Source organism: Mesorhizobium sp. M0028, assembly GCF_040323855.1.
GTDB lineage: Bacteria > Pseudomonadota > Alphaproteobacteria > Rhizobiales > Rhizobiaceae > Mesorhizobium.
Genome location: NZ_JAMYVG010000003.1, coordinates 447,861 through 529,541 on the forward strand (window position 1 = coordinate 447,861; position 81,681 = coordinate 529,541).

Annotated in this window: 78 protein-coding genes and 2 pseudogenes (1 of these 80 cut by a window edge); 23 read left to right on the forward strand and 57 right to left on the reverse strand. The window is 60.9% G+C overall.

The features are described 5' to 3' along the window. From NKJ93_RS09990 to NKJ93_RS10005, 4 genes are all read left to right on the forward strand, one after another. Positions 1 to 411: the final stretch of a carbohydrate kinase family protein gene (locus tag NKJ93_RS09990; protein WP_352483656.1), read on the forward strand. 513 nt of this gene lie to the left of the window's left edge; the window shows 411 of its 924 coding nt (coding positions 514–924); the start codon falls outside the window, past its left edge; its stop codon occupies positions 409 to 411. A gap of 253 nt (positions 412 to 664) precedes the next feature. Next, positions 665 to 1,807 carry a DegT/DnrJ/EryC1/StrS family aminotransferase gene (locus NKJ93_RS09995; RefSeq protein WP_352483657.1) on the forward strand — a complete coding sequence of 381 codons (1,143 nt, stop codon included), beginning with the start codon at positions 665 to 667 and terminating at the stop codon, positions 1,805 to 1,807. A 17-nt stretch (positions 1,808 to 1,824) separates the two neighbouring features. Further along, positions 1,825 to 2,028 carry a hypothetical protein gene (locus NKJ93_RS10000; protein WP_023718458.1) on the forward strand — a complete coding sequence of 68 codons (204 nt, stop codon included), beginning with the start codon at positions 1,825 to 1,827 and terminating at the stop codon, positions 2,026 to 2,028. Between the two features lie 155 nt (positions 2,029 to 2,183). Next, positions 2,184 to 3,203, forward strand: a complete 1,020-nt coding sequence (locus tag NKJ93_RS10005) for an LLM class flavin-dependent oxidoreductase (protein ID WP_352483658.1) — start codon at positions 2,184 to 2,186, stop codon at positions 3,201 to 3,203. Positions 3,204 to 3,259: 56 nt separating this feature from the next. Here NKJ93_RS10005 and NKJ93_RS10010 read toward each other — a convergent pair whose 3' ends face one another. Next, entirely contained in the window at positions 3,260 to 3,886 is a 627-nt protein-coding gene (locus tag NKJ93_RS10010) for a CDP-alcohol phosphatidyltransferase family protein (RefSeq protein ID WP_051409644.1), read from the reverse strand. Positions 3,887 to 4,234: 348 nt separating this feature from the next. On the opposite strand from NKJ93_RS10010, the gene NKJ93_RS10015 reads away from it, so the two are divergent. Continuing rightward, positions 4,235 to 4,708 (forward strand): phosphatidylglycerophosphatase A family protein, encoded by a 474-nt coding sequence (locus NKJ93_RS10015; RefSeq protein WP_031193801.1) that lies wholly within the window; start codon positions 4,235 to 4,237, stop codon positions 4,706 to 4,708. A gap of 215 nt (positions 4,709 to 4,923) precedes the next feature. Here the strand turns inward: NKJ93_RS10015 and NKJ93_RS10020 are convergent, their stop codons facing one another. Next, entirely contained in the window at positions 4,924 to 5,832 is a 909-nt protein-coding gene (locus NKJ93_RS10020) for an FAD-dependent monooxygenase (RefSeq protein WP_352588879.1), read from the reverse strand. Beyond that, positions 5,760 to 6,523 (reverse strand): annotated as a pseudogene (locus NKJ93_RS10025) (FAD-dependent monooxygenase). Before NKJ93_RS10025 ends, NKJ93_RS10020 begins: the two are co-directional and overlap by 73 nt. Positions 6,524 to 6,620: 97 nt before the next feature. Between NKJ93_RS10025 and NKJ93_RS10030 the strand changes: the two are divergent. Further along, on the forward strand, positions 6,621 to 7,064 hold the full coding sequence (locus NKJ93_RS10030) for a MarR family winged helix-turn-helix transcriptional regulator (RefSeq protein ID WP_352588795.1): 444 nt from the start codon (positions 6,621 to 6,623) through the stop codon (positions 7,062 to 7,064). 89 nt (positions 7,065 to 7,153) lie between these two features. Here the strand turns inward: NKJ93_RS10030 and NKJ93_RS10035 are convergent, their stop codons facing one another. The 6 genes from NKJ93_RS10035 to NKJ93_RS10060 form a co-directional block, all read right to left on the reverse strand. Continuing rightward, positions 7,154 to 8,461 (reverse strand): type II toxin-antitoxin system HipA family toxin, encoded by a 1,308-nt coding sequence (locus NKJ93_RS10035; protein ID WP_352588798.1) that lies wholly within the window; start codon positions 8,459 to 8,461, stop codon positions 7,154 to 7,156. After that, on the reverse strand, positions 8,461 to 8,712 hold the full coding sequence (locus NKJ93_RS10040; RefSeq protein WP_023718464.1) for a helix-turn-helix domain-containing protein: 252 nt from the start codon (positions 8,710 to 8,712) through the stop codon (positions 8,461 to 8,463). Before NKJ93_RS10040 ends, NKJ93_RS10035 begins: the two co-directional genes overlap by 1 nt. Before the next feature lie 265 nt (positions 8,713 to 8,977). Beyond that, on the reverse strand, positions 8,978 to 10,156 hold the full coding sequence (locus NKJ93_RS10045) for a hypothetical protein (protein ID WP_023718465.1): 1,179 nt from the start codon (positions 10,154 to 10,156) through the stop codon (positions 8,978 to 8,980). Between the two features lie 56 nt (positions 10,157 to 10,212). Beyond that, positions 10,213 to 11,223, reverse strand: a complete 1,011-nt coding sequence (locus NKJ93_RS10050) for a succinylglutamate desuccinylase/aspartoacylase family protein (RefSeq protein WP_023718466.1) — start codon at positions 11,221 to 11,223, stop codon at positions 10,213 to 10,215. A 9-nt stretch (positions 11,224 to 11,232) separates the two neighbouring features. After that, on the reverse strand, positions 11,233 to 11,577 hold the full coding sequence (locus NKJ93_RS10055) for a RidA family protein (protein WP_352588801.1): 345 nt from the start codon (positions 11,575 to 11,577) through the stop codon (positions 11,233 to 11,235). 40 nt (positions 11,578 to 11,617) lie between these two features. Then, positions 11,618 to 12,937 (reverse strand): alanine racemase, encoded by a 1,320-nt coding sequence (locus tag NKJ93_RS10060; protein WP_352494804.1) that lies wholly within the window; start codon positions 12,935 to 12,937, stop codon positions 11,618 to 11,620. Positions 12,938 to 13,011: 74 nt separating this feature from the next. Here NKJ93_RS10060 and NKJ93_RS10065 point away from each other — a divergent pair, with 74 nt between their 5' ends. Then, positions 13,012 to 13,953, forward strand: coding sequence for an amidohydrolase family protein (locus tag NKJ93_RS10065; RefSeq protein ID WP_023718469.1), 942 nt, complete (start codon positions 13,012 to 13,014; stop codon positions 13,951 to 13,953). Here NKJ93_RS10065 and NKJ93_RS10070 read toward each other — a convergent pair. The 4 genes from NKJ93_RS10070 to NKJ93_RS10085 are packed head-to-tail and all read right to left on the reverse strand — an operon-like array spanning position 13,927 to position 18,436. Continuing rightward, entirely contained in the window at positions 13,927 to 14,898 is a 972-nt protein-coding gene (locus NKJ93_RS10070; protein ID WP_156948048.1) for an ABC transporter permease, read from the reverse strand. The genes NKJ93_RS10065 and NKJ93_RS10070 overlap by 27 nt on opposite strands. Then, positions 14,895 to 15,860, reverse strand: coding sequence for an ABC transporter permease (locus NKJ93_RS10075; protein ID WP_023718471.1), 966 nt, complete (start codon positions 15,858 to 15,860; stop codon positions 14,895 to 14,897). Before NKJ93_RS10075 ends, NKJ93_RS10070 begins: the two co-directional genes overlap by 4 nt. Beyond that, on the reverse strand, positions 15,857 to 17,365 hold the full coding sequence (locus tag NKJ93_RS10080) for a sugar ABC transporter ATP-binding protein (RefSeq protein ID WP_023718472.1): 1,509 nt from the start codon (positions 17,363 to 17,365) through the stop codon (positions 15,857 to 15,859). Before NKJ93_RS10080 ends, NKJ93_RS10075 begins: the two co-directional genes overlap by 4 nt. Before the next feature lie 18 nt (positions 17,366 to 17,383). After that, positions 17,384 to 18,436, reverse strand: coding sequence for a substrate-binding domain-containing protein (locus NKJ93_RS10085; RefSeq protein ID WP_031193806.1), 1,053 nt, complete (start codon positions 18,434 to 18,436; stop codon positions 17,384 to 17,386). Between the two features lie 241 nt (positions 18,437 to 18,677). On the opposite strand from NKJ93_RS10085, the gene NKJ93_RS10090 reads away from it, so the two are divergent. Then, complete coding sequence (locus NKJ93_RS10090) at positions 18,678 to 19,478, forward strand: IclR family transcriptional regulator (RefSeq protein WP_352483665.1); 801 nt, start codon at positions 18,678 to 18,680, stop codon at positions 19,476 to 19,478. A gap of 237 nt (positions 19,479 to 19,715) precedes the next feature. Here the strand turns inward: NKJ93_RS10090 and NKJ93_RS10095 are convergent, their stop codons facing one another. The 4 genes from NKJ93_RS10095 to NKJ93_RS10110 form a co-directional block, all read right to left on the reverse strand. Then, on the reverse strand, positions 19,716 to 21,158 hold the full coding sequence (locus tag NKJ93_RS10095) for a hypothetical protein (RefSeq protein WP_023718476.1): 1,443 nt from the start codon (positions 21,156 to 21,158) through the stop codon (positions 19,716 to 19,718). A gap of 9 nt (positions 21,159 to 21,167) precedes the next feature. Continuing rightward, positions 21,168 to 22,979 (reverse strand): hypothetical protein, encoded by a 1,812-nt coding sequence (locus tag NKJ93_RS10100; RefSeq protein WP_156948049.1) that lies wholly within the window; start codon positions 22,977 to 22,979, stop codon positions 21,168 to 21,170. Positions 22,980 to 23,256: 277 nt separating this feature from the next. Beyond that, a complete protein-coding gene (locus tag NKJ93_RS10105) occupies positions 23,257 to 23,712 on the reverse strand; it encodes a hypothetical protein (RefSeq protein ID WP_023718478.1) in 456 nt (151 codons plus the stop codon). A gap of 452 nt (positions 23,713 to 24,164) precedes the next feature. Next, entirely contained in the window at positions 24,165 to 27,362 is a 3,198-nt protein-coding gene (locus NKJ93_RS10110; RefSeq protein WP_023718479.1) for an AfsR/SARP family transcriptional regulator, read from the reverse strand. A 102-nt stretch (positions 27,363 to 27,464) separates the two neighbouring features. Here NKJ93_RS10110 and NKJ93_RS10115 point away from each other — a divergent pair, with 102 nt between their 5' ends. From NKJ93_RS10115 to NKJ93_RS10130, 4 genes are all read left to right on the forward strand, one after another. Continuing rightward, positions 27,465 to 27,971 carry a hypothetical protein gene (locus NKJ93_RS10115; protein WP_023718480.1) on the forward strand — a complete coding sequence of 169 codons (507 nt, stop codon included), beginning with the start codon at positions 27,465 to 27,467 and terminating at the stop codon, positions 27,969 to 27,971. A 140-nt stretch (positions 27,972 to 28,111) separates the two neighbouring features. Beyond that, a complete protein-coding gene (locus NKJ93_RS10120) occupies positions 28,112 to 28,444 on the forward strand; it encodes a hypothetical protein (RefSeq protein WP_352588805.1) in 333 nt (110 codons plus the stop codon). Positions 28,445 to 28,908: 464 nt separating this feature from the next. Continuing rightward, positions 28,909 to 29,565, forward strand: coding sequence for a hypothetical protein (locus NKJ93_RS10125; RefSeq protein WP_352588808.1), 657 nt, complete (start codon positions 28,909 to 28,911; stop codon positions 29,563 to 29,565). A 186-nt stretch (positions 29,566 to 29,751) separates the two neighbouring features. Then, positions 29,752 to 30,498, forward strand: a complete 747-nt coding sequence (locus tag NKJ93_RS10130; protein WP_352588811.1) for a hypothetical protein — start codon at positions 29,752 to 29,754, stop codon at positions 30,496 to 30,498. Positions 30,499 to 30,767: 269 nt separating this feature from the next. On the opposite strand, the gene NKJ93_RS10135 is transcribed toward NKJ93_RS10130, so the two are convergent. The 15 genes from NKJ93_RS10135 to NKJ93_RS10205 all read right to left on the reverse strand — a co-directional run bounded on the left by NKJ93_RS10135 (position 30,768) and on the right by NKJ93_RS10205 (position 45,998). Next, entirely contained in the window at positions 30,768 to 31,589 is an 822-nt protein-coding gene (locus NKJ93_RS10135) for an IclR family transcriptional regulator (RefSeq protein WP_023718484.1), read from the reverse strand. Between the two features lie 57 nt (positions 31,590 to 31,646). Continuing rightward, positions 31,647 to 32,846 carry an aminotransferase class V-fold PLP-dependent enzyme gene (locus tag NKJ93_RS10140; protein ID WP_023718485.1) on the reverse strand — a complete coding sequence of 400 codons (1,200 nt, stop codon included), beginning with the start codon at positions 32,844 to 32,846 and terminating at the stop codon, positions 31,647 to 31,649. A gap of 28 nt (positions 32,847 to 32,874) precedes the next feature. Further along, positions 32,875 to 33,366: a RidA family protein gene (locus NKJ93_RS10145; protein WP_023718486.1), complete on the reverse strand. Its 492-nt coding sequence runs from the start codon at positions 33,364 to 33,366 to the stop codon at positions 32,875 to 32,877. Between the two features lie 13 nt (positions 33,367 to 33,379). After that, entirely contained in the window at positions 33,380 to 34,372 is a 993-nt protein-coding gene (locus NKJ93_RS10150) for an ABC transporter ATP-binding protein (protein WP_352483667.1), read from the reverse strand. Beyond that, complete coding sequence (locus tag NKJ93_RS10155) at positions 34,369 to 35,388, reverse strand: ABC transporter ATP-binding protein (protein ID WP_502904380.1); 1,020 nt, start codon at positions 35,386 to 35,388, stop codon at positions 34,369 to 34,371. The genes NKJ93_RS10150 and NKJ93_RS10155 overlap by 4 nt, the downstream gene beginning before the upstream one ends. Further along, positions 35,385 to 36,608, reverse strand: a complete 1,224-nt coding sequence (locus tag NKJ93_RS10160) for an amidohydrolase/deacetylase family metallohydrolase (RefSeq protein WP_023718489.1) — start codon at positions 36,606 to 36,608, stop codon at positions 35,385 to 35,387. The genes NKJ93_RS10155 and NKJ93_RS10160 overlap by 4 nt, the downstream gene beginning before the upstream one ends. Beyond that, on the reverse strand, positions 36,608 to 37,471 hold the full coding sequence (locus tag NKJ93_RS10165) for an ABC transporter permease (RefSeq protein ID WP_023718490.1): 864 nt from the start codon (positions 37,469 to 37,471) through the stop codon (positions 36,608 to 36,610). Before NKJ93_RS10165 ends, NKJ93_RS10160 begins: the two co-directional genes overlap by 1 nt. After that, positions 37,471 to 38,412: an ABC transporter permease gene (locus NKJ93_RS10170; protein WP_023718491.1), complete on the reverse strand. Its 942-nt coding sequence runs from the start codon at positions 38,410 to 38,412 to the stop codon at positions 37,471 to 37,473. The genes NKJ93_RS10165 and NKJ93_RS10170 overlap by 1 nt, the downstream gene beginning before the upstream one ends. A 108-nt stretch (positions 38,413 to 38,520) precedes the next feature. Continuing rightward, entirely contained in the window at positions 38,521 to 40,059 is a 1,539-nt protein-coding gene (locus NKJ93_RS10175) for an ABC transporter substrate-binding protein (RefSeq protein ID WP_023718492.1), read from the reverse strand. A gap of 397 nt (positions 40,060 to 40,456) precedes the next feature. Then, complete coding sequence (locus tag NKJ93_RS10180; protein ID WP_023718494.1) at positions 40,457 to 41,746, reverse strand: ABC transporter substrate-binding protein; 1,290 nt, start codon at positions 41,744 to 41,746, stop codon at positions 40,457 to 40,459. 28 nt (positions 41,747 to 41,774) lie between these two features. Beyond that, complete coding sequence (locus NKJ93_RS10185) at positions 41,775 to 42,611, reverse strand: carbohydrate ABC transporter permease (protein WP_023718495.1); 837 nt, start codon at positions 42,609 to 42,611, stop codon at positions 41,775 to 41,777. Continuing rightward, positions 42,601 to 43,548: a carbohydrate ABC transporter permease gene (locus NKJ93_RS10190; protein ID WP_023718496.1), complete on the reverse strand. Its 948-nt coding sequence runs from the start codon at positions 43,546 to 43,548 to the stop codon at positions 42,601 to 42,603. Before NKJ93_RS10190 ends, NKJ93_RS10185 begins: the two co-directional genes overlap by 11 nt. Positions 43,549 to 43,572: 24 nt before the next feature. After that, positions 43,573 to 44,436, reverse strand: coding sequence for a TauD/TfdA dioxygenase family protein (locus NKJ93_RS10195; protein ID WP_023718497.1), 864 nt, complete (start codon positions 44,434 to 44,436; stop codon positions 43,573 to 43,575). A gap of 111 nt (positions 44,437 to 44,547) precedes the next feature. After that, positions 44,548 to 45,252, reverse strand: a complete 705-nt coding sequence (locus NKJ93_RS10200) for a TetR/AcrR family transcriptional regulator (protein WP_352588814.1) — start codon at positions 45,250 to 45,252, stop codon at positions 44,548 to 44,550. 263 nt (positions 45,253 to 45,515) lie between these two features. Next, positions 45,516 to 45,998: an Lrp/AsnC family transcriptional regulator gene (locus NKJ93_RS10205; protein WP_023718499.1), complete on the reverse strand. Its 483-nt coding sequence runs from the start codon at positions 45,996 to 45,998 to the stop codon at positions 45,516 to 45,518. Positions 45,999 to 46,085: 87 nt separating this feature from the next. Between NKJ93_RS10205 and NKJ93_RS10210 the strand changes: the two genes are divergently transcribed. Continuing rightward, positions 46,086 to 47,159, forward strand: a complete 1,074-nt coding sequence (locus NKJ93_RS10210) for a pyridoxal-phosphate dependent enzyme (RefSeq protein WP_031193821.1) — start codon at positions 46,086 to 46,088, stop codon at positions 47,157 to 47,159. Positions 47,160 to 47,254: 95 nt separating this feature from the next. Further along, complete coding sequence (locus tag NKJ93_RS10215) at positions 47,255 to 47,872, forward strand: glutathione S-transferase family protein (RefSeq protein WP_352483668.1); 618 nt, start codon at positions 47,255 to 47,257, stop codon at positions 47,870 to 47,872. Between the two features lie 9 nt (positions 47,873 to 47,881). Here NKJ93_RS10215 and NKJ93_RS10220 read toward each other — a convergent pair whose 3' ends face one another. Further along, positions 47,882 to 48,739: a protein-L-isoaspartate O-methyltransferase family protein gene (locus tag NKJ93_RS10220; RefSeq protein ID WP_352588817.1), complete on the reverse strand. Its 858-nt coding sequence runs from the start codon at positions 48,737 to 48,739 to the stop codon at positions 47,882 to 47,884. A 532-nt stretch (positions 48,740 to 49,271) separates the two neighbouring features. After that, entirely contained in the window at positions 49,272 to 49,592 is a 321-nt protein-coding gene (locus NKJ93_RS10225; protein ID WP_023718503.1) for an ABC transporter ATP-binding protein, read from the reverse strand. A gap of 390 nt (positions 49,593 to 49,982) precedes the next feature. Between NKJ93_RS10225 and NKJ93_RS10230 the strand changes: the two genes are divergently transcribed. Continuing rightward, entirely contained in the window at positions 49,983 to 50,639 is a 657-nt protein-coding gene (locus tag NKJ93_RS10230; RefSeq protein WP_352483670.1) for a Crp/Fnr family transcriptional regulator, read from the forward strand. Positions 50,640 to 51,115: 476 nt separating this feature from the next. Here the strand turns inward: NKJ93_RS10230 and NKJ93_RS10235 are convergent, their stop codons facing one another. The 5 genes from NKJ93_RS10235 to NKJ93_RS10255 all read right to left on the reverse strand — a co-directional run bounded on the left by NKJ93_RS10235 (position 51,116) and on the right by NKJ93_RS10255 (position 56,372). Beyond that, entirely contained in the window at positions 51,116 to 51,292 is a 177-nt protein-coding gene (locus NKJ93_RS10235) for a DUF982 domain-containing protein (RefSeq protein WP_023718504.1), read from the reverse strand. Positions 51,293 to 51,683: 391 nt separating this feature from the next. Continuing rightward, positions 51,684 to 52,793, reverse strand: a complete 1,110-nt coding sequence (locus tag NKJ93_RS10240; protein ID WP_352588820.1) for a LacI family DNA-binding transcriptional regulator — start codon at positions 52,791 to 52,793, stop codon at positions 51,684 to 51,686. 109 nt (positions 52,794 to 52,902) lie between these two features. Then, on the reverse strand, positions 52,903 to 54,432 hold the full coding sequence (locus tag NKJ93_RS10245; RefSeq protein WP_023718506.1) for an amino acid ABC transporter permease/ATP-binding protein: 1,530 nt from the start codon (positions 54,430 to 54,432) through the stop codon (positions 52,903 to 52,905). Positions 54,433 to 54,508: 76 nt separating this feature from the next. Next, positions 54,509 to 55,345, reverse strand: a complete 837-nt coding sequence (locus tag NKJ93_RS10250; protein ID WP_352483671.1) for an ABC transporter substrate-binding protein — start codon at positions 55,343 to 55,345, stop codon at positions 54,509 to 54,511. Between the two features lie 160 nt (positions 55,346 to 55,505). Continuing rightward, positions 55,506 to 56,372 carry a PfkB family carbohydrate kinase gene (locus NKJ93_RS10255; protein ID WP_023718508.1) on the reverse strand — a complete coding sequence of 289 codons (867 nt, stop codon included), beginning with the start codon at positions 56,370 to 56,372 and terminating at the stop codon, positions 55,506 to 55,508. A gap of 101 nt (positions 56,373 to 56,473) precedes the next feature. Here NKJ93_RS10255 and NKJ93_RS10260 point away from each other — a divergent pair, with 101 nt between their 5' ends. Together NKJ93_RS10260 and NKJ93_RS10265 are read left to right on the forward strand one after the other, a co-directional pair. Continuing rightward, positions 56,474 to 57,475, forward strand: coding sequence for an SIS domain-containing protein (locus NKJ93_RS10260; protein WP_023718509.1), 1,002 nt, complete (start codon positions 56,474 to 56,476; stop codon positions 57,473 to 57,475). A gap of 64 nt (positions 57,476 to 57,539) precedes the next feature. Continuing rightward, positions 57,540 to 58,667, forward strand: coding sequence for an NAD(P)/FAD-dependent oxidoreductase (locus NKJ93_RS10265; protein WP_352483672.1), 1,128 nt, complete (start codon positions 57,540 to 57,542; stop codon positions 58,665 to 58,667). Positions 58,668 to 58,854: 187 nt separating this feature from the next. Here NKJ93_RS10265 and NKJ93_RS10270 read toward each other — a convergent pair whose 3' ends face one another. From NKJ93_RS10270 to NKJ93_RS10295, 6 genes and pseudogenes are all read right to left on the reverse strand, one after another. Next, positions 58,855 to 59,292 carry a TA system VapC family ribonuclease toxin gene (locus tag NKJ93_RS10270; protein WP_023718511.1) on the reverse strand — a complete coding sequence of 146 codons (438 nt, stop codon included), beginning with the start codon at positions 59,290 to 59,292 and terminating at the stop codon, positions 58,855 to 58,857. Continuing rightward, positions 59,289 to 59,516, reverse strand: coding sequence for a ribbon-helix-helix domain-containing protein (locus NKJ93_RS10275; protein ID WP_023718512.1), 228 nt, complete (start codon positions 59,514 to 59,516; stop codon positions 59,289 to 59,291). The genes NKJ93_RS10270 and NKJ93_RS10275 overlap by 4 nt, the downstream gene beginning before the upstream one ends. Positions 59,517 to 59,773: 257 nt before the next feature. Beyond that, positions 59,774 to 60,820 (reverse strand): annotated as a pseudogene (locus tag NKJ93_RS10280) (zinc-binding alcohol dehydrogenase family protein). A gap of 95 nt (positions 60,821 to 60,915) precedes the next feature. Beyond that, positions 60,916 to 61,782 carry a sugar ABC transporter substrate-binding protein gene (locus NKJ93_RS10285; protein WP_502897873.1) on the reverse strand — a complete coding sequence of 289 codons (867 nt, stop codon included), beginning with the start codon at positions 61,780 to 61,782 and terminating at the stop codon, positions 60,916 to 60,918. A gap of 141 nt (positions 61,783 to 61,923) precedes the next feature. Further along, a complete protein-coding gene (locus NKJ93_RS10290) occupies positions 61,924 to 62,709 on the reverse strand; it encodes an ATP-binding cassette domain-containing protein (RefSeq protein ID WP_352588826.1) in 786 nt (261 codons plus the stop codon). Next, positions 62,706 to 63,758, reverse strand: a complete 1,053-nt coding sequence (locus tag NKJ93_RS10295; RefSeq protein WP_352588829.1) for an ABC transporter permease — start codon at positions 63,756 to 63,758, stop codon at positions 62,706 to 62,708. The genes NKJ93_RS10290 and NKJ93_RS10295 overlap by 4 nt, the downstream gene beginning before the upstream one ends. Before the next feature lie 161 nt (positions 63,759 to 63,919). Here NKJ93_RS10295 and NKJ93_RS10300 point away from each other — a divergent pair, with 161 nt between their 5' ends. Further along, positions 63,920 to 64,831 carry a GntR family transcriptional regulator gene (locus tag NKJ93_RS10300; protein WP_352549505.1) on the forward strand — a complete coding sequence of 304 codons (912 nt, stop codon included), beginning with the start codon at positions 63,920 to 63,922 and terminating at the stop codon, positions 64,829 to 64,831. Between the two features lie 134 nt (positions 64,832 to 64,965). Here NKJ93_RS10300 and NKJ93_RS10305 read toward each other — a convergent pair whose 3' ends face one another. From NKJ93_RS10305 to NKJ93_RS10315, 3 genes are read right to left on the reverse strand one after another with little or no spacing between them, the layout of a single operon-like run. Continuing rightward, positions 64,966 to 65,559, reverse strand: coding sequence for a DJ-1/PfpI family protein (locus NKJ93_RS10305; RefSeq protein WP_352549507.1), 594 nt, complete (start codon positions 65,557 to 65,559; stop codon positions 64,966 to 64,968). Beyond that, positions 65,525 to 65,788: a hypothetical protein gene (locus NKJ93_RS33580; protein ID WP_502896972.1), complete on the reverse strand. Its 264-nt coding sequence runs from the start codon at positions 65,786 to 65,788 to the stop codon at positions 65,525 to 65,527. The genes NKJ93_RS10305 and NKJ93_RS33580 overlap by 35 nt, the downstream gene beginning before the upstream one ends. 10 nt (positions 65,789 to 65,798) lie before the next feature. Next, positions 65,799 to 66,500 (reverse strand): GntR family transcriptional regulator, encoded by a 702-nt coding sequence (locus NKJ93_RS10315; RefSeq protein WP_023718518.1) that lies wholly within the window; start codon positions 66,498 to 66,500, stop codon positions 65,799 to 65,801. Between the two features lie 329 nt (positions 66,501 to 66,829). Between NKJ93_RS10315 and NKJ93_RS10320 the strand changes: the two genes are divergently transcribed. From NKJ93_RS10320 to NKJ93_RS10330, 3 genes are read left to right on the forward strand one after another with little or no spacing between them, the layout of a single operon-like run. Further along, on the forward strand, positions 66,830 to 68,053 hold the full coding sequence (locus NKJ93_RS10320; protein WP_352588832.1) for an iron-containing alcohol dehydrogenase: 1,224 nt from the start codon (positions 66,830 to 66,832) through the stop codon (positions 68,051 to 68,053). Between the two features lie 17 nt (positions 68,054 to 68,070). After that, a complete protein-coding gene (locus tag NKJ93_RS10325) occupies positions 68,071 to 69,558 on the forward strand; it encodes an NAD-dependent succinate-semialdehyde dehydrogenase (protein ID WP_352588835.1) in 1,488 nt (495 codons plus the stop codon). Between the two features lie 8 nt (positions 69,559 to 69,566). After that, positions 69,567 to 70,388 (forward strand): alpha/beta hydrolase, encoded by an 822-nt coding sequence (locus NKJ93_RS10330; protein WP_023718520.1) that lies wholly within the window; start codon positions 69,567 to 69,569, stop codon positions 70,386 to 70,388. Between the two features lie 126 nt (positions 70,389 to 70,514). Here the strand turns inward: NKJ93_RS10330 and NKJ93_RS10335 are convergent, their stop codons facing one another. The 5 genes from NKJ93_RS10335 to NKJ93_RS10355 form a co-directional block, all read right to left on the reverse strand. Continuing rightward, a complete protein-coding gene (locus NKJ93_RS10335; protein ID WP_352588838.1) occupies positions 70,515 to 71,594 on the reverse strand; it encodes an ABC transporter ATP-binding protein in 1,080 nt (359 codons plus the stop codon). A gap of 10 nt (positions 71,595 to 71,604) precedes the next feature. Beyond that, positions 71,605 to 72,450, reverse strand: coding sequence for a carbohydrate ABC transporter permease (locus NKJ93_RS10340; RefSeq protein ID WP_352484910.1), 846 nt, complete (start codon positions 72,448 to 72,450; stop codon positions 71,605 to 71,607). Beyond that, positions 72,443 to 73,306: a carbohydrate ABC transporter permease gene (locus NKJ93_RS10345; protein ID WP_245278558.1), complete on the reverse strand. Its 864-nt coding sequence runs from the start codon at positions 73,304 to 73,306 to the stop codon at positions 72,443 to 72,445. The genes NKJ93_RS10340 and NKJ93_RS10345 overlap by 8 nt, the downstream gene beginning before the upstream one ends. A gap of 129 nt (positions 73,307 to 73,435) precedes the next feature. Next, entirely contained in the window at positions 73,436 to 74,674 is a 1,239-nt protein-coding gene (locus tag NKJ93_RS10350; RefSeq protein ID WP_352588841.1) for an ABC transporter substrate-binding protein, read from the reverse strand. 107 nt (positions 74,675 to 74,781) lie between these two features. Continuing rightward, a complete protein-coding gene (locus tag NKJ93_RS10355) occupies positions 74,782 to 75,801 on the reverse strand; it encodes a GntR family transcriptional regulator (RefSeq protein ID WP_352588844.1) in 1,020 nt (339 codons plus the stop codon). Between the two features lie 3 nt (positions 75,802 to 75,804). On the opposite strand from NKJ93_RS10355, the gene NKJ93_RS10360 reads away from it, so the two are divergent. Both NKJ93_RS10360 and NKJ93_RS10365 read left to right on the forward strand, forming a co-directional pair. Then, positions 75,805 to 76,692, forward strand: coding sequence for an enolase C-terminal domain-like protein (locus NKJ93_RS10360; RefSeq protein WP_352588847.1), 888 nt, complete (start codon positions 75,805 to 75,807; stop codon positions 76,690 to 76,692). Positions 76,693 to 76,991: 299 nt separating this feature from the next. Continuing rightward, the gene (locus NKJ93_RS10365) at positions 76,992 to 77,432 is read left to right on the forward strand and encodes a hypothetical protein (protein ID WP_352588884.1); all 441 of its coding nucleotides are present in this window, start codon (positions 76,992 to 76,994) and stop codon (positions 77,430 to 77,432) included. On the opposite strand, the gene NKJ93_RS10370 is transcribed toward NKJ93_RS10365, so the two are convergent. The 4 genes from NKJ93_RS10370 to NKJ93_RS10385 form a co-directional block, all read right to left on the reverse strand. After that, positions 77,425 to 78,732, reverse strand: a complete 1,308-nt coding sequence (locus tag NKJ93_RS10370; RefSeq protein ID WP_352496629.1) for an NRAMP family divalent metal transporter — start codon at positions 78,730 to 78,732, stop codon at positions 77,425 to 77,427. The genes NKJ93_RS10365 and NKJ93_RS10370 overlap by 8 nt on opposite strands. Before the next feature lie 170 nt (positions 78,733 to 78,902). Continuing rightward, positions 78,903 to 79,619 (reverse strand): pentapeptide repeat-containing protein, encoded by a 717-nt coding sequence (locus tag NKJ93_RS10375; protein ID WP_352496628.1) that lies wholly within the window; start codon positions 79,617 to 79,619, stop codon positions 78,903 to 78,905. Positions 79,620 to 80,213: 594 nt separating this feature from the next. Continuing rightward, positions 80,214 to 80,579 carry a hypothetical protein gene (locus tag NKJ93_RS10380; protein ID WP_023721803.1) on the reverse strand — a complete coding sequence of 122 codons (366 nt, stop codon included), beginning with the start codon at positions 80,577 to 80,579 and terminating at the stop codon, positions 80,214 to 80,216. 144 nt (positions 80,580 to 80,723) lie between these two features. Continuing rightward, entirely contained in the window at positions 80,724 to 81,101 is a 378-nt protein-coding gene (locus NKJ93_RS10385; RefSeq protein ID WP_245278716.1) for a VanZ family protein, read from the reverse strand. Positions 81,102 to 81,681 lie beyond the last annotated feature (580 nt).

An 81,681-nucleotide genomic window follows, 5' to 3' on the forward strand; every position in this document is an offset into this window, starting at 1 on the left:
CGCATCCGCAACATGATGGCGATGGCCGACATCGTGAAACTGTCGGACGAGGATTTGAACTGGTTCGACGAAGCCGGCTCGCATGAGGACGTCGTCCGCAACTGGCTGGACCGCGGCCCGAAGCTGATCGTCGTCACCCACGGCAGCGAGGGCGCGGTTGGTTACAGCAGCCAGCACCGGGTCACGGTCGTGCCGGACAAGGTCGAGGTGGTCGATACGGTCGGCGCCGGCGACACGTTCAATGCCGGCATCCTTGCCTCCTTGCACGAGCAGGGCCTGCTGTCGAAGACGGCAATCGCCGGCCTGCCGAAAGAAGCCATCCATAAGGCGCTGACGCTCGGCGCCAAGGCCGCGGCGGTGACGGTCTCGCGGGCCGGCGCCAATCCGCCATGGCGGCATGAACTCGCCTGACCGGCTGGCAACCGCCTCACGGACTGCCTGCCGGCGATCACTTTATGTTTCGCCTAACCTGGCGGGCGGGATGCGCAGCCCATATCAAGCATGCCGAAGCCCGGATTTTCCCGCGTTTAAGAGCGCAGATCGGAAACCAGAGGTAACAGGCTGCGACACTTGAGCAATTCAGGGCTTTGCCCTGCGGCTTTCTCGGCCGTGCCAAGTCTGCTACCAGCGGCCGGTTACCTGGCTAAAACCGTTTGAGGCCGACATGCAGTTCATCGATCTTGGCGCACAGCGCGAACGCATCCGCGACAGGCTGAAGGCGGCAATCGACCGCGTCGTCGACGAAGGTCGTTATATTCTTGGACCGCAGGTCACCGAATTCGAAAACAAGCTCGCCGCCTATATCGGCACCAAGCACGTGGTCGCTTGCGCCAACGGCACCGACGCGCTGCTGTTGCCGCTGTTTGCCGCCGGCATCGGCCCGGGCGACGCGGTATTCGTGCCGAGCTTCACCTTCGCCGCCACGGCCGAAGTGGTGGCGCTGACCAAGGCCGAGCCGGTGTTCGTCGATGTCGATGCTGACAGCTACAATATCGACATCGCCAGCCTCGAGGCGGCAATCGCCATGATCAAGGCGGAGGGGCGGCTGAGGCCGAAGGCAATCATTCCCGTCGACCTGTTCGGCCTCGCCGCCGATTACGAAGCAATCATGGCCATCGCCAATCGCGAAGGCCTGATGGTCATCGAGGATGCGGCGCAGGCGACCGGCGGCTCGGCTGACGGCAAGATGTGCGGCTCGTTCGGCACCGTCGGCTCGACCAGCTTCTATCCAGCAAAACCGCTCGGCTGCTACGGCGACGGCGGTGCGATGTTCACCAATGACGATCCGCTGGCCGAACAGCTGCGCTCGTTCGCCTTTCACGGCAAGGGCGAAACGCAATACGACAATGTCCGCGTCGGCATCAATTCACGGCTCGATACACTGCAGGCGGCGATCCTAATCGAGAAGCTGGCCATCCTCGAGGACGAGATGGTGGCGCGGCAAGCGGTCGCCAATCGCTATGCCGAAGGTCTCGGCGATATAGTCAAGACGGCGCGCAATCTGGGCGGCGGCCGCTCGGCCTGGGCGCAATACGCCATCGAAACGCCGAAGCGCGACGGGCTCAAGGCACATCTCGGTGAAAAGGGCATTCCGTCGGTCATCTACTATGTGAAACCGCTGCACAGCCAGATTGCCTATCGCGATTACCCGCGCACGCCGACCGGCCTTGCCGTTTCGGAAGAGCTGCCGAAGCGCATCCTGTGCCTGCCGATGCATCCCTATCTGAGCGAGGCCGACCAGGACCGGATCATCGAAACGATCCGTAACTATATCGGCTCGAATTCGGCGCACGTGGCGGCGGCATAATTCGAAAGTTGCGGAACATGGTCGCGGATTACATCGACGAGTTCATCATGTTCTGCGCCGGGTTGTGGATGGCTGGCATCGGCTTCGGATTTCTCGCGGACCCGTTCCAAGCTCGCCCCGGCCAGCAAGCATGGTGGACCAACTTTGGAACCCATTTTAAATGGATGGGGCCGCTGTTGATCCTCATCGCGATAGTGCTCGCGTTCGCGGCACCTTCCTAGATGCGCTCGCGCCAGCAACAGGCTCGCCATTGACGGCATCGCTGATCAACAACGGACCGTTCACCTCAAACTGGGCCGTCGGTACCGATTTCGGGATGCTTTGCTCTGCGCCGAAGCATAGTCTGCACCTGTCTTCCCTCTAGGCTGGCTATTTCATGAAGAAGATTGGTTTCCTGTCGTTCGGGCACTGGACGCCCTCGCCGCAATCGCAGACGCGGACGGCATCCGATGCGCTTTTGCAGTCCGTCGAGCTGGCCGTCGCCGCCGAGGAGCTGGGTGCGGACGGCGCGTATTTCCGCGTGCATCACTTCGCCCGCCAGCTCGCCTCGCCCTTCCCGCTGCTCGCAGCGGTTGGGGCGAAGACCAGCCGAATCGAGATCGGCACGGCGGTGATCGACATGCGTTACGAGAACCCGCTCTACATGGCCGAGGACGCCGGCGCCGCCGATCTGATCGCCGGAGGGCGTCTGCAGCTAGGCATCAGCCGCGGCTCGCCGGAGCAGGTGATCGACGGATGGCGCTACTTCGGCTACGCCCCGCAAGAGGGCGAGAGCGATGCCGACATGGCCCGCAGACACACCGGAGTGCTGCTCGAAGTGTTGCTGGGCAAAGGCTTTGCCCAGCCCAATCCGCGGCCGATGTTTCCCAACCCGCCCGGCCTGCTTCGCGTCGAGCCACACTCGGAGGGCCTGCGCGAGCGCATCTGGTGGGGCGCCGCCACAAACGCCACCGCAGAATGGGCGGCGAAACTTGGGATGAACCTGCAGAGTTCCACGCTCAAATTCGATGAAGGCGGAAAGCCGTTTCACATCCAGCAAGCCGAACAGATCAAGGCTTTTCGCGAAGCCTGGAAGGCGGCCGGCCACACGCGCGAGCCGCGGGTGTCGGTGAGCCGCAGCATTTTTGCGCTGGTCGACGATCGCGACCGCGCCTATTTCGGCGGCAACCAGGGCGGAGATCAGTTCGGCTATATCGAGGCAGACAGGCTTGCCGTGTTCGGCCGCTCCTATGCCGCCGAGCCAGACGTCCTGATCGAGCAGCTAAAGGGCGACGAAGCCATCGCTGAGGCCGATACGCTGCTGCTCACAGTCCCCAACCAGCTCGGTGTCGACTACAATGTCCATGCCATCGAGGCGATCCTGACCCACGTCGCCCCAGGCTTGGGCTGGCGCTGACGCGACTTTGTTGGAAAAGCCACGGCGGTCAATACGATGCTCGCGTTCTAGCGGTCTCACGGCTGCTTCCCGTCGGCTCGTTTCAGCATCGCAAATGCGCGACTGATCCGTTGCAGGGCCGTCGCGTTGGCCAGCACTGCGTACAACGCGAACCCGCCTGCCAGAATCCAGGGCGAAGCCGCGCCCATGGCAGTCGCGACTCCGTCGGCGGCGAGCAGCACGCAAATGAACACCAGACGTTCCATTCGCTCGAAGAAATCCGGCCAACCATGGTTTTCCACAGGGATTTCCAGCGCCGTCCGCGCCTTGGCATAACTGGTGAGAATCCCGCCGGCGAACGCGAACATTGCGATCGCCCACAGATCGGCGACCCAGCCTATTGCCGCAAAGACGGCCAATTCCTGATAACGGTCGACGATAGCGTCGAAATAGCCACCGGCCTTGGTGCTCATATTTGTCCGGCGGGCGACCGCACCGTCCAGCGCGTCGAAGCTGAAGGCAAACGCCAGGCACAAGCCAAAGGCAAGACTTGAATGGTGATACGCGTAGGCGGCCGAAGACAAAGCCACGAGCACGAGCCCGCTGGCCGTAACCTGGTTCGGCGTCATGCCGATCCCGATCAGCGGAGAGGCGGCCTGCTCCCATAGCGGGTCGATGCGACTTTTCATGAGACCGGCGATCATGGCGGCTCCTCTGATGATGTCGTTTGACGGAGCTTTACCAGCAATTTGCGGGTTTGTTCCACCATCGCCACCGTTTCAGTTGGCCAATGCGGGCCGAGACCGGGCTCAGGAACGTTCTCAACTCGCCGCAAAAGCGATCTCGTTTGGCGAATGTGGCCGGCGGATTAAGATGCTCGCCAAGCTGACGGCGAAACAGAACTTCCGGTCGCAGCGACAGCTGCCCGACAGCATTTCACGGTTTGGGCGATGCCTTGTGACCGGTGTGCAAATCGAGCGGCGGTCTGGCGGCAACACCCGAACGATGTGACTATGATTGCTTGCGACCCGTCGGAAGCCGGCCGAAACTCGATGCATAAATTTCTACCCAAGTTCGCCTACCTGCTCGCGACCTCTGTCGGCGTGGGATTATCTCCAACATGGCCGGGCACGGCCGGCGCAATGGTTGGAGTGGCTGTTGCCGCGGCTCTGATACCCGCATCGCCTTGGCTGACGGTGCTTGCCTATGCGGCCCTGTTCGCCGTCGGCGTATGGGCGTCATCGCATGTTATCTCCCATACCGGGACGGAGGACCCGCAAATCGTCGTCATCGATGAGACCTTCGGCGCCGCCGTGACACTTTCCATGCTGCCACTCGACCCACTCTGGTGGGCAACAGGCTTCCTTGCTTTCCGGTTTTTCGACGTCGTCAAGCCTTGGCCCATCCGTATCATGCATGACAAGGTAAGGGGTGGGGCCGGCATCATGCTGGACGACGCGGCCGCGGCTGTCGTCGCTGGGGCGTTGCTGCTCCTGCTGAACGAGTTGATTGATCATTTGCCGTAACGGCGACATTCGGCCTCCAATGCCAAAGGCCAGCACGATGGTCCATGCGAGTTTAGCGACACAAGGGGAGGACCGAAGCGGTTGGCGCGGCCCTACTCGGTGACAACGAGTAGGAAGGAGGCATGACGAGACGGGCAAACGGCTGAACATCGCCGGCATTCCCGGCGACGACATCGGCAAGGAAGTCGTGCCGGAAGACCGGAGGCATCCGCCGCTCACTGATGATGTTCGCACGCCTGCGTGCGGAAACCCAAGCCGTCAAGTATTTCGATCAGCATCTGTACAGGATCAGGCACACCGTGCGTTGACCGCCACGCGACAAACCCGTCCGGCCTGACCAAGGCGGCACCGCCGCTTTCAACCCCGAGCGCGGAAGGCCACCGATGGTCCAAATCAATCAGACCCCCATTGGCACCCAAGGCGTGGCAGGTCAGCGGGATGCGGAGGCGCTGGCTTACGGCGTCAGCGGCCTGACACCATGCGTCGTCGGCGCAGAGGAGAAGAGGGTCGCGATCGCACAAATCGAGACTCGAAATCCGCTGGCCGGCACGCCCGACCGCGAAATGCGGTAAACGCGTGCCAGGGCGGCCCGACAACTCCGTGGATTTTTGGAATGGGTGATCGTCCCGCGTGGCTTCCTGAGCCACGACACCTGCAGCGTAGCGTTGGCCAAATACCACGTCGTAATCCTCGACGATCGCGACTGGGGGAGGCAATCGCTTCGACGGATCGTCGAACCATTTCTGAAGGCGGGCGAGCGCTTGCGCCAACGTAGCCTCGATGACCGGCCGGCGCTCCATGTCATAGCTATCCAGCAACGAGGGACCGGCATGCCCGCGTGTTACCATCGCAAGCTTCCAGGCAAGGTTATGGGCGTCGTGGATACCTGAATTGCCACCGAAAGCGCCTGTTGGGGGCATCACATGTGCGGCATCCCCCACAAGAAACGCGCGGCCTCGGCGGAATTGGCGCGCTGTCATCGCGGCCACTTCCCAGGAGCGCACATCGACAAGCCTAGTCGTGATATCCGACCGGCCCGCACCTCGTATGATCAGTTCCCTGCACCTGACTTCATCAAAATCCTGGGGTTTCTCGCCCTTTTCGGGAAAGTATTGGATCGCCAGAAGCCATCGTCCACCCTCCCTGGGCGGAAGGTCCCGTTGAGGTCCGTCACGAAGCACGACGTGAAACGCTTGCCGCCGATCGTCGGAGGCATGTCCGTGTCAAAGACGACATTTATCCAGTGCTGAAGGCCGCCTGCCCCGCTGCGGCTGATCTCCAGCCTCTCTCGCATCGAGCCGTTCGCACCGTCCGCGACGATCAGATAGTCGGCCGAGATGGCGTCCTTTACGCCGGTCGCGATATCGCGAATTTCCGCGCGGACGACATTCTCATCCTGTTCGAAAGCCACCAGTCCCTGCTGAAACGTATGTCTGCACCGTTCCGCTCGGCGTAGCGGCGCAGAATCGGTTCCAGGACGTGCTGATCACACGTCGCCGGTTGCGTGGGGCTGAGGGCACTTGCATCCGGCCACGCCGGTCCGCCCCATTGAATCTCGGGATCGGTGAGATTCCTGGCGCGCGCAATAGCGCCTGCCTGCTGGTCCCCCGTACGATTTGCACGAATCTCCTCCTCGGGGCCGAGGCTTCGAAAGATCTCCATGCTGCGCGGGGAAATGCCGGCAAATTTGTACTGGATTGACGTGTCGGGATGGCGCTCGACGAGGACGCACGGAATGTCGTTGTGAGCCAAAAGGGCGGCCGCCGTCAGACCGTTCAGGCCGCCCCCGACGACGAGAACCGTGGTGTTGGTCATCTCGGATCTCCTCTCATTGATTTGATCACTTAAATATTTTGATTGATCAAATCATATGATTGGTCCAAATATGTGTCAAGACACGAAGGAGCGTGGAATGGGACCGGGCCAAGACCGCTTGCAGCACGCCACCGAGGCTTGGCGCCTGGTGTTTGATTTCCTGATGCGGTCCGCGCCGGACCGGTTGGCGATCCAGCAGAAATTGGGTCTGACGCCCAACGACTCGCGCGCCCTCTTCACCCTCGACAAAGATGCGGGCAAGCCGATCGGCGCATTGGCCGCTCAATGGCACTGCGACCCTTCGACGGCGACCTGGCTGGTCGACCGGTTGGAGCAGGCGGGGCTCGCCGAACGGGTTCCGTCGCCAAGCGATCGCCGTGTCAAACGTGTCAAGCTTACGGCCAAGGGTGTTGCAACCATTGAGGAATTGACAAGGGAATATCACAAACCCCCTGCGGAGATGCTTGCGCTTACACGCGCGGACCTGGATCAGCTGATCGGCCTGGTCAGAAAGTTACAGGCTGGCAAGTCCGTGGGTTGATTACATCCCGCGCGGCGTTGCTGCTGCTAAAAGAAGATCATTTGGACGTCCCAATGGCTATCAGTCTGGTTGTGCCTCGATCTTAAGCATCACACCTCTTCCAGTCTGCGCACGCGAGCTTTGACCCCATTGCCAATGGCATCTGCGACTTGCGAAGGGAAACCCTTTGGGAGCGATGCACAAACCAGTTCGATTGCCGCTAGCGCCCGTTGGCGCAGCTCGTCAAAGATCGCTGTGACGGGTTTTGGACCAATTCCTGCCTTGGCGGCGGTCTGGATGAAATGGCGCGGCATGACGCTATCGATAAGGTAGTGGCGTGCGTCGCCTATAGCCATCGCCAACTTCATTTTGTTGCGCCTGATCTGTCCCGCATCAAGGCTGGTCTGCGCTGAGATCACATCATATAACGGCGTCATGCGGAACCGGCCGCCGGGAGAAAGAAAGACGCTAAAATTCTTGGCATGTCCATCTGTGGCGCCGAGCAGCCAAAAGGCGACCACGGCCTTCAGAACCGCAGCTTGATCTAGCTCCGGTTGGTCGCTTCCCTTCATCAGACCAAGGATAGCCGGAACCCCAGGCCCGCCATCGGATTCGTATTTCAGCGACGGAGGCACAGACAGAGCCTGGCAGCAGTCTTCCTGGGGCAAGCGCAGGAGACGGTTGTCACTCGTCCATCGGCGATCGAAACGTTCGACTACGAGCACGCGATTGCCTTCGAATTCCTCGATTGCGGCGACGGCGCACGGGAGTCCCAGGGCGGCTGTCATCTTGAGGCAGAAAAATTCGTTTTCAACACTGAAGGAAAGGTCGATGCCATTTGGCAAGCGTCCAATCTGTGGCTTGAGGATGTGCGTTGTAGCAGTCGTCGCCAGCGGCTTGTACCAACGTCCTTTCCAGAACAAGAGCGCAGTCTTTTCCTGAGCGCCAGCGATCGAGATCCGGAAATCTTCATCCTCGCCCAGCCCGAGGGGGGCCGATGCCAGATCGCGGACGAGACGAGCAATTTCGATATCGTCAACGGGTTTGCCGTCGACAATACCGGCGGGGCCCGGCTCGACATCATCCGGCAGGAATTGCAGTGCGCCGACACAATCCCGTCCGACAGCGGCAAGCAAGTCGTGGGCGTCTATCCCTCGGGCATGAACACGCTCAGCCATACGGCGGCGAATCGGGATGCTGTCGGGCAGGAGATTGTCGAACACGGCAATGACGGGTGCACCGATATAGCGATCTTCACGTAGGGGCAGAGATAGCGAGACTGGTAGCGCATGCTCCCAGGCAAGCCAGGACGGATCATACTGAAAATCGATCGCGCCGCTGGATTGTCTATTCAGCCGCCCGACGAGACGGCTGTTCAAGAAGACGTTGAGCGGGAGGTGCCGCCGCGGACGAGCCATCAAAAGACGTCCTCGATCTCGGTCGACTTTGCTCTGGTCCGAGAGCGGACAACCAATTCAAGGTCGAGCGCTGCGAGAATGTCGCAAAGCGTTCCGAGCTGTGTCCCGGGCGCTCCATTCTCGACGGCCGAGATGGTCGCTTGGCGTAGCATCGTGTGCTCCCCGACAGTGGCCTGGTTCAGGCCGAGCTTGCGGCGCCGCCGGCGGATGGCATCTCCGAGTTGCTTAGGCGTTCGGGCGATTTGGTCCACAGCGTACCTCTCCAGCTATGAGATATACGCTCAGAAGATAGATTTCAATATGCGCTAGAGCGAATAAATTGGAAGATGCGCTCCACCGTATAACCCGCCTCCCTCCCGCGTGGCCCTCACAGCCATGCCTCGATTTTCAGCTAGGCTGCTGGCCGCCGGCCAAAGCAATGCGAGGATCCATGCGGGAAGTCCTCCGAACGCCTCTCCATTACGCGCAATGCTCGAGGCAAAATTAGGCCTATTGGGTCGGCAGTGGATCGATTGTTCACACAGATCGTGCGGCACTCACCCAATCGAGGCGTGCGGCAGGTACAAGGCCGTAATTGTAGAAATTGATGCCATCGACGCCCGCCGCCAGCGCCGGTTTCACTTTGGCGGCGAGAATGTCCGGGCCTGCCATTTCCGGATGGAACAGCCGGTAACCGGTCCCAAGGAATTTCTCTGCTCCGAGCGTGGCACGGCCAGTGGCCATCAGATCTGCGACATCGCTGGCCTGCATATCGTAGGCGCACAGGATCGCGCCGTCGCAAGCCTGGCCGAGAGCCGCCAGATCGCAGCCGCCCAACCAGCCGTCCTTCAGGTCAATGATGAGGACACGTGTGCCCGGATCGGCAACGTCGCGCAGCTCGGCAACCAAGCTGGTCACCGGCTCGAACCGCCACAGCAGAAAGTCGTATAATTCTGGCCAGGGCTGGAAGGTATCGAAGCTACCGTTCGGAAAGTCCGGAAAACGCGGTGCCGGAACGGCACGATCACAGGTCTCGACGATCCACCCTCTGACCAGTTTGCGCGCCGCCTCGCCGTCAATGCCGGCACAAGCGGCGCGGGCGAGGCAGGACGGGCAAAAGCACAGCGACAGAAGGAAGTCATCTTCCGCGGTCAGCCCGACACCGTCTTTCTCGTGATGATATTCGTGGGCGAAGCTCATGAATGACGGGCTTTCGAGCTCGATTCTGTCCGGCTTGTAGGTGTGCGTAACGTCGGCGACCAGCGCGCGAACATAGGCGCGCGCATCCGGATGCGAGGGACAAAGGTTGTAATAATTGGGATCGCCGAAGGCATTTCGGGTAACCACCTGCGGATAAAGCATGCCGGCGCGGGTGTTGTGCAGGCACACCGTCCAGCACGAAACACCGAGCCCATTGGCGTCTCGTCTGCGGACGAGCTCGCCAAGCACGTCGCCTCCCTGCGAGATCACGTCCGCCACCTTGGGCTGAATTGCGAGGTCGGCCCATCGCGCGGCGGTTGGCTTGAAGTAGATCGTGCCGTCCTCCGGGAAATAGGCTTTGCGGCGCGGGCTGCGCGGCTGAAGGAAGCGTCCCGCATGATACGAGGCAGCAAGGCTGATCATGTTGAGTCCCGCGCGTTCGACCAGATCGCGTTCGACCATCTCGAAACCGAGATCCTGGACATCCCAGGGGTAGGTCCACATGGAAAGCTGCATAAGATATCCTCAGTTCTCCAGAGTGGCGCAGCAGCTAGACGCCGTGCGGTTTCCCTTTAGGTTTCTACGGGTTCGGCGACTTGCATGAGGCAGTCTCCTGCCTCGCACATTGTATGCAGCCGCCGCGAAAGCACGATGCCGTTTTCGGCAAAATGCAAGGCTTCCTCGGCAAGATCGAGCCTTTCGAGATCGTGATACCAGCCAGCCAATTGTCCGGCGTTCACGCTGTCGCCAACCCTCACGGCGGGTTCAAACCAGCCGCGGCGGGCGGCGTAGAGGCCCTGGCTATGCCGCGAAAGCGAAAGCAGTCGCGTCGGCATCGAATGCATTGACTCCGCGCCAACAACTGGCCCGTCGACCAGGCCTAGTGCAATCAGCAGATTGTCGATCGCGCGAGCGGTGATCGCCATCGTGTCGACCGTGGCGGTGCCGCCGCCCCCGAACTCACCGCTGACGCCGATGGCGCCGGCACGGCGCGCTGCACCCATGGAGGTCGGCGAGGCCTGGCCATTGTCGGCCACGAACCCATAGGGCATGCAGAGCGCCCGCATCAGCTCCACCCCGCGCCTGTGGCGCTCGGGATCGGCATTGCGCTCGACGAGTGCAGTCGGCAGATGTTCCATCGAAGTGCCCCCCGAATGAATGTCGAAGACGATGTCGTGTCGGGGGAACAGGTCTGTCTCGAGAAAGTTGGCGAGCCGGCTTGTCGGCGTGCCCGACGGATCTCCGGGAAAGGCGCGATTGAGATTGCCGCCATCGAGCGGCGAGCAGCGTTTGGCGGCCATCACCGCCGGCACATTGGCCATCGGCAGGATGGTGACGCGGCCCCTGACTCGCGCTGGATCGAGCCGGCGGACCAGCTTTGCCAAGCACAGCTCGCCTTCATATTCATCGCCGTGATTACCGGCCATAAGAAGCAGCGACGGACCCTCACCATTGCGCATGAGGCAGATCGGGACCTTGATTTGGAAATATGGCGAACGGTCTATCGAGAACGGGATGCTCAGATGGCTGAGCGTCTTGCCGTCCCGATCGAAATCGAGCGAATGGCTGATGCCGGTGTGCATGGCGGCGGTTCACACAGCCGCGACGGCGGTGACCTCAATGCGGAGGTCAGGATCAGCGAGACGCGCCTCGACGCAGGCACGCGCCGGCAGACGGGCGGAATCCACCCAGGCATCGTAGATACTGTTCATGGCGTCGAAATCGCCAATCTGTGGCAGGAAGATGTTGACCGCCACGAGCTTCGACTTGCTGCTGCCGGCCTCGACCAGGAGCGCCTCGATCTTGGAGAGTACCTCGCTCGTCTGACCCTCGATGCCGGCCTTGCGATCGTCTGCGACCTGGCCCGCTATGTGCACGAGGCCGCCATAGACGACCGCCTGCGACATGCGGGAGCCGGATTGCAAGTACTTGATCATATCGGATCCTTTCGTTCTTTTTTGGAAAGCGCGACGATGGTCAGCCGAAATAGGTGGGAAAGGCGTGGCTGACATATCCGGCCGCGTCGACGCCGAAGATCACGCGATAGCGATCAAGGCAGGTGCAGGGATGGGAGATGCCGAATTCAACGGTGTCGCCGACGGCAATGTCGTCGCCCGACGCAATTGTCAGGAAGGCGTGCTGGTCGTTGAGCTTGAAGACCTCGGCACGCGCTATCGGCAGCTGCTTGCCGGCACGAAAGATGGTCAGGACCATTGGAAAGCCCTGGTCGAACGACACGTCGCGCATGCCCATGCCGCAGATCGCAAGGCCGGGCTCCGGCCGCGACAGTACCTCGGCCCATAGGCGCAAAGCCGGACGGAACGAATTTCGTGCGGACGCATTGAAGCCGCCGACTGCAAAACCCTCGCGGGCGTCGAGTGTGCCGAGCGAGCGGTCGTAGACGCCATGGTCGTGGAAGAAGATGGCGCCGCTGCGCAGCACCAGCGTCGCGCTGCTGTCCCTAGAAACGAGAGGCGAAAGCGCTGCGACCACTTTGTCGAAGTAGACCGAGCCGCCTGCCGTGACAATCAGCGGGGTGTCGCCGCCGACGCGGGCGCGGAGCCGCAGGAACATGTCGGCTGTCATTGTCAGCAGGGCGGATATCGCCTCATCGGTGCGGTCAGGATCGGGCTGCGCCGCGGCACCTTCATAGGTTGCGACGCCGGCGATCAGCAGCCGGCCGCCGGCTGCTACAATCGCGTCGGCAATCGCCTCGGCTTCGCCGGTGGTCCGGGCGCCTGCCCTGCCCGCACCAAGTTCGACGAGCACGCGCAATGGCGGCAGCCTCGCATTGGCCCGCCAGGCTTCGGCAAGCGCATTCACGGCGGCGATCGAGTCGGCGAAAACGTAGAACTCAGCGCTTGGCCAGGCGCTGACAAGAACCGCAAGCCGGTTCGCACCACCTGGTCCGCCGACCTCATTGGCGATGATCAGCCGACAGAGTCCGGCTCTGAGCATCACCGTGGCCTGCCTTATGTCGGCGACGGTCGTGCCCCATGCTCCGGCCTCGATCAGGGACCGGGCAAGATCAGGCGCCATCGGGGTCTTGGCATGCGGGGCGATCACGGCGCCCTGCTCTCGCGCATAGCGCAGGAACAGGTCACGATTGGCGATGAAGGCCCCCTCGTCGACGGTCAACACCGGCAACGACATACGCCCATCCGCTGGATGCCAGCGCTCAGATGCGACAAGGCTGCTGTCCAAGCCGAGGGTGCCAGGCGGCACGCCGCGGATACGGTCATCGAGCAGGAAATTTTCTCGGGTCGCCAGCAACAGTACGGGTGAGCTTTCGGTCATCCGATGCTAGTCCTTCCTTTACAGGATGAAGTCCGGATCGATTTCCGATTCCGGCCACACCATGAGAGAGATGCGTGCCAACACCTTACCGCGGACCGATCATCGATGCCCACCATCACCTTTGGGATCTCGGCCTCAGCCGGCACCCCTGGCTCGCCACAACGGCTGGCGAACGCGGCGGTCTGGGGGAGCTTGGCCGCTTGCGGCGAAACTACCTTCCTGAAGATTATTTGCGCGACGCCGGCCGGCACAATGTCGTCGCAACCGTCCATGTCGAAGCCGGCTGGACCGGGGATGAATGCGTCGGCGAAACGCGGTGGCTTGAAACGCTCGACAAGTCGCGCGGCGTGGCCGCCCGTTATGTTGTTCACATACCGCTGGCGAGCCGCCAAGCGCCGGCGCTGGTCGAGGCGCAGGCGGCATTCGACCGTGTCGTCGGTGTGCGCGACATACTGAGCTGGGATCCGGATCCTGCCCGCCGTTTTGCTGCCCGTGACGGCATCATGGACGATCAGGCCTGGCGTGCCGGCCTGTCCCTGCTTGGGCGCCACCGGCTGGTTTTCGACCTGATGGTGTTTCCGCGCCAGCTCCCCGGTGCGGCGCGCCTCGCAGCGGCCTTTCCGGACCAGCTCTTTGTTCTCAACCACTGCGGCAGCCCGATCGATCGCGATGCAGACGGCATGCGGGTGTGGCGCGAAGGGCTGCGGCTTTTGTCGGAGTGCGACAACGCTGCCATCAAGATATCGGATCTGGTCGCCTACGATCATGATTGGACACTCGACAGCCTGAAGCCGGTTGTCATGCATTGCATCGACTGTTTCGGTACGCAGCGAGCGATGTTCGGCAGTGACTTCCCAGTCGCCGGCCTGCATGCGTCATTCGATGCAGTATATGACAGCTTCAAAGCCATTGCAGGAGAGCTTTCCGCGGACGAGCAAACGGCGCTGTTCTTCGGCAACGCAAGGCGTATCTACCGGCTGCACGATATTTCATCGGCGGGCCTGCTCCCTGCCTGAGAGAAGCAGCAGCCCCAGAATCAGCGACCCGAACAGGATACTGCGCCAGCCGGGCGATGCGTTGACGACGGTGATCAGCGCCGTGATCGTGACCAGCAGGATCGCGCCGGGGATAGTACCGGCATAGGTGCCGAGCCCGCCCAGTATCGAGGTGCCGCCGAGCACCACGGCGGCAATCGACGCGAGGAGATAGGGATCTCCTATCCCGACATAGCCTTGGCCGTTCATGCCGAGGACCAACACACCGGCAAGTCCCGAACAGAAGCCGCTGATGCCGTAGACGGCGAGCGTGGTCGAGGCGACGGAAACTCCGGACAGCGCCGCGGCAAGCGGATTGGCGCCCATCGCGAAAATCCGGGCGCCGAGGGATGTCGCATGCATCGTGGTCAGAACGATCACGGAAATGACCACCCACAAAAGCACGCCTGCCGGAATACCGGCTGGCCGCGCATTGCCGAGCCAGCTGACCAGCGGGTTCTCGGCGGTCACGGCGCTGCCGCCGGCGATGATGATCAGGAGGCCCTGCAGGAATGTCGCCATCGCCAGTGTCATGATCATTGGATGAACGCGCAACAGCGCCACGCCCAGCCCGTTTACGAGACCTATCGCGGTCGTCAACGCAAGTACTGCAAGAACGGCTGTGAGCCCGGTCGGATCCGCCTGCAATGAGAGCAGCGGGAGGCTGACGGCACTGACCGTGACGATCGCCGCGACGGAAAGGTCAATGCCGCCGGCAATCACCACGAAGGTCTGGCCCGCCGCGACCAGGCCGATCACCGCGCCCAACTCGACCAAATAGCGCAAATGACCATAAGCGCCGAAGCCACGTGAAGCGAAGCTCGCCGCGATCCACACCGCGGCAACGATAGCGACCGTGAGGAAGGGCCGGCTGCGCAGGATCGTCAACGCCCGCCCGCCGCGCGCGCTCTCTTTCCGTGCTGTCATTGCTGCACCTTGCGGAATTGCGGGATGGCGACCGCCCCGATGATGATGAGGCCTTGGGCGACATACTGAGCAACTGGCGTGAAGCCGAGGAAGAACATGACACTGATCATCAGGCTGAGCAGCAGGCTGCCGGCAAGCGCGCCGCGCATCGTGCCCTGGCCGCCGAGGAAGCCGATTCCGCCGAGCACCGCGGCGGCAATGGAATTCAGCGTGAAGGCTGTGCCTATGACCGGGTCGCCCGAACCCGTTTGCGCGGCGACGAACAGGCCGGCGCCTGTGCAAAGCAGACCGCTGATCGCATAGGCCGCGATCCGCGCGCCGTCGACCGGCACGCCGGAGCGATAGGCGCCGACCGGATTCTCACCGGCGGCATAGAGGCTCAACCCAAGCGGGGTGGCGAGATAGAGTTTCCACAAAAGCACGACGAGCACCAGCAACACGAATGCCGCCGGCGTGTTGCCGGCAAGCAGGTCCGACAGCCACTCCGGAATGGCGCCGCCCGGCCTCGGCAGGATGAGCAACGCAGCACCGCCGATGATGAAGGAGCCGGCGAGCGTCACCACGATGGCCGGCAACCGAAGTTTCACGACGATGAACCCCGTCGCGGCACCGATGCCGATACCGGTCAGCGCCACCACGGCGGTGCCGCCGGCTACGCCCAGCGGCCCGATCATCGTCGTCGCGGCGATTACCGCGCCGAGACTGACCATTGCGCCGATTGCCAAGCTGATGCCGCCGGTGAGCATGAGGATCGCCTGGGCCATCGCGACCAGCGCCAGCGGAAACCAGCTCTGGGTGAATTTGGCGAAGCCGGACGCCGTCAAGAGGCCGGGGAACAACACGCCGTAGGCAACGAGGAACGCCAGAACCACGGCAAACAGGCTGCGCACGCCAACATTTCGGCGCAGCTGAACTCGCCAGTAGAGGGCGCCGGCTTGGCTTGAGGATACAACCGTGCTCATGCCGCAACTTTCTGCTGTTCGGCGCCCATTGCGGCGGAGACGATGACTTCCTCGCTCAGTGCCTCGCGCTCGAGCATGGCCTTGATGCGACCTTCTCGGACCACGGCGACGCGGTCGCAAAGGTGCACCAGTTCGGGTGTGTCGGAACTGAGCAGGACGATCGCCTTGCCGGCGGCAGCGAGATTGCGAAGCATCATGTAGATCTCACGCTTGGTCTCGACATCGACGCCGCGCGTCGGATCGTTGAGGAGAAGCACAAGCGGATCGTGTGGCATCCATTTCGCCAGCGCGACTTTCTGCTGGTTGCCACCTGAGAGTGCCTGCGCCGGGCGATCGAGGTCGCCCTTGATGGCAAGCTGGGCGGCGAGTCCCCTCGCCAAATCGCGCTCGGCACGCCGGCTGCGCAGCTTCAACGCCGGCAGCCTTGCGAAGGCTGGTAGCATCATGTTGGTGATGATGGGATGGATCAAGTGCAGGCCTTCGCGCTTGCGGTCGGCCGGGACATAGGCGAGGCCGAGCGCATTGGCTTTCGGCACGCCGCCCGGCAGACCCGAAGCAGCGTTTACGGTCGCGGATGCCGACCTAGCCGGGATCGCGCCGTAGAGGCCAAGCAGCAGATCTTCCTGCCCCTGCCCGACCAGGCCGCCGATCCCAAGCACCTCGCCTGTCCTGATGTCGAGATCGACGTCGCGCATCAGGCCGGCCGAAAAATTACGAACCGAGATGGCGTTGGCTGGCGATGGGGAAGGCTGCCATCGTGGAAAGAGATCGCCGGGGTCGCGGCCGACCATCAGCCGCACCAGCCCGGCGGCATCAGTTTCTTCCAGCGAGCGGTCCGCCGTGCAGGCGCCGTCCTTCAGTACGGTGACATGCTGGCACAGTGTCATCACTTCGTTCAGCCGGTGTGAGATGTAGAGAATGGCGATGCCCTCGGCCCGAAGCCTTTCCAGCAAGTCCGTGAGGGTTTTTGTCTCGGTTGCCGATAGCGATGAGGTGGGTTCGTCGAGAATGAGCACGCGCGGCCGCCGGTAGAGCGCCTTGGCGATCTCCACCATCTGACGCCGGCCGAGTGACAGATGCCCCACCGGCGTAGACAGCGGTTCGCGAAGGCCGACAAGATCACATGCGGCCCTGGCCCGTGCGGCAAGTTCCGTGTAATCGACCAAGCCGAATCTCTTGGGATAGGCGCCGAGCCCGATATTTTCGGCGATCGAGAGGCTGGCCGTCAGGCTGAGTTCCTGTTGGACAACGGCGATCCCGGCATGCCGCGCATGAGCGGGGCTCATGCGCGATACCGGGCGTCCATCAACCTCGATCGCCCCGCCGTCCGGGCGCAGGGCGCCGGACAAAAGGTTGATCAGCGTCGACTTCCCCGCGCCGTTCTCGCCGAGCAGCGCATGCACGCGGCCCGGCTGCAGAGCGATGGAAACGTTGCGCAGGACGGGGTTGCCGAAGAAGGACTTCGACACCCCCCGCGCGGCGAGAAGCGTAGCCGTGGTTGTCAATGTTGCAACCCTTCAGGCTTATTTCTGGGCCAGCAGCTTCTTGAACAGATCCTCATCGAACGGCGAATAGATGTAACCGTCAGCCGGGAAATCCTTAGCCCGGGCGAGATATTCGTCGACGTTGGAATTGTCGATCACCGGCAGCGGGATCTTGACGAAAGCCGGCACATCCTTGCCGTCCAGCGCCTGTACGGCGGTGTAGGTGGCGAAAGCGCCGAGCCAGTTCGGCTGCATCGTCGCCCAGCTCTTCAAGCCCTTTTCCTTCCACAGTTCGAGGAACTGGCGCGCATTCTCGCCGGTGATCGGCACCTGGTCGCGACCCTGCTTGTCGAGCGCGAGCACGGCACCCGCCGACAGAGCGCCGCCGAGCGACAGGATGCCGTCGATTTCGGGATTGGCGAAAAGCAGACTGGTGACCGCTTCCTGGGCGGGCGCGACATTGTAGGGCGTGTTCGTTTCGGCAAGCACTTTCACATCGGGATGAGCCTTAAGCTCGGCATCGGCGCCTTTGCGCCGGTCGTCACTGACCGAAACGCCGGCTGGGCCATTGAGGATCAGAATTTTGCCCTTGCCTCCGATGGCGTCGATCAGGAACTTGGCCGCCTGATCGCCCCACTGTGAGGAATCGGTGTTGACCTTGGCGGTCACCTGGTCGGTGTCGACGAGGCTGTCGAAATTGATGATCGCGATGCCTTTGGCGCAGGCGTCCGCCAGCACGCGCGCCGGCGCGGTCGACGAGCCAGCGATCAGGATGATGGCATCGACATCGGAATCGATCATCGACTGGATCTGCTGAATCTGGACGTTGGCGTCGCCTTGGGCGTCGGTCACGACGAGCTTGTCGACCAAGCCTTGCTTCTTCAAAGTTTCGACTTCGGCTTCGATCGTGCCCTGTGTCTGCTTCATCCAGGTCGGAACTGAATAGATGTTGGCCCAGCCGATCGTATACGGCGCCTTGCGGTCGCCCTTGATGCATTTAGCGGCGGCGTTGGCCTGCGAACCGGCGCCAACGCTGAGGAGAAGACCGAGGCAAAGGGCGCTGGCGGATGCGAAAAACGATGATTTGGTCATGATTGTTCCCTTCTGAGGTTATGCCTGGACGTGCGGGGTCGAGACGAGAAAACCCGCCGGTTGCCGCATCTCGGAAACCGCCCTTTTTCTCGTCAGGACTCTCTGCGCCTGGCTCCTTATTGTCCGATATTCCAGACAAGAGGCCTGTATATCGGACAGATGGGATGCTAGACTGAGCCTTGACATCTTTCAAGCGTCTTGAGACGAGGGCCGAAATGATTTTGCGCGGGGTGCGGCCCACATGAGCGATGGCGTCACTGGTTTGATCGAAAGGGAAGTCCGCGCCGAGCCGCGCAATGGCGAACGGCGCCGCGGGATTGACCGCGTCATCACGCTGCTTGAAGCGCTTCTGCGGCAGCGCGCGCCGATGCGCGTCGGCGATATCGCCAAGATGATCGGCGCGCCGCGTTCGACCACTTATGAGATCGTCAACAGCCTGCTGGAAGCCGAAATGCTCGAGAACGTCGGGACGGAAGGCTATGTCTATTTCGGAAAGGCGATGCATCTGTTCGGCTGGGCCTACTCACATCATAATGCCCATTATCGACGCATCATCGAAACCCTGGACAGACTAGGCGCGGAGACGGGCGAGACCGTCCAACTGTGTGGCCTGCGCGGGAACAAATACGTCGTCCTTGATTGCCGGGACTCGCCCGGCCCGTTCCGGATTTCAAGCGATGTCGGAGTCGAGGTGCCGATCCCGTGGACGGCGTCCGGAAGGCTGCTGCTCGGCCATATGAGCGCGCAGGAAATACAGGACTTCATTCCGCCTGGCGACTACAAGCTTCCCGACGGCCGCGTCATTGCGCCAGCCGAGTTCTTCGGCGATGTGGCTCTGGCGCGCCAGCAAGGTTTCAGCGAGACCGCCGCTCTGGCTGACCGCTTCACCTGGTGCATGGCCGCGCCCATCCGCGATGGCGACGGGGCCATCAACAAGACGCTTTGTTTCGTGTTGCCCGTCGACACGCCGGAAGCCAGGCGCAGCGAATTGCTTGCCCTGCTATGCGAGCGCGCCCGTGGATTGTCGCTGGCGGGAAGCTAGTAAAAATCGGCGCGCGAAGGTTCGGGATAGGCTCCGCTCGTTCAGCCGCAGCAGCGAGGCCGGAACCGGTATTCCGGTGGGTATGGCAAAGGCGGCAGCGCGCTCCCGCGACCACCTTTGCCCACAGTCCGCAGCGTGCCAGCACCGCAGAGTGCACGCGATGATACCGGTGCCTGGGACACCTCGTCCGGCCCGGCCACAACGCACTTACCGTCTTCATTGAGCGTCGTTGATTGCTTAGACAACGGGACGTTCCAATTCCGCCGGATCATCCATCGGCGGGAGCGGCGGCAATGGAAAGCAAAGCTCGCCTATTACCTGAACGCCCACGCCAAGCACACTTATCTGTTCGAGGTCGGACGTGCTGGATGTAGAGCCGGTTGGCGCCTGCATCAGGAAGGGACCCAGAAACGAGACGGCGTTTTGCATCGTCGTGCGGGCTTCGGCGGTCCACGAGCCGCTGAATTCCACGTTACGAACCAGAAGCAGGCCCTGAGGCAGGCAATGCGCATAGGTCTCGTCGGTCGAAGCCTTGATCATGTCGCCGCGCTTCATTCCCGGTACGTACCAATCCTCCTCGTCGACGAGGTCGGGATGCCACCATCTCGTGCCGGCGATCCGCCGGGTGATGGTGAGCATGCAATACTCGAAATGCACATGCAGTTCACTGTCCGAGGTAGTTACCTCCGTTACGACCGGGTTTTTAATGAGATCGTGAAGCTGGATTGTGGCCAATCGGTTCACGAGCGAGGTGTCCAACTGCATTTGCGTGCTGGAAGCATTTGGCTGCTCTCTGGGCGGCGAGACGTGATCTGCCTCGGCTGTGAAGTGTCGCCGGGCAGCGCGAATTCGACTGAATGTTGGCAGGGTAGCGGCCAGCGCCCGGGCGTGGAGCGGCGAAGCGGTGAGGCCACCCAGATGGTTCGCGCTGAACTGGCTCAGATTGACCGCGGTGCTTGCTGCATCCTGGATACCGAGAAACTCGACTGGCTGGGTAGCGTAGTCCGTGAGATGTGGCTGCATGCGCAGCTTTCTGACCGCTTCAACCCTTGGCACAACAGCTAATTCGGCGGCAAATGCCTTGCGCCGTTCGACCGCCTCGGAAACTGCGGTGAGGTTCGACACCACCTCTTTTGTCAACACTCGCATCTTCCATAAGTGGGGATTTGCCTTAATGGCGCCGGGTGTCTCGGTCGTGGTTGCGGTAGTGCGGGATATCCTTTGATCGAAGACATGCCAGGCCGTGCAGCTGGGCTCGGCGAAATCTGTCGGCTCGCAGCTGAATGGCAGCGCATCGGGATTGTCCCCGATATCTTTTCGTGCCTCGGCAACCATCGCGGCGATGCGCGCATAGGAAGGAGCATCAACCGGAACCCCCGGTTGCGCCCATGGGATCATCGCCAAATAGGCAGACTTGGCGGTAAGACTGCCGACAGACGAGGCGGAAACGGAGGAGGCATCGGACCGTTTCAGCCATAGCGGGTAGTCGTACTGGTCTTCCAGCCACTCCGACAGCCGCAGCGGATTGGTCACGCCATTTTGCACGATGCCATCGGCTAGCGCCTGCCCCGGATGAATGGCAAGCGCCAACGACGGGTCATTGTTGGGGTTGTAGGTCGCGATTAACGTGTCCACCACTTGCTGGCCAAGGATCGCGAGCTGATCGCTGTTCGTGCTCACAGGGACACCTCAGCCTTGCGGAGCAGCGGGCGCGTCAGCCGGTATCGCAGGCGCTCCGGCATTGGCGGCTGTCGCAGGGTTGGCCACGACTTCGGCGCTGAGTGCAGGGTCGTCCTTGCGCGGTGCGGCCGGCTGTATCTGGCCTACCCAGCCGACGATCTGCGAACCGAAAAGTTCAAGCGTTCCACCGTGTTCATTGCTGCTGAAGGAAAAACCCTGAGATGCATCGTGCTGGTTGCTGAATGCGCCGCTGCTGTCCGAATTGGAATGTTGGACCGATCCGCCGATACCGCACCAACCAACCTTGCCGCCATAGGAGGTGGAGCTGCTTTCCGTGTGTCCGCTAGCGCTGTCGACGGCGCTCTGGAATGCGCTGCCCATGCTGCCCCAGGAATTAGCGGTAATCTTCACGTTTCGAACAATCAGAAAACCCTTCGGGATCATCGGGAGCAGCTTGGGCACGTCGCCGATCTGACCTTCGATGGTCCCGTCGCTGATCGCATTCTTCTTCTGACCGGCGAGATACCAGCCGTCCATGTGGAAAAGGTCGCCAAGCAGCCATGGCCGTTCGATGCTGGCCATGAACCACTCGAATGTGACAGTTGCCGAAGAACTGCTGTCCTGATGCGACTGCCAGGAGGACTGGTCGGCATTCCAACCGTCGTTGTGGCTGGTCTCGCTGTGCGATGCATTGGCTGAGGCGCCGAAACCCAGAACGCTGTAGCCGACGCTGCCCGATGTTGATGACGACTCGTTGTTGTAGAAACTGTGTCCGAAGCTGTGTTGGCCGCCGCCACCGCTCGCCTGGTACTGTTTCGATGTGGCGGTGATTTTCATCACCCCGAAGTCATGGTTGGTGTGATCCCACCAGGAGACCGGATCGATATACGACCACGGCACCTTGATTGCCACGGCGCCACCGAGACCAACGCTATACTCGTCGTACATCTTGCGGGCCTTGGCAATCAGGGCGGCCGCGGCGCTGCCGCCGACGGACTGAAGGGTTGCAATCGCGTCGTCGATCTGTTGCCCGCCCATATCCTTGAAGTCGTTATAGGCTTGGTCGACGGCGTTCTGGTATCTGGCGCTGGTGACCGGCCATGCCTGTCCCTGGATAGGATCGGACATGGCTTGGGAGTAAGCGAGCGCGAACTCGCTGCGTGCATCTGCCAGCACCTTCTGGTTGTGTCTGTAGGCGGTGTGGCGCGGCGTATAGCCGGTAAAATTGCCGTCGGCATCCATCAGATACAATGTCTTCTGGGCATCGGCGATGCGTTTCTTGATATCGGTCGAGGGCTCAGGGATCGGTTCCGCCTGCATGCCGGCCAGGGCTGTGAAATACTCGATACTGACGGTTCGCTGGGGCCACGACACCGCAACCCCCTTGTTGGTGACCATCAACATGTCGTCAACCCGTTGAGCCGTGTTGAAGGCGCTGCTGATCGCCAATTGCAGCCTGGGATCTGGTGCCGGCATTGCCGCCAGCTGACCGGCCGGCGTCGCGGGCGTTCCGGCAGAAGGGGGAGCGGGTGGTGCTGAGAAAGCGCCCGTGGTGGAAACCGCGCCGTAGGCGCTGCCGCCGGCGGGCGTCCAGGGATTGGCATACATCTTCGGGTCGATCGGCTGGCCGACTGGAAGGTGCATGTAGACTGCCGAGCCAGACGGCGTGCCGTCGGGATTCACAAGCTGGGCCGCAACGGCGGTGTGTATCTGGTTCAGCGCGTCAAGCAGTGCTTGCGTGATGCCGCCGGTGACCTGAAGATCGTTACCAGGCATGAGAACTCTCCTTGTTTGTTGCGGCGTTGGACCATGGATCGTCACGCGGACGGGGAAAGACCAACGTCAGATTGCGGATGTGCAAGGCCCGCGCTCCGTCGATCCGGGAGCCCTGGCCCAAGAGCAAGTTACGTCTCGTTCAGACATCGGCCGAGCAGACAATCACCAGGTCAGGAATGCCCTTGCCGGGCCCAGCCGCCTCCTTGGCTGCCGAGCATCTCCCAGCCGAAGTCTGCGGCTGTGCCTTCCGGGCACGCGTCACTAGGGCGATGGCTTCCCGCGGACCTGTGCCTGTGACAAAACCCGTGAGTGTCTGAGCCGGCTAGGCATCGACAAGGTAATCGTGATACAGCGAGTGGATACTCCGGCCATTGTCGCGGGCCTGCAGAATTCTCTCCCATAGTCCGAGATGAACCTCGCCGGGAGCGCCTTGGTGGACCACTCCGTTGAGGAACCGGATATGCCGGCGAATGTTGTCGTCGAAAGAGAGGCCTGCCGTGCGAATGTCATCATCGCCAAGCCCCTCGTCGAAGCTTCCGCCTTGCAGCTCGTCCCTGACATGACCGGACACCGCTGACAGGAAGACTTCGAAGCTGACGCCTTCCGGCAGCCCGCCTGCGGTCTGCTGGACGTTGTAGAAGTCTCTGCTGATGTAGTCGTCCTGATTGTTCTCGTCGAGAACGTGGTTCATAATCTGCCAGGTCCGGTCGCCAGCTTCGTCGGCCGAACCCTCGAAAAGATTTAATATCCGGTATGCTCTATCCTGCCATGTAGACATGTTTTGATCCTCATCGGGCTGCTTGCATGCGCGGTTTCGCGAGCGGGGTAGCCCCTCGAGGGGCCGGACGAAGCGGTTGTTTGTTTTCGACGGATTGAGTTTCTCTGACCGCAGCTTACGGATGGCTTACAGATCGAAATTTTTTGGATTCATTCGCTCTGGAAGAAACCACACGCAAGTGGATTGCATCGAAAGCCCGGTTCCGCCGGTCTATCACCCGCTCGCAGCGCGAGTAGTCTTGAACGCCGCTGGGGACACGCAGGTACGCTGCCCAAGCGCAGAGTCTATCGCTCCGGTCTCTCAGTGTTTCCGATCCCGGATTGCTGGTTAGACAAAACCGCCCCGCACACGATCGACCTGGGATTGCCCGTGAAGTTATCGGGCCGTGCAAAGAAGAGGTTCGGAGCACGCTGGCAAGACGCAGCTCACGGATGGCTTACGGGTTTGGGCGTTCAAGATCTCAGATACGGACGCACCAGCGTGCGGATCACGTGTGAGGATTTGTATTCCCCGTTCGCTCCAACCGCCCTTTCGTAGCGCGAGAAGTCGTCTACAGCTGCGGCAGGATCACTGCTGGACAGACGTTCCCTGATGAGGGCTTGGTACACTCTTTCCGAATCTGGGTAGTACTCGAGTGCTCTCAGATAGGCTTCTCGCGCCCGGAAACCTTCTCCGGCATTCTCCCAATGTCTTCCGACGTTGATCGCCAGGTCGATATAGCCGTCCCGAACCTTGTCGGCCACCGGTATCGCCCAAGACGGAAGAGAACCCGGTGACAGTGGCGGGCCGGGGAATCTCGCCAGAAGCTGTTCCTTTTCGGGGGCTGTCGTATCCCCTTTCCTGGAAAGACCGCGGTTGAGACGGGCTTCCCAATCAGCAAGGTCGACCCACACCTTATCCGGGGGCAGACTGATCCGCCCCTCCCTCTGGACGATGAAGTCGCCCTTGCCGAGCGTCTTGCGCAGGCGGTGAAGGGCTTGCTCGCACGCCGGTTTGGCTTGATCCCCGTCGAGATCGGGCCAAAGCCAGTCATGAATGCTTTCGAGGGGACAGGTCTGGTCGCGCGCCAGGGCGAGAACCCGCAGGATATCGAGGGCACGCGTCGGCGATTTCGATCCGAGATCGAATTGAGTTCCGTCGAGCTCGATCCTGAAGCCGCCCAGTACAAAGATCTTCAGTGGCCATGGCCATTTAGCAGGCCGTCTCATTGGCGGGACGAGACGCCGCGTCTGAATGACCGAATGGCAGAGATCCGCTTCAATTCCGCGGTCAAGTGCATCCGCCAGCAGTTCGGCGAGGAGATCGGGCAGGTTGAGTAGGATTGCAGACGGGTTGACGGCCCTCAGGGCTGCCATGAACTCCGTCAGTTTCTCTTCATAAGCGGCTCCGCCCCTCCATTTCTCTTCAAAAGCGGCAGCGGCAAGAATGCAAATCTTCACCCGTTCCCGCGGGCCGCCGTCCAGCCGATCGACGACATCTGCCAACAGCGAGGCGGCCTCAGCCGGTCTTCTGTCGGCGAGAAGAACCTGGAATTTGGTGACATAATGCGGCCAGCGCTCGACCATCGGCTCGTTCGCCTCTTCGATCGCGGTCATGAACGTGTCGCAATCCCTGTAGGCTTCGACGAAGCTGCCTTGCCGCGCATGCATGGCGGCTCGGCAATCTGCGACTACGGCCACCTGAGTTGTGAAGCGGCTGTCCGCGATTTCGCCGAGCCTTGTCACGAGATCTGCGAAGCCGGCGAAATCATTGCGCAGCTTGAGCAGCAGCTGGAGATGGTAGAGACCGCTGAACTCGACGCTTTTCAGGGCTTCCCTCTCGCCCATCTCGATTGCCTTGCGAAGGGCGTCTTCGGCCGAGGCATATGGAAACCCGCGCCTCGAGAATGAAAAATACCTGCCGCTGGCGGCGCCGAAAGAGACCAACCACATGCCAAGCACCCAAGGCGTCACCTTCGGGTCGTTCAATTCGGAAGCGACGCTGTCGACCGCCTGTTCGAAGATGTCCTGCCGCCCTGACCAGACCGCATGATCAACAAGGGCTTCACTGGCAAGCAATCTCAGGTCAACCGGAACTTCACCAGTCGGATTCGACAGCTGTTGCAGGAGCTCGTCGGCGATCTTCACTCCTGCCTGTGCGGTCTCTTCGTCGGCCTCGCCGTAGTCAACCGCGCGCAACATGCCGACACCAACCAGCATCCGCTCTCTCGGGACAAGATCGGGTTGCCTCCCGCGAAGGATGGCGGCTGCCCTTCGCGTCCACCCGTCCAGGCCCCCGTGCGTCCGCCAGCTGCTTGTCTTTACGAGCACGGCGCGGATTACGGTCAGCCACTGCCCCCGCAAATCGCCGTCCTTCTCGAACGCCTCCCAAGCCCGTGAGAACCATCGCTCGGCTGCGGCGTCGTCAGGAACGTGAGCGGCCCCGATCCAGTGGAGAAGCCAGCCTTCCAGTTCTTCAGCAGGAAATCTGGTGCCCCATTCGATCAAGGTAGCCCTGCGGCCTTGGGACAGCATCGCCTCGGCGTGCTCGATGACCAACTCGCGGGCAAGCGGCCAGGCTTCTGCTTGGAGAGCCATCGATACGGCAGCGTCGACCAATCCTGCGTCGCGCAGGACCCGAGCTGCCCTTTCGCGCAAACTTGCCTGCTCTTCCGGCGGCAGCCGCGCTTCGAAGAGCCTGGACAGGTAGTCGCGCAGGAGGTCGTGGAACTGGAATCCTCCGCCTCTGAGGCCTGTTCGGGTGACCAACAGCTGCATTTGAAAGAGCCGCTCCAGCACCGGGCCGCCGACTCTGGGTCCGAGCAAGGCGTCGGCAAGACCGGAATTGATTTCGGGAAGCAGATTAAGCTTCAACAGGGTGTTCTGGTCGTCGCCTGGAACGTTCTGCAGGAACAGTCTGCCGACCACCTCCTGGAAATTTCCCTGCCCCAGAGGCATGGCGCTCATCAACTGTGGGGTACTTGATTTCTGGTTGGCGATCATGACCAGGCCGACCGCCCACCCCTTGGCGGCGGCGACCTCGATCCCCTTCTCATGGCCTGGTTCCCTGAGACCGACGAGGCAGCGTGCTTCGTCCTCCGAGAATTCCAGTGCCGTCTGGCCGATGACCGGCAGCTTGCCTGCGAGCGCGAGTTCGGCCACGCCCCCACCAGGCAGTGTACGCGATATGCAGATGCACCGGACCGTGTTGGGCAATTCCCGCAGCAGGACAGCCAGAATTTCGCGGAATTCTGGTGTATCGGCACGGTGAATATCGTCGAGGACGATGACCGTGTCCGGCACCATCTGCGCCAAGTAAGCGCGGAAGAACAGACGCGCGAATGCAGCAGCATCCTCCGCATATTCGGTTCCGAAAACAGGAAGGCTGAGTTCCCGCGCCCCAGGCGACATCGCCAGATAGTAGAACAGCCGGGCGATATCCTGGTCCTCGTCATCGACGCGATACCAGACATGCGGAGCCCGCTTTTCCTGGAGGTAATCGATGACTGCGGTGGTCTTCCCGTATCCGCCAGGGGCAGCAATCCAGCACATGCCGGATTCCAGGCACCTGTCGACCAGTGCAGCAATGCGCGGCCGCCGCGAGATTCCCGCGGGTCTTGGCATTGAAAGTTTTGCTATCGTGCCGCCGTGCACCGCCGCATCCAGATCCACCAGGCTGCACTCTTATAGCAGATGATGGGCCGGGTGCGCGTCATTTCAGCATGTAAGCCAAACGTAAGCGCGGCTCGGTCACTGTCGGCATCGTTCCAACTCATGGAGGAAACCATGCCGACCGCAACCGTTCAAACCATCTATTGTGTCCAGCCCGCCACCGGAACCGACTTCGCGGCCAACCAGGCGCTAGTCGACGCCATCATGGGCCTGACGCCGCAATTCATCCAGAACGACTTCGCCGGCAGCCTGCTGCAAGGGATCAAGTCACTGCCAAGCGTTCTTGGAGCGATCGACGCCATACGGGCCGATCCGGACAACCTGTTCATCACCACCGGGACTGAAGGCAATGTCGATGACGCTGTCTGGCCCTCTCCCGGAGCCACCAGGGAAGTCAATGCGGACCAGTCGTTCGAACCTGGCCTCGTGCTGCCGTTCGAGTATAGCCAGAATCTCTCTCTTTGGGATGAAGACGGCCCTCTTAATGGCAACGATCCACTCGGCTCCGTCACCATGGACAAGGAAGAACAAGGCATGGGTCCAATCGCCAAGATCGCCCGCTCAGCGATTGAGGGTTCGGCCTACTACGTCATTTACCGGATTGACTGACCGCGCGACAGGCATCGGGTGATGTCCACGGTCGCCGACAACACCTCAGCGAGCAGAAAGCAGCGGGCCGTGACCACCCCGTAAGCCATTCGTAAGCTCGGGCAGGTGAGCATTCCGTCTCGCAACAAGTTGATGGAGCAATGACCATGCGTCCCTACTCACTGAACATAACCCGCATCAAATGTCATTCGACGAACGATTATACAGGTTCTGACGACCTTGTTGGAGTGATGGGTCCTGTTCGCTTCCCGATTGGATCCTTCACTCCGGGAAACGACTACAATCTCGACATCAAACAGATCGTTCCAGCCGGTGAATTCTACCTTAATATTATCGAGACCGACCTTTCAGGCGATGACGAGATAGGGATGATCGACCTGTCCGCGATCATGGATTTCCAAACCGTGAAAAACGTGCAGGGCGCGGATGCCAGTTACGACATCACCATCCTCGTCCAATCCGTATCAGACTAGCTCTAGCATGCGCGATCCGCACTCGAAGCAGGATCGCGCCTGCTCCGCCTTGGATGTCTGGTGCCTCCGGCGAGGGTGGCCTCTCCGCGCCAGGAACTGCTCCGAACTCAAGCTCGGCGAGCGATCCGGTTCCGATCGAGCTTCTTGACATGCATGGATCGGTTCCGGTCGGACCGTTCTTTGAAGACCTTGCAGAGAAGGTCATGGACATCAAAGACGTCTGGGAGCTGTTCCCGGGGCGGAGCGCCCGGCCCTGTAATTTTGGTTCCGAAACGGGAACTCGACAGATGGCTTGGGGTAGCGCCTCCCGACGACGCTTGAGCCTTCCTGCTAGGAATGTGGGGAGGACGCCGCCAACTAGCCCCTTAGACTGCACTCTGGCGGCCAGATAGAATCATGCAGATTATACTCTGCTGAACTGGTTTATTTAAGAGTAATGCCAATAGGCCCATCAGGAGATTGAAATGCTTACTCAAGTAACCGTACCTTACTCTCCCGGCTACGACTATGGAAAAGGTGTCGATCTTGCGACGGGTAGTCCGATGGGTCATGTCGTCGATGGCGCATTTTCCGGCGTCGACGATGCAATGGGGTCCATATCTTCATTCGACATACGCCGTATTCACACCACCGCCGAACTCGAAAAGTCGCTGAGCATCAATGTCGAAGCGAGCGGCGGGTGCGGGTGCTTCTCCGCGTCCGGAAGGTTTGACTTCGCCCAAAGTTCCAAGATCCAGAGCAGTTCCCTGTTCCTGCTCATCTCCGCCAAAGTAACGCTGCCCTTTCACGGCATCGACGAACCAAAGCTGAGCGGCTCGGCGGCGGCGATATCGAGCAATCCCGAGCTCTTCCAATCACGCTACGGGAACATGTTCGTGAACGGGGTAGGACGCGGCGGGATGTTCCTGGCCGTCCTGCAGATGGATACAGCCAGTTCCGAGGAGGCCCAAGCCGTTTCGATGGAGTTGTCGGGGTCCTACGGGCTGTTTTCTGCCGACGCCAAGATGAAAATGGAGAGCATGCAGAGGCATTTCCATGAAGACGTGCGCACGACCGTCTACCACGAAGGCGGCCCGATCAATCTGATCATGGGGGACGTAACGGATCCCAGCCAGATGTAGGGGCTTCTCCAGCAATGGCTGAACGCATTCCAGACCGATCCGAACGCCAATGCCGTTCCTTATTTCGTCACCCTAGCTCCAATCTCCATCGCAGATGGACCGATCCCGCCGAACGCAGCGCAGGTCCGGCAAGCCCAGGATGTTCTGGTTGAGTGCGCGAAGGAGCGCAGCAGCCGGCTAGACCAGATGAACCTGATGGACTTCATTACGCTCAATCCAGGCAAGTTCACCTTCACGGCACCGACAACCCTGCAGATGGTTCAGGAGGCATTCCGTGGTTTCCAAGTCGATATAGACATCATCGCGCAAGCCGCCGCCGCGGCGATCAACGATCCTAAAACAGCGTGCCTGCCGGTTGATTTCGCCGCGAAGCAGACGCCGGCCCGGCGTTTCCCGCAAGGGCTGACGCCCGATCCATTTCCGGAAGGCGCGAAGGGGCTGAAAAGCGTTTATGCAGACAAGGGAAAAATGATGGTCAGCCGCGACGCGTTGTTGAGCGGGATGCGAGAACTAGAGCCAGACGGCCCCGCCAAGACCGGGTTTGATATTGGCGTCGCGATGCCCGGAGCAGACACGCTATGGGGCCCGGGAAAGCAGCTTTTCATGGATGGCCTTGATGCTGACGAGCGCGTTGGCTGCGAGGATTCAGCGTTCTTCATTGTCGCCCGGAATGCGCAACTCGGCCTCGCGACCGTCGGCGCGAAGATCGCGGAGAAGACCTCGACGGATGCCTTTAAGGCTGCCCGCACTGCAGAGCCGCCCGGCATGTACACTCTGGGCTTCGACATCGCCTCGGGCCTCTTCGGCGACGCGAGGCTCGGCGCGCGCGGCCACACCGCACGGGGCCCCGGATCCCTGGGGATCAGGGCAGCCCTCGACCCGAGAGGTCAGCGCGGCTTTGATGCAGCGATGACGCTGTACTCGGTTGTCTGACGACGGGAGCGTCTGATCAACAGGCCAGAGAGCACATTCTCGTTTCACTGCTCAAGCCTGTCAGGCACCGAAAACCACCAGATCGGCCAGCTTGAAGATGCGAGCGCAGGCTTGATTGGAACGGCTGGAGACTCGGCGCCCGTCGGTTCAATGCGTCAAATTTTCGTCTGGACGGGCTGCTGAGCCCAATGGGATCATTTCTGGTTCGGTGAGCGGGATGTGCAGAAACGCACCATCCCGTGATTTTGCCAACTCGCGCCGGGCGTTCGTTATGGCCGGTCGGTTCGCCAACCGAGCCGCGACTCGATGCGGCGCGCACTGATCTTGACCATCGTAATCAAATCCGGGTTCTTTTGCTTCAGCTTCACATCCGGGACGACGATCGAGATCGTGGCACGGCAGGCTCCTTGGTTGTCACGGATGGGAGCCGCAATGCAGGCAACTGAAAAGTCAGATTCACCAGCCTGGATCGACAGGCCCTGCTCCAGTGCTGTGGCGGCCGCCCGAGCGAGCACATCCTCGTCCGTCTCGGCGCGTCCGGTCGGAGATGCGATCGCGGATCGAGCGAAAATGGCGCGGCGTTCGGCTTCCGGCAAATGGCCGACGAGCAGCCGACCCGACGCGGTCCAGTTCAGCGGCGTCCGGGTCCCGACGCGAGATGTAACCTGGAAATGATCTTTGCCCTCTTCCATCGCAAGCACGACCATATGGTCACCGTCACGGCCGCATAGCTGGATCGTCTCTTTCGAACTCTGAGCCAGTTCGTGCATCTCCTGCGTTGCCACGTTGAGCAGGTCCAATGTGCGAGCGTAGGTCAGGCCGTACTGATAGAGCCGCGGACCCAGCCAGAGCAGGCCGCCGTCCTTGCGGTCCAGCAGTTCCTTTTCGACCAGATCGTCGACGATGACGTAGATCGTCGACAGGGGGGCGCCGATGTCGTGCGCAATCTCATATGCAGTTGCTGGCCGCCCCTGCTTTTGCAGATAGTCGAGTATCTGCAGCGCACGGTCGATACCGCTGGTGCGCGAGCGGCGGGGTTCCCGCGGGTCTTCGGCGGGGTTCAGGTGCAGGTCGGGCGCTATCGTGGGCATGGCATTCTCGGTTTTGCGGGCACTGTAAGGCAGCCGGGGCATTTACCACAGCCAGCCTCAATCCGGCCAGTTGAGGATCGCAGCCTCGCGGGCCATGAGACGCTCGTTCCATGGTGTGGCGATGATCGCATTCGACTTGCGCGCGCCATCAAGCTCCTCGGCAAGCCGTGCCGCCACAATGAATTCTTCGTCGGGATGCAAATTGCATGGATCGAGGAAGAAATAGCCGTGCTCGACTTCATGATCGCGGACGACCACCGGCGGATTGCCAGCTGCCAGCCGGTCGGCCAGATCCCAGGCTGTAATGCGCGATTCGGCGGCATTCACCCACACCTTCAAGCGATCGAGCGGATTGCTGGTCGGGTCGGGTACGATAGCGGCGGTGACGCCAGGCCGCCCCTCGAGTGCTTGCGCCCAGCAGTCGAGCGCTCGGCGTTCGCGAGCGCGAATACCCTCATGGTCACGCGTTTTCCAGGCCTGGAGAGCAGCGAGCGCACCGACGATGCCTTCCTTGCCGACCTTCATGCCGCGCCCGATGCCCCGGTTCTGCAAGTAGACGTCGCGCACCCGCGCCTTCGTGCCTGCGACGATACCGGATGTCGGGCCGCCCAGGAATTTGTGACCCGAATACAGCACCAGATCGGCTCCGCTGGCGAGAAAGCCCGCCAGATCGTATTCGGACGCTGCGTCGACGATGACCGGGACCCCGCGTGCACGGGCGGTTTCGACGAACATCTTCAGCGGGATTTGCCCATACTCGACGACATGGTGCGACACGACGTAGATTGCTGCAGCAGTGCGCTCGGTGATAGCGCCTGAGAGCTGATACGCCGAGGCGCTGGTCGCCTGACCGACCGGCACGACCTTGGCGCCGGCGAGACGGATCGCCTGTTCGATCGGTGCGCCGTAGCTGACCATGTGGCCGGACTGGATGACGATCTCGTCTTTCAGTCCAGCGGTATCCGGCAGCCGTTCGATCGCGGCAAGGTCCGGGCCCGTCATGCTGGCCGCCACGGCCAGGCTGATTGCCGCGGAACAGGAGGCGGTGATGAAACCGGCCTCCGCGCCCGTCAATTCGGCGATCACGGCGCTGGCCTTGCGATGCAGATCGGCCATTTCGACAAACTCGGTGAGAATGCCGGACACAGCCTCGACAGCCGTGGGAACGACAATGGAGGCGCCGAGCGAGGTCATCGTGCCTGAGACGTTGATGACGGGCCTGAGGCCCAACTGGCTGCGGATATCTTCGACAGGCATGGTCTTGTGCTCCGACTATTCGATGCGACTAATCAACGGCGATGACGGCTTCAATTTCGACGCTGATCCCTCCCGGCAGTGATCCGTGACCGACCGCAGAGCGGGCATGGGTGCCGCGCTCGCCGAAAACGTCAATGAGCAGGTCCGAGCAGCCGTTGATCACTGCGGGGTGATCGGCGAAATCCGGCGTGGCGTTTACCATGCCGAACAGCTTTACCACACGTCGCACGCGGCACAGATCGCCGAGCGCTGCGTGCATGACGGCAATGAGGTTGACACCGGTCAGCCGCGCATGGGCATAGGCCTGATCCACGGTCACGTCGGCACCGACCTTGCCCGTATAGACCCGGCCGTCGGCCTCACTCGGCCCCTGGCCGGACAGGAACAGCAGCTTGCCCTCCTGCACGTGTGTGACAAAATTGGCGATCGGCGGCGGCGCCTCGGGCAGCGTTATTCCAAGCGCCAAAAGCCGGTCGTAGGGCGTGCTTTCCGGTCGCTTCATGAGCTCGGAAAAAGTCATACACAAACTCCAATCAGATCGTTTTTTGGTTGTGCCGGATGCAGGCCACGTGATGCCCGCCGCCGATATCGTCGACGGGCGGAATGATCCCGGCGCAGGCAGCAATTGCGTCCGGACAGCGGGTGCGGAAGACGCAGCCGGAAGGCGGGTCAATCGGGCTTGGAATGTCACCACGCAAGGCGACGTGAGTGCGTCGGCGGGTCGGGTCGGGCACGGGTGCTGTCGCCAGCAATGCCTTGGTGTATGGGTGCCGCGGCGCGGCGTAGAGAAGACGGCTCGGACCACGCTCCATGACGCGGCCGAGATACATCACCACCACTTCGTCGCAAAGGTATTCGACCACCGAGAGGTCATGCGCGATGAACAGCAGCGTCAGGCCGAGCCGCTTTTGCAACTCACCGAGCAAGTTGAGCACCTGCGCCTGCACCGACACGTCAAGCGCCGAGACCGGCTCGTCGGCGACGACGAATTCCGGCTCGACGGCGAGCGCGCGTGCAATGCCGATGCGCTGGCGCTGGCCGCCGGAGAATTCGTGCGGGTAGCGCGTGGCGTGATCAGGCGACAGGCCGACCAGGGTCAGCAGTTCGGCGACCCTGTCGGCACGTCGCTTGCCTCGCGGAAAGCCGCGCGCGTCGAGTGCCTCGCCGATGATGGCGGCGATGCGCATGCGCGGGTTGAGGCTGGAGAATGGATCCTGGAACACGATCTGCAGCTTTTGCCGATAGCCGCGCATTTCACGTGCGGACAGCGAAAACAGATCGACGCCGTCGAACAGCGCTTTGCCTCTGGTCGGCTCCACCAGCCTGAGGATGGCGCGCCCGGCGGTGGTCTTGCCGGAGCCGGACTCGCCGACCAGCCCGACCGTCGAGCCGCGTCCGACATCGAAGCTGACATCCTCGACAGCATGAACGATGCGGCCATTGCGGGCGGGAAAGTGCTTTGTCAGACCCTGCACGCTGAGCAATGGCGCAGTCGCCGCACGACTTGGTATCACCCCGGCGCTCACAGCTCTGCACTCCTGATGCAACGGGAAGCGCCGTGCAGTCCTGCCGGCATCAATGGCGGCGGTGCCGCGCGACAGGGCGCAATGGCGAAGTCACAGCGCGGCTCGAAGGCGCAACCCGGCGGCAATGCGGTGATCGGCGGCACGCTGCCGGGAATGGAATAGAGCGCCCGGCGCTTGCCGTCGTCACCCATGTCGCGCGCGGCATTGGGCGTGCAGGCCAGCAGCCCTCTCGTGTAGGGATGGCGCTGGTGCGCAAACAGGTGGTTGACCGGTGCCTGCTCGACGACACGGCCGCCGTACATGACGACGACATCATGGGCGATCTCGGCGACGACACCGAGATTGTGGGTGATGAAAAGGATCGACATGCCCATCTCGACCTGCAGGCGACGCAAGAGATCGAGGATCTGCGCCTGGATGGTGACGTCGAGGGCCGTAGTCGGCTCGTCGGCGATCAGCAGCGACGGACTGCAGGCGAGTGCCATGGCGATCATGACGCGCTGGCGCATGCCGCCGGACATCTGGTGCGGATAGTCGTCGAGCCGCGAGACGGCGTCCGGAATCTCGACATGCTTCAGCATGGCGAGCGCACGGCTGCGCGCTTGCTCCCGGGTCACCGGCTCGTGCAGCGCGATCATTTCGCCGATCTGATCGCCGACCGTTAAGAGCGGGTTGAGGCTGGTCATCGGCTCTTGGAAAATCATCGCGATTTCCCGACCGCGGACCTTGCGGAATTCCTTCTGGGTAAATCCGGCGAGGTCGTGGACACGCTCCTGCCGATCGCGGAACAATATCTGGCCGCCGGCGATCCTTCCGGGCCGTGACAGCAGGCCCATGATCGACAGGCTGGTCACCGACTTGCCGGAACCGGATTCTCCGACCACGGCCAGAGTCTTGCCGTGCTTCAGGTCGAAGGTGACGCCATCGACCGCCTTGGCGGTAAGACGGCGGGTCTGAAACCAGGTCCGCAAGTCCCGAACCGACAGGATGACGTCGCTGGCGATCGCGCCGCTCATGATTTCCACCCGCAATGCGGACAGACGTGCACACTGCCCGCAGAACCTTCCGGCGGCAGGTGGCGGTGGGCAATGATCGCCTCGGCACCGAGGATAGCGTGGCGAGGCTCGAACAGCCGGTGCAGCGTACTTGTCGCCCCTTGCGAATCCTTCACGGTGAGCTCGGCGTCGGCGAGGTCGAACAAAGTGAATTCTGCCGGCCTGCCCTTTTCCAGCAGTCCGTCGGCGGGCAACCGGATGGCGCGGCGCGGCGCCGTCGTCGAGGCCGTCACCACATCGTCGAATGCCATGCCGAGCGACAACAGCTTCGACATGGTGGTTGCCATATCCCACACCGCGCCGTCGAGCGAGCGGTTGTGCAGATCGGTCGAGATCGTCTTCGGCGGCAGACCGCGCTCGAGCGCCGCCTTGGCGACATCGAAGGAGAACGAGGCGCCGCCGTGGCCGACATCAAGCACAATGCCGCGCTGCGCCGCATCCTCGGCGAGCCGATAAAGATCGTCGTCCTCGATGATCGAGCCGCCGGCCTTGCCATTGAAGCAATGAGTGACGATGTCGCCTTCGCTCAGCAGGCCGAGAACATCGTCATAGAGTGGCGGCGGCTCACCAACGTGCACCATCAGCGGCAGCTTGAGGATGCGGCTGAGCTTCTTCGCCAGCCGGACCGGCGTCAGGTCCCAGCCGCCGGTAATGACGTGGCTGGCACGCACCTTCAGTCCGACGATGACGTCGCGGTTGGCCTCGACGGTTGCAATGGTGCGGTCGATGTCGATCGAGCGCATGTCGGTCAGCTCGCTGACACGGTTGCAGGCGACGAGACCGATCGAACCTATGTTCAGGAACGCGTATATATTCTCTCGCGCCGGCTCTATAATGAACTCGCGAAAGCCGTGGAAATTGGCTTCGCCGGCTGAGCCGGCATCGACCATCGTGGTGACGCCTCGGGCGGCGCCACATTGCTGCGGCCGCAGCGAAATGTCGGTGCCGCCGTACCAGACATGCACGTGAAGATCGGTCCAGCCGGGCGACAGGAACGCGCCATTGGCGTCAAGCATCGTCACATCCTCGCCGGCGGCAATGGTCGAACCGGTTTCGGCGATACGGCCATCCTTGCCGATCAGCACGTCGATCGTCTGGCCAAACTCGCCGCCGAAGCCGACTGGTTTTGCGCCCCGGATCAACAGCGGCCTTTCGGTTTGGGAAGAGCGATTGCTGAACATCAGATGTCCTTTGCGAGACGAGGGTCGAGAAGATCGCGCAAGCCGTCGCCGACGAGCTGCAGCGACAGCACGGTGATGACGATGGCGCCGCCCGGAAACATCATGATCCAGCCGGCCTGATCCATGTATTGACGGCCGGTGGCGATCATTGTGCCCCAGGTCGGGATGTCGGGCGATATGCCAACGCCGAGGAAGGACAGACCGGCCTCGGCCAGGATGGCGTTGGCGAAGATGAAGGTTGCCTGCACCAGCAATGGAGAGGTGACGTTGCGCAGTACGTGCCGCACCAGGATAATCGGCGTCGGCACGCCGAGTGCGCGGGCCGCCTCGACATAGGGCAGTTCGCGAATGACCAGCGTCGAGGCGCGCACGACGCGTGCGAGCCGCGGCGCATAAACCACGCCGAGGGCGACCACGACATTGACGGCGGTGGCGCCAAGTGCCGCCACGAGTGCAATTGCGAGCAATATGTCGGGAAAAGCCATCATGGCGTCGATCAACCGCGACACCGGCGCGTCGAGCCTTCTGAAGAAGCCGGAAGTCAGTCCCAAAACGACACCGATGATCGAGGCGAAGATCACGACAGCAAAGCCGACCGCCAGCGAAGTGCGCGCGGCGTAGAGCGTGCGGGTAAAGATATCGCGCCCGAGATCGTCGGTGCCGAACAGGTGGTCGAGGCTCGGCGGATGCAGCCGACTGGCAATGGAGAGCTTAGTCGGTGCGTAGGGGGCGATGACCGGCGCGAGGATCGCGGCGAGCACGATGGCGATCAGTACGGCGATGCCCACCGCCGCCGTCGGCCGCGTCATCAGCCGCGAAAGCATATTTGGCTCCGCCTGGAGCGGCACCGAGATAGCGGCCATCAGTAGCGAACCCTCGGATCGACAGCCAGATAGAGCATGTCGATGGCGAAATTGACCAGGACGTACAGCCCGGCAATGACCAGCAGCGCGCCTTGGATAACCGGATAGTCGCGCCGTAACACCGCCGAGACGACCAAGCTGCCGACGCCGGGCAGGCCGAACACCGTCTCGGTCACCACCGCACCGGAAATGAGCAGTGCCGCGGTCAGGCCGATGACGGTGAGGATGGGGATCAAGGCATTTCTGAAGGCATGCTTCAGCACCACACGCCATTCGCTCATGCCTTTGGATCGGGCGGTCCGCACATAGTCGTCATTGAGCACGTCGAGCATCGAGGCACGCGTGAAGCGGGTGATCAGTGCCGAGCTTATGAGACCGAGCGCCAGCGCCGGCAGCACCAGATGGTCAAGCCGGTCGGCAAACGAAGCTCCCGGCCCGCCATAGCCAGATGTGTCGAACCAGCCGAGCTTCACGGCGAAGAACTGAATGAACACAAGGCCGAGCCAGAAGCTCGGCACGCTGGCTGCGAACATGGCAATGGTGGTTGCTGCCTGGTCGAAGATAGAGCCGCGCTTATAGGCCGACAGGATTCCGACCGGCAGCGCGATGAGCGTTGCGATTACCAGGGAGAAGACGGTGAGAAAAAACGTCGGTTCGGCGCGTTGGGCGAGCGCGGTCGTGACCGGCTCGCCGAGGAAGATCGACTGGCCGAAGTCGCCTTGGACGACATCGAGAACGTAGCGCCCGAACTGTTCGAGGATGGAACCGTCGAGCCCGAGCTTGGACCGCAGCGCGGTTATATCGGCGGCGGTGGCGTCTGGACCCAGCATAACTGCCGCCGGATCGCCGGGCGTCACCCGTACGATGACGAACACGATGGTGACGACCAGCGCCATGACGACGATCATGCCGAGAAGTCTGTTGAGGATTGAGTGCAGCATCGGCGTTATAGCATCCCTGAGCAACCATCGAACGGTTTGCTGGGCGCCGGCTTTGTCGGCCGGCACCCGGTCGCCTGTCGTTGAGTGGAGGCGGAAAGCAGGACCGTCTCAGTTGCCTTCCAGATAAGCGTTCCAGAAATAGGGCCATGGCGCCGGCGTCACGGCTTTCAGCTTGGGGGCCTGGGCGGCCAAGGCGTTGAAGTCGCCGACCTTGAACGCTGGAACCTCGTCGTAGATCGCCTTCTGGACATCTGCGAACAGCGCGACGCGCTTGGCCGGATCGGCTTCGGCGTTGAACGCCTCAAGCACCTGGTGCTTGCGATCCGAAACCCACCAACCCGGAGAGGAGTCCGACATTATGCCGGTCAGCGACGGCTCGGGCAGGAACGGACTGTGGCTAATGTAGATGTCCCACAGCGCCGGGTCGGTGCGGTTCTTGGTCAGCGTCGCCCATTCGACCACGTCGAGCTGGACCTGGAAGCCGGCGGCTTTCAGATACTCGGCCGCGACCTGCGCCAGCTTGTAGTGGAACTCGTATTGGCGGCTGGTGAGGATGCGCAAAGGCTTGCCGTCATAGCCGGCTTCCTTCAGCAGCGCCGCAGCCGCCTCAGTGTCGCCATCGGGCTTGTAGGGCTCGGTGCCGGCGTCCGTGTGCCAGGCAAAGCCTTCGGGATACATGTCGCCGTCGGCTGCGAAGAACTCCTTCGATCCGAATGCGGCGAGCAGCATGTCGTTCGGCGCCAGCGCTGCTTGTATCGCCTTGCGGATGCGAATGTCGGAATTCAGCCCCTGCTTGGTATTGAGGACGAATACCGGCCAACCGAACGGCTTCAAGATGACCGGCTGGGTCTTGCCACCCGAGATCTTGTCAAAGGACTCGACCGGCAGCGAGTCAACATAGGCGAACTGGCCGGAGACAGCGCCTTCGACGCGCGTGTTCGCATCGGGAACCGGCACGAAACGGATTTCGTCGAGATACTGTTTTCTGGCGCCACCATAGCCGTTGGGTTCGCCGTCGCGCGACTTGTAGCCGTCGAACCGGGCAAGCTGGATGTACTGGTCCGGCTTGCGTTCCTTCAACATATAGGGGCCGGTACCGACGAAGCTGGTCAGCGGCTCCTGTCCCACGTTTTCGGACGGGATGATGATTGCGGCCGCATTGTTGAGTGAGAGCAGCGACAGAAGTGGCGCGAACGGCTTTTTCAGGGTGAGCTTGACGGTGTGGTCGTCAACGGCGTCGACCGTGGCGATGACTTCGGCTGCCTGCTTGCCGCGCGTGGCAATCTTCATCCAACGCTGCAGCGAAGCGACCACGTCGGCCGAATTCATATCGCTGCCGTCGTGGAACTTAACGCCGGTTCTGAGCGCGATGGTGTAGGTACGGCCATCCGGTGAAATCTGTGGCATTTCGGCGGCCAACAGCGGCGTGATGCCCCAGTCCTTGTCGAAGGTATAGAGCGTCTCGTAGATGTGCTGCGTGACAATGCCAACCAGATCGGCGGTCGAGGCCATCGGATCCAGTGTCGGCGGCTCCCCAATGGTCGCCACATCAATCACTCCACCTCTAGCGGGCTCGGCCCAGGCAGCGCCTGTCGCCGGCAGCATAAGCGCGGCGAGTGAAGCGACGATTTGCAAGAAACGCTTCATCTTGGTTCCCTTCGCTCTGTTCCATAGTAATGGAATTTATATCCTAGTTACGGACGAAGTAAACGCATCCGAATATGATGTCGTCAAGCTTTTTTCGCCCAGAGGACGTCGCGCGGCTGGAGTCGCTGATGATCCTCGTGCGCCAAGGCGTGGCCTCGCCGTAAGGCCTGCATCACGCGATCGCCCAGGCGCCTAGGCCGCGTGGTGGGATATCGGTGGCGGCGCGCTGAACCTGCTGTCTGCCGCCAGCGCACTGCTAAGCAGTCCTGAGCTCGCGCGATCGAACTCAGGTCCATGGAACACCGCCTCACCCGACGACGACTTTACGACCGCGCTGATCCTCGCCGGTTGGTCGCCTGGCAAGTAGCAGGCGACATGGCCACGTCAGTCCATACGATCAAGCTGGCATTAGCGGCTTGACGCGATCGACAATGGCGGCGACCGCTTCCTTCGGGCTCTTGCGACCGAGGACGGCGAGCTGAACCTCCTCGAGAAACGTCGACTGAGCGCGAGCGGCTTCGGGAAAAGCCGGAAAGGCCGGTCGCGCCTTGGCAAGGGCGGCTGCCTCGACCGTCGCCTGTGGCAGCGCCCCGGCGAACGACGGCTCGGCATAGGTCGAAGCGCGGACGGGGCCATTGCCGTTGCGCGCCATGTCGAGTGTGGCGGCCTTGCTCGCTACGAAGCGGATGTAGCTCCAGGAGAGCCTCTTGTCCGCCGAATTGGCGGGAATGGCCATTGCCCAGGATTCGACGACTGGGTGCATTTCCTGACCGGTGCCGAGGGTCTTGGAGCCGGGAAACTCGATCGGCTTGATCTTTCCCGGCGCAGTCGACTGTTCCTTGCTGTTGAGCTGCGCGTAGCGGGCGAAAGGCAGCACCGCGAAGGCAGCGCGTCCCTGCTGCATCCACGTCGCCATGTCGTCGTTGCGCGTTGTGGCGTAGCTGCGGGGAAGCGCCCCGGCCTTGAAGAGGTCGGCGAGCACGGACAGGCCCTTTTCCATCGCCTCCGGATCGGGAACCACCTTGAACTGCTTGTCGATGAAATCACCGCCGAACGCGCGGGCGAACATGACCGGGAAGACGGCGAGGTCGCTCGCAAGGATCATGCCGACGGCCGGCGTACCAGACTTGGAGGTGAAGGTCAGCTTCTTCGCCTGCTCGACCAGCTCCTCCAATGTGTTCGGTGGCGCCGAAATGCCGGCCTCCTGAAGCAGCTCCTCGTTGTAGAAAAGCCCCTGCGTGGCATGGCGCACGGGGATGCCGACGAGCTTGCCGCCGACGGTCATCGATTGGCGCAGGCCCTCGGCGATATCGTCGAAATCGTCGATCGGCTCGGCTTTCTTGAGGTCGTCGAGCGGCTCGAACAGCGAGGCGATCTGCGACGTCATGCGGTTGTCGATGACATAGCCGACGTTGAAATCGGTCTCGCTCAGGCTCGCCTCCCGGAATAACCGGTCCTGGAGCGGATTGCTGTCAAGCGTAGTCCAGGAGATCTGGGCGTTGTTCTTGTCCTCCCAGGGCTTGATGACATTGCCGGCGGCGCCGGTCGTCAGGTTGGCTTGGTGGACGCGATGGCAAAGCACGTTCAGCGTCTTTACCTGGGCATGGGCCAACCGACCCAATGCGCCCGTCGCGCCGGCGGCCATCGCGGTCGTCAGCAGGGCTCTGCGTGTCATGTGCAAAGGCATTGTCTTCCTCCCTTTCTCGGTGACGTCGTCACCCCTTGGTCGCGCCGGCGGTCAATCCGGCGACCAGAAACCGGTTCATCAGGACCACGAAGACGAGAACCGGCAGCAATTGGACGGTAGAGGCCGCAAAGAGCACGCCCCAGTCGACGCCGTCGATCGAACTGATCATCTCCGAAAGGACCAGAGGCGCGGTCTTGGCGTGGTTGGCGGTGAAGATATAGGCGAACAGAAACTCGTTCCACGCGAAGACGACTACGAAGACGGCGACGGCGAGCATGCCGGGCGCTACGAGCGGCAAGATGATCTTGACAAGGATCGTCAGCGGCCGCGCGCCATCGAGGACAGCCGCCTCGTCGAGTTCGCGCGGTACCTGATCGATGAACGTGCGCATCAAGAGCGTGCCGAGCGAGACAAAGAACGTCGCGTAGAGCAGGATCAGCACCAGATGGGTGTCGTTGAGCCCGAGCCGATTGACGACCGGGAACAGTGGCAGCGTCACGACGATCGGCGGGATCAGCCGCGATCCGATCAGAAACATCACCGATCCTTCCAGGAAACGGACGCCCCGATAGCGTGAGTAGGCAAAACCGGCGAGCATACTTGCCATGACGGCAAGCGCCGTCGCCCCGGTGGTGATGATCAGGCTGTTGACGAGCCCGTCGAAAAAGGCCGGCCAGCGCTGCCACAGCGAGGCGTAGTGCTCCAAGGTCGGTTCGAAGAAGAGCTCCGGTGGAACCGCGAAAATCTCGCGACCGGGTTTGAACGACGAGAGCACGATGAAGCCGATCGGAAACAGTGACCAGACGACGATTGCCGCAACAGCGAGCATCTTTCCGGCACCGATGGCGAGACGCCTAGAACGCATTGGCCAGGGATTCCTTGCGCAGCCGCCATACATAGCCAGTCGCAAGCAGCAGCGAGATGACGACCATCATCCACGCCGTCGCGGCCGCCGTGCCGAACGAGTTGTAGCGGAAGCCTTCCTGATAAAGATAAACGGAAACGACCTCGGTCGTGCGTGCCGGGCCGCCCTGGGTCAGGAGCCAGACCTCGGAAAAGAGGCGGAAGGCGAAGATGTAGCGGAAGAGCAGCGCGATGAGCATCGCTGGCGCCAGGAGCGGCAGCGTGATGTTGCGGAAGAGCTGGAACGCATTGGCCCCGTCGGTGCGCCCAGCCTCGTAGAGCTCCTTCGGAACCGCGAGTCGTGCCGCATAGAGGATGATGAATGTGAATGGCAGGTGCAGCCAGATCGTGAGCAGGCCGACGAGGACGAGGCCGTGGGAAGGGATGAACGTCCAGTCGAGCGTCGGCAGACCGGTGTATCGCAGCATTAGCGTGATTGGGCCGACGTCCGGATCGAACAGGAAGCGCCACATTGCGACCGCCGTCACCTCGCTGATGGCGTAGGGAGCGAGCACCACGACGAGCATGACGCGCTGGAGGGGAAGCCCGGAAGCGAAAAGCAGGGCCAGGCCAAGGCCGAGCAGCAGTTCGATGTGAACCGCCACGGCGACGACGAGGACGGTGTTCCAGACCGAACACCAAAAATAGGGATCGGTGAGGACGCGGATGTAGTTATCGAACCCAACGAAGGTTGCCGATTGGCCGAATGACGAGGCTTCGAAACTCAGCCACAGGACGAAGATGGCGGGGAGCACGATGATCCCAAGCACCAGGAGGTGTACGGGCGTCGCATAGAGGTAGGCAGGCGAAAACGCGAAGCGCCGCCTCTTGGTCTCGCCAGCCGCTTCCGCCGTCCCCTCCCCCCTGTGGCCGACGGATGCCTCGGAACCAAATGCCATTGCTCCTCCCTGAGCGGTTGCGCGTCAGCCGTCCCTGGCGGCAAGTGGAACGGTGCCCTCCACCGTTGTCCTATACATCACCCGGCGATATCCGGGATAATCGTTGATGGCGGTGTGCAGGACATGGGGATTGTTCCACATACCGAGCGTCTTCGGTTCCCAACGCAGCCTGCAGTTGAACTCGGGCCGGACAGCCCGCGCCATCAGGAAGTCGATCATCGGCTTGCTTTCTTCCTCCGTCATCCCCTTGAAATTGGTCATCACGCTGCTGACGAAGACATAGCGCCGGCCAGTCTCGGGGTGGCGACAGATCACAGGATGCTCGACGACGGCATTCTCGATCGCCTCGACATCGGCCTTGACGCCGAGCCGGCTGTGGGCCGCGTTGATGGCGAAGACCCCGCGGCCGCTATGGACGCCCGTCAGGCCTTGCAGGATCTCGACCAGCCGCGGCGAAAGCGAGTCATATGCCTTCTCGAGGCTGGAGAAGCAGGTGTCGCCGCCAACCGGCGGCACCTCCTCACCGTAGAGGATCGTAATGCCCGGCGGCTTCGGTAGCCAGGCGAGGTCCATGTGCCAGTCCTCGCCGATCACCTTGCCCGTGTCGTCCGGCTCGCGCACGAAGCGCACGATATCGTTAAAGCCGTCGATCGGCGTGTGCACCGGATTGCCGCTAAATGGTCCGAACCGGCGGGCGACCTTGTGGACGCCGGCGGCGTCAAGCTCCTGATCGCGCACGGCGAGCGCATGATACTTGTAGAGCGCGCGGCGAACGTCCTGGAAGGCATCCTCGCTCGCGCTCGCCAGATCGATCCCACGAATTTCTGCACCGAGCGCTCCAGTGAAGGGGCTGACCTCGAAACGAGTGAATGCGTCATCGCGCAGCACGTGATCCTCCCTAATACGCGCCTCGTCGCCATCATGGGCTGACTTACCTGCAAGTAAGTAACTTGAAAGCCAAAGGCTGTCAACTCACCCTCGCTTTGATCCACTGGATGTCTAGCCTCGACCCGAGCCCTTCCCCGCATCATGCCAAGCGGCGCGGATGATCGCGGCGAGCGCTGCGAAGGTCCTGGCGACCTCGTCGAAGCTTCCGGTGTCCTGCGTCATTGGTGGACAGGACAGAAGGGTAATGCGCAGCATGTGCACGAGCTCGTCGCTGAGTGTGTGGGAGGAAAGCTCTCCGTCCTTCACCGCCTGGTCTACCGCATGACGCAGGCTCTGATCATAGACCCGGTTGACGCGCTCCAGGGCACGTTCCGCTGGTTCGCCGAGAACCGGGAGGTCGTGGCGAAGGCGCGAAAGCGGGCTCCACATATTGCGGGCTCCCTTCTCAGCATTGAAACGTTCGTAGAAACGGCGCAGATCCTCGAGCTGCATATCGAGACGGTCGAAGAACCGGATATCGGGGGTCGTCCAGAAGCGCTTGATGCGGGCCTCGGCGTTGGCGGCGAAGTCTGCGATCAATTCCTCCATCAGCTGACGCTTGTTGCCGAAGTGATGATGGATGTTGGCGCGCGTCGTGCCGATTGCCGTCGCTATATCGCCGAAGCTGAAACCATCGTGGCCGCGTAGGACATAGAACTCGGCCGCGACCTCTTTGATTCTGGTCCGCGTAGAGTGCGCCTCGTCACCGGGAGATCCTGAAATGTTGGCTCTCATATCCCTTCCGAAATTCATGCCGCTCGCTGCCGCGACGATCACTATGCCGGAACGAGCCGCAACCGCCCACCGACCGGCACCAGACGCGATCAGCGTTGCTATCACAAATTGCCATGCGATGTACCCGTCGTACTAGAGTCTCTTTCTACGCACTGGCGGAACTAATTTGGGCCAGGTGCAGACATTCGCGGTGGGGCGGGTGAGTAGATACGGGAACGCGTATATCGACCTTCAACCTGGTTCGCGCCCTTGACTGATATTACGGGTCAAAAGGGCAATGACCTTGCTGGGGCCACGCCACAAACTCAGGCAGTGGATAGCGGCTGCGCATCGGCTGCGCCGATCACTTCTCTCATCGTCACGATGGTGCGAAACGCCTTCACGTTCGAATCGGCGTGGAAGACTTCCCGCGTGAAGACATCGTACGCCTCCATCCCTGGCAATTGCAGGAGGAGCACGAAATCGGTTTCACCGGTGACATACCAAGCCTGACGAACCTCCGAGCGCCCGCGAAGCTTGCCGATGAAGGCGTCCAACTCGACAGCGCTCTCCCGTTCCAGGGAAACGAGCACATGGATGGTTAGCGGCAGGCCCACGGCCCCCGGGCGAACGACGGCAATGTCTGCTGCGATCACGCCATCCTTCCGCAGCCGGCGCAGGCGGCGCAGAACCGCGCTCTGGGAAAGCCCGACCTGCTCGGCGAGACGCCGCGCCGGGATCTGGTTGTCGCGCTGAACCAGCGACAGCAGCACATAGTCGAAGCGATCGAGGACGGCAGTTTTCGTCATGAGGACAGGCATGTATGACGAAATCAGGCAGGCGAGCAACGATAATAGGCGCCAACCGGCGTGGTTTCCGGGATAGAACTTCGCCTCATGGCCATAGACACACAGCCGGGCCTTGACCCTGATCAGATCGCGGCGCTGTTACAGCGCCTGTCGCCATTTTATGCACCGACACCGTTGCTCGACCTGCCAAACCTCGCTGCGAGCCTGGATGTGGCCCAGGTGCTTGCCAAGAACGAGGGACACCGTGCCCTGGGCAGCTTCAAGTCCCTCGGCGGCACTTATGCTGGTCTGTGTGCTCTGGCCCGGGCTACCGGGATGGATATCGACGAATTGCTCGATCCAGAGCGGGCCAGGACGCCGTTGCCGGCGTTAATCACGGCCAGCGCCGGCAATCACGGACTTGCCGTTGCCGCGGCGGCGAAGTTTGCCGGTGGGACGGCAAAAATATACCTCCACACGGGCGTTCCTGCGGCGCGGGTCAGGCGTATCGAATCACAAGGCGCCGAAATCGTGTGGGTCGACGGCACCTACGACGATGCCGTCGATCGGGCCTCCGCGGCGGCCCGGGCCGGAGAAGGCATTCTGGTGGCCGACACCTCTAGCGACCCGGACGACCTAGCTGTAGCAGATGTCGTCGCTGGCTATGGCGTGCTTGCTGCGGAAATTCGTCGCCAGGTCAACGAGATCGGCCATCTGAGGCCAACCCACCTCTTCGTGCAGGCCGGTGTCGGCGGACTTGCCGCCGCCCTGACGACTGGGCTGAAGGACTGGTTGATGCCTCCAGCCATGATCGTCGTAGTAGAACCAGAGGCCGCAGCCTGCGTCGCGGCCGGGCTGTCGCAAGCACGGTCCGTGCGGATATCCGGCGATCTCAAGACGTCGGCAGACATGCTCGCCTGTGGCGAAGCAGCCGCATCGGCGCTCGACGTACTCCGCCAAGGCAACGCTCGGGTCATAACCGTGTCCGAAGCGGCGCTTGCCGACGCGAAGAGCCGACTTCGCGAGGCAAACGGTCCAGGCACAACCCCGTCGGGTGCGGCCGGCCTCGCCGGCCTCGCCACCGCCGTCGCGACTTCCGGCCCATCGCGGGAGCTTGCGCTCGACGAATCGAGCCGGGTGCTGATCATCGTGACCGAGGCCGAACTGGAGAAGGACGCATGACGATGGCGCCAAACCCCGGACCATTGAACAAAAGAGCGGCTGGGCCGCGGACTGCTCGAGATGCCCACGCTTCAGACTCAACGCAGAACGGGTCCATGAAGCTCATCTACCAGACCCACTCCCCCTACGCGCGCAAGGTTCTGGTCTTTGCCCACGAGGCCGGGCTTGCCGGACGTCTGCGCGTCATTCATCACGAGACGAGCCCCATCAATCGCAACGATGATGTGTTTGCGATCAATCCGCTTGGCAAGGTGCCCGCTCTCGTTCTCGACGACGGCTATGCGATCTTCGATTCGAGCGTAATCTGCAGCTATCTCGACAGTCTCGAAAGCAGTCCTCGGCTCATCCCCGAAACAGGGCGAGCAAAATGGTCCGCCTTGCGCCTCCAGGCGCTCGCCGGCGGCATGTGCGACGCAGGCATTTCCATCCGCTGGGAAAACGAGCGCCGCCCTGAACATCTGCGTTATCCTGCCTTGGGCGCAGGCATGACGATGAAGCTCATCGAATCCTATAACTTCGTGGAACGCGAGGTCGAATTCGACGCACCGCTCCATGTCGGCCACATCGCGCTCGCCACTTGTCTAAGCTGGCTGGAATTCCGGGGACTGCCCGACTTCTTGCAGGGAAGGCCACGACTGACACGATGGTATAGATCCTTCGTGGAACGCCCTTCAATGCGTGCCACACCCTACGACGGCGACACGCGTGATTGATATCGATCGCTAGGCTTTCGAAATCCAGTATGTGTCGGTCACCAGCCAAGCGTTCTCGAGGCCATTTGCTGGTCGGCCTGGATGATATTGCGCGAGACGGGTGACCTTGCCTCGGGCAGCCTTGAGGGCGGCCATCAAGGCCTTTTCTTCGTCACTGCGCCTAGCTCCGCTGCAGGGGTAAAACCCGCATGGCACAAGTGACCGTACGGGAAACGTATCGCCGACCCTTTCCAGAAGCATCATGAAACCTCGTCGGTCCTCACCTGTGAACGGCAGTGCCATCCGGCCAGCGTCGGACAAATTTGAAAGCCACCGTTCCGGCACGTGCGTCACGCCGGCAAAAGCGACCACGACATCGAGGTTTGGCAGATCAACTGCCTGCGTTGCATCACCTGATATCACTTCTACATGGGCACAATGAGCAAGATTGCTTTGCGCACGCCGAGCCAGTTCTTCGTCGATCTCATATGCAATCACGCGTCCTTCAGAACCCGTTAGTTCAGCGAGGATGGCGGTGAAATAGCCGACACCGGCGCCCACCTGAAGGACAGTCTGGCCGGGAGTGATGTTCAGATGGTCGAAAACCAATGCCCAAAGCGACGGCAAGCCGCTGTTCAGTCCGCGTTTTTCGTCAAGCAAGACCAGAACGTCGTGGTAAATCTCATGAAGTGCGGCTGAAGGGCTGGTATGGACCGCCCCGATTTGCAATCTCGAATGGATACGCCAAGGCCCGTTGCCAAGGTAGTGTTCGCGCGGAACCTTTGCGAAGGCCTCGATGACCGCAGGGTTGTGCAAGACAGGTGATGAGACACGCAGATCTTCGGCAAACCACCGGCGCGCTTCACTAGCATCGATTCTTGTCGGCATGGAATATCGGCTCCGGATCGCACGTACTCAATCATGCTCTCAGAAAACCGAACGACGGCAAAGGGGCGCTATCCCCGCATTGAAGGGCAATGCCCGCTATCCGTTTGCCATAGAGCGCAGCTTTGCCGAGTGCCCTGCCCTCTTTGCCTGTGGACCCGCCCGTTTCGGCGCCTGGCGTCTGACCGAATTTGGCGCACGGGTGCCCGGAACGACGCCAGGACATCAACTCGCGCGGCGGATTGATACTCATTCTCGTGACATAGGGGGATTTTATAGCAAAGCGCGGACACCGGCGGCAACCTCGGCCAAGTCGTCATTGAGCTGGTGGTTGCGGCCGTCGAGCCGATGCAGGAGCGCGCTGGGTATCGCTGCTGATAGAGATCAATATGCGCAAAAGCGCAAGTTCGTCCCTGCTGCCGTGATGGCTTTTTCGTGGGCGAGAACCATCAAAATTTCTGGCATTGTTCCGAAGGCCGACCGCGAGGCTGTAAGGCGTGGCGATATGGAAGACACGCAACGCTCCGCCCGACGATCACATCCTCCGGCTGGCCAGCAGCCTTGTGAGCCAGTTCGGATCCATTTCCGGCACGGAGGATAAAAGCCGCTCGGTATAGGGGCCGTGCGGCGGCGTGAGAATTTCGCTCTTTAATGCCCGCTCAACGACTTTACCTTGGTGCACCCCAATTTCGTCGGCGATCGCCCGCACGGTGGCAATGTCATGGGTGATGAAAATGCAGCTCATGCCGAGTTCGCGCTGAAGCCGCATTAAGAGCTTGAGGATTTCCTCTTGCACAATCTGGTCGAGCGCGGACGTGATTTCGTCGCAGATGATGAGTTCCGGATCGGCGGCCAACGCCCGGGCGCAAACGCGCTGCTTCTGACCCCCCCGACAGTTCGGCCGGCAGACGATCCAGGTAAGTTTCGCTCATCTCGACCATGTGCATGCGTTCGCCGATCCCCCGATCCCACAACCAAGCCGTACTACTGCGCGGCAAGGTGATTGGCGGTTCGGAGCCTGTTGCCGGACCTTAACCCGGAGACTTAACCGCCCTTGTACACCCTAAGTTAAACGCAGTTTACCAAACAGACGAGGACAGTAGGCAAACCCGCCCCTAGGGTAAGAGGTCGTTCTGTCGATTTATCCGGGAGATACTATTGTCAGTCGTGTGGAAACAGAAGCAAACTTGCGATTCTCCATGCAGACACTATTGCAGTTCATGTGCTCTCATCCCATAGGGGGACGTTGTCGAAGAATGAGTGGGGGAACAACAATTTTCTCGGTGTTACCGCAAAAATCTATAAACCCCATTCGGTGATATGCCGGCAGGAGGACGACAACAGTGAGATATTCATTGTAAAATCGGGCTGGGGCATACTTTATCAGGCACTGCCGGACGGAGAGCGGCAGATCATAGACACTCCCCTCAAAGGGGATGTCGTCGGTTTCCGTGGCTTGGACGGACCCCGTCTTGCGTCGCTGGCGTCCATAACCGAACTAGCTGTTTATGAAATTTCCAGTAAGGAACTGGTCGAGGCCATCCTGTCGGACGGCCGAATCGGGAAGAAGATCGCCTGTTCGCTGGCGCGCCTGAACGCCATCCTTGCCGAACATCTGACAAATACCGGGCGGCGGAACGCGATGAGGCGTACCGCCCATTTCCTGCTGGAGTTGGAAGAGAGGCTCTCCATGGTTGAGCTGTCGGTTGATGGAAGATATGAGTGTCCTCTTGCCCAGCATGAACTGGCCGACATCCTCGGAATGACCACGGTTCACGTCAACCGAACGTTAAGGGAGCTGCGCAAGGCCGATCTCGTCTCTTTCAAGTCAGGCCATGTAGAGGTGATCAACCGCAAGAAGCTGGTCGAAACAGCCGGATTCGACAGCGAGTATCTCAGGTAGCGGCTATATCTCTTTGAACGCCAGCGCATGGACACCAAAATGAAGACGGTCGTTCCGTCGCCGGAACAGTTCGAGACGACATTTACGGAGGGCTGGTCGTGCGCGGGACGCCTGACGTCTCGACGACAGCGGTATGCGGCTCGAGGCGGTCGACGGTTGGGCTGAGCGGAACGCAACCCAGCTCGTGCCGAGCAAAGCAAAGTGTGCGAAGGGAGATCATCATGACCCGACGGCAACACTTGTGAATCGGCGTGCAAAATTCGACGCCGATTTTGCACGCCGATTCACAGGCCGAAGCCTCCCAGACCGAGGACCGGGCGGTATGGGCTGCGAGAGGCTTGGCGGCGAAACACGCTGGCGTCATTGCCGTGGTCGCGCGATGCTAACCCTGCATTAGGCGAATACGGCGAGCCGACGACATTGTTCGTCAGCCGCGACGTGCCTGATATGGAATGAGCTTCCTTCGGAGACAAGAGCTACGGCGGCAGTAGCTTTCCCTCCTCTTTGGCGGCCTCAAGGAACGCTCTGCGAACCACATCGGGCTTCACCTGATCGATCATTGCATCCATGCAGAGTTGCACCGCGCTATGCCACTTAGGGCCGCGCTTGCTCCACTTCAGGAGCTGCTCAGCGGCCCTTCGACGTTGCTGCATTGGTAGATGACGCCGGGACGGCCGGTCTTTACGGGAATCGACGGTGAAAACCAATGGAGCGACATTTGTACATAAGCCTTATCTAAACTAAGAGTTCCGTCAGCCACGCCCCGGTTCGAGCCAAGGATCGGAAAACCGGCTATGGCCCAGCCCCGCGCAGCCCCTTCTGGCTGGCCATATCGGGGTAGGGACGCAGCGTAGACATCTATTTTAGGATGCATTGCCAACTCAGAGATGATCATTGCGGTGATGCGAGCCGCTTGGCTAAAGCCGTCGTGGCAACGCTGATGCAGCGGGGCCGGTGATGACGGTTGTAGTCTCGCGTCTCGGCCGCGGTGCGTTTCTCAGAGCCCCTTAGAGACTGCCCCAGCCATAGACCGTTGCGGCCGGGTCAGACGGCCTCGCGGTTGAGATGAACTGCAATTGAATTGCGCTCCACCAAGCGGGCCGCAAGGACACGGTGCTCGAAAGGTAACGTGGCCTCCGCCAACCTCTTCAAGAGAAGCTCCGCTGCCGCCGCTCCAATCAAATGTGCCGGCTGCGCGATGGCTGTGATACCCTGGGTCACGAACTGCATCCAGTCGAGATCGTCGAAGCAGAGCAGCGAAACGTCTCCTGGAATCGCAAGCTTCAATGCGGAAATGGCCTCCAGAACCCCTGTCGACATCACACCATCGGCCGTAAACAGAGCGGACGGTGCATTGCGCATTGTCAGCAGATCGAGCGCCTCCTTGCGGGCTGCCTCGCTAGAATAGACCGCCACGCGACGGATCAACTGCGGATCCGGCGTAATGCCCGCGGCGCGATGGGCTTCGAGATAACCCAATAGTCTCTGCCAGCTTGGATGATGGTAGCGAAGATCAGCGCTGGAGAGATCAACGTTTGCCACAAACCAGCCAACATCGTCGCGTTGGCCCGGCCCGAGTTCCGCCAATATTCCGATGCGGCTGTGTCCGGCCGCTATCATCGCCGCGATGCTGCTATGCGTTACAGAAACGTTGTCGACCACGACTGAATCGGTTTCCAGGCCCGCCACCATGCGGTCGAACTGCACGACGGGACAGCGAGCCGCGACTGCTTCACGAAGATGATCCGGCTCGTCCACGAAGGTCGATGAGACAATTAAACCGTCGACCTGCTTTTCCAGCAGCAGTTGCACCGCCTCTTGCTCGAGTTCGGCATTTTCATCACTGTTCGTAACGATAACCCCTAAGCCGCCACGGCGCGCGACATCCCCTATTCCGCGCAGCACGCTGGCGTAGAAGGGGCTTTCGATGTCGCCAACCACAACGCCGATAGTCTGCGTTTTACCGGTGATCAGACCTTTGGCAAGGCGATTGGGGCGGTAGCCCAGCTCAGCTGCTGCGGCCCGCACCTTCTCCTGAACCTCGGGGCTGCTGTAGCCGTAGTCACCAAGAACACGCCCGGCCGTGGCGGAACTCACCCCGGCCCGGCGAGCGACCTCTATGATAGTTGCGTTTTTGGGTAATCTTTGAGTCACTCGGCAAACCTACCGCCCATGCGCGCGTTGTGCCGGCGACCTAGCGGCAGTTAAGCCCGCCCCGCAAGGCCGAACACCGGAACAGCCGCCGTTGCGCACACCATTGCAATCACAGCACCTCGGACAAAAAGCGCCCAAGACGCGGGCTTTGCGGGTTATCAAATAGGTCCTCTGGTCGGCCTGCCTCGACAATTCGCCCCTCGTCCATGAATACGACCTGGTTCGCGACCTTGCGGGCGAAATTCATCTCGTGTGTTACGACCACCATCGTCATCCCGCCCCGACCGAGATCGGCCATCAAGTTCAGGACGCCTTTGACCAATTCCGGATCGAGCGCGCTGGTGACTTCGTCGAACAGCATAATCTCGGGTTCGAGGGCCAGGGCGCGCGCGATGGCCACCCGCTGCTGTTGCCCGCCCGAGAGATTGGCCGGCCGATGGTCCTTACGCTCCAGCAGTCCGACTTCATTCAGCCTCGCCAAGGCCGCGCCCTCAGCCTCCTCGCGCGACATGCGTTTAACTTTGCGAAGCGCCAAGGTGATGTTGGCGAGCGCGCTGCGGTCGGGGAACAGATTGAACTGCTGGAAAACCATGCCGACGCGCCGCCGGAGTTGGTCAGGGGTCTGTTTGTAGATGCTTTCGCCATCGAGCAGAATGTCACCGGCTCGACACTCTACGAGGCGGTTGAGGCAACGCAGCAAGGTCGACTTGCCCGAGCCGGATGGACCGATGAGGCAGGTGACGGTCCCCGGCTCCACTTTCAGACTGACGTCATGGAGGACCTGGACGGCGCCATAGGCCATGTCGATATTCTTGACCTCAATACCGCCACCCTTGAAGCGTGTGGGCTCTGCTGCAGGCAACGTCGCTGTGCCCGGCACGCCCGCTTCGGCAAGCTCGGCGACTTCCTTGAGGCCACTTTGCACAGCGGTGATACGTTTGCCGACGCGCATGCGCGCGTCGATGTAATTGACGAGGTGGGTTAGCGGCACCGTGATCACGAGATAGAACACGCCGGCCAGCAACAGCGGCGACAAGTTGCCGGTCAGCACGGCTTGGTCCTGGCCGACGCGGAACAGTTCGCGTTCGGAGGCGAGCAGACCAAGGAAATAGACCAGGCTGGAGTCCTTTACGTTGCCGATGAACTGGTTGACCAGTGCGGGCAGGACGCGGCGGATGCCTTGCGGGATCACCACCAAGCGCATGCCTTGGCCATAGGTCATGCCGAGAGTGCGGGTGGCGTCGATCTGACCACGCTCGACGCTCTGAATGCCGGCGCGGAAAATCTCCCCGATATAGGCGCCGGCGATCAGGCTGAGCGCCAGAATGCCCAGCGGATAAGGCGATGGACCGAACAGATCTCGGCCCAATCGCGCGAAGCCTTGGCCAATGATTAGGATTGTGACGATGGCAGGAAGCCCGCGGAAGATATCGGTGTAGACTCGGGCAAGGAGTTTCAGCGGCCGGTTCTCGGAAATCCCCATCACGGCGAGTACGATACCGATCAGCGTCCCGAAAAACGTCGAGGCAAGGGCCAGGATCAGGGTGTTCTTGAGGCCGACCATCACCATGTTCGGCAGAACTTCTGCCATCGCCTGGAAATCAAGAAAGCTGCGGGCGAAGTTGTCGAACCAGCTCATATCAAGTCCATCTATAACTCGGCCGGGCACCGTTGCTCACGGGCCCGGCCGGAAACGCTAACGAATACGCGCGAATTTACTTCTTTGGCAGATATTGATCCGGCATCGGGGTACCCGGGAACCATTTCTCGTGAAGCCGTTTCCAGGTGCCATCGTCCATGGCCTCTCGCAATGCCTTGTTGAGCGCTTCTCGGAAGGCGTCGTTGCCCTTCTTGACCACGAAACCGGCTGGCGCATCGAAGGACGGCACGTTCATTGTTATCTTCAGGTTCTTATAGCGCTCCACATACTGCTTGGCCGACTCATAGTCAGTGAAATGCCCATCGATCGTCCCGTTGTTCAGCGCCGCCACGGCAGTGTTGTTGTCCGGGAATTTGACGATGTCGCCCTTCAGATTCTTCTCGGCATAGATTTCCTGCAACGTCCCCTGGATCACGCCAATGCGCTTTCCGGCGGTGCTCTCATTGCTCGTCAGAGCCGGATCAGGCGAAATGATCGACAGGTAGCCAGCGAGATAGCCGTCGCCAAAATCCACGGTCTTCTTGCGCTCCGCGGTCGTGCCAATGGCGGCGACAGCGACGTCGAAGCGACCGTTGGCGACAGAGGGCAGCAGGGCCGAGAATTCCTGACCGGTGAAAACGACCTGCTCCTCCTTGAACCCGAGCCGGCGCGCTACGTCGCGGAAGAGTTCAGCGTCGAAACCGGTGAAGTTGCCGTTGGCGTCGGTGAAGACATAGGGTTTCGCATCGCCCATGGTTCCGACGCTGATCACCGTCGGGTCGATGAGGTTGTAGGGGTTGTCGGCCGCTTTTGCCTGCGTTGATGCGGCCAACGTGCCAAGTCCTGTCACCAGCGCGATCGTCAGCGCCAGACCGGATTTCACAAATTGGCGCCTGCTCGAATTCGTTTGCATGTCTTCTCCTCTTACGATTGGCCGAAGTCGGCCTGCGGTCCCACTCGACGACCCATCCATCAAAACGCTCTTTCATGGCGTTGGTTAGATGAATGAGAACGTTATCACTTTGACTAGCATTGTCCATTTCTCGCGTCAATTGCTCAGTTGAATTCCCCAACTAGACGGTTCTCTCGTCTTGAATGCGCCGAGCTCCGCGGAGGACCTCCGGCGTGATCTTTCCTAGATCAATTGCTGCCGCATAGCCGATCGCCCCGTAGTACCGGCAGGTAGCAGCCGCCGCCTCCGCGGCTTGGCTAAGAATGTCCTGAGGCGCCTCTTTCTTAAGCAGGCCGAATAGCGTTCTTGCGATGAAGGTGTCGCCCGCGCCCAGGGTGTCGACGGGTTCGACCAACCGCGCCGGGGTTCGGTAAGAGACGGTGTCGCCGTGAAGCACCGCGCCGGCCCGACCGCGAGTCACAAGAACCCACCTTGAACCAAATGCGAGCAATTCGGCTGCGATTGCGGCCAATTCCTTGTCGTCGAGACCGTCACCCGAGACACAAGCCAGATAGCAATAGGGCCCAATCTCGCGTCGGTGTCCCGGTTCCCGGCGGGTGGAAAAATCATAAGACAACAGTGACTTACTTGATACAGCGGCAACCCACGGGTCCAAACCGCTGGACTGGCCGATGTGGACGGCCTGAAAACCCGAGAGAAAATCCAGATCTTCTTGCGTCGGCGTGAACACCGAAACTCCGAGATCGAAGTCCAGGAAAATCCGATCGGCGTTGCGGTGACCTATGAGGCAGTAGGCGGTCGGCCCTTCAAGGCGCCGCAATCGGGTGATGTCCACGCGGTCGGACTTGAGTGCGGCGTGGATCAAGTCCCCTGCCCGGTCTTTGCCGATCGCCCCAACATAGGCCGACTGCCCGCCGAAGCGGCTGACATACACCGAGACATTGAGGCAATTTCCGCCAGGATACATCTCGCCGCGAGCGAGATAACAATCGACCACGTTGTCGCCCATCGCGGCAATCTTGACCATCGCAGGACTTTCAGTTTAAAGGGTGTGATAACGTTCGCACAATGGCCCGCCATTGTCAATTGTGCGCCGGCCCAAGCTCTGTCAACGAGAAGAGGAACCTAATGATTTTCGCCCTCCCCGCCGACGTTGAACGCGCCCTGGCCGCTACGGCGGGCAGGCAGTTTTCGCATCTATTCCTCGTGGCGTGCGGCGGCTCGCTCTCGATCATGATGGCAGGCAAATACTTTGTCGACCGTCACAGCGGCACATTCGCCTGCGATATCTACAACGCGGATGAGTTCGTCTGCCGAGATCCGCGACGGTTGGGACCTGACGCGCTCGTCGTCCTTTGCTCGCAGACAGGCACCACCCAGGAGACCGTGCGAGCGGCCAATCATGCAAAGGATCAAGGCGCGACGACAATCGGCATGACGCTCGACCAGATATCGCCCCTCGCGCAGGCGGTCGACCACGCAGTCGCCTACCAGGCCTCCTACACGACGGGCAAACCGATCGATGCAGCCCGCAGCAACTACGGCGTGCTCTACATGTTGCTCGCCGGCCTAATCGATGCTCGGGAGGATGCCGGGCTGACCGCCGATCTGCTGATGAGCCTGAGCCATCTTCAGCCGGCGATCGAACGTGCGCACCGGACCTATGCCGACCGGTTTAAGGCCTTCGTACCCCGTTTCGCGCCGCGCAAAGCGATCTACACACTGGCCAGCGGTGCAAGCTACGGTGCGGCGTATTCCTACGCCATCTGCGTGTTGATGGAGATGCAGTGGTACGACTCGCAAGCCATACACGCCAACGAGTTCTTTCACGGCCCGTTCGAGGTGGTGGACCGGGATACTTGCTTCGTGGTCTTGATGGGTTTGGACGAGACGAGGCACCTTACGGAACGCGCTCGCGATTTCCTTTTCAAGCACGGCAGCCGGGAAAACATCCTGGTGCTCGATGGAGCGGAACTCGACCTCAGCGGTATGTCCGAACACATCAAACCCTATCTCGTGCCCTTGGTCTTCTTCGACACTCTATGGCGTTTTGCCTATACGCTGGCTGGTCTGCGCGGCCAGCCGATGCTCGAGGGCCGGCGCTACATGAAGAAGCTCACGGACTACTAGTTCCGCCGCGCTCTGCAGCCATCCAACAACTCCCAGCCCGGCTTCTGCGTAGAAGGATTTTTCTATGACTGCATCCCCAAAACCGCGCCAAGTCGTCGTCATCGGCGCTGGCATCTTCGGCATCTCTTCCGCGCTGCACCTCGCTCGTCTTGGCTTTGATGTAACCATTGTCAACGACGGCGCGCCGGCCAACGGTGCATCCGGCCGTTCACTTTCCTGGCTGAACTCAGCGCGACGTGCTGACACTGCTTACCACCGCTTGAGGCTTGCGGGCATCGACCGTTATCGGACCCTGGCGGCCACAAGGCCGGAAACGGCGTCGTGGCTTCGCTTTGACGGCGGCCTCACCTGGGATGCGGATGATGGGACGAACCAGATCGCCTCCATCTGCCAGCTGGAGCAGGATATTGGTTATGACGCGCTTCTGCTCGGCCCTGCCGAAGTCGGCGCAGTGACGCCCGGTGTCAACGCCAGCGCAATCACCCCGCAGGGTGCCATCTTCAATCCTGGCGAAGGATGGGTTGACCTGCCCTGCCTGATCGATCTGCTGCTCAATGAGTTCCGCTCCCGCGGCGGCAAGCTCGTCCAGAACGCCGGACGCGTGCGGATAGATGCCACAGGTGGTCGCGCGCGTGGCGTCGTCACTGCCGACGGTGTGCCGTTAAAGGCGGATGCAGTGGTCCTTGCCGTTGGGCCAGCGACGCCTGCCATGCTTGCGGAGATCGGAGTTCGTGTCCCCGACGCCACGCCGATTTCACTCCTCTTGAAAACCAAGCCGATCAAGACCGAGCTCCGTGCCGTGCTGAATACGCCGCGCGTGGCGGTGCGCCCGACGCCGGATGGCGAACTTGTTTTGGATTCGGCGTGGTCGGAGGAAGAAGTCGTGGTCAACTCTGATGGAACTTACACCGTGCACGACAAGACCGTCAAAGGACTGCTCGACGAGGCTAGTGCGGTGCTCGAGGGCAATCGGCGGCTCCAACTCGCTACCTATGCAGTTGGCCCGAAGCCCATCCCGGGCGACGGCGAGCCAGTGCTTGGCTCCGTCGAGACCGTCGCCGGGCTTCACGTCGCCTTTAGCCACAGCGGCGCCACGCTTGGATTGATCGTCGGCGAATTGCTTGCCAAAGAAATCGCCTCAGGCAATCCGCATCCCATGCTTGCAACGTTTCGCGCTAGTCGATTCAGCTGAAAGGGCAATTGCGGCAAGGCCGAACTGTCCAAGCGCGGACGCTCAAGGGAGAAGATGAATGCCCCGCAAACTATGGCCAGATAGCCGCTCGCGATCCACTGGAGTGCGCTGAGCGCGACAAGTTGCGCAAGCCTCAATTCAAAGCCAAGAAGATCGAAAGGCAGACTGCACCGAAGAGCCCGGCGGTCTACCTTGTGGGAATTAGGTGCAGTGCAGACTTCCCGCCCTTCACGGGCGCCGCTGACAGCTTGCGGTCAAAGCTGGCAAGTTGGCCGCCTCGCGCCTTGGCGAGCGCGAGAAGGTACGTATCCGTGACCTGTGCCGAAGTCAGGATTTTCGCTGCATCGATGTCGCCGGAGCCAACCAGGCTCACATCGTCGGGCCAGAAGCTGTGCCCGTGCAGAGCCCGCAACTTGGTAACGATTTGCGCAACGATGGCGGGCGAGCCGGGAGAATTAGGATATCTTTGGTTCCCGACGATGCGCAGGACGCCGTTTTCGGTGATCGGACAAGTAGCCCATGCCGCGTTGCCCGTCTCTTCGAACCAGCCATGCGCGTCGCCATAGGCGACGTGACCAGGATCGATCAGTGCGATCAGCACATTGACACCGAGCAGGAAGGTCAAGGCAGTTCGTTTCGCAAGGCGTTGACCGTCTCAAGCGTGACAGGAGGTGCATGCGGCCGAGGCGACAGAAGAGGAATCCCGTTGCGCTCGCCGCCAGCTTGAGGCCGGCGCAGCGAGCGCCGGGCGAGATCGCTAATGACCTCGCCGAGGCTACGACCCTGCTGCCGGGCCATGGCCCTGGCCGCGACCAGGACGTCGTCATCAATCGCCAGTGTGGTTCTCATATCACTCTCCTGACGCGCATCAAACATCACGCATGATGTGGACTAGCTACGTCGGACACTCAAGCGGTGCGAATACCCGGCGGATTTGCGTGGAACACGTTTTGCCGGAAAGATCGTCGCTCCGCGGCTTCAACCTTTATGCGACGAAAACTGCGCCCGCGGTAATCAGCGAAACGCCAAGCCAGTTCGGCAGGGACAATTGTTATCTGAGGAAAACCGCACGGAATACCGTGTCAAGCGCGACGCTTAGCGTGGCGTCACCGAGCAACTCGCCCTCCCACAATGCAGCACCAGGGCTGCGATGACATGTCTTGATCGTGTTGCTGAAGTCGGCCAGATCCTACGTCGATAACGGCCTTGATCAGACCGGACTTCTGCTGCGCCCAGATTGCGATGTCGCGTGGGCTGTCGCGCAGGGTGGTGCGGTGGGTGACAAGCTGGTCGATTGGTATTTTTCCAGCGCGAATCGAGGCAATGACGTGCTGGAAATCGCTACGAGTCGCGTTGCGACTGCCGATCAGCATCATTTCCCGTTTGTGGAACTCTGGATCGGAGAAAGTTATGTCGTCCGGCACGACGCTGACCATCACCATGACGCCGCCATGAGCAACATAGGCAAGGCAGACTGCATCGAACGGCTGTTTCCCGTTGCGTCGAAGACGACGTCGAAACCTGCTCCCGCAGTTCGCGCCGCTATCGTTTCGATGATCGAAGGTCAGCCGCTCGGTATCGACGTCCATGACGGTCACGTTCTGTTGCGCGATTCGCGCAAAAAGCGCCGTGCCGAGGCCGATCGGCCCGGCGCCGATAACCAAGGTGCGAATGCCCGGCCCCGCCATGCATCTGCGGACTGCGTGGGCACCGATGGCCAGAAACTCGACCGTGGCAGCCTCGACCGGTGACAGGCCGGCCGCTGGAATCAAGTTCTGCGCCGGCACGAGAATCTGCTCACTCATGGTACCATCACAGTGCACCCCAAGCACCTCGATCGACATGCAGCAGTTAGGCTTGCCCTGGCGGCAGGCGGCACAATGTCCGCAGGCAAGATAGGGATTGACGAGGATTTGCTCTCCGACCGACAGGTCCACGGGCGCGTTGATTGCCGCGATTGTTCCCGAAACCTCATGGCCCATGACGCGTGGATAGGCGAGGTAAGGATGCCTGCCCTCGAAGATGTGGTAGTCGGTTCCGCATATCCCGACATAGGCGACATTGACCAGTGCCCAGCCCTCCGGCGGAGTGCCTGGTGCCTGCTGTTCCTCAAACACCAGCCTGCCGGGCTCGGCGCATCGCACGACTTTGATGGTGGAGTCCATGATTGTAGTTCCACCCCTTCGCTAAGCTGGAGTCCGGCAACAGAAAGTGGTCCGGCGGTGCAAGCCACCGGACCACTGGTGGATCACTCGAAGTCCTTGACGTTCTGCAGCGTCACCAGTCCGGCGCCGGTATCCACATTGGCCTCGACGGGTTCCCCACGGATGGCCTTGACGACAGTGTCGATGCCAAGCTCACCCATTTTCGCTGGAAATTGAGCTACGCTGGCGTCCTCCGCCCCCGACTTGATCGCCTCGATCTCACCGCAGCAGGCGTCAAAGCCGACCACTATGAGGTTGTCGTTGGCAATGCCGGCATTGCTGATCGACTTGACGGCGCCAGGGATCGGCGGGCCGCAGGCCGAGTAGATCGCCTTGAGATCGGGATTGGCGGTCAGGATATCTTCGGCCACTGACGTACCAAGTTCCAGCGTGCAGTTGGTTGCACCCTTGCCGACGACCTCGACCTTGACGTCGCCCAATCCTTCCATCATGCCGGTGACCCGGTCATCGAGAGCCGGCACCCCGGGAACGCCTTGCAAAATACCGATCTTGTCACCGCTCTTGAGCACCGTCTTCAAATACTCTCCGGCGATCTTGCCGCCGTTGAGGTTGTTGGTCGAGACCAATGCCGTCTGGCCTTTCCAGTTGGGAATGCTGTTGTCGACGAGAACCACCTTGATGCCGGCGGCGACCGCCTTGTCGAGCGCCGGCGCGACCGTCGGGTCGACCGGCGTGATTGCCAGCCCCTTGACGCCCTGCGTGATCATGGATTCGATCAGTGCGATCTGACCTTCGATGTCGGTGGCCGCCTGGCCCTGGCCGGTGACCAGCTCGATTTCCGGATGAGCGGCCGCGTATTTTTTGGCGGCGTCCTCCATGGTCGAGTAGAACGGCACCGGGAATTTCGTGATCAGGCCGATCTTGATCTTGTCTGCGGCCGAAGCCGGCATAGAAAACGCAACGGCGATCGCCAGCCCTGCGAACAGTTTTCGGTTCATTGGCATTGTTTTCCTCCCTTGGATTGAGACGCCTCCCTGCGGGAGACGCTTCAGGCATTTGCGGACCGGAACGGTCCCCAAATCTCGAACGGGTCAGGCTCCAACGATCATGGAAACCAGCTCCTGTTTGTTGTCCTTGGTCGGCACCAGTTCGCCGACCCTGCGGCCCTGGCGAAGCACCACCGCGCGATCGGCGAGTTCGACGACGTGTTCCATGTTGTGAGTGATCAGGATGACGGCATTGCCCTGGTCGCGGAGCGCAGCAACCAGATTGAGCACCTGCCGTGATTCACGCAGGCCGAGTGCGGCGGTCGGCTCATCCAGAATGACAACCTTGCGGGCGAATACGGTCGAGCGGGCCACGGCAATGGCTTGTCTTTGTCCACCCGACATCATGGCGACGACGGCATCCAGCCGCGGCAACGTGACCTTGAGATTCACCAACAGAGCGCGGGTCTCGGCGTCCATTCGGCGCTGCTGCAGAAATCGCAGGCCGCGCGGAAGCCATTGCGGGCCAGCTAACTCGCGACCGGCAAAGAAGTTCTGTCCCGGTGTCAGATTGTCGAACAGCGCCAGGTCCTGATAGACGGTCTCGATGCCGGCGAAGCGCGCATCCGCAGGGGAGCGTATCTGCGTTGGCGCACCATCCAAAAAGATCGCGCCGGCATCGAGTTGGTGCACCCCGCTGATGCATTTGGTTAGCGTCGATTTGCCCGCGCCATTGTCGCCGAGCAGGCCGACGATCTCGCCTCGCCGAACCTCGATGCTGACATCGTCCAGGGCCAGAACCGAACCGAAACGCTTGGTAGCACCGCATACCGCCAGCACGGGATTGTCCGCGGTGACCGCATGATCGGCGTTGGCCGCAGCAGCGATCATGACTGCCTCCCGGCTTGCAGGACACGCACACGTCCTTCGAGGTAATTGCGCAGCACGTCGGACTCGACCGCTATGACGATGACCACGCCGATGACGATGAGCTGGAAAAAGACGTTGACGTTGAGCAGGTTGAGCGCGTTGCGGATAACGCCGATCATGATGGCGCCGATCAAGGCATGGCCGAGGTGGCCGCGACCACCAAGAAAGCTGGCGCCGCCAATGATCACCGCCGCGATCGTATCCAGTTCCAGCAGATTGCCGAACAGCGGCGAACCGGCGTCGGTGCGGCCGGCAAGGATGACTGAACCGATGCCGGCGCACAGCCCTGAGATGACATAGACGGAAACCAGGACCCAGGACACGGGAATACCCATGCGCAACGCAGCGTCGGGCCGGCCGCCAACCGCATAAATCCAGCGCCCCCAGACCATGGTTTTAGCCATGACGAAAAGCACCGCGGCAACGCCGGCAACAACGAAAACCGATCCAGGCAGACCCCAGACCGCGTCGCGGCCAAGCGCATCGATCGAATCCGGCATGCCAGGGATGGCGCGGCCATCGGCCAGTTGCAGCGCCAACCCCTTGGCGATGCTCAATGTTGCCAGCGTGATGATGAAAGGATGCGGCAGTCGGCCGAAGACATAGAAGAGCCCGTTGATCGCGCCGACCGCGGCACCGCAGCCAACCATCACCGCGATCACAACGATGGCGGGGGCGCCAGCATGAAAGCTCAGCGCGCCAACGACGGAAGCCAGCGCAAGGTTCGAGCCGACGGAGAGATCGATGCCGCGTGTCAGGATGACCAGATGCTGGCCCATCGCCACAACCGAGATGACGGCGGTCTGGGCGAGGATGTTGCTGAGATTGCGTCCTGTCAGGAAATAGGGTGACAGAAAGCTGAGGACGGCGACCAGCAGCACCAGGATGACGACCGGACCAGCGCTCAGCAGCATCAGGCCAAGCGCAAGGCCGGGGACGGCTTCTGATTTCCTGGATGCCGGCAACGCGGCCTCGCCGACAGTCGTGCCGGTGTTTCCCGTTTCAGGCAAATTTCCCCTCCCCGCCGCAGCTTGTGCGAGCCGCGTCGTCAAAAACTCAATTCGTGCCTCTTCTTATCGATAAAAAACAACCAGCAGGGTCGGGTCAAGTTGTTTTTTATGGATAAAGTTCATGCTAAAAAGGACAAGGTATTGTTCCAAAGGAAAATCCGATGAGAACGGACACCGTCTACAAGAAGGCCTTCAATCGAGCTGCAAATATGCTGCGCGACGGACAATTGGCCGGCGAACTTCCTTCCGAAAATGAGCTTAGACGGCGAATGTGCGTCAGCCGCACAACCGTCCGAAAGGTTTTGCGAGAACTTGTTAACCGCGAACTTGTCACCGAACGCCACGGCCTCAGAGCGACGGGCCGCGCGGTCGACGACAACGACTACTATCCGGACGCCGAAACTACGCCTCGCGCCAAACATGTCGAACAGCAGTTCATGGAGTGGATGCTGCGGGGTGACACCAGGCCCGGAACCAGCATCAATGAGCTTGAGCTTGCACGGCAATTCGGTGTTGCGACCAATGGAATTCGCGAATTCCTGATCCGCTTCAGCCGGTTTGGACTGATCGAGAAAAGGCCGAATACAGGCTGGCTTTTCAAGGGTTTCACTGAAGACTTTGCACTTGAGCTCTTCGAGATCCGGGTGATGTTTGAACTGCGTTCGGCACAACTGTTTTCACTGCAGCCGAACAGCTCTCCGCTATGGTCGAAACTCGCCGCGCTCAAGATGGCGCATGCCGACCTGCTGGAGCGAATTGAGAGCCGCTTTCACGACTTCTCCGGCCTGGACAACCGGTTCCACCGGCTCATAAACGAGGCATCACCGAACCGCTTCATCGATGATTTCTACGACATCATCACGTTTATTTTTCACTACCACTATCAGTGGAACAAGCAGGACGAAAAGCAGCGCAACCTTGCCGCAATCCACGAACACATTGCCTATATCGATGCGCTTGAGAGCCGCAACTCCACTCGGATTGAGGTAGCCTGCCGAGCGCATCTGGCTTCAGCAAGGGAAACACTGATGCGTTCGCTTACGGGATTTGATGAAACCAGTATCAATGCATAGCGAAAGACCTTTGATCCTGGGAGAAAACTCAGCGCGATGCAGGCGTTTTGTGATCCGAGGCCGAATTGGCGGTGACAAGTTCTCCTTCCAGAAAGGGAACCGACGCACCCCTTTGAGACGCGTCGGAAGAAGGTCTACGCGTGGCGGATTTCTGTCCCAAGCACGTTCAGGCACTCGCGGATAAACGCTGCAAGCGCCGTCCAGCCCTTGGCTGAAACCATCGTGCCGTCGACATATGCCTCCGTTGGAGACAGGTCGATATAAGTGCCGCCCGCAAGCGTCACTTCGGGCTCGCACGCCGCCAGTGCGCCGACCTTCTTGCCACGCACGACGCCGTCTACCGCAATCAGGATCTGCACGCCGTGGCAGATCGTGAAAATGGGTTTTTTGCTCTCGTGGAAGTGGCGCACCATCGCCTGCACGCGCTTGTCGGTGCGGATGTATTCGGGGCCGCGACCGCCGGCGCAGTACACAGCGTGGTATTGCTCCAGCTGCTTCTCAGCGTCGGAGAAGGTCTTGTTGATCAGCGCATAGTGGCCGAGCTTTTCGGTGTAGGTCTGATCGCCCTCGAAATCGTGCAGCGATGTTTTGATCACGTCTCCGGCGCTTTTGTCTGGGCACACGACATGGACAGTGTGGCCCACCGCTTCCATCGCCTGCTGGTAGACGAAGATTTCGTATTCCTCGGTGAACTCACCGGTCAGCATTAGGATCTTTTTGCCTGGCATGGTCGTTTCCTTTCCTATGACAACGGCCCGGCGAGCCATATGCTCGCCCGGTATTTGAGTTTTCAAAGGGTGAATCGGGGGAGTATTCCTTGGCATTGGCCTGCGTGATCAAAGTGGCGTCCAGCTTCACGTTGCCCCGAACCGGTGCCTGCCCAATCAGGTTGGCGACGGTCATGTAGACAGCCGATACGCCTGCCTTCCCTGCATCGATACGAACCGCAATGGACATCGGGACCGTCTCAGTCGAACGCCAGCAACAAGCGGTCGCGGGAATGCTCGATATGGCGACGCATCGCCTGCTCGGCAGCGGCAGGATCGGCCGCAGCGAAAGCGGCCAGGATGGCCTCATGTTCGTCAAGCGCCTCTTCGGTGACGCGCGAATGGAACATCAGGCGAAATATGTGGAAGTGGGTATGCTGGTGCGCCAGCGTTTCGCGCACGAGTTCGTTGTTGGCGAATTCCATGACCTTGTCATGGAAAATGGCATCCTGGCGGGCGAAGTTGGAATACCTCAGGCGCTCGTCCTTGCCTTCACGGCGCGCCATGACGCCCGCCGATTCCTGAAGCTGTGCGAGCTTTACCTCGTCCATGAGCGCGGCTGCCTTGGCCGCGCCATGAGGCTCGAGCAGCAGGCGAAGCTCGTAGAGTTCGTCAAACCGTCGTTTCGTGATCTGCGGCGCAGCGCGATAACCGATCAGATGCGTCTTCAGCACCAGGCCTTCGCCTTCGAGCCGGCCGAGCGCCTCGCGGATCGGCGTGTGGGAGACGTTGAATTCCTTGACCAGACTGTCGACCGTGATGCGCGAGCCCGGCGCAATCTTCAGCGACATGAGTTGCGCAAAAATCGCTTCGTAGACGTCCTCAACCAGGCTGCTGGAGCGCTGGATACGCCCGCCGGCGAGGTTCGCTTCGTCTAGACTGGGTAAGTTCATGGCCTGCATGTTTTGCCTCTTGACACATTGAGTTGCTAACACGATGCTCCGACCAATGCAATCCTATATCCTATACGATTTTATAGAGGATATAATTTGAGGCTGTTTCAAGACAAAGCAATCGTACTTGCGATGGCCCTGCTGGAGCAGCGGGCCGACTCCGCGGTCCGGGCTTCCTCACCGTCCGAGCCTGAACGGACCGTCAGCGCTCCGGGCGATGGTTCAACGCGTCGGAACGCAAGCGCGCTGCAACTGGGGTTTGGCGTCAAACCCAGCCTTTGGGCCGAGTTGAACGGCCTTTCGCATTCCAATCCAGACATCATCACAGGATGCAGATAATGAGCCTTTTCGCTGCCATACGGCTGCCGCGCGAAATCCTCTTCGGGAAGGGCCAACGCCACGTCATTCCGGTTGTCGCGGCCAGGCTCGGGCGTCGCGTGCTCGTCTGCACCGATGAACGTTTTGCCGCAACGGGCCCGTTTGGAGAGATCGTCGCGGCGCTGCGAGCCGCCTCGATAGACGTACTGGTGCATGATCGCGTGCTACCCGACGTTCCCCGGGACACCGTTGCCGTCTGCATTGAGGAAGCACGGAGGTTCGCGCCCGACATGGTGATCGGCATTGGCGGCGGCAGTTGTCTCGATATGGCCAAATGCGCCGCGTTGCTCATCACTCACGGCGGTCAGCTCCAGGATTACTACGGCGAGTTCAAGGTGCCCGGCCCGACGCTGCCGCTGATCGCGGTGCCGACAACAGCCGGCACGGGCTCTGAAGTGACCCCGGTCGCCGTAATCTCCGATCCGGATCGCACTCTGAAGGTCGGCATCTCCAGCCCATATCTGATCGCGGCCGCGGCCATCTGCGATCCTGAACTGACGATGACATGCCCGCCGGCATTGACGGCGATCGCAGGCGCCGATGCGCTGACGCATGCAATCGAGGCCTTCACGGCCGTCAGGCGGGGGACCGATCCCCGCCTTCCGCAGAAACATGTCTTTATCGGCAAAACCGCTTTGACCGATCATTTCGCCCTGCTGGCGATCAAGCTGCTTGGCCGAAGCCTTGAAACGGCATACCGCCAGCCCTCTGACGAGGACGCCCGGGCCGACGTGATGATGGGTGCACTGGCCGCCGGCTGTGCGTTCGGAACGGCCGGCACAGCGGCAGCGCACGCCGTGCAATACCCGGTTGGCGCGATAACCCACACCCCTCACGGATTGGGTGTCGCCACCATGCTGCCATACGTCATGAAGTACAACAGAACAGCCGCAGCGACCGAGATGGCCGAGATCGCCAACGCGCTCTGCCTCGATGGTAAAGGCCGGACGCCCGAAGAGTTGGCCGACGCGACCATTGGCGAGGTCAGTCGGCTGTTTGGGGCAATCGGGATCACCCCCTCGTTGGCCGAACTGGGGCTGCCCGCCGATAAGCTCGATTGGACGGCGGAACAAGCGATTGGTATCGAGCGCCTCATCAAGAACAATCCGCGTCCATTCGACTTGGGGTCCATGCGCCGCCTGGTCCAGGCCGCCTTTGATGGCGACCTCGCCAGCATCATGTAACAATCGGGAATATCGAGATGAACACGTTTTCACAGGTTCTGTCGGATGATCAGGGCATCAGCGACTTCCACACAATCTCGCACGGGCTGTATATTGGCGGCCAATGGCGCCAGTCCGCGGATGGCAGGGTGATTCCGGTCGTCGATCCTTCGACCGAGGCTGTCATCGCCGCTGTGCCCGATGCGACCGTGAACGACGCGGCCGCTGCCGTTGACGCCGCTGCCAAGGCAGCCCACGGCTGGCGGACAACGTCGCCGCGAAGGCGTTCCGAGATCCTCAGACGCTGCTTTGAGTTGATGACGGAACGATCGGAGGCACTGGCTACTCTCATCGCATTGGAGAACGGCAAGGCTCTGCGGGATGCCCGCGGCGAGATCGCTTATGCCGCGGAATTTTTCCGCTGGAATGCCGAGGAGGCCGTTCGCATTACTGGCGAATTCGGTATTGCGCCTTCCGGCACCAACCGCATCGTGGTCGACTACGAACCGATCGGTATCTGCGTCCTGATCACGCCTTGGAATTTCCCTGCCGCGATGGCGACCCGCAAGATCGCGCCAGCACTTGCCGCTGGATGCACGGTGATCTTGAAGCCAGCCAGCGAGACCCCGCTTACCGCCTACGCGCTGGCCGCGCTCTATCAGGACGCAGGCGTGCCACCGGGGGTGGTCAACGTCCTGACGACCTCCAGTCCGGGCCCTTTGACAGCCGCCATGCTGGCCGACCCGCGAGTGCGCAAGCTCTCCTTCACCGGTTCGACGGGTGTGGGTCGCGCTCTGCTGGCAGAGGCTGCCGGGCATGTGGTTTCGTGTTCGATGGAACTCGGCGGCAACGCACCGTTCATTGTGTTCGACGACGCCGATCTCGAAGCGGCGCTCGATGGCGCAATGGTGGCCAAGATGCGTAACGCCGGTGAGGCCTGTACGGCCGCCAACCGCCTCTACGTGCAATCTGGCATTTACGAAGCCTTCTCGGATGGCCTCGAGAAGCGGATGTCGTCGCTCAAGGTCGGCCCTGGCACCGACCCGGACACGGAATGCGGACCCATGATCACGAAAAAGGCGGTCGAGAAAATAGATCGCCTTGTCATCGACGCAGTCGCACGCGGCGCGCGGGTCATGTGCGGCGGCTCAGTCCTGTCCGGAACTGGTTTCTTCTACCCTCCTACAGTGCTTCGCAACGTGCCAGGTGACGCAAAGATGGCGCATGAGGAGATATTCGGGCCCGTGGCGCCGATCTCGAGCTTCGACACCGAGGCTGAGGTCATCGCACGCGCCAATGACACCGAATATGGGCTTGCTGCCTACATCTACACGCGCGATCTGGCACGCGGCATGCGGGTGGCCTCCCGGATCGAGGCCGGGATGATCGCTGTCAACCGGGGGCTGATGTCCGATCCGGCAGCCCCCTTCGGCGGCGTCAAGCAGAGTGGGCTCGGCCGCGAGGGAGGGCAGCATCATGGCATTGCCGAGTTCATGGAGGCGAAATACCTCGCCATCAGCATGTGAGCAGAAGAATGCAAGGCGATCCCTTTCGCATCCGCGACCACGTCGCGGATTTTGACGAAATCGTGCAGGAGTTCGTTGGCCGCAGCGAGGCCGCCCGCGCCACCATTGCGATGACTGCGGACGTGGCCTACGGACCGGATCCGACCGAAACCATGGATCTGTTCTTTCCCGCGGGGAAAAGAACGGCGCTGCCGGTGCACATCTTTGTCCATGGCGGCTACTGGAGAATGTTCTCCAAGCGCGACTATTCATATGTCGCGACGACGATTAGCCAGGCCGGGGCCATTGCCGTCATCCTTGATTATGCTCTAATGCCCAAGGTCAGAATGGCGACGATCGTCGACCAGGTGCGCCGCGCCAAGCAGTGGGTCCTCGCCAACATCGCCGATCATGGCGGAAACCCGGCGGCCCTGACTGTCAGTGGTCATTCGGCAGGAGCCCATCTTGCAACGTTTCTGTTCGACGGCGAGCATACCCCCTCGAATGTGAGGGCAGCCCTTCTGCTGAGCGGGCTCTACGATTTGAAACCGCTCCAGGATTCCTTTCTCGCCGACGAGATTGGAATAACCGACGAGGAAGTCGCCATGTTTACGCCGCTCGCCTGTCGGCATGATCCTCAAACCAGGGCGGCGGTTCTGGTCGGAGCCAATGAGACGCCACCCTTCCATCAGCAAGCCGATCGATTCAAAGCAAGCTTGGTGCGGCAGGGATCGTTGGTAACGTCGCATGTGCTCCCGAACCGCAACCACATGGACAGTGTCAGAGATCTTGGCGTGCCAGGGACGGAGGCTGCTGATTGCCTGACAGAACTGATCGCCAAGGCCCGCTGACTACCCTGCCGAGATACCGCTCACCCAGCGCAGCTTGACCGCAAGCGGTCCGCATTCGCTCCGGATGAGTTCGAGGCGACATCGCGGATCCCTGCGCCACTGCGTCCAGCCGCTGGTATCCACGTCCTAAATGTCGATGCGCTGCTCGCTATCCGGATCGAACAGGTTGACGCTCGCCGGATCGACGGCAAGAAATATTGGCTCTTTGCGCCGGCCGGCAAACCTCGGCGGCAGGCGCGCGATGATCGCGTTCTCGCCGACCTGCACAGTCACCATGGTTTCAGGCCCGGTGGGCTCTACCACGTCGATCTCCCCAATGATCGAAGCTCGATTCTCCGCAACGGTTCTCAGCTCTTCAGGCCGTATGCCCAACATCACCGGTCGCTCAGAGCCCACCTGCCGGTTCCGCGTCGGCAACACGATCGATACACCGCTCGCTTGAAACCGGACACCCTCCGAATCCGGGACCAGTCGTCCGGCAAGGAAGTTCATTGCCGGAGATCCGATGAAACTTGCCACGAACATATTGGCGGGCCGTTCATAGATGGTGCGCGGATCGCCCAATTGCTGGATGTAGCCGCTTTTCATGACGGCCACCTTGGTGCCCAGCGTCATCGCCTCGATCTGATCATGCGTGACATAGACGATGCTCGTGCCGAGACGCTCGTGTAGGCGCTTGATCTCCGTGCGCATTTCCACGCGAAGCTTGGCATCGAGATTGGACAATGGCTCGTCGAAGAGGAACAGCTCCGGGTCGCGCACGATCGCGCGGCCCATCGCAACGCGCTGCCGCTGTCCGCCCGAAAGGTTGGCGGGGCGTCGATCGAGCAGATGGGAGATTTGCAACATTCGCGCGGCATCTTCCACGGCACGCGTGCGCTGGTCGGCGCCCACGCCACGCATTTCCAATCCGAAGCCGATATTCCTCGCGACCGACATGGTGGGATAAAGCGCGTAGGATTGGAACACCATCGCGATATTGCGGTCCTTGGGCGCAAGGTCGAGGACCGAGCGTCCACCGATCAGGATGTCACCGCCGGACGTGTCGTCGAGGCCGGCAATCATGTTGAGCAAGGTCGACTTGCCGCATCCGGACGGCCCGAGCAGAACCAGAAAGCCTCCGTCCTCGAGCTCGATGTCGACCCCGTGAAGAACCTGTACGGAGCCATAGGACTTGCGCACGTCCCTGATGGAAAGTGTCGCCATGCGAGTACTCCTAGCCTTTGATGGCGCCTGCGGTCAGCCCCTGAACCATGGTTCGCTGGACAATCGCGAAGAGCACGATGACCGGGATGATGCTGAGAATGCCGCCTGCCGCCAGAACGCCCCAAGGAAGCTGGAACTCTCCGACCATCAGTTGCAGGCCCACGGGCCAGGTGCGAGACCCCTGCCCGGTCGTGAGCATCAGGGCGAACAGGAACTCATTCCAGGCCGCGATGGCAATGAACACCGAACTTGCGACCAGGCCGTTCCGCGCAAGGGGCATGACGATACGGACCATGGCGCCAAGCCTTGTCGAGCCGTCGATGCGAGCCGCGCTCTCGAGTTCCTTAGGTGCCGAATCGAAGAACCCCTTGAGCATCCACACGAACAGCGGCAGCAGGAAACTCGTATAGGCAAGCGCTAGGCCGAAACGGCTGTCGACGAGCCCCACACCGCGCATAACAACATAAAGGGGAATGATCATCATGACTGCGGGAAACATGCGAACGACAAGATAGCCGAGCATGAGCTGATCTCGGCCTCGAAACGCGAAGCGAGAAAATGCATAGGCGGCAAGCGTGCCCGTGACGACGCAGATCGTCACCGTCAGCAAGGTAACGACGAGGCTGTTGCCTATAAGCCGTGGGAAACCTGACTGCGTCCAGATGGCGACATAATTGTCGAAGGTAACGCGGCTCGGGAGGTACTGCATCGTCTGGGTGACAATGTCGGCCTCATATTTGAGGGATGTCAGGAACATCCAGATCATCGGACCGATGCAGAACACCGTCAGGCTTGCGAGCACGATGTAGGTGGCGATGTTCGCGATCATCCGCCGGTGACGCTTGCTTTCAATCATCGCCCTGTCCTTTGGTAATCCTGGAGATGCGGATATACCCGGCCGCGAAGATCATCAGGGTCACGAACATCACCACCGACAGGGCGGATGCGTAGCCGAAATTGAATTCCTTGTAGGCGGTCTGAAAGGCATACAACGACAGCACTTGCGTGGCATCTCCCGGTCCGCCACCGGTGAGAATGAGGAGCAGATCGGGCGAATTGACCAGACCGATGACGCGCAGGATCACTGCCGCCGCGATGACGGTCTTGAGCATGGGCAAGGTGATCAGCCTGAGTTGTGCCGCCAGGCCTGCGCCGTCGACCGCCGCTGCCCTGTAGAGATCCTCGGGAATACCCTTCAGGCCCGCGAGCAGTAGCAGCGCGAAGAATGGAAACCCATGCCAGGCCTCGACGAGAATGGTCGCCGCAAGCGCAGTATTGGGATCAGCAAACCATGCCTTGTAGGCCTGCAGGACGCCTAGCCGGACAAGAAGATCGTTGATGACTCCGAGCCGCGGATCGAGCAGCAAGGCCCACATATGACCCGCTACGACATTGGGTAGGAAGTAGGGAAGCAGGATGAGCACGGCGAAGATTTTCGTGCCCGGCAAATCCCTGTTGAGAGCTGTCGCGGCGAGAAGACCAAGCGATAGTTCCAGCACGACCGCGGCAGCAACCCACACGACGGTGTTCTTCAATGCGATCCAGAATACCGGGTCTGACCACATCGCTAGATAATGTTTGAAGCCGACCCAGCCATCCAACCCGGGACGCGTCAGACGCATCTCGCGAAAGCTGATGGCCATCCCGTAAAGCGTCGGATAGGCGATCACGAGAAGGATAAGGGCGAGGCTGGGAAGGAGCAGCAAATACATCCAGTATCGGGTCTCGGATAGTTCGCCGAGAGCCCGCATAGGCAGATATCTGCTCGAGCTTATTATCATGAATCTGCGATGCGAAAGCACCGTCCCGTTGCGTTCTGAGCACGGCTGCACGTCCGGGGATCAGCGGAGCGCCGCCTCCAGGCCCTGGATCATGCGGTCTACTGCCTGTTCCGGCGTCGACTGATCCGTCAGCACCGACTGGAAAGCGGGATTGACGACATTTTGGGACCAGCCCGCGGCGCCGACGAAATTGTTCGGCAGGCGTCCGAACTTGAGCGTTTCCGTCGCCGCATTATAGATCGGATTGCCGGTGATCCGCTGATCCTGCAGCGCAGCGGCGGAGGCCGGAAAATAGCCGGTCCCCTCGAGCAGGGCCAGGGCAGCGTCCGTTTGGCCCCAGAAGCTCACCCACCGCCAGGCAGCCTCGATATTGTCTTCCTTCATGACGCCGTTGCCGGCGTACGCGACGCGAGCGACATGCGCCTTCGGACCGGCCGGCATCGGCGCGGTCGAGAATTGTTCACCCTGCTTCATCGCACTCGAGATTTCGTTCAGCGAACCGGTATGATGCCACACCATCGCAGTCTGCCCGGTGCGGAAGGCTTCCATGATCTGACGGTAGCTGTCGTGGGGCGCGCTCGGCGGCACGACCTTTTCCTTCAGGAAGAGATCGGAATAGAACGTTATCGCCTCGATCGCCGCGGCCCTGTCGATGGCCGGCTGCCCATCCTTGACGATCGGCGAGCCGAACGCCTCCATGACATCGATGACATATTTGAAACCGCCGGCGCCGGCGCGCATGCCGAAGGCATACCTGCCCTTCGAAGGATTGGTCAGTTTGCGGGATGCCTGAAGGAATTCGTCGAAATTTCGGGGTGGCCCCGTCAGTCCAGCTTCCTCGAAATAGTCTGCGCGGTAGTACATCCAGTCAACGAAGGCGAAGGCGGGAACCGCATAAATGGCGCCATTGCTGGAAAGCCCGGTCCAGCGATTGTCGGGAAAGTTCGCCTTGCCCTCCCACCCATTCACGCGCTCGGTAAGATCGATCAATCCCTCCATCGCGGTAAGATCGGCGAAGCGCTCGGCGATCACCATGGCGGTATCGGGACGCCCGCCGGCCAGCACGGCCGATGAAACCTTGGCCATATATTCCGAGTTCGGGATGTTTTCCTGGGTCACCGCCACATCTGCATTGGCCGCCTGAAACAATCCGATGATCTTGAGTAAGCTGGCCATTTCCGACTGACTGGTGAAGTGGTGCCAGTAACTCATGGCACTCGCGGCACGGGCACCACCAATGCGCCCTGCCATCGCGAGGGCCGCCGAACCCACGAGAAACTGCCTTTTGTTCAACCGCATGCGAACCTCCAAGATATCAGATCAGCAGACTGATCGATCAGTTGGAGTGTTGGGTAACATCATTTCCCAAGCCGTGCAACCGCGCCGGAGAGGCAAGCAACGACGTGTCAGACCAGACCAAGGTTCCGCTGCATGGCCGCCTGGAAATGGGACTGCAGCTTTGCTTCGGCAGCGTCGGCATTCCTGGTGCTGCAAGCCTCAAGGATGTCGAGGTGTTCCTTCAGTGTCCGGATCATGATTGGCGAGGTGAGTTTGCTGTCCAGCCGCAACAGACGTAGATAATTGTGCATGCGCCGATAGGTGCTATCGATCAAGGGATTGCGCAGCGCGCCGATGATTGCGCCATGCAGCTCTCCCTCCAGCGCATCCATCTCCTCCAGTTGCTCCTTTCCCACACCCTCCCGTTCGATGCGCCGGACCAGCCGGGAGTGCCGCATTTCCAAGGCATTCATGACGGCTTCATCGCCCTGCTCGGCAAAGACGCGAATTGCCGATCGCTCTATGATGGCGCGGAATTGGTAGGTGGCGCGCGTGAGCTCCATGCCAGGTTTTATGAACTGGATTCCGGAGCGTGGATGGATGGTGAGAATTCCTTCCGCCTCGAGCTTGCGCAGAGCGTCACGAAGCGGAGCGACGGGCACGTCAACGATCGCGGACAGTTCGCTCTGCGAAACGAATGCCCCGACCGGAACGCACCTGTCGAACAAGCGTTCCAGAATTCGTTCGTAGGCAACATCGCTCATACGGGTGGCCGCCACCAGGGTATGAGAGATGGCTTTTGCTTTGCCCGCCACTTGCGGCACCTCCATTGATTCGGTACTGAGACATCTTAGCTGATAGATCAGTGCGTTATCATAAACGATCAGAAAGCCCCTGTGATGAGCCTTTCGCATTTTCGTATAACCCGATTTCAGTTCGCCCGCGACCGGGTAATCGGGGACAGTCAGGTTCGAGCCGACGATGTAAACGTCGCTGCGCTGGAACTCGTTTCGAAAAGTGGTGAAGTGGGACTGGGCTTCATCCAGACGCTCTTCAATCCCCTGCCCGACCAGACTGAGATTGAGACCGTTTTCGAAAACGAGGTTTGGCCGGGGCTGAAAGGACATAAGGCGATCGCGCTGGTTCATCGTGTGAACCGCCCGCGCGGTGGCAATCAGCGGGCGTACTCCCTGCCTTTTCATGAAGCGATCCAGGTGGCGCTTTGGGATCTTGCGGCAAAGGAAGCTGGCCTACCCCTTCACGTGCTGCTCGGCAGTCGTCGCAACCGTGTGAAAGCCTACGCCAGTGGCCTCGATTTTCACCTCGACGACGATGCTTTCGTCTCCTTGTTTTCCCACGCGGCGTCGCTTGGCTATTCCGCTTTCAAGATCAAGGTCGGCCACCCGGATTTCGATCGCGATCTGCGGCGCCTGGAGCTGTTGAAAACCTGCGTGCCGGCAGGCTCGGAAATCATGATCGACCCGAACGAGGCGTGGACCTCGAAGGAAGCGCTAATGAAATTGGTGGCGATCCGCGATGCCGGCCACGATCTTCTCTGGGTCGAGGATCCAATCCTGCGTCACGACCACGAAGGATTGAGAATGCTCAGGCAGGCCATGACATGGACTCAGATCAACAGCGGCGAGTATCTGGATCTTCAAGGCAAACGGCTTCTTCTGGAAGCCCACGCAGCCGACATCCTGAATGTCCACGGTCAAGTCACCGATGTTATGCACATTGGTTGGCTGGCCGCCGAGCTCGGCATCCCGGTCAGCATCGGCAACACCTTTCTGGAGATCGGCGTGCACATGGCGGTCGCGCTGCCGGAAGTCGAATGGCTGGAATATTCGTTTCAGAACTTCGATCATCTGGTGGAACAGCCCATCGAAATCCGGGACGGCTACGTCTATGCGCCCGATCGACCTGGCCATGGATTGGTACTGTCCGAAAGAGCGCGCGGCGAATGGATGAGACCAAGGCGCCTGATACGGTCGGAACTGGGTACCGCGCCAGAAAATGCACGCCTCCCTGGCAAGTGAGTGAATGACCGAGCCAGCTTGGGAGTTGGCGATGCATGGCACAATTCACGCCACCTCGAAGACCACATGTCCGAAGAACGTGCCGACACGATGCGCGCGATCATCTCCTGGGGCGCTACGCGGAGTTGTTCGGCTACGACGAGCCGTCGAAGCAATTCGACCTCGAGAACCCGGCGTGAGCGAGTTCGCAGGGCTGTCTTCTCAGGAACATTCCATGATTTCGATCGAACAGGCTGCCAATTAATTTGGGCATCGTCCTGCCGCGCGGGTCCGGGATCGGGTTCCTCGGTGCTGGAATTATGCTTCTCAAGAAGGAACTGAACGTGTGCGACCTCAATACTGCGCCGACCCGCTGGTCTTCCGCCGCGTTCGGCGTCCTCGCCAAGCCCGCCGGACGCTCCTCGCCGCGGTCGCGGCTGGTTAACCGAGTTCGAGCCCAGTTTCTCGTCCGTGTGGTCTGCCGCAATCCCGACGTCGGCATCGGTCATCTGAGCCTTCGGCGCCTCGACCGCCCCGATCTGAAGAGCACCCGCGCGTTTCGAGGTAACGTCCAGCAATCGGCGACAACCCGCAACCAATGCCGGTTGAAGCTGTTGTGGGACGGCTCGGCCTCGAGCCTGCGGTTTCGGCAGCGCGATAGTCTAGGGCGTCGAGACCTTGATAGAGTGTCGAAGATAGCTTCCGGCCTGGTTTCCACCGCCATACGAACTGCGGCGGGTGATCAATTGGCTGTCACATGAACCAGCTCATGAGCATTCCGACCATGCACATCGCCATAGCGATCGTGGAGGCCCATCCCAGCCAGCGCAGCCAGCCCTTGACGGTGAAGTCGCCCATGACCTTTGGCTGGGCTGTCATTATCATCATGACCGTCATGACCGGAACGGCGACGACACCGTTGACGACGGCTGTCCAATACAGCGCCTTGATCGGATCGATTGGACCGAACGTGATCGCTGCTCCGAGCCCCGTGGCCGCGGCAAGAGTGCTGTAAAACGCCACAGCCTCCCCAGGTCTGCGCGACAACCCCACGGGCCATCGTCTCGCCTCGCCAATGGCGTAAGCCGCCGCGCCGGCCAGGATTGGTACCGCCAGCAACCCTGTCCCGACGATGCCGAAAGCGAAGATAGCAAAGGCAAAATCGCCGACGATCGGCCGCAGCGCCTCGGCCGCCTGAGCGGATGTCTCGACGTCGGTGATGCCGGCTTTGTTCAAGGTCGCCGCGGTCGCGAAGATGATCGCCAGCGCGATGACGTTGGAGAATGCCATGCCTATGAGAGTGTCGGCGCGTATTCGCGAGAACGCGTCGACCGCCTGACGTGGAGCCCTCAACAACGATTTTCTGCGATGATTTGCGTGGACCTCTTCGGCCTCCTCTGACGCCTGCCAGAAGAAGAGATAGGGCGAAATCGTCGTGCCGAAGATAGCGAGAAGCGTAGTGAAGAACTCGTTGCTCCAGACAATTCGCGGGACCAGCACGCCACCCAGTGCTTCGGCCCAGGGAACTTGCACAGCAAACACGACAGCGACATACGAGAACAGGCTCAACGTCATCCATTTCAAGATGAGCGCGTAGCGATCGTAGTTCACGAAAACGATTCCAATTACGCAAATGGCTGCGAACAGGACGACATAGAGAACGGTCGGGCCGCCGATTAGAAGCTTCGTCGCATCGGCCATGGCGCTGAGATCGGCGCCGATGTTGACGGTATTTGCGATGAACAGAAGAGTTACGATGGACTGTAGAAGCCAATTCGGATAGTGGCGGCATAGATTGCCTGCGATGCCGTGGCCGGTGGTCCTTCCGATGCGCGCACTGATTTCCTGAATCGCGACCATCAGAGGATAGGTCAGCAGCATCGTCCATCCGATTGCGAACCCGAGTTGGGCCCCCGCCTGGCTATAGGTGCCGATCCCGGATGGATCATCGTCCGACGCGCCAGTGATGAGGCCCGGCCCCAGTCTGCGGAGGATCGTCTTCTTCACGGGAGAGACAGATGAACTCGGTCGATTTTTCTTGGAAGCCGCCAGCTCATCCATTGCGTCGGGTCCACAGAGCAAAGCCAGCAGCACCAGTAGCTGCCGCGATTTCGCCAATACCAATACCGTAGAAACGTGCCACTTTGGCGGAGGATCTCCGCCCTCCGAAGGCAGAAGTTACAGGTTCGAATCCTGTCGGGTGCAGCATTGCCGCAGTTCGTTTGCGACAACTATTCCTGCTGGAATTGACAGGGCCAATCTTCAGGCCTCGTCAAGCCAGAAGTCAACTCGGTCCGGGCGTCTCCGCAAGCCATGTTGAGCTGCCACTGGGACAGACCCACCGAATTGGAAAGGTCGAGGCCCTCGATACGGGTCAGAAACAAAAAAGCGCGGTCAAAGTCTACCGGCGCGGTGAACGTCGCTCCTCGGAAGTCCGCCCGTGCGAGATTGGCAAACGAGAAGCGGCTGCCGCTGATATCGGCGTCATGGAACTGCGCACGCCCCAATTCTGCCTTTGTGAAATCAACATTGGTCAGATTGGCGTCCTGGAAATTCGAGCGCTGCATTTCCGCGCTCGCAAACACAGCGCCCTGCGCGTCCATACGGCTGAAGTCGGTCCTGTAGGCCTCGATTCTGTCGAACCGGGCGCCTTTGGCGGTCGAGTCGGCCAGGGAAGCACGCACAAGCGTTGCCTTCTCAAGATTTGCGGCAACGAGATTGCTGTTCCTGAGGTCGGTCGAAGTGAAATCAACACCGAACAGGTTCGCCCCGCTCAGGTCCTGTCCTTCTAGGATGAGAAGCTTCTTGTCACACTCGCGCCAATTGACGCCAGGCGTCGCGGCTGCGTCGCAATTTTGAGCGGCAGTGGCGTTCTGCCAAGCAAACACAGTGCAAAGCGCTAGAACCAAGCCGGATGCGCCGTAAGCTCTGATTCGCCTCAAAGTCATTGTTGCTGGACCTCTGCTACTCGCCGACACTCAACCTTACCACATCTGCTGACACACGAGCCACGGTGACCACCGCGGTCACAGTTAGCGCATTTCTCATATTCACGATTTGATGTTGATCAACCGATCAACCCGCGCGTGGGGCGCGATTTGCGAGCGCCTCCCCATATCATCGCCGGTCCAGCAGAGCGCCCTGAAAGAATCGCCAGCCCGAAAGCGGACTATAACGCTAGCATCGACTACGCGCGCGCAGAAGCAAGCCGTGAAAACGTGGTTGTGAAGATCATCGAGTAGCGTGCCGGCTAAGCGTATCTCTAGGGAGCGAGGATGATCACGCCGCCAAGACGACACGGCGTGCCGATCGCGAGATACTGCCAGGAGGCCATGGGGCCGGGATTCCAAGCCATCGTAGGTTGCCTGCTTGGGCCGGATGGACGCGAGGCGAAATCATGCAATCCCCGCGACGGCTCATCGCCGCCGACAATATGGACCCAGAAAGAGAGGCGAGGACGGAAGCGGAGCTTGCGATTGCCGAGCGATGGTCTTCTTGCTCGTCGGTCCTCTCTAGCGGGTTCCCGGGAGGGCGATGCAAAGCTAAGTCTCTGCGCGGCGACGCCACCACGTGAGCCCGCAAGCGAAGACCCAGTTGAAATAGATGAGGGCGATAACCGGCCCGGCCAGGGGACCTTGCAGGTGCCAATAATCAAGGAAGTACCGTGCGCCTTCTGATAGCGTTCCATACGCCGTACCTACGAGCACGACGCATGCGGTAACAAGCAATCCGTTAGCGATATGGAGTGAAGGTATAGTGCGCAGTGCGTTGAGCCAAGCGGCAAACGAGACCGCAGCTAATGGCAGGCAACTCAACGCGCCCGCGATCCACCCGTGGCCAGCGCCAGCCAACGCGATGAAACCGAACAGCAGCAAGGCGCCGAACAGCGAGGCGATGACGTATTTCATGCGTCTAGTTCCGGGACTCCGAGTCCTTCTTAGCTACGGCCATCCCATTCTCCTCGCGGAAATCCTTTAGCGAAGCGTGCCGCAAATCCTATTCACCGCGCAAGTACTTTACGCGGCCAGCCCGTACTTGCCAGGATGCGACCTCTAGGAGAAGCCGTCAGCTAATTTCTTTGTCCAGCTTGCAATCGCGAGCCCGCACGCGATGCCGACACAATCGGCAAACCAGTCGAAGATATCCATGTCGCGACTTATTATTTGCATGCCCTGCAGTATCTCGATCGCGCCGCCAGTAAGGGCGAGAAAAACTATCAGCCTTGCTCTGTGCTCTGGCCAACCAAGACTGCCGATAGCCGTCAACACGACGAACGCTGCGGCGTGATTGAGCTTGTCATCGTGAGAGGTGAACCCGAAACCAAAATTCTGCAAAAGCCACACCGGTGAGAGCGCGAGCACGAGGACACCGGCCAGTGTGACCAGAAAAGCAATCCTTGCCACGATGGGAAAAGGTCTCGCACGCAACAAATCAGGCCACTCCTTTTATCCGAACCTAGGACGCCGCTACTTCGAACATAGCCATCCGCACGTGGCGGCACATTGGGGAACAGAGTCCATTGCCGCAGATGGCTGGGAAAAAGGTAAATTGGAATCTCGGTAGGCTTCTGCGTTTAATACGGCAGTATCAGGGCGGGCGTCAGAAGCGGGCTGCGATCGGTGCCACCGACCAATGCAGCAATCGGAGGGGGAGTTTGCTGCGCGTACCGAACCGGCCACCCGGTTGTTCACCAACGGCGGCCGCGCCAGCAAGAGCTGCAGCGGAAAAACCAAAACGAGCTGCTCGGGCGGCAGCAGCGACAAGACAGCCGCAACCGCAATCAAGTCGCGGGGCGCCTCGGAGATCCCTGCGTCCGAAACCAACCACTCAGCCACGATCAGCCCGTGAGGCGCGCACGAAAGAGCGTGGAGCCGTCCGCCAGGCGCGACCTCGAAATATCCCGGAATCCAGCCTCGGTCATCCACGCGCGATACTGACCTTCAGTGTACGATTCGCCGTGGCGATAGAGGTTCAAGAAGGTGAGATTCAGAAAGACACCCTCAGGCGGGC

What these genes read in the sequence shown, in the direction of transcription:
- NKJ93_RS10180 (WP_023718494.1), bottom strand. Translation starts at nt 41,746, where the DNA reads ATGCCTTTGCACATGACACGCAGAGCCCTGCTGACGACCGCGATGGCC.
- NKJ93_RS10285 (WP_502897873.1), bottom strand. Translation starts at nt 61,782, where the DNA reads ATGCCGGCTTCGGCCGCAGACAAGATCAAGATCGGCCTGATCACGAAA.
- NKJ93_RS10160 (WP_023718489.1), bottom strand. Translation starts at nt 36,608, where the DNA reads ATGTTCAGCAATCGCTCTTCCCAAACCGAAAGGCCGCTGTTGATCCGG.
- NKJ93_RS10205 (WP_023718499.1), bottom strand. Translation starts at nt 45,998, where the DNA reads ATGACGAAAACTGCCGTCCTCGATCGCTTCGACTATGTGCTGCTGTCG.
- NKJ93_RS33580 (WP_502896972.1), bottom strand. Translation starts at nt 65,788, where the DNA reads ATGTCCATTGCGGTTCGTATCGATGCAGGGAAGGCAGGCGTATCGGCT.
- NKJ93_RS10175 (WP_023718492.1), bottom strand. Translation starts at nt 40,059, where the DNA reads ATGAAGCGTTTCTTGCAAATCGTCGCTTCACTCGCCGCGCTTATGCTG.
- NKJ93_RS10245 (WP_023718506.1), bottom strand. Translation starts at nt 54,432, where the DNA reads ATGAGCTGGTTCGACAACTTCGCCCGCAGCTTTCTTGATTTCCAGGCG.
- NKJ93_RS10330 (WP_023718520.1), top strand. Translation starts at nt 69,567, where the DNA reads ATGCAAGGCGATCCCTTTCGCATCCGCGACCACGTCGCGGATTTTGAC.
- NKJ93_RS10155 (WP_502904380.1), bottom strand. Translation starts at nt 35,388, where the DNA reads ATGAGCGGCGCGATCGCCAGCGACGTCATCCTGTCGGTTCGGGACTTG.
- NKJ93_RS10355 (WP_352588844.1), bottom strand. Translation starts at nt 75,801, where the DNA reads ATGAACCAGCGCGATCGCCTTATGTCCTTTCAGCCCCGGCCAAACCTC.
- NKJ93_RS10030 (WP_352588795.1), top strand. Translation starts at nt 6,621, where the DNA reads ATGGGACCGGGCCAAGACCGCTTGCAGCACGCCACCGAGGCTTGGCGC.
- NKJ93_RS10235 (WP_023718504.1), bottom strand. Translation starts at nt 51,292, where the DNA reads ATGCAGCAACGTCGAAGGGCCGCTGAGCAGCTCCTGAAGTGGAGCAAG.
- NKJ93_RS10335 (WP_352588838.1), bottom strand. Translation starts at nt 71,594, where the DNA reads ATGGCGACACTTTCCATCAGGGACGTGCGCAAGTCCTATGGCTCCGTA.
- NKJ93_RS10140 (WP_023718485.1), bottom strand. Translation starts at nt 32,846, where the DNA reads ATGCCTGTCGAAGATATCCGCAGCCAGTTGGGCCTCAGGCCCGTCATC.
- NKJ93_RS10125 (WP_352588808.1), top strand. Translation starts at nt 28,909, where the DNA reads ATGCTTACTCAAGTAACCGTACCTTACTCTCCCGGCTACGACTATGGA.
- NKJ93_RS10300 (WP_352549505.1), top strand. Translation starts at nt 63,920, where the DNA reads ATGAGAACGGACACCGTCTACAAGAAGGCCTTCAATCGAGCTGCAAAT.
- NKJ93_RS10260 (WP_023718509.1), top strand. Translation starts at nt 56,474, where the DNA reads ATGATTTTCGCCCTCCCCGCCGACGTTGAACGCGCCCTGGCCGCTACG.
- NKJ93_RS10000 (WP_023718458.1), top strand. Translation starts at nt 1,825, where the DNA reads ATGGTCGCGGATTACATCGACGAGTTCATCATGTTCTGCGCCGGGTTG.
- NKJ93_RS10250 (WP_352483671.1), bottom strand. Translation starts at nt 55,345, where the DNA reads ATGCAAACGAATTCGAGCAGGCGCCAATTTGTGAAATCCGGTCTGGCG.
- NKJ93_RS10115 (WP_023718480.1), top strand. Translation starts at nt 27,465, where the DNA reads ATGGAGGAAACCATGCCGACCGCAACCGTTCAAACCATCTATTGTGTC.
- NKJ93_RS10365 (WP_352588884.1), top strand. Translation starts at nt 76,992, where the DNA reads ATGCTTCTCAAGAAGGAACTGAACGTGTGCGACCTCAATACTGCGCCG.
- NKJ93_RS09995 (WP_352483657.1), top strand. Translation starts at nt 665, where the DNA reads ATGCAGTTCATCGATCTTGGCGCACAGCGCGAACGCATCCGCGACAGG.
- NKJ93_RS10370 (WP_352496629.1), bottom strand. Translation starts at nt 78,732, where the DNA reads ATGGATGAGCTGGCGGCTTCCAAGAAAAATCGACCGAGTTCATCTGTC.
- NKJ93_RS10015 (WP_031193801.1), top strand. Translation starts at nt 4,235, where the DNA reads ATGCATAAATTTCTACCCAAGTTCGCCTACCTGCTCGCGACCTCTGTC.
- NKJ93_RS10055 (WP_352588801.1), bottom strand. Translation starts at nt 11,577, where the DNA reads ATGATCAAGTACTTGCAATCCGGCTCCCGCATGTCGCAGGCGGTCGTC.
- NKJ93_RS10010 (WP_051409644.1), bottom strand. Translation starts at nt 3,886, where the DNA reads ATGATCGCCGGTCTCATGAAAAGTCGCATCGACCCGCTATGGGAGCAG.
- NKJ93_RS10375 (WP_352496628.1), bottom strand. Translation starts at nt 79,619, where the DNA reads ATGACTTTGAGGCGAATCAGAGCTTACGGCGCATCCGGCTTGGTTCTA.
- NKJ93_RS10005 (WP_352483658.1), top strand. Translation starts at nt 2,184, where the DNA reads ATGAAGAAGATTGGTTTCCTGTCGTTCGGGCACTGGACGCCCTCGCCG.
- NKJ93_RS10105 (WP_023718478.1), bottom strand. Translation starts at nt 23,712, where the DNA reads ATGTCTACATGGCAGGATAGAGCATACCGGATATTAAATCTTTTCGAG.
- NKJ93_RS10045 (WP_023718465.1), bottom strand. Translation starts at nt 10,156, where the DNA reads ATGCAGCTTTCCATGTGGACCTACCCCTGGGATGTCCAGGATCTCGGT.
- NKJ93_RS10060 (WP_352494804.1), bottom strand. Translation starts at nt 12,937, where the DNA reads ATGACCGAAAGCTCACCCGTACTGTTGCTGGCGACCCGAGAAAATTTC.
- NKJ93_RS10130 (WP_352588811.1), top strand. Translation starts at nt 29,752, where the DNA reads ATGAACCTGATGGACTTCATTACGCTCAATCCAGGCAAGTTCACCTTC.
- NKJ93_RS10185 (WP_023718495.1), bottom strand. Translation starts at nt 42,611, where the DNA reads ATGCGTTCTAGGCGTCTCGCCATCGGTGCCGGAAAGATGCTCGCTGTT.
- NKJ93_RS10145 (WP_023718486.1), bottom strand. Translation starts at nt 33,366, where the DNA reads ATGACTTTTTCCGAGCTCATGAAGCGACCGGAAAGCACGCCCTACGAC.
- NKJ93_RS10215 (WP_352483668.1), top strand. Translation starts at nt 47,255, where the DNA reads ATGAAGCTCATCTACCAGACCCACTCCCCCTACGCGCGCAAGGTTCTG.
- NKJ93_RS10380 (WP_023721803.1), bottom strand. Translation starts at nt 80,579, where the DNA reads ATGAAATACGTCATCGCCTCGCTGTTCGGCGCCTTGCTGCTGTTCGGT.
- NKJ93_RS10320 (WP_352588832.1), top strand. Translation starts at nt 66,830, where the DNA reads ATGAGCCTTTTCGCTGCCATACGGCTGCCGCGCGAAATCCTCTTCGGG.
- NKJ93_RS10345 (WP_245278558.1), bottom strand. Translation starts at nt 73,306, where the DNA reads ATGTATTTGCTGCTCCTTCCCAGCCTCGCCCTTATCCTTCTCGTGATC.
- NKJ93_RS10315 (WP_023718518.1), bottom strand. Translation starts at nt 66,500, where the DNA reads ATGCAGGCCATGAACTTACCCAGTCTAGACGAAGCGAACCTCGCCGGC.
- NKJ93_RS10075 (WP_023718471.1), bottom strand. Translation starts at nt 15,860, where the DNA reads ATGAGCACGGTTGTATCCTCAAGCCAAGCCGGCGCCCTCTACTGGCGA.
- NKJ93_RS10120 (WP_352588805.1), top strand. Translation starts at nt 28,112, where the DNA reads ATGACCATGCGTCCCTACTCACTGAACATAACCCGCATCAAATGTCAT.
- NKJ93_RS10340 (WP_352484910.1), bottom strand. Translation starts at nt 72,450, where the DNA reads ATGATTGAAAGCAAGCGTCACCGGCGGATGATCGCGAACATCGCCACC.
- NKJ93_RS10265 (WP_352483672.1), top strand. Translation starts at nt 57,540, where the DNA reads ATGACTGCATCCCCAAAACCGCGCCAAGTCGTCGTCATCGGCGCTGGC.
- NKJ93_RS10170 (WP_023718491.1), bottom strand. Translation starts at nt 38,412, where the DNA reads ATGCTGCACTCAATCCTCAACAGACTTCTCGGCATGATCGTCGTCATG.
- NKJ93_RS10275 (WP_023718512.1), bottom strand. Translation starts at nt 59,516, where the DNA reads ATGAGAACCACACTGGCGATTGATGACGACGTCCTGGTCGCGGCCAGG.
- NKJ93_RS10190 (WP_023718496.1), bottom strand. Translation starts at nt 43,548, where the DNA reads ATGGCATTTGGTTCCGAGGCATCCGTCGGCCACAGGGGGGAGGGGACG.
- NKJ93_RS10350 (WP_352588841.1), bottom strand. Translation starts at nt 74,674, where the DNA reads ATGCGGTTGAACAAAAGGCAGTTTCTCGTGGGTTCGGCGGCCCTCGCG.
- NKJ93_RS10070 (WP_156948048.1), bottom strand. Translation starts at nt 14,898, where the DNA reads ATGACAGCACGGAAAGAGAGCGCGCGCGGCGGGCGGGCGTTGACGATC.
- NKJ93_RS10305 (WP_352549507.1), bottom strand. Translation starts at nt 65,559, where the DNA reads ATGCCAGGCAAAAAGATCCTAATGCTGACCGGTGAGTTCACCGAGGAA.
- NKJ93_RS10255 (WP_023718508.1), bottom strand. Translation starts at nt 56,372, where the DNA reads ATGGTCAAGATTGCCGCGATGGGCGACAACGTGGTCGATTGTTATCTC.
- NKJ93_RS10085 (WP_031193806.1), bottom strand. Translation starts at nt 18,436, where the DNA reads ATGACCAAATCATCGTTTTTCGCATCCGCCAGCGCCCTTTGCCTCGGT.
- NKJ93_RS10035 (WP_352588798.1), bottom strand. Translation starts at nt 8,461, where the DNA reads ATGGCTCGTCCGCGGCGGCACCTCCCGCTCAACGTCTTCTTGAACAGC.
- NKJ93_RS10220 (WP_352588817.1), bottom strand. Translation starts at nt 48,739, where the DNA reads ATGCCGACAAGAATCGATGCTAGTGAAGCGCGCCGGTGGTTTGCCGAA.
- NKJ93_RS10090 (WP_352483665.1), top strand. Translation starts at nt 18,678, where the DNA reads ATGAGCGATGGCGTCACTGGTTTGATCGAAAGGGAAGTCCGCGCCGAG.
- NKJ93_RS10050 (WP_023718466.1), bottom strand. Translation starts at nt 11,223, where the DNA reads ATGCACACCGGCATCAGCCATTCGCTCGATTTCGATCGGGACGGCAAG.
- NKJ93_RS10210 (WP_031193821.1), top strand. Translation starts at nt 46,086, where the DNA reads ATGGCCATAGACACACAGCCGGGCCTTGACCCTGATCAGATCGCGGCG.
- NKJ93_RS10325 (WP_352588835.1), top strand. Translation starts at nt 68,071, where the DNA reads ATGAACACGTTTTCACAGGTTCTGTCGGATGATCAGGGCATCAGCGAC.
- NKJ93_RS10135 (WP_023718484.1), bottom strand. Translation starts at nt 31,589, where the DNA reads ATGCCCACGATAGCGCCCGACCTGCACCTGAACCCCGCCGAAGACCCG.
- NKJ93_RS10290 (WP_352588826.1), bottom strand. Translation starts at nt 62,709, where the DNA reads ATGATCGCTGCTGCGGCCAACGCCGATCATGCGGTCACCGCGGACAAT.
- NKJ93_RS10165 (WP_023718490.1), bottom strand. Translation starts at nt 37,471, where the DNA reads ATGGCCGCTATCTCGGTGCCGCTCCAGGCGGAGCCAAATATGCTTTCG.